The sequence below is a fragment of the Streptomyces sp. DH24 genome, from assembly GCF_029813775.1.
GTDB lineage: Bacteria > Actinomycetota > Actinomycetes > Streptomycetales > Streptomycetaceae > Streptomyces.
Genome location: NZ_JARVKW010000030.1, coordinates 1 through 84,084 on the forward strand (window position 1 = coordinate 1; position 84,084 = coordinate 84,084).

Annotated in this window: 75 protein-coding genes, 1 tRNA gene and 1 pseudogene; 40 read left to right on the forward strand and 37 right to left on the reverse strand. The window is 71.6% G+C overall.

Translation table 11 applies throughout. From position 1 onward, the window contains the following. Nucleotides 1-43: 43 nt before the first annotated feature. Nucleotides 44-2,785 (reverse strand): phosphoenolpyruvate carboxylase, encoded by a 2,742-nt coding sequence (gene ppc / locus QC282_RS22760; RefSeq protein WP_279551390.1) that lies wholly within the window; start codon nucleotides 2,783-2,785, stop codon nucleotides 44-46. A 295-nt stretch (nucleotides 2,786-3,080) separates the two neighbouring features. Between ppc and QC282_RS22765 the strand changes: the two genes are divergently transcribed. Further along, nucleotides 3,081-4,088: an acyl-CoA desaturase gene (locus QC282_RS22765; RefSeq protein WP_279551391.1), complete on the forward strand. Its 1,008-nt coding sequence runs from the start codon at nucleotides 3,081-3,083 to the stop codon at nucleotides 4,086-4,088. After that, on the forward strand, nucleotides 4,085-4,762 hold the full coding sequence (locus QC282_RS22770) for a TetR/AcrR family transcriptional regulator (RefSeq protein ID WP_279551392.1): 678 nt from the start codon (nucleotides 4,085-4,087) through the stop codon (nucleotides 4,760-4,762). Before QC282_RS22765 ends, QC282_RS22770 begins: the two co-directional genes overlap by 4 nt. A 170-nt stretch (nucleotides 4,763-4,932) precedes the next feature. On the opposite strand, the gene QC282_RS22775 is transcribed toward QC282_RS22770, so the two are convergent. Then, a complete protein-coding gene (locus QC282_RS22775; RefSeq protein ID WP_279551393.1) occupies nucleotides 4,933-5,745 on the reverse strand; it encodes a trans-aconitate 2-methyltransferase in 813 nt (270 codons plus the stop codon). Nucleotides 5,746-5,865: 120 nt separating this feature from the next. On the opposite strand from QC282_RS22775, the gene tamR reads away from it, so the two are divergent. After that, the gene (gene tamR, locus QC282_RS22780; protein WP_279551394.1) at nucleotides 5,866-6,363 is read left to right on the forward strand and encodes a MarR family transcriptional regulator TamR; all 498 of its coding nucleotides are present in this window, start codon (nucleotides 5,866-5,868) and stop codon (nucleotides 6,361-6,363) included. Here the strand turns inward: tamR and QC282_RS22785 are convergent. Beyond that, on the reverse strand, nucleotides 6,322-7,089 hold the full coding sequence (locus QC282_RS22785) for a response regulator transcription factor (RefSeq protein ID WP_279551395.1): 768 nt from the start codon (nucleotides 7,087-7,089) through the stop codon (nucleotides 6,322-6,324). The two genes, tamR and QC282_RS22785, sit on opposite strands and share 42 nt — an antisense overlap. Before the next feature lie 291 nt (nucleotides 7,090-7,380). Between QC282_RS22785 and QC282_RS22790 the strand changes: the two genes are divergently transcribed. Beyond that, the gene (locus QC282_RS22790) at nucleotides 7,381-7,836 is read left to right on the forward strand and encodes an N-acetyltransferase (protein WP_279551396.1); all 456 of its coding nucleotides are present in this window, start codon (nucleotides 7,381-7,383) and stop codon (nucleotides 7,834-7,836) included. Nucleotides 7,837-7,848: 12 nt separating this feature from the next. Here the strand turns inward: QC282_RS22790 and galK are convergent, their stop codons facing one another. Genes galK through galT form a run of 3 tightly spaced genes read right to left on the reverse strand, consistent with a single transcriptional unit; the run spans nucleotide 7,849 to nucleotide 11,071 of the window. Then, nucleotides 7,849-9,021 (reverse strand): galactokinase, encoded by a 1,173-nt coding sequence (gene galK / locus QC282_RS22795; RefSeq protein ID WP_279551397.1) that lies wholly within the window; start codon nucleotides 9,019-9,021, stop codon nucleotides 7,849-7,851. Between the two features lie 29 nt (nucleotides 9,022-9,050). Beyond that, nucleotides 9,051-10,013: a UDP-glucose 4-epimerase GalE gene (galE, locus tag QC282_RS22800; RefSeq protein WP_279551398.1), complete on the reverse strand. Its 963-nt coding sequence runs from the start codon at nucleotides 10,011-10,013 to the stop codon at nucleotides 9,051-9,053. After that, nucleotides 10,010-11,071, reverse strand: a complete 1,062-nt coding sequence (gene galT / locus QC282_RS22805; protein WP_279551399.1) for a galactose-1-phosphate uridylyltransferase — start codon at nucleotides 11,069-11,071, stop codon at nucleotides 10,010-10,012. Before galT ends, galE begins: the two co-directional genes overlap by 4 nt. Before the next feature lie 190 nt (nucleotides 11,072-11,261). Here galT and QC282_RS22810 point away from each other — a divergent pair, with 190 nt between their 5' ends. Both QC282_RS22810 and QC282_RS22815 read left to right on the forward strand, forming a co-directional pair. Next, nucleotides 11,262-12,941 (forward strand): sodium:solute symporter family protein, encoded by a 1,680-nt coding sequence (locus tag QC282_RS22810; RefSeq protein WP_279551400.1) that lies wholly within the window; start codon nucleotides 11,262-11,264, stop codon nucleotides 12,939-12,941. A gap of 21 nt (nucleotides 12,942-12,962) precedes the next feature. Next, the gene (locus QC282_RS22815; RefSeq protein ID WP_279551401.1) at nucleotides 12,963-13,292 is read left to right on the forward strand and encodes a hypothetical protein; all 330 of its coding nucleotides are present in this window, start codon (nucleotides 12,963-12,965) and stop codon (nucleotides 13,290-13,292) included. A gap of 56 nt (nucleotides 13,293-13,348) precedes the next feature. Here QC282_RS22815 and QC282_RS22820 read toward each other — a convergent pair whose 3' ends face one another. The 9 genes from QC282_RS22820 to rsmI all read right to left on the reverse strand — a co-directional run bounded on the left by QC282_RS22820 (nucleotide 13,349) and on the right by rsmI (nucleotide 25,168). Continuing rightward, a complete protein-coding gene (locus tag QC282_RS22820) occupies nucleotides 13,349-14,032 on the reverse strand; it encodes a response regulator transcription factor (protein WP_279551402.1) in 684 nt (227 codons plus the stop codon). Between the two features lie 210 nt (nucleotides 14,033-14,242). After that, nucleotides 14,243-16,090, reverse strand: coding sequence for a PQQ-binding-like beta-propeller repeat protein (locus QC282_RS22825; RefSeq protein ID WP_279551403.1), 1,848 nt, complete (start codon nucleotides 16,088-16,090; stop codon nucleotides 14,243-14,245). A 54-nt stretch (nucleotides 16,091-16,144) separates the two neighbouring features. Further along, nucleotides 16,145-17,893, reverse strand: coding sequence for a PQQ-binding-like beta-propeller repeat protein (locus QC282_RS22830; RefSeq protein WP_279551404.1), 1,749 nt, complete (start codon nucleotides 17,891-17,893; stop codon nucleotides 16,145-16,147). A 216-nt stretch (nucleotides 17,894-18,109) separates the two neighbouring features. Next, nucleotides 18,110-19,924, reverse strand: a complete 1,815-nt coding sequence (locus tag QC282_RS22835) for an ABC-F family ATP-binding cassette domain-containing protein (RefSeq protein WP_279551405.1) — start codon at nucleotides 19,922-19,924, stop codon at nucleotides 18,110-18,112. Between the two features lie 118 nt (nucleotides 19,925-20,042). Next, nucleotides 20,043-20,936: a 4-(cytidine 5'-diphospho)-2-C-methyl-D-erythritol kinase gene (locus QC282_RS22840; RefSeq protein WP_279551406.1), complete on the reverse strand. Its 894-nt coding sequence runs from the start codon at nucleotides 20,934-20,936 to the stop codon at nucleotides 20,043-20,045. Further along, nucleotides 20,933-21,823, reverse strand: a complete 891-nt coding sequence (gene rsmA / locus QC282_RS22845) for a 16S rRNA (adenine(1518)-N(6)/adenine(1519)-N(6))-dimethyltransferase RsmA (protein WP_279551407.1) — start codon at nucleotides 21,821-21,823, stop codon at nucleotides 20,933-20,935. The genes QC282_RS22840 and rsmA overlap by 4 nt, the downstream gene beginning before the upstream one ends. Before the next feature lie 61 nt (nucleotides 21,824-21,884). Next, the gene (locus QC282_RS22850; protein ID WP_279551408.1) at nucleotides 21,885-23,114 is read right to left on the reverse strand and encodes a resuscitation-promoting factor; all 1,230 of its coding nucleotides are present in this window, start codon (nucleotides 23,112-23,114) and stop codon (nucleotides 21,885-21,887) included. A gap of 166 nt (nucleotides 23,115-23,280) precedes the next feature. Then, nucleotides 23,281-24,171 (reverse strand): TatD family hydrolase, encoded by an 891-nt coding sequence (locus tag QC282_RS22855; protein WP_279551409.1) that lies wholly within the window; start codon nucleotides 24,169-24,171, stop codon nucleotides 23,281-23,283. A gap of 148 nt (nucleotides 24,172-24,319) precedes the next feature. Continuing rightward, entirely contained in the window at nucleotides 24,320-25,168 is an 849-nt protein-coding gene (gene rsmI, locus QC282_RS22860) for a 16S rRNA (cytidine(1402)-2'-O)-methyltransferase (RefSeq protein ID WP_279551410.1), read from the reverse strand. A gap of 96 nt (nucleotides 25,169-25,264) precedes the next feature. Between rsmI and QC282_RS22865 the strand changes: the two genes are divergently transcribed. After that, nucleotides 25,265-27,007, forward strand: a complete 1,743-nt coding sequence (locus QC282_RS22865) for a dolichyl-phosphate-mannose--protein mannosyltransferase (protein ID WP_279551411.1) — start codon at nucleotides 25,265-25,267, stop codon at nucleotides 27,005-27,007. 163 nt (nucleotides 27,008-27,170) lie between these two features. Here the strand turns inward: QC282_RS22865 and QC282_RS22870 are convergent, their stop codons facing one another. Continuing rightward, nucleotides 27,171-27,602, reverse strand: a complete 432-nt coding sequence (locus QC282_RS22870; RefSeq protein ID WP_279551412.1) for a hypothetical protein — start codon at nucleotides 27,600-27,602, stop codon at nucleotides 27,171-27,173. A 232-nt stretch (nucleotides 27,603-27,834) separates the two neighbouring features. Between QC282_RS22870 and QC282_RS22875 the strand changes: the two genes are divergently transcribed. Beyond that, nucleotides 27,835-29,496: a DUF6119 family protein gene (locus QC282_RS22875; RefSeq protein WP_279551413.1), complete on the forward strand. Its 1,662-nt coding sequence runs from the start codon at nucleotides 27,835-27,837 to the stop codon at nucleotides 29,494-29,496. Nucleotides 29,497-29,572: 76 nt separating this feature from the next. Further along, a complete protein-coding gene (locus tag QC282_RS22880) occupies nucleotides 29,573-30,364 on the forward strand; it encodes an NUDIX domain-containing protein (protein ID WP_279551414.1) in 792 nt (263 codons plus the stop codon). On the opposite strand, the gene QC282_RS22885 is transcribed toward QC282_RS22880, so the two are convergent. Beyond that, a complete protein-coding gene (locus QC282_RS22885) occupies nucleotides 30,348-31,355 on the reverse strand; it encodes an XRE family transcriptional regulator (RefSeq protein WP_279551460.1) in 1,008 nt (335 codons plus the stop codon). The two genes, QC282_RS22880 and QC282_RS22885, sit on opposite strands and share 17 nt — an antisense overlap. 903 nt (nucleotides 31,356-32,258) lie before the next feature. Here QC282_RS22885 and QC282_RS22890 point away from each other — a divergent pair. The 16 genes from QC282_RS22890 to QC282_RS22965 all read left to right on the forward strand — a co-directional run bounded on the left by QC282_RS22890 (nucleotide 32,259) and on the right by QC282_RS22965 (nucleotide 47,422). Next, the gene (locus QC282_RS22890; protein WP_142195769.1) at nucleotides 32,259-32,642 is read left to right on the forward strand and encodes an RNase adapter RapZ; all 384 of its coding nucleotides are present in this window, start codon (nucleotides 32,259-32,261) and stop codon (nucleotides 32,640-32,642) included. Nucleotides 32,643-32,762: 120 nt separating this feature from the next. Then, nucleotides 32,763-33,032 carry a DUF6284 family protein gene (locus QC282_RS22895; protein WP_279551415.1) on the forward strand — a complete coding sequence of 90 codons (270 nt, stop codon included), beginning with the start codon at nucleotides 32,763-32,765 and terminating at the stop codon, nucleotides 33,030-33,032. After that, nucleotides 33,029-33,475, forward strand: a complete 447-nt coding sequence (locus tag QC282_RS22900; RefSeq protein ID WP_279551416.1) for a Pycsar system effector family protein — start codon at nucleotides 33,029-33,031, stop codon at nucleotides 33,473-33,475. The genes QC282_RS22895 and QC282_RS22900 overlap by 4 nt, the downstream gene beginning before the upstream one ends. After that, on the forward strand, nucleotides 33,472-34,344 hold the full coding sequence (locus QC282_RS22905) for a protein spdB (protein ID WP_279551417.1): 873 nt from the start codon (nucleotides 33,472-33,474) through the stop codon (nucleotides 34,342-34,344). Before QC282_RS22900 ends, QC282_RS22905 begins: the two co-directional genes overlap by 4 nt. After that, nucleotides 34,341-34,952, forward strand: coding sequence for a GGDEF domain-containing protein (locus QC282_RS22910; RefSeq protein WP_279551418.1), 612 nt, complete (start codon nucleotides 34,341-34,343; stop codon nucleotides 34,950-34,952). Before QC282_RS22905 ends, QC282_RS22910 begins: the two co-directional genes overlap by 4 nt. Then, the gene (locus QC282_RS22915) at nucleotides 34,949-35,299 is read left to right on the forward strand and encodes an RRQRL motif-containing zinc-binding protein (protein ID WP_279551419.1); all 351 of its coding nucleotides are present in this window, start codon (nucleotides 34,949-34,951) and stop codon (nucleotides 35,297-35,299) included. The genes QC282_RS22910 and QC282_RS22915 overlap by 4 nt, the downstream gene beginning before the upstream one ends. After that, nucleotides 35,296-35,613 (forward strand): hypothetical protein, encoded by a 318-nt coding sequence (locus tag QC282_RS22920; RefSeq protein ID WP_279551420.1) that lies wholly within the window; start codon nucleotides 35,296-35,298, stop codon nucleotides 35,611-35,613. Before QC282_RS22915 ends, QC282_RS22920 begins: the two co-directional genes overlap by 4 nt. Before the next feature lie 104 nt (nucleotides 35,614-35,717). Then, on the forward strand, nucleotides 35,718-37,832 hold the full coding sequence (locus QC282_RS22925) for an FtsK/SpoIIIE domain-containing protein (RefSeq protein ID WP_279551421.1): 2,115 nt from the start codon (nucleotides 35,718-35,720) through the stop codon (nucleotides 37,830-37,832). A gap of 207 nt (nucleotides 37,833-38,039) precedes the next feature. Further along, nucleotides 38,040-38,504 carry a hypothetical protein gene (locus QC282_RS22930; RefSeq protein WP_279551422.1) on the forward strand — a complete coding sequence of 155 codons (465 nt, stop codon included), beginning with the start codon at nucleotides 38,040-38,042 and terminating at the stop codon, nucleotides 38,502-38,504. Between the two features lie 87 nt (nucleotides 38,505-38,591). Further along, a complete protein-coding gene (locus QC282_RS22935; RefSeq protein ID WP_279551423.1) occupies nucleotides 38,592-39,326 on the forward strand; it encodes a DNA methylase in 735 nt (244 codons plus the stop codon). Continuing rightward, nucleotides 39,323-40,201, forward strand: coding sequence for a DNA primase (locus QC282_RS22940; RefSeq protein WP_279551424.1), 879 nt, complete (start codon nucleotides 39,323-39,325; stop codon nucleotides 40,199-40,201). The genes QC282_RS22935 and QC282_RS22940 overlap by 4 nt, the downstream gene beginning before the upstream one ends. Before the next feature lie 328 nt (nucleotides 40,202-40,529). Next, on the forward strand, nucleotides 40,530-41,978 hold the full coding sequence (locus QC282_RS22945; protein WP_279551425.1) for a phage/plasmid primase, P4 family: 1,449 nt from the start codon (nucleotides 40,530-40,532) through the stop codon (nucleotides 41,976-41,978). 26 nt (nucleotides 41,979-42,004) lie between these two features. After that, a complete protein-coding gene (locus QC282_RS22950) occupies nucleotides 42,005-42,277 on the forward strand; it encodes a helix-turn-helix domain-containing protein (RefSeq protein ID WP_279551426.1) in 273 nt (90 codons plus the stop codon). A 74-nt stretch (nucleotides 42,278-42,351) separates the two neighbouring features. Next, nucleotides 42,352-43,617 carry a site-specific integrase gene (locus QC282_RS22955; protein ID WP_279551427.1) on the forward strand — a complete coding sequence of 422 codons (1,266 nt, stop codon included), beginning with the start codon at nucleotides 42,352-42,354 and terminating at the stop codon, nucleotides 43,615-43,617. A 319-nt stretch (nucleotides 43,618-43,936) separates the two neighbouring features. After that, on the forward strand, nucleotides 43,937-45,571 hold the full coding sequence (locus QC282_RS22960; protein WP_279551428.1) for a penicillin-binding transpeptidase domain-containing protein: 1,635 nt from the start codon (nucleotides 43,937-43,939) through the stop codon (nucleotides 45,569-45,571). 189 nt (nucleotides 45,572-45,760) lie between these two features. Continuing rightward, the gene (locus tag QC282_RS22965) at nucleotides 45,761-47,422 is read left to right on the forward strand and encodes a penicillin-binding transpeptidase domain-containing protein (protein WP_279551429.1); all 1,662 of its coding nucleotides are present in this window, start codon (nucleotides 45,761-45,763) and stop codon (nucleotides 47,420-47,422) included. Between the two features lie 190 nt (nucleotides 47,423-47,612). Here QC282_RS22965 and QC282_RS22970 read toward each other — a convergent pair whose 3' ends face one another. Further along, on the reverse strand, nucleotides 47,613-47,990 hold the full coding sequence (locus tag QC282_RS22970; protein ID WP_279551430.1) for an SsgA family sporulation/cell division regulator: 378 nt from the start codon (nucleotides 47,988-47,990) through the stop codon (nucleotides 47,613-47,615). Nucleotides 47,991-48,169: 179 nt separating this feature from the next. On the opposite strand from QC282_RS22970, the gene QC282_RS22975 reads away from it, so the two are divergent. From QC282_RS22975 to QC282_RS23005, 7 genes are all read left to right on the forward strand, one after another. Further along, the gene (locus tag QC282_RS22975) at nucleotides 48,170-49,216 is read left to right on the forward strand and encodes an energy-coupling factor ABC transporter permease (protein ID WP_279551431.1); all 1,047 of its coding nucleotides are present in this window, start codon (nucleotides 48,170-48,172) and stop codon (nucleotides 49,214-49,216) included. Between the two features lies 1 nt (nucleotide 49,217). Then, entirely contained in the window at nucleotides 49,218-49,979 is a 762-nt protein-coding gene (cbiQ, locus tag QC282_RS22980; protein WP_279551432.1) for a cobalt ECF transporter T component CbiQ, read from the forward strand. Further along, on the forward strand, nucleotides 49,967-50,725 hold the full coding sequence (locus tag QC282_RS22985) for an ABC transporter ATP-binding protein (RefSeq protein WP_279551433.1): 759 nt from the start codon (nucleotides 49,967-49,969) through the stop codon (nucleotides 50,723-50,725). Before cbiQ ends, QC282_RS22985 begins: the two co-directional genes overlap by 13 nt. Next, nucleotides 50,722-51,198 (forward strand): MarR family transcriptional regulator, encoded by a 477-nt coding sequence (locus tag QC282_RS22990; RefSeq protein WP_279551434.1) that lies wholly within the window; start codon nucleotides 50,722-50,724, stop codon nucleotides 51,196-51,198. The genes QC282_RS22985 and QC282_RS22990 overlap by 4 nt, the downstream gene beginning before the upstream one ends. A gap of 143 nt (nucleotides 51,199-51,341) precedes the next feature. After that, the gene (locus QC282_RS22995; protein ID WP_279551435.1) at nucleotides 51,342-52,511 is read left to right on the forward strand and encodes a serine hydrolase; all 1,170 of its coding nucleotides are present in this window, start codon (nucleotides 51,342-51,344) and stop codon (nucleotides 52,509-52,511) included. A gap of 133 nt (nucleotides 52,512-52,644) precedes the next feature. Beyond that, nucleotides 52,645-53,475 carry a PP2C family protein-serine/threonine phosphatase gene (locus QC282_RS23000; RefSeq protein WP_279551436.1) on the forward strand — a complete coding sequence of 277 codons (831 nt, stop codon included), beginning with the start codon at nucleotides 52,645-52,647 and terminating at the stop codon, nucleotides 53,473-53,475. A gap of 50 nt (nucleotides 53,476-53,525) precedes the next feature. Beyond that, the gene (locus QC282_RS23005; RefSeq protein WP_279551437.1) at nucleotides 53,526-54,542 is read left to right on the forward strand and encodes an MASE1 domain-containing protein; all 1,017 of its coding nucleotides are present in this window, start codon (nucleotides 53,526-53,528) and stop codon (nucleotides 54,540-54,542) included. A 48-nt stretch (nucleotides 54,543-54,590) separates the two neighbouring features. Here QC282_RS23005 and QC282_RS23010 read toward each other — a convergent pair whose 3' ends face one another. The 5 genes from QC282_RS23010 to QC282_RS23030 all read right to left on the reverse strand — a co-directional run bounded on the left by QC282_RS23010 (nucleotide 54,591) and on the right by QC282_RS23030 (nucleotide 59,456). After that, on the reverse strand, nucleotides 54,591-54,866 hold the full coding sequence (locus tag QC282_RS23010; RefSeq protein WP_279551438.1) for a DUF1876 domain-containing protein: 276 nt from the start codon (nucleotides 54,864-54,866) through the stop codon (nucleotides 54,591-54,593). A gap of 87 nt (nucleotides 54,867-54,953) precedes the next feature. Next, a complete protein-coding gene (locus QC282_RS23015) occupies nucleotides 54,954-55,799 on the reverse strand; it encodes an EamA family transporter (RefSeq protein WP_279551439.1) in 846 nt (281 codons plus the stop codon). Further along, nucleotides 55,796-56,305: a YbaK/EbsC family protein gene (locus QC282_RS23020; protein ID WP_279551440.1), complete on the reverse strand. Its 510-nt coding sequence runs from the start codon at nucleotides 56,303-56,305 to the stop codon at nucleotides 55,796-55,798. Before QC282_RS23020 ends, QC282_RS23015 begins: the two co-directional genes overlap by 4 nt. Before the next feature lie 168 nt (nucleotides 56,306-56,473). After that, nucleotides 56,474-58,750 carry an MMPL family transporter gene (locus tag QC282_RS23025; protein WP_279551441.1) on the reverse strand — a complete coding sequence of 759 codons (2,277 nt, stop codon included), beginning with the start codon at nucleotides 58,748-58,750 and terminating at the stop codon, nucleotides 56,474-56,476. A gap of 97 nt (nucleotides 58,751-58,847) precedes the next feature. Further along, nucleotides 58,848-59,456 carry a TetR/AcrR family transcriptional regulator gene (locus QC282_RS23030; RefSeq protein ID WP_279551442.1) on the reverse strand — a complete coding sequence of 203 codons (609 nt, stop codon included), beginning with the start codon at nucleotides 59,454-59,456 and terminating at the stop codon, nucleotides 58,848-58,850. A 247-nt stretch (nucleotides 59,457-59,703) separates the two neighbouring features. Here QC282_RS23030 and QC282_RS23035 point away from each other — a divergent pair, with 247 nt between their 5' ends. After that, nucleotides 59,704-62,940 carry a S41 family peptidase gene (locus QC282_RS23035; RefSeq protein ID WP_279551443.1) on the forward strand — a complete coding sequence of 1,079 codons (3,237 nt, stop codon included), beginning with the start codon at nucleotides 59,704-59,706 and terminating at the stop codon, nucleotides 62,938-62,940. Between the two features lie 127 nt (nucleotides 62,941-63,067). Here the strand turns inward: QC282_RS23035 and QC282_RS23040 are convergent, their stop codons facing one another. The 4 genes from QC282_RS23040 to QC282_RS23055 form a co-directional block, all read right to left on the reverse strand. Continuing rightward, nucleotides 63,068-63,247, reverse strand: coding sequence for a hypothetical protein (locus tag QC282_RS23040; protein ID WP_279551444.1), 180 nt, complete (start codon nucleotides 63,245-63,247; stop codon nucleotides 63,068-63,070). Nucleotides 63,248-63,348: 101 nt separating this feature from the next. After that, on the reverse strand, nucleotides 63,349-64,236 hold the full coding sequence (locus QC282_RS23045) for an SDR family oxidoreductase (RefSeq protein WP_279551445.1): 888 nt from the start codon (nucleotides 64,234-64,236) through the stop codon (nucleotides 63,349-63,351). Then, complete coding sequence (locus QC282_RS23050) at nucleotides 64,233-65,162, reverse strand: alpha/beta hydrolase (RefSeq protein WP_279551446.1); 930 nt, start codon at nucleotides 65,160-65,162, stop codon at nucleotides 64,233-64,235. Before QC282_RS23050 ends, QC282_RS23045 begins: the two co-directional genes overlap by 4 nt. Beyond that, nucleotides 65,159-66,673: an NAD(P)/FAD-dependent oxidoreductase gene (locus QC282_RS23055; RefSeq protein ID WP_279551447.1), complete on the reverse strand. Its 1,515-nt coding sequence runs from the start codon at nucleotides 66,671-66,673 to the stop codon at nucleotides 65,159-65,161. Before QC282_RS23055 ends, QC282_RS23050 begins: the two co-directional genes overlap by 4 nt. 175 nt (nucleotides 66,674-66,848) lie before the next feature. Between QC282_RS23055 and QC282_RS23060 the strand changes: the two genes are divergently transcribed. After that, the gene (locus tag QC282_RS23060) at nucleotides 66,849-67,469 is read left to right on the forward strand and encodes a MerR family transcriptional regulator (protein WP_279551461.1); all 621 of its coding nucleotides are present in this window, start codon (nucleotides 66,849-66,851) and stop codon (nucleotides 67,467-67,469) included. A gap of 30 nt (nucleotides 67,470-67,499) precedes the next feature. On the opposite strand, the gene QC282_RS23065 is transcribed toward QC282_RS23060, so the two are convergent. Then, nucleotides 67,500-68,303 (reverse strand): exodeoxyribonuclease III, encoded by an 804-nt coding sequence (locus QC282_RS23065; protein WP_279551448.1) that lies wholly within the window; start codon nucleotides 68,301-68,303, stop codon nucleotides 67,500-67,502. A gap of 75 nt (nucleotides 68,304-68,378) precedes the next feature. Between QC282_RS23065 and QC282_RS23070 the strand changes: the two genes are divergently transcribed. Next, nucleotides 68,379-68,855, forward strand: a complete 477-nt coding sequence (locus QC282_RS23070; RefSeq protein WP_279551449.1) for a GNAT family N-acetyltransferase — start codon at nucleotides 68,379-68,381, stop codon at nucleotides 68,853-68,855. Between the two features lie 15 nt (nucleotides 68,856-68,870). Here the strand turns inward: QC282_RS23070 and QC282_RS23075 are convergent, their stop codons facing one another. The 8 genes and pseudogenes from QC282_RS23075 to galU form a co-directional block, all read right to left on the reverse strand. Next, entirely contained in the window at nucleotides 68,871-69,671 is an 801-nt protein-coding gene (locus QC282_RS23075; protein WP_279551450.1) for an alpha/beta fold hydrolase, read from the reverse strand. Between the two features lie 130 nt (nucleotides 69,672-69,801). Further along, a tRNA-Ala gene (locus tag QC282_RS23080) sits at nucleotides 69,802-69,875 on the reverse strand. A gap of 119 nt (nucleotides 69,876-69,994) precedes the next feature. Beyond that, nucleotides 69,995-71,283: pseudogene (gene glpR, locus QC282_RS23085) on the reverse strand (gephyrin-like molybdotransferase receptor GlpR). 171 nt (nucleotides 71,284-71,454) lie between these two features. After that, entirely contained in the window at nucleotides 71,455-72,111 is a 657-nt protein-coding gene (locus tag QC282_RS23090; protein WP_279551462.1) for a GNAT family protein, read from the reverse strand. Continuing rightward, a complete protein-coding gene (locus QC282_RS23095; protein WP_279551451.1) occupies nucleotides 72,108-72,674 on the reverse strand; it encodes a MogA/MoaB family molybdenum cofactor biosynthesis protein in 567 nt (188 codons plus the stop codon). Before QC282_RS23095 ends, QC282_RS23090 begins: the two co-directional genes overlap by 4 nt. Next, the gene (gene moaC, locus QC282_RS23100) at nucleotides 72,671-73,183 is read right to left on the reverse strand and encodes a cyclic pyranopterin monophosphate synthase MoaC (RefSeq protein WP_279551452.1); all 513 of its coding nucleotides are present in this window, start codon (nucleotides 73,181-73,183) and stop codon (nucleotides 72,671-72,673) included. Before moaC ends, QC282_RS23095 begins: the two co-directional genes overlap by 4 nt. An 84-nt stretch (nucleotides 73,184-73,267) precedes the next feature. Beyond that, entirely contained in the window at nucleotides 73,268-74,593 is a 1,326-nt protein-coding gene (glp, locus tag QC282_RS23105; protein ID WP_279551453.1) for a gephyrin-like molybdotransferase Glp, read from the reverse strand. A 5-nt stretch (nucleotides 74,594-74,598) separates the two neighbouring features. Further along, nucleotides 74,599-75,501, reverse strand: a complete 903-nt coding sequence (gene galU, locus QC282_RS23110) for a UTP--glucose-1-phosphate uridylyltransferase GalU (protein ID WP_279551454.1) — start codon at nucleotides 75,499-75,501, stop codon at nucleotides 74,599-74,601. Between the two features lie 94 nt (nucleotides 75,502-75,595). Between galU and QC282_RS23115 the strand changes: the two genes are divergently transcribed. After that, a complete protein-coding gene (locus tag QC282_RS23115) occupies nucleotides 75,596-76,210 on the forward strand; it encodes a 5-formyltetrahydrofolate cyclo-ligase (protein ID WP_279551455.1) in 615 nt (204 codons plus the stop codon). Between the two features lie 154 nt (nucleotides 76,211-76,364). Here QC282_RS23115 and QC282_RS23120 read toward each other — a convergent pair whose 3' ends face one another. Further along, nucleotides 76,365-79,193: a penicillin acylase family protein gene (locus tag QC282_RS23120; protein WP_279551456.1), complete on the reverse strand. Its 2,829-nt coding sequence runs from the start codon at nucleotides 79,191-79,193 to the stop codon at nucleotides 76,365-76,367. Between the two features lie 266 nt (nucleotides 79,194-79,459). Here QC282_RS23120 and QC282_RS23125 point away from each other — a divergent pair, with 266 nt between their 5' ends. The 4 genes from QC282_RS23125 (at nucleotide 79,460) to QC282_RS23140 (ending at nucleotide 84,030) form a co-directional block, all read left to right on the forward strand. Beyond that, on the forward strand, nucleotides 79,460-80,959 hold the full coding sequence (locus QC282_RS23125; protein ID WP_279551463.1) for a potassium/proton antiporter: 1,500 nt from the start codon (nucleotides 79,460-79,462) through the stop codon (nucleotides 80,957-80,959). A 281-nt stretch (nucleotides 80,960-81,240) separates the two neighbouring features. Beyond that, a complete protein-coding gene (locus QC282_RS23130; RefSeq protein WP_279551457.1) occupies nucleotides 81,241-82,527 on the forward strand; it encodes an MFS transporter in 1,287 nt (428 codons plus the stop codon). A 67-nt stretch (nucleotides 82,528-82,594) separates the two neighbouring features. Next, nucleotides 82,595-82,912: an FmdB family zinc ribbon protein gene (locus tag QC282_RS23135; protein WP_279551458.1), complete on the forward strand. Its 318-nt coding sequence runs from the start codon at nucleotides 82,595-82,597 to the stop codon at nucleotides 82,910-82,912. A 275-nt stretch (nucleotides 82,913-83,187) separates the two neighbouring features. Beyond that, nucleotides 83,188-84,030 (forward strand): S-methyl-5'-thioadenosine phosphorylase, encoded by an 843-nt coding sequence (locus QC282_RS23140; protein WP_279551459.1) that lies wholly within the window; start codon nucleotides 83,188-83,190, stop codon nucleotides 84,028-84,030. The last annotated feature ends 54 nt before the right edge of the window (nucleotides 84,031-84,084 follow it).

Here is an 84,084-nt window from a genome sequence, read left to right on the forward strand (position 1 = left end):
GGGGGGGGGGGGGGGGGGGGGCACCGCCGTGTCGCGGTCCGGGTCAGCCGGTGTTGCGCAGGCCGGCCGCGACGCCGTTGACGGTCAGCAGCAGGGCGCGGGAGAGCAGCGGGTCGGGCTGCTCACCGGCGGCCGCGGCGTCGCGCTGGCGCTTGAGGAGGGCGACCTGGAGGTAGGAGATCGGGTCCAGGTAGGCGTCGCGGATGGTGAAGGTCTGCTTGAGGACGGGGGTGGCGTCCAGCAGTTCCCGCTCGCCGGTGACGCGGAGGACTTCCTGCACGGTGAGTTCGTGCTCGGCCTTGATGGTGTCGAAGACGTGCTTGAGCTCGTCCGGCACGAGGGTGTCGACGTAGTGCTGGGCGATGCGCAGGTCGGTCTTGGCGAGGGTCATCTCGACGTTGGAGATGAAGTTCCGGAAGAAGTGCCACTGTTCGTGCATCTCGTCGAGCACGGTGTCGAGACCGGCCTCGCGCAGGGCCTTCAGGCCGGAGCCGACGCCGAACCAGCCGGGCACGATCTGCCGGGACTGGGTCCAGCCGAACACCCAGGGGATGGCGCGCAGTCCGTCGAGCCCGGCGCCGGAGTCGGGCCGCCGGGAGGGGCGGGAGCCGAGGTGGAGGTCGGCGAGCTGGTCGACGGGGGTGGAGGCGAAGAAGTACGCCGGGAGGTCGGGGTCCTCCACGAGGCGCCGGTAGGCGGCGTGGGCGGCGTCGGAGACGACGTCCATGGCGGCGTCCCAGCGCGCGAGGGCCTCGACGGACTGGCGGGGCGCGGTGTGCAGGGCGGAGGCCTGCAGGGTGGCCGCGACGGTCAGTTCGAGGTTCTCGCGGGCGAGGGACGGCACGAGGTACTTGTCGGAGATGACCTCGCCCTGTTCGGTGACCTTGATCTCGCCCTCCAGGGTGCCCCAGGGCTGGGCGAGGATCGCGTCGTGGGAGGGGCCGCCGCCGCGGCCGACGGTGCCGCCGCGGCCGTGGAAGAGGCGCAGGCGGACGCCGTAGCGGTGGGCGACGTCGCGCAGCCGGCGCTGGGCGCGGTGGATCTCCCACTGGCTGGTGGTGATGCCGCCGAACTTGGAGGAGTCGGAGTAGCCGAGCATGACCTCCTGGACGTCGCCGCGCAGCGCGACCAGGCGCCGGTAGGACGGGTCGGAGAGCATGTCCTCCAGGATCGTGTCGGCGGCCCTGAGCTCGTCGGTGGTCTCCAGCAGCGGCACGATGCCGATCTTGGCCCAGCCGGCGTGCAGGTCGATCAGTCCGGCCTCGCGGGCGAGGACGGCGGCGGCGAAGACGTCGTCGGCGCCCTGGCACATGGAGATGATGTACGACTCGATGACCTCGGGTCCGAAGACCTCCAGGGCGCGCTTGACGGTCTGGAACACGCCGAGGGTCTTCTCGCCTGCGGCGTCGACGGGCGCGGGGGTGGGCGCGAGGGGCCGCCGGGAGCGCAGTTCCTTGGCGAGGAGCTTGGCGCGGTACTCGCGCGGCATGTCGGCATAGCGCCAGGATTCCTCGCCGAGCCGGTCGAACAGCTGACCGAGGGCGTGGTGGTGGGCGTCCGCGTGTTCGCGTACGTCCATGGTGGCGAGCTGGAGGCCGAAGGCGGCGAGGGTGCGGATGGTGCGGGCGAGGCGGCCGTCGGCGAAGAGGCCGCCGCGGTGCTCGCGCAGCGAGGTCTGCATGATGCGCAGGTCGGCGAGGAGCTCGGAGGTGCCGAGGTAGTCGCGGCCGGGCTCGTGGGGGGTGCCCTTGGCGAGGCGCTGCTTGGTGTTCTCCAGCTTCTGGCGGACGCAGGTGGCCTTGAGCCGGTAGGGCTCCTCGGCGTTGAGCCGCTTGTAGCGGGGGCTGATCTCGGGCAGCCGCTCCAGGTCGGCCTGGAGGGATTCGAGGAGTTCCTCGGTGGCGCCGGCGTAGCGGATGGAGTTGGAGAGGAAGCCGCGCAGCTCGTCGATGGTGTCGAGGGCGTCGTTGATGCCGTGCTCGTGCTGGAGGATCAGCACGTCCCAGGTGACCTGGGGGGTCACGTTGGGGTTGCCGTCGCGGTCGCCGCCGATCCAGGTGCCGAAGGTGAGCGGGCGGGTGTCGTCCGGGAGGGTGACGCCGACGCGTTCGAGTTCGGCGGTGAGGTCCTCCAGGACGTCGCCGACGGCTCCGGCGTGCAGCTCGTCGAGGTAGTAGATGGCGTTGCGGGCCTCGTCGGCGGGTTCGGGGCGGACGACGCGCAGTTCGTCGGTCTGCCAGACGAGGTCGATGTTCTCGGCCAGCCGGGTGTCGTAGCGGCGCCGGTCGGACTCGATGACCGGCATCTCCAGGAGCGCGGCGATGCGCCGGAGCTTGTTCAGCACGGACCGGCGGGCGGCCTCGGTGGGGTGGGCGGTGAAGACGGGGCGGACGTTGAGGTTCTTGACCGTCTCGCGCAGGTGTTCGGGGTCGGCGTCCTTGAGGCGGTCGGCGGTGCGGGCGAGGAGACCGCCCTCGGCGGCCCGCCGGGCGCGCAGCTCGCGGCCGCGGTGGACCTGTTCGGTGACGTTGGCGAGGTGGAAGTAGGTGGAGAAGGCGCGGACCAGCTTGGCCGCGGTTTCCAGTTCGGTGCCGCGCAGCAGCTCCGCTGCGGCCTCGCCGTCCTCTCGGGTGAGGCGGCGCACCTTCTCGACAAGGTCCAGCAGCTCGTGGCCTTCCTGCCGCACGAGCGTCTCACCGAGGAGATCACCCAGCCGGCGGATGTCGGCGCGCAGCTCGCTGTTGGTGGTCACTCGGGACTCAGTCTGGTCGTCGGCACTGCTCACAGGTGCGGCTCCTTGCAGTGTTGAAGCTCGTCTGGGAGGGAACCCGGACGGCGTCTCGCGCGGCGGGTGCCGCTTACGGTCCGGACATCCGGGAAAAGTTCAGAGCGGACCGCGCTGTCCGACCGACTCCAAGGATAGGTCGCCGGCCGGACGCACTGGCCGACGGGCTCTTGCCGCCGGGCAACACGCTGACATACTTACGACGCCGTAGGTTACGGAACCGTAGGGAACTTCTCCGCCGGTTCCCGCGGCCCGGCGCCGCCCTACCGTTCCCGAGACCTCACAGAGGACGCCCATGACGACAACCTCCGACGTGATCAAAGACGCCCCGAAGGCGCCCGACGATTCCCTTCCGCCCGCCACTCTGGGCGGCGAGCAGAAGCGCTCGATCGAGCAGATCGCGCTGCTGCTGTTCATCACCGTGCCGTTCCTGGCGCTGCTCGCGGCGGTGCCGCTGGCCTGGGGCTGGGGGGTGAGCTGGCTGGACCTCGGCCTGATGGTGTTCTTCTACTTCCTGGGCTGCCACGGCATCACGATCGGTTTCCACCGGCACTTCACGCACGGTTCCTTCAAGGCCAAGCGGCCGTTGAAGATCGCGCTGGCGATCGCCGGTTCGATGGCCGTCGAGGGCCCGCTGGTCCGCTGGGTGGCGGACCACCGCAGGCACCACAAGTTCTCCGACGCCGAGGGCGACCCGCACTCGCCGTGGCGGTTCGGCGATACCGTCCCGGCCCTGATGAAGGGCCTGTGGTGGGCGCACATCGGCTGGCTGTTCGACGAGGAGCAGACGCCGCAGGAGAAGTACGCGCCGGATCTGGTCAAGGACCCGGCGATGCGGGCGATCTCCCGGCAGTTCGTGCTGTGGACGTTCGTGTCGTTGGCGCTGCCGCCGCTGATCGGCGGTCTGGTGACGTGGTCCTGGTGGGGCGCGTTCACGGCGTTCTTCTGGGGTTCGCTGGTCCGGGTGGCCCTGCTGCACCACGTGACGTGGTCGATCAACTCGATCTGCCACGCGGTCGGCAAGCGCCCGTTCAAGTCGCGTGACCGCTCGGGCAACGTGTGGTGGCTGGCGATCCTGTCGTGCGGCGAGTCCTGGCACAACCTGCACCACGCCGACCCGACGTCCGCCCGGCACGGGGTGGAGCGGGGCCAGCTGGACTCCTCGGCGCGGCTGATCCGCTGGTTCGAGAAGCTCGGCTGGGCGTACGACGTGAGGTGGCCGTCACGCTCGCGTATCGATTCGCGCCGCACCAGCGAGGAAGGCGGCTCCCGGCGAGGGAAGGCGACCGCCGAAGCGGCATGATTGACGCCGTGGCGACCGACTCCAGCAGCAATACCAGCAATGACAAGCCGCGGCGGACCCGTCGCACCCGGATGACCGGTGCCGAGCGCCGCCAGCAGTTGCTGGAGATCGGTCGGACCCTCTTCGCCGCGAAGGGCTTCGAGGGCACGTCGGTGGAGGAGATCGCGGCCAAGGCCGGGGTGTCCAAGCCGGTGGTGTACGAGCACTTCGGCGGCAAGGAGGGGCTCTACGCGGTCGTCGTGGACCGCGAGATGCGGCGCCTGCTGGACATGGTGACGAGTTCGCTCACGGCGGGTCATCCGCGTGAGCTGTGCGAGCAGGCGGCGTTCGCGCTGCTGGACTACATCGAGGAGTACACGGACGGCTTCCGCATTCTCGTCCGGGACTCCCCCATCCCCCAGTCGACGGGTTCCTTCGCGTCCCTCATCTCGGACATCGCCACGCAGGTGGAGGACATCCTGGGCCGGGAGTTCAAGAGCCGCGGCTTCGACCCGAAGCTCGCGCCGCTGTACGCGCAGGCGCTGGTCGGGATGGTCGCGCTGACCGGCCAGTGGTGGCTGGACGTCCGCAAGCCGAAGAAGGCCGAGGTGGCGGCCCATCTGGTGAACCTGGCGTGGCACGGCCTGGACGGTCTGGAGCCGAAGCCGCGGTTGATAGGTCACCGCAAGAGCTAGACAGAGCATGGACAAGGTTGGACAGAGTTACGCAGTGTGAACGGTTCGGGAACTCCAGCGGCCGCCGCCGGAGTTTTCGGAGTGGCAGCGCCGGTGGCCGGGAGATACGTCGTCCCGGGTGACCGGCGCTCCGTGCGTCCGCGGCCCGACGTGATCGCCGGCGGTGGAGGTCAGGCCTGCCTGCGGGCGACGGCGAACACCCGGCGGAACGGGAACGGCGTGCCGTACGGCCCGGCCGGATAGGCCTCGCGCAGGGCGGCCCGGTACGCGGCGACGAAGTCGTCCCGCGCGTCGGGGTCGGCGGCCAGGGCGTCGAGCACGGGCCGCAGTCCGGTGCCCATGACCCAGTCGAGCACGGGGTCCTCGCCCTGGAGCAGATGGACGTACGTCGTCTCCCACACGTCGGCGGCGCAGCCGAGGGCGGTGAGGCGGGCGAGGTAGGCCTCGGGGGCGAGGACGGCGTCGTCGTGGCGCAGGACGCCGGTGAGGTGGTCTCGCCGGTGCGGGGCGTCGGCGAGGTCGCGCATGAGGCGGTGGCTGGGGGCGTCGAAGTTGCCGGGCACCTGGAAGGCGAGGGTGCCGCCGGGGGCGAGGGAGGCGGTCCACTCGGCGAAGCGTTCGGCGTGTCCGGGGACCCACTGGAGGGTGGCGTTGCTGACGATCAGGTCGTACGGCTCGGCGGGTGTCCAGGTGCGGACGTCGGCGTGCGCGAAGTCGAGCCGGCCGCCGCCGGGGGTGGGTCCGGCGTGCTCCCGGGCGCGGGTGAGCATCTCGGGCGAGTTGTCGTAGCCGGTGATGCGGGCGGTGGGCCAGCGCTCGGCGAGCAGGGCGGTGACGTTGCCGGGGCCGCAGCCGAGGTCGGCGATGCGGGGCGCGTGCGAGGGCAGGTCCGGGACGCGGGCGAGGAGGTCGGTGAAGGGGCGGGCGCGGTGGCCGGCGTGGCGCAGGTACTGGGCGGGGTCCCAGGTGGGGGCGGCGGGCATGGGTCTGTCCTCCTGAGTGCCGTACTCGACGGACACCCAGCGTCACCCACACTTCCCCTTGACGTCAAGATACTTGATGTCAAGAGACTTCATGTCGACACAACCACTACACTGATCGTCATGGAGGACGAGGTCGATCGGCTGGTCGCAGCGTGGCGCCGGGAGCGCCCGGACCTCGACGTGGAACCGCTCGAGGTGCTCAGCCGCGTGAGCAGGCTGGCCCGGCATCTGGACCGCGCGCGCCGGCTGGCGTTCGCCGAGCACAGCCTGGAGCCCTGGGAGTTCGACGTCCTGACGGCGCTCCGCCGCGCGGGCACCCCGTACCAGCTCTCCCCCGGGCAGCTGCTGACGCAGACCCTGGTCACCTCCGGCACGATGACGAACCGGATCGACCGCCTGGCGAAGAAGGGGCTCGTGGAGCGTCTGCCCGACCCGAGCGACCGCCGTGGCGTGCTGGTGCGGCTGACCGACGAGGGACGCGACCGCGCCGACCAGGCGCTGGCCGGACTGCTGGACCAGGAGCGCGCCATCCTCGCGGAGCTGTCCCGCGCCCAGCGCGCCGAACTGGCCGGTCTGCTACGCCAGCTGACCGCCCCGTTCGACAACATCCCCGGTTAGGTCCGCCGGACCGACCCCGGCCCGGCGGGCGAGGGCGACCGCGGCGAGCGTGGAGTGCACGCCCAGCTTGCCCAGCACGTTCTGCATGTGCGTGCGCACGGTGTGCGGGGACAGATACAGCCGCTCGGCGACGGCCTTGCGCCCCAGCCCGGCGACCATGCAGCGCAGCACCTCCCGCTCGCGCGGGGTCAGCGACTCCACCAGCCGCTCGCTCTCGGAGCGGTTCCTGCGGGCGGCGGTCAGCTCGCGCAGCACGCCGGTCAGCAGGGCGGGCGGCAGATGCGTCTCGTCGCGCAGGACACCCCGGATGACGCTGAGCAGCCGGGACAGGGAGCAGTCCTTGGCGACCCAGCCCGAGGCCCCGGCCTGCAGGGCCAGCGCGGCGCGGTGCGGGTCGTCCCGCTCGGCGAGGACGACGGTCCGGACGTGCGGCTGCGCGGTACGCACCCCGGCGACCAGGGAGATCCCGTCGACCAGCCCGTCCTCGTCGCCCTCGCGGACCGGCACGGCCGGGCGCGCGCCCGGCACCTTGCCGCCGAGGTCGGCGTCGACGAGCAGCACGTCGAAGCGGCGTCCCTCGCCCGCCGCCCGCTCCAGGCAGCGCAGCGCGGCGGGCCCGCTGCCCGCGGCGGACACCTCGACGTCGGGCTCGGCGGCCAGGGCCGCGGCCAGCGACTCGGCGAAGATGCGGTGGTCGTCGACGACCAGGACTCGGATGCGAACCACGAAACCCCCTTCCCCACGCTCCCGAGGAGCAGGGGTGACCCATTGCCGGAGGACGACACGGCACGGATACGGCGCCCGACGGGCCAGGTGTCCGACTGGCCACTGCCCGGGACGGGTCGCCGCGGCCGCACAGCCGCCGCCGTGCAGAAACTGCTACCCCCGCTTCGGGCGCCGTACCCGGTGTTTCGCCCCCTGATCGGCGCCGGCCCCCACCGGCGCGCCGTTCATCAGCGTACGGACTGCGCCCGGCAGCGGAAGACCAAGTGCGGAACTGCCTCCCGGGACGCGTTTATGGTGTGCCGCATGTTTCGTTTCGAGACAGAAGTCGACAAGGCCCGACGGGATCTGCTCCGCGCCCGCCTCCGGGACACCAACACGGCCGCGTCGCCTGTCCTGCGCGCCCTGCGCGGCAGCCCCGGGGAGCGCGAGTCGCCGCTGCACGTCTGGGCCCTGGACGGCGCCGGCGGCCTCGCGGGCGGTCTGGTCGGCCACACCTGGGCGACCTGGCTGCACGTGACGTACCTGTGGGTCGACGAACGCCACCGCGGCGCGGGCCTCGGCAGCGGCCTGCTCGCCCGCGCCGAGCGGACGGCCCGGCAGGACCGCGGCTGCCGCTCGTCACGCGTGGAGACCTGGGACTTCCAGGCCCCCGGCTTCTACACGAAGCAGGGCTACGAGGTGGTGTGCGTGATCCCCGACTACCCGCCGGGGATCACGGAGTACACGCTGACGAAGCGGCTGGGCTGAGGGCCGCCCGCGTCAGCGGACCCGGCGGGCGCCCGGGGACGGGACCGCCTCGAAGACCCGGGGGGCGGTGAACCCGGAGGCCGCGAAGGCCTCCCCGACCGCCTTGGTGATGCGGTCGGTGTCCGCCTCCTGGGCCAGGACGATCGCCGAACCGCCGAAGCCGCCGCCCGTCATGCGGGCGCCGAGGGCGCCGGCCGCGAGGGCCGTGTCGACGACCAGGTCCAGTTCCGGGCAGGAGATGCGGAAGTCGTCGCGCAGCGAGGCGTGGCCCTCGACCAGCACCGGGCCGATCGCGCGCGTCTGGCCCGACTCCAGCAGGGCGACGACCCGTTCGACGCGCTCGTCCTCCGTGACCACGTGGCGGACCAGACGGCGCACCTCCTCCTCGTCGCCCAGGCGGGCCAGGGCCGCGTCCAGTTCGGCGTACGGGACGTCCCGCAGGGCGTCGACGCCCAGCAGGGCCGCGCCCTTCTCGCAGCCCGCGCGGCGCTTGCCGTACTCGCCCTCGCTGTGGGAGTGCTTGACCTGCGTGTCGACCACGAGCAGGCGCATGCCCTCGGCGGCCAGGTCGAAGGGGATCTGACGCTGGGACAGGTCCCGGGTGTCGAGGAAGAGGGCGTGGCCCTCCTCGCAGCACGCCGAGGCCGTCTGGTCCATGATGCCGACCGGGGCGCCCACGTAGACGTTCTCCGCGCGCTGGCACAGGCGGGCCAACTGCCAGCCGCGCAGGCCCAGTTCGAACAGGTCGTTCAGCGCGAGGGCGACCACGACCTCCAGGGCCGCCGACGACGACAGGCCCGCGCCCGCCGGGACCGTCGAGGCGAGGTGGATGTCCGCGCCGGTCACCGCGTGACCGGCCTCGCGCAGCGCCCACACCACGCCCGCCGGATACGCCGTCCAGTCCTTGTCCGACCCGGGGGCCAGGGCGTCCGGGCCCAACTCCACCACGCCGCCGCGCACGTCCTGCGAGTGCAGGCGCAGCACGCCGTCCGCGCGCCGGGAGACCGCGGCGACCGCGGTGTGCGGCAGCGCGAACGGCATGACGAAGCCGTCGTTGTAGTCGGTGTGCTCGCCGATGAGGTTGACGCGGCCCGGTGCCGCCCACACCCCGTCCGGCGCGGCCCCGTACAGCTCCTCGAACCGCTCGGCGACCAACTCCGCGACGGCCTCGCTGGACTCGCTCATGCCCTGACCCCTGACCCTTTCCGTACGTTTCAGTTGCCGCGCCGCTGCGCGAACTCCCAGGCGTCCGCGACGATCCCCGCGAGGTCGGCGCGCGACGGGTTCCAGCCCAGCTTCTCGCGGGCGGTGTCGGCCGACGCGACCAGCACCGCCGGGTCGCCGCCCCGGCGGGGGGCGACCACTTCGGGGATCGGGTGGCCGGTGACCTGCCGGACCGTCTCGACGACCTCGCGGACCGAGAAGCCGTTGCCGTTGCCGAGGTTGCAGATCAGGTGCTCGCCGGGCTCCGCGGCGTCGAGGGCCAGCAGGTGGGCCTCGGCCAGGTCGGCGACGTGGATGTAGTCGCGCACGCAGGTGCCGTCCGGCGTCGGGTAGTCGTCGCCGAAGACGGAGATGGCCTCGCGCCGGCCCTGGGCGACCTGGAGCACCAGCGGGATGAGGTGCGACTCGGGGTCGTGCCGCTCGCCGTACGCGCCGTACGCGCCCGCCACGTTGAAGTAGCGCAGCGACACCGCGCCCAGGCCGTGCGCCGCGGCCTCGCCGGTGATCATGTGGTCGACGGCGAGCTTGGAGGCGCCGTAGGGGTTGGTGGGCTTCGTCGGGGCCGACTCGACGATCGGGACCCGGTCCGGTTCGCCGTACGTCGCCGCCGTGGAGGAGAACACCAGCCTGCGCACGCCGGCCGTGCGCATGGCGTCCAGCAGCGCCATGGTGCCGCCGACGTTGTTGTCCCAGTACTTCTCCGGCTTCACGACCGACTCGCCGACCTGGGAGAACGCGGCGAAGTGCAGCACGCCGTCGAAGGAGGAGTCCAGCCACTTGGCGGCGTCGCGGATGTCGCCCTCGACGAAGGCGGCGCCGGCGGGCACGCCCTCGCGGAAGCCGGTGGAGAGGTTGTCGAGCACGACGACCTCGTGACCCGCCTCCAGCAGGTGCTGGGCGACCACGCTGCCGACGTAACCCGCGCCGCCCGTCACCAGGTACTTCCCGCTCATGAACTCGCTACCTCTCGCAGTCGCTCGGCCGCGCGCTCCGGCGGCACGTCGTTGATGAACACGTTCATGCCGGACTCGGAACCCGCGAGAAACTTCAGCTTGCCGGAAGTGCGGCGGATGGTGAAAAGCTCGAGGTGAAGCGCGAAGTCGTCGCGCGTGACGCCGTCGAACTCCTCCAGCGTGCCGAACGGGGCCTGGTGCCAGGCCGCGATGTACGGCGTCGGAGGCTCGGTCTCGCCGAAGATCCGGTCGAAGCGCCTCAAGAGTTCCAGATACACCTGGGGAAACTCTGTGCGCGCCTCATCGCCGAGTCCGAGCAGGTCCGGCACCCGGCGCTTGGGGTACAGGTGCACCTCGTACGGCCAGTGCGCGGCGTACGGCACGAAGGCCGCCCAGTGCTCACCCTCCAGGACGACCCGCTCGCCGGCGAGTTCGCGCTCCAGCACGGCGTCGAACAGGTTCTCCCCGCCGGTCGCCTCCTTGTGTGCCGCGAGTGAACGGAGCATCAGGGCGGTGCGGGGTGTGGTGAACGGGTAGGCGTAGATCTGCCCGTGCGGATGACCGAGCGTCACGCCGATCTCGGCGCCGCGGTTCTCGAAGCAGAACACCTGATCGACGGAGGGCACATGAGACAGCTCCGCCGTGCGGTCCGTCCACGCGTCGAGGACCAGGCGCGCCTGCTGTTCGCTCAGGTCGGCGAAGGAGGCGTTGTGGTCGGAGGTGAAGCAGACCACCTCGCAGCGGCCGGAGTCGCCGGCCAGGGAGGGGAAGCGGTTCTCGAAGACCACGACGTCGTACGACGGTCCCGGGATCTCGCTGAGCCGGTCGCCGCGCGAGGGGCACAGCGGGCACTCGTCGGCCGGCGGGTGGTAGGTGCGGCCCTGGCGGTGCGAGGCGATGGCGACGCTGTCGCCGAGCAGCACGTCGCGGCGGACCTCGGACGTGGTGACGGTCCGCTCCAGCGGGCGCCGGTCGACCGCGTCCCGCACGGTGTCGTCGCGCAGGTCGTAGTAGATGAGCTCGCGACCGTCGGCCAGCCGGGTCGAGGTCTTCTTCACGCCGGACTCCTCGTTCGAGCCGCATCGGGCTGCCACATGCTTCAAACAGAACCCAACATACCAAAACACAACTCACCAGAGAAGCGCTCACATCACAATCAAACAAAGAGCACCAACAGAAGTGTTCAATTACTGAAGGCGGAGGCGTAGGTTCCGCACCGGATCAGTTCGCGCAACGAAGCGAGTGCTTATGGAAACCCCCACATATCTGGCAGCTGAGCTACGGCTCCCCACGAACTGGCTCGACTACACGATCCTCGGCATCTACTTCGTCGTCGTCCTCGGCATCGGCTTCGCCGCCCGCCGGTCGGTGAAGACCAGCCTCGACTTCTTCCTCTCCGGCCGCTCCCTGCCTGCCTGGGTCACCGGTCTCGCCTTCATCGCCGCCAACCTCGGCGCCACCGAGATCCTCGGCATGGCCGCCAACAGCGCGCAGTACGGCGTCTACACCACCCACTGGTACTGGATCGGCGCCATCCCCGCGATGGTCTTCCTGGGCCTGGTGATGATGCCGTTCTACTACGGCTCCAAGGTCCGGTCGGTCCCCGAGTTCCTGCTGCTCCGCTTCGACAGGGCGGCGCACCTGCTCAGTTCGATCCTGTTCGCCTTCGCCGCCATCCTGATCGCCGGCGTCAACCTGTACGCCCTCGCGATCGTCGTCGAGGCGCTGCTGGGCTGGCCGCAGTGGGTGGCGATCGTGGTCGCCGGCTTCTTCGTGCTCGCCTACATCACCCTCGGCGGCCTGTCCTCGGCGATCTACAACGAGGTCCTGCAGTTCTTCGTCATCCTCGCCGCGCTCATCCCCATCACCGTGCTCGGTCTGCGCAGCGTCGGCGGCTGGGACGGCCTGTCCGACTCGCTGACCGCGTCGCGCGGCGATGACTTCATGTCCGCGTGGGGCGGCACCGGCATCGGCAGCGACAACCCGCTCGGCGCGAACTGGCTGACCATCGTCCTCGGCCTCGGCTTCGTGCTGTCCTTCGGCTACTGGACGACGAACTTCGCCGAGGTGCAGCGCGCGCTGTCCGCGAAGAACCTGTCCGCCGCCCAGCGCACCCCGCTGATCGCCGCGTTCCCGAAGATCTTCATCGTCTTCCTGGTGATGATCCCGGGCCTGGTCGCCGCCGTGCTGGTGCCCCGGATCGGCACGCCCGACTCCGACCTCCAGTACAACGACGCCATCCCGTACCTGATGGAGCAACTGCTGCCCAACGGTGTGCTGGGCATCGCGGTGACCGGTCTGCTGGCCGCGTTCATGGCGGGCATGGCGGCGAACGTGTCGTCCTTCAACACCGTCTTCACCAGCGACATCTGGTCGAAGTACGTGGTCAGGGGCCGCGAGGACGGCTACTACGTGCGGTTCGGGCGGCTCATCACCGCGATCGGCGTGCTGGCCTCGATCGGCACGGCGTTCCTGGCGTCGTCGTTCTCGAACATCATGAGCTACCTCCAGACGCTGTTCTCCTTCTTCAACGTCCCGATGTTCGTCGTCTTCATCATCGGCATGTTCTGGAAGCGCGCCTCCATGAAGTCCGGCTTCTGGGGCCTGGTCGCGGGCACCACGGCGGCGATGGTGAACTACTTCTGGATCTACAAGCAGGGCATCGTCGACATCCCGTCCGACCAGGGCGCCAACTTCGTCTCCGCGATCGCCGGGTTCGTCGCGGGCGCGGTCGTCATGGTGGCCGTCTCCCTGTTCACCGCGCCGAAGCCGGCCGACGAGCTCCAGGGGCTGGTGTACGGCACCACCTCGCCCGGCATGTCCGAGCCTGCCGCCGCCGGCGACGACGCCTGGTACCGCAAGCCGGCCCTGCTGGGCTGGGGCGCGGTGATCCTCGCGGCCGCCTGCTACATCCCGTTCTCGTTCTGATCGCGGGAGGATGGAGAGACCATGTCCCACCACTACTCCGACAAAGACGTCCAGCGGGAGGTCTCCGAACTGGAGACCAAGTCGACCACGGCCGCGCGGCTGTTCGACATCCGGCGGATCATCGGCGGACTGTTCGTGCTCTACGGCGTGATCGTGACGATCGCGGGCCTCACGGCGTCCGACGCCGACATCGACAAGGCCGAGGGCGTCAACATCAACCTCTGGACCGGGCTGGGGATGCTGCTGCTCGGCCTGTTCTTCCTGGCGTGGCTGAAACTGCGTCCGGTGGCTCCCCCGCCGCCGGACCTCGTGCCCAAGGAACCGGAGGACGAGGACGGGGCGGCGCGGTGACCGCCCTCCGCTGACGTGTTACCGCTGTCCGGGGCAGGCGTGTCCCGGACAGCGGGTCAGCGTTCCGGCCGCCGTACCGGACCCGCCCTGTCCAGCAGACCCGTCCTCGCCGCCAGCGCCGCCGCCTCCAGACGTGAGCCGACCCCCAGTTTCATCAGCACCCGCTGGACGTGGGTGCGGGCGGTGGAGGGCGCGATGCCCATGCCGGCGGCGATCACGCGGGTGTCCTCCCCGTCGGCGACGCGGACCAGGACCTCGGCCTCCCTCGGGGTGAGCATCTGGAGCAGGCGCCGGCCCTCGTCGTCCGGCTGGGCGGCGGGGTTGAGCAGTTCGGCGAAGGCGCCCTGCAGCAGCTGCGGGGCGACCGCCGCCTCACCCGCCCGCGCCTTCATGATCGCCCGCTCGACGCCCTCGATGCGCTCGTCGTGCCGCACGTACCCCGACGCCCCGGCGGCGAACGCCGCGGCGATGCCCCGCGGGCCGGGTACCGGGCCCAGCACCACCACCGCGACCTGCGGACGCTCCCGCTTGATCCGCGCCACCGGGTCGAAGATGCCCGGCTCCGCCGGTGTCGCCGTCCCCAGCAGGCACACCTCCGGCGCCCGGCTGATCACCAGCTCCGCCGCACCGGAGGTCGGCGCCGTCGCGGCGAGCACCCGGTGCCCGCGCAGCTTCAGCGCCGAGGCCAGCGCCTCGGCGAGCAACCGGTGGTCGTCGACCACGATGAGCCGCGCTGCCATCGAGCAACCCCCCAGTCCCCCCAACGGATCCTCGTGGACCCCACTATGACCGCCGCACCGTGAATCCCCCAGTGCGGACGCGTCAGTGCCCCCGGAAGCTACACGCAAGTTCCCCGTCGCGCTCCCCCTACCGGCGACAAACGCCCGGATACACGACCGCGGCCCCCCCCCCCGGACGGGGACGGGGCCGCGGTCACGGCACGGAAGCGCTCAGTCCGTACCGAACGCGATCACCAGGTACTCCTTCTCGTCCGAGCTGGGTCGCCGCTCGCTGGCGTACACCGCCGACATGTAGAAGCGGCCCTGGGAGAACAGCAGCTCCGCGTACTCCGGGAGCAGGCTGGTCTCCACGTCGCGGACGGACTCCGTGGCCGGGTTCTCCAGCAGGACGGTCTGCTTGAAGGAGCCGCCGTCGATGCTGACGACCTGGCCGCCCTTGTCGTAGGGCGGACGCTTGTACGCCAGCAGGTTGCCGCCGTCCATGCGCAGCGGGGTGATCGTGTAACCGTCGCCCGCGTCGGCGCGCTGGCCGGTCTGCTTGCCGGTGGCCAGGTCGAAGGCGACGATCTCGTTGGTCCGGCTGTAGTTGCCGCCGCTGCTGTCGTGCTCCTCGGTCGGGATGTACAGCCGGTCGTTGCCGACGGCGAGCATGAGGCAGTGGTCGATGCGGCTGATGCCGTCGCACTTGGCGGCGAACTGCTCGCCCGGGGCCGAGATGCGTGCCCGCAGCTTGCCGGTCTTGTTGTCGATGGAGAAGAAGTCCGAGATGCCGCTGCCGTCGCCCGCGGAATCGCCGACGTCGGACGCCACGACCAGCGGTTCGGTGGAGACGATGCTGGCGTACTCGATGCCCGCCGCCATCTTGTACTCGGAGATCACCTTCCCGGACTTCGGGTCGATGGTCTGGATGTGCAGCTGGCGGTTGTCGTACGAGCCGCACTTGCGGAGCGCGACCAGCTTCTCCCCGCCGCCGTACCCGGCGTCGTAGCAGGAGTCGGTCGGCTTCGGGCTCCACAGCGTCTTGCCGGACGCGATGTCGAAGGCGCCGCCGCCGCTGGTGCCGCCCACGGCGACCGTGCTGCCGCTGAGCGTGACGTTGTCGAAGTTGACCAGCTGGTCACCGGTCTTGAGCGTCTTCGTCCAGAGCTTCTTGCCGGCGTCCAGGTCGATCGCCGCGACCTGGCTGCACCCGTGCGAGGGGTCGGCCTTGGTCGGCATCGCGGGCTGGAAGGTGACCGCCGTCCTGTTGTCCTCGGTGATGTGCCTGCTGGCCTGGCACACCGGGCCGGGCAGGTCGATCGTCCACTGCTTGGTGCCCTTGACGGGGTCGTAGCCGACGATCTCCGCGACGCCGCTCTTGGCGTACACCTTGTCGGTGGCCCACGAGCCGGAGACGACGACGCTGCTGTCGTTCTTCACCTCGGGCGCCGGCACCTGGAAGAGCACCTTGGAGCTCGGGTCGGACGGCGCCTTCTCCTTGCCGCCGCCCGAACCGCCCGTGCCGGAACCGCCCTTCGGGTCGGTGCCGCCGGTGCCGCCGCTGGAGTTGGCGGTGTCGTCCTTCTTGCCGTCGTCCTTGCCGGACGCGTACCAGACGCCACCGCCGACGATCAGGGCGATCGCGACGACGGCCGCCACGATGATGGCCAGCTGCGCGTTGGTCTTCCGCCCGCCGCCCGGCTGCGGCTGCATCGGCATGGTCGGCTGCTGCGGATAGCCGTAACCGGGCTGCTGGCCGTAGGGCGGGGTGGGGTGGCCGTACCCGCCCGGCTGCTGGCCGTACGCACCGGGCTGGCCGTAGCCCGGCGTGCCGGGCGGCGGGGTCTGGGGCGGGCCCTGCGGGTAGCCGTAGCCCGGCTGCGCGGGCGGCGGCTGCGGCGGGGCGGCCGGGGGCTGGTTCTGCGGCGCCTGCGGGTAGCCGTAACCCGGTTGCGGCTGCGGGGCCTTGCCGAGGTCGGGACCGCCGGTCTGCGGCGGCTGGGGCGGCTGGTTCTGCGGCGGGCCGAAGCCGCCCCCCTGCGGGGGCTGGTTGGGCGGCGGGGGCGGCGGCTGGGTCATGGCGTCACTACCTCGGGGACGGGTCGAGCGGCGGGCGGAGGGGAGGAAGCCGGGTCACTTGCCGTAGGCGAGCATCAACTTCTCCTTGGCGTCGTCGTTGCCGTTCAGCCGGGTGGTCGAGATGTAGAAGCGGCCGTCGACCCAGTCGATCGCCTTCGAGAAGAAGCCGTTCTCGATGTCGGCGGCGCCGACCGGGTTCTGCAGCAGCTTCGTGGGCTGGTGGCCGGCGCCGGCCGTCGCGATCGACACGATCTGCCCGCCCGCGTCGTACGACGGCTGCACGTACGCGACGAGCTTGCCGCCCTCGGTCTTGATCGGCAGCATCGACTCGTCCGCCGGGGACTTGACGCGCCACTTCTCCTTGCCGGTGTCCAGGCTGATCGCCACGATCTCGTTGGCGCTCGCCGTCGCCTCGGTGGGCAGGTAGAGCGTGTCGTCGTCGGCGGCCACGCCCAGGCAGCCCTGCAGGTTGCGCTCCAGGATGGCCCAGCCGCACTCGGGGGCGAAGTCCTCGTCGACCTCCACCTGCGAACGGAACTTGCCGTCGTCGCCGAGGGTGGAGATGTTCCAGGCCTTCTTGTCCTGGTGGGTGCTGTAGACGACCAGCGGGTCCACCGAGTAGGTGCGCGCGACCCGCCAGCCCTTGTCGAACTTCTGGGTCCACCTGGCCTGGCCGGTGCGCGGGTCGAGCTCCTGCACCTCGTCGTGCTCGTTGGAGGTGCTCGCGCCGCAGGAGGAGACGGCGACGAGCTTCTGGCCGCCCGCGAACGCGGTCGGGAAGCAGGCGTCGCCGTACTTCTTCTTGTCCCACAGCTTCTTGCCGGACTTCACGTCGTACGCGGTGCCGGACTGGGAGCGGCCCACCATCAGCGTGTCGCCCGTGATGGTCAGGCCCAGCGAGAGCGTGGAGTCGAACAGGCCGCCCTCGGCGACCTCGCCCTGCCAGCCCTTCTCACCGGTGTTGAGGTCGATCTGCTGGAGCTGGTTGCACTTGGCGCGGTCGCTGCTGCCGCTCATGTACGCGACGACGATCTTGTCGTCGGACGTCTTCTGCGGCGTGGTCGCGCAGACCTTCTGCGGGAAGGTGATCGCGTCCCAGGTGGGCCTGCCGTCACCGACGTTGTACGCGAAGAGCTGCTTGTACGCCGCCTTCACCGCGGTCTTGTCGGTGATCCACATGCCCTCGGCCTCGGCACCGGAGCCGGGCGCGTCGGGCGCCTCCTTGTACCAGAGGACCTTCGCCTCGCCGGCCTTGCGGCCCTCGTTGAGGTTGTCCGGGTCCTCGCCGCCGTCGCCGCTGCCGTCGCCGGGGTTGACGGGCGCGCCGGACACCGACGGCTTGGGGTCGTCGCTCTTGCCCGCGACCGGCTTGTCGTCCTTGTCGTCGCCGCCGCCGGCCACGGCGAACACCGTGCCGCCGATGACGAGGAGGGCCGCGACCGCGCCACCGACGACGAGCGCCGTCCGGTTCTTGAACGGGTTGCGGGAGCCGGGCGGCGGGGTGCCGGGCGCACCGGGGTACTGCGGCTGCTGCGGGTAGCCGTACCCGGGCTGGCCGTACGGACCGGGCTGCGGCGGCTGGCCGTAGGGGCCCGCGTTGTACGGGCCCGGCTGCGCGTAGGGCCCCGGCTGGCCGGGCTGCTGCGGGTAGCCGTAGCCGGGCTGCGGCGGGCCCTGCGGGGGCGGGGTCTGCGGCGGGCCCTGCGGGGGCGGCGGGGTCGGTGCCCCGAAGCCTCCCTGCGGCGGCGGATCCTGCGGTGCTCCGAAACCGCCGTGCGGCGGTTGGTTGGGCGGCTGAGTCATCAGCTCGTTCCCCCTCGTTTACTCACTGATTTTTAGCCACGCCCCGAGGTACGGAAGCGCCACTCAGAGTCGCACTCAGACAGTTGGTCGGTTCTCAGTCGGCTCTTTCTATCACCCGGCGCCGACATACCACGGGGCCGGATCCTCGCCTGTTCCCAAGGGAGGACCGGCCCGTGATGCCCTCGTTACGTCCCTTCACGCGCCCTTCACGGGCGGCTACGCGTCCTCCGCCAGTTCCAGCCAGCGCATCTCCAGCTCCTCGCGCTGCCCGGCCAGTTCCCGCAGTTCGGCGTCGAGCCCGGCGACCTTCGCGAAGTCCGTGGCGTTCTCGGCGATTTGGGCGTGGAGGCGGGATTCCTTCTCCGAGATCTTGTCCAGCTGCCGTTCGATCTTCTGGAGTTCCTTCTTCGCGGCGCGCTGGTCGGCGGCGCTCCGCTCCGGGGCCGCCCCGGTGTCGGCCCGGACGGCGGCCGGGGCCGCGGCGGCGGCCGCTTCCTCCATGCGCCGGCGGCGCTCAAGGTACTCGTCGATGCCGCGCGGCAGCATCCGCAGGGCGCCGTCGCCGAGCAGCGCGAACACCCGGTCGGTGGTCCGCTCGACGAAGAACCGGTCGTGGGAGATGACGACCATCGAGCCGGGCCAGCCGTCGAGGACGTCCTCCAGCTGGGTCAGCGTCTCGATGTCGAGGTCGTTGGTGGGCTCGTCCAGGAACAGCACGTTGGGCTCGTCCATGAGCAGCCGCAGCAGCTGGAGGCGGCGGCGCTCACCGCCGGACAGGTCACCGACCGGCGTCCACTGCTTCTCCTTGCCGAACCCGAACGTCTCGCACAGCTGCCCGGCGGTCATCTCGCGCCCCTTGCCGAGGTCGACGCGCTCCCGCACCCGCTGCACGGCCTCCAGCACCCGCCAGGCCGGGTCGAGTTCGGCGACCTCCTGGGAGAGGTAGGCGAGCCTGACGGTCTTGCCGACGCGGATGCTGCCGCCGACGGGCTGCGCCTCGCCCTGGGTGCGGGCGGCGTCGGCCATGGCGCGCAGCAGGGTCGTCTTGCCGGCGCCGTTCACGCCGACGAGGCCGATGCGGTCGCCGGGGCCGAGCTGCCAGGTGACGTGCTTGAGCAGGACCTTGGGACCGGCCTGGACGGTGACGTCCTCCAGGTCGAACACGGTCTTGCCGAGCCGGGAGGAGGCGAACTTCATCAGCTCGCTGCTGTCGCGGGGCGGCGGCACGTCCGCGATCAGCTCGTTGGCGGCCTCGACGCGGAAGCGCGGCTTGGAGGTGCGGGCGGGCGCGCCGCGCCGCAGCCAGGCCAGTTCCTTGCGGACCAGGTTCTGCCGCTTGACCTCCTCGGTGGCGGCGATGCGCTCGCGTTCGGCGCGGGCGAAGACGTAGTCGGAGTAGCCGCCCTCGTACTCGTGGACGACGCCGCGCTGGACGTCCCACATGCGGGTGCAGACCTGGTCGAGGAACCAGCGGTCGTGGGTGACGACGACGAGCGCGGACCGGCGGTCGCGCAGGTGCTCGGCGAGCCAGGCGATGCCCTCGACGTCGAGGTGGTTGGTCGGCTCGTCCAGGACGATGAGGTCCTGCTCCTCGATGAGGAGCTTGGCGAGCGCGATCCGGCGCCGCTCACCACCGGACAGCGGGCCGATGACGGTGTCCAGGCCCTTGGGGAAGCCGGGCAGGTCCAGGCCGCCGAACAGGCCGGTGAGCACGTCCCTGACCTTGGCGTTGCCGGCCCACTCGTGGTCGGCCATGTCGCCGATGACCTCGTGCCGCACGGTGGCCGCGGGGTCGAGGGAGTCGTGCTGGGTGAGCACGCCGAGGCGCAGCCCGCCGGAGTGCGTGACGCGTCCGGAGTCGGCGTCCTCCACCTTGGCCAGCATCCGGATCAGGGTGGTCTTGCCGTCGCCGTTGCGGCCGACGACGCCGATGCGGTCCCCTTCCGAGACGCCGAGCGAGATGCCGTCGAGGAGGGCACGGGTGCCGTAGACCTTGCTGACGTTCTCGACATTGACCAGGTTGACGGCCATTTTTCTCCTGCGCAGGGGGTTCGGTCAGCCTCCCAGCGTAGTGTGCGCCGGTCGGGTGACGGCCCGGGTACCGGTGAGGGCCGGGCGCGGTGGCCATGAGGGCCGGGTGGCCGGATGGTTACAGCACGGTCGCTCCGGGCACCGGTCCCGACGCGGTGCGGACGGTGCGGCAGGTGCCGGAGGCGCGCAGCGAATTCGCGATCTCCGTCGCCGACCCGGCGTCCCGGGCGAGGAACGCCGTGGTCGGGCCCGAGCCGGAGACCAGCGCGGTGAGCGCGCCGGCGGCGCGGCCCGCGGCGAGGGTGTCGGCGAGCTCCGGGAAGAGGGAGAGCGCGGCGGGCTGGAGGTCGTTGGAGACGGCGGCGGCGAGCGCATCCGGGTCGCCCTTGGCGAGGGCGTCGAGCAGGTCCGGCGAGGCGACCGGCTCGGGGATGTCGGTGCCCTCGGCGAGCCGGTCGAACTCCCGGAAGACGGCCGGGGTGGACAGTCCGCGTGCCGCCATCGCGAACACCCAGTGGAAGGTGCCGCCGACGTCCAGGGCGGTCAGCCGCTCACCGCGCCCGGTGCCGAGGGCGGCCCCGCCGACCAGGCTGAACGGCACGTCGCTGCCGAGTCCGGCGCAGAGGTCGAGCAGTTCCTCGCGGGAGGCGCCGGTCCCCCACAGCGCGTCGCAGGCGAGCAGGGCGGCGGCGCCGTCCGCGCTGCCGCCCGCCATGCCGCCGGCGACGGGGATGTCCTTGGTGATGTGCAGGTGCACGGCCGGGCTGCGGCCGTGGCGCGCGGCGAGGGCCTCGGCCGCGCGGGCCGCGAGGTTCGTGCGGTCCAGCGGCACCTGATCGGCGTCGGGGCCCTCGCAGGTGACGCGCCGTTCACCGGCCGGCGTGGCGGTGACCTCGTCGTGGAGACCGACCGCCAGGAAGACGTTGGCCAGGTCGTGGAAGCCGTCGGGGCGGGCGGCGCCGACCGCGAGCTGGACGTTGACCTTGGCGGGGACGCGGACGGTGACGCTCACTGCTGACCGGGCTCCTCGGACTGGGCGGCTGCCTTGTGCTCGGCGATGCGGGCGAACTCCTCGACGGTGAGGGCCTCGCCGCGCGCCTGCGGGGAGACCCCGGCGGCGACGAGGGCCGCCTCCGCGGCGGGCGCCGATCCGGCCCAGCCGGCGAGTGCCGCGCGCAGGGTCTTGCGGCGCTGCGCGAACGCGGCGTCCACGACCGCGAAGACCTCCTTGCGGGACGCCGTCGTCTTCAGCGGCTCGGCCCGGCGGACCAGGGACACCAGTCCGCTGTCGACGTTCGGCGCGGGCCAGAAGACGTTGCGGCCGATGGCGCCGGCGCGCTTGACCTCGGCGTACCAGTTGGCCTTGACGGACGGCACGCCGTACACCTTCGAGCCGGGGGCGGCGGCGAGGCGGTCGGCGACCTCGGACTGGACCATCACCAGGGTGCGCTCGATGCTCGGGAAGGTTTCGAGCATGTGCAGCAGGACGGGGACGGCGACGTTGTAGGGGAGGTTCGCGACGAGTGCCGTCGGGGCCGGGCCGGGCAGCTCGGTGACCTGCATGGCGTCGCGGTGCACGAGCGCGAAGCGGTCGGCGCGGTCCGGCATGCGGGCCTCGATGGTGGCGGGCAGCGCGGCGGCGAGCACGTCGTCGATCTCGACGGCGGTGACGCGGTCGGCGGCCTCCAGCAGCGCGAGGGTGAGGGAGCCGAGCCCCGGGCCCACCTCGACGACGACGTCGTCGGGGCGGACGTCGGCGGTACGGACGATACGGCGGACGGTGTTCGCGTCGATCACGAAGTTCTGGCCGCGCTGCTTGGTGGGACGCACACCGAGGGCACCGGCGAGTTCACGCACGTCGGCGGGCCCGAGAAGCGCGTCGGGGGTGGGGCTGGTCACGGGACAAGGGTACGGGTCGGTGGCGGGGGCCGGTGCCGCCGAGCCCGGCGGCAGGGCCCGCTCAGCTGTGCAGACGGCTGCCGCAGTGCGGCCACGGGCTGGTGCCCTGCCGCTGGTAGAGCAGCTTCGCCCGGTAGGTCTGCTCCGCGGCGGGGGCGTCCTGGGGGCGGCCCGTCCCGCCGAGCGCCTGCCAGGTCCGGCGGTCGAACTGGTAGAGGCCCCCGTACGTCCCCGAGGGGTCCACCGCGTCGGCCCGGCCGCCCGACTCGCACTGCGCCAGCCCCCGCCAGTTCAGGTCGTCCGCCCCGCCGGCCGACCGCGGCTGCGGCTTCGTGCCGACCTTCACCAGTCGCGCCCGCGGCTCGCGCAGCACCTCGGAGCCGGTCCGGCGCGGTTTCTGCCGTACCCCGTTGACGGTCCGCACGGCGTACGTGCCCCGCAGCACCCCCGGCCGCCCGGCGCGTTCGACGACCTCCGTGCCCCGGAACAGCGACGGGTCCGCCACCCGCCGCACCGGGAACGGGATCGCCTCCTCGCGGACCTCCTTGCCCGCCCTGATCCGCAGCACGGTCACCGTCTGCCCGTCGCGTGGGAAGCCGTCCTGCGGCACGGACGTCGTGTCCTGCCCGCGCAGCGTCACCCCGGCCGCCTCGACGGCCTCCCGTACGGTCGCGGCGTTCGTGCGGATGGTGCGGGCCCGGCCGTCGGCCAGGATCGTCACCGTGCGCTCGGTGCGCACCGCGAGTTCGAGCCCCGTGCGCCCGATGCGCCGGGAGCGCGACGCCGACAGGTACGCGCCCTCGGCACGCACCCCGAGCTGTCTGAGCGCGCCCTTCACGGTCGGCTCGGTCGTCCACACCTCGCGCCGGTGGCCGTCGATGGTGAGCCGCACGGGACGCCCGTAGCGCACCACGACCTCGTCGCCGTCCGCCAGTTCCGCACCCGGCGCGGGCGCCACCACGTCGTGGGCGTCGACCCGGACGCCCTCCTCGGCGAGGAGTTCACCGACGTCGTCGGCGAAGGTGTGCAGGGTGCGGGCCCGGCCGTCGACGTTGAGCTCGATCGCCTTGTCCTTGGCCACGAACGCGCTGGTGCCGCCCGCGAGGAACGCGACGACCAGCGCCTGCGGCAGCAGACGGCGCACGGCTCCCTCCGCGCGCTCGGCGGACCGGCCCTTGCGCCGGTGTCCCGGCCGCCGCCTCGCGCCCGGCACGGCGTACCCGCGTTCCGTCGTCTCCGCGCTGCGCGGATTCCGCTCGTACAGATCCGTCTCGTCTTGCGTACTGCCCACGCCGACACGCTCCAAAGGCCGATGAGCCGGACCGGACGGGGTCCGGATCGGGGCCAGAACCTAGTGGAGCGACGGTCACTCTCCAAAGCGACGCGACTACGCGACGTCAGGAAAACCGGCGGGTTCTCGGTGGCGCGCGGTCGTCGACCGCCCGGTTCCCTGACCCTCAGTAACCGAAAGCGCGTGCCGTGTTCGCCGCCAGCGCCGTCGCCAGGGCGTCTTCCCCGATGCCCCGCACCGCGGCCATCGCCCGCACCGTGACCGGAACGAGATAGGGCGCGTTGGGCCGTCCGCGGTACGGCACCGGCGTCAGGAACGGCGCGTCCGTCTCCACGAGGACCAGCTCCAGCGGCGCCACGGCGAGGGCGTCGCGCAGGTGCTGGGCGTTCTTGAACGTGACGTTGCCGGCGAAGGACATGAAGTACCCGGCGCGGGCGCAGACTTCCGCCATCTCGGCGTCGCCCGAGTAGCAGTGGAACACCGTCCGCTCGGGGGCGCCCTCCTCCTTCAGGACGCGCAGCACGTCCGCGTGGGCGTCGCGGTCGTGGATGACGAGGGCCTTGCCGTGCCGCTTGGCGATCTCGATGTGGGCGCGGAAGGACCTCTCCTGCGCCTCCTTGCCCTCGGGACCGGTGCGGAAATAGTCGAGGCCTGTCTCGCCGACGCCCTTGACCTGCTCCAGCGCGGCCAGCCGGTCGATCTCGGCGAGCGCCTCGTCCAGGGCGGCGTCCCCGCCCGGTTCGCGGGCGCCCTGCCGGGACCAGCCGTCGGGGTCGCCGTGCACGATGCGCGGCGCCTCGTTGGGGTGCAGGGCGACGGTCGCGTGGACGGCGTCGTACGCGGCGGCCGTCTCGGCGGCCCAGCGGGACCCGGCGAGGTCGCAGCCGACCTGCACGACCGTGGTGACCCCGACCGACGCGGCCTTCGCCAGGCCCTCCTCCACCGTGCCGGACTGCATGTCGAGGTGGGTGTGGGAGTCGGCGACCGGCACCCGGAGCGGCTCCGGGAGGGGCGGTGCGGCGTTCTTCTCGGCCGGGTCGGCGGCGTTCGCAGGCATGCCCCGATCCTACGAAAGGGGCCCGCCGGACCGGTCCGCGGAGCCGCCCGCCCGGCCCGCCCCGCGGCCGGCCGTCCGCGACGTACCTCACGAACTCCCCGCCGCCTCGGCTCACCGTCGCCGGACAGGCCCTTTGGCCCCGCGCCGCTCAGGCCCCGGCGTTCTTCGCCGCGACCACCGCGTCGAACACCTCGCGCTTGGGCACGCCCACCTCGGCGGCGACCGCGGCGATGGCCTCCTTGCGCCGCTCCCCCGCCTCTTCGCGCACCCGCACCCGGCGCACCAGTTCCGCGGCGTCGAGCTCCCCGGGCCCCTTCTCGGGGGCGCCCTCGACGACGACGGTGATCTCACCGCGCACGCCGTCGCGCGCCCAGTCGGCCAGCTCGCCCAGCGGGCCGCGCCTGACCTCCTCGTACGTCTTGGTCAGCTCCCGGCAGACCGCGGCCCGCCGGCCGGTGCCGAACGCCTCGGCCATCGCGGCCAGGGTGTCGTCCAGCCGGTGCGGCGCCTCGAAGTAGACGAGGGTGCGGCGCTCCCCGGCGACCTCGCGCAGCCGGGACAGCCGCTCGCCCGCCTTGCGCGGCAGGAATCCCTCGAAGCAGAACCGGTCGACGGGCAGCCCGGACAGCGCGAGCGCGGTGAGCACGGCGGACGGTCCGGGCACCGCCGTGACCCGGATGTCCTTCTCGACGGCCGCGGCGACCAGCCGGTAGCCGGGGTCGGAGACGGACGGCATCCCGGCGTCGGTGACGAGCAGCACGCGCGCGCCGCCCACGAGTTCCTCGACCAGTTCGGGCGTGCGGGCGGACTCGTTGCCCTCGAAGTACGACACGACGCGCCCCTTGGGCGTGACGCCGAGTGCCTGCGTGAGGCGGCGCAGCCGGCGGGTGTCCTCGGCGGCGACGACGTCGGCGCCGGCCAGCTCGGCGGCGAGCCGGGGCGGGGCGTCCTGGACGTCGCCGATGGGGGTGCCCGCCAAAACAAGGGTTCCAGTCACGTTTCCATCCTCGCAGGGGCGGCACACGGCGGACGCATCCGGACGGGTACCGGACATGCGCGGGACTCACACAGAAGGGTTCCCTACGATGGCGCGGTGACCAGTACCGCGTCCTCCACGGACATCCGGCAGGGCCAGGAACCGCACGACGAGCAGCCGTCGTGGCAGCAGCGGCTGCGCCGTTTCGGACACACGGCCCGGCCGGCGAGCGACGTCCGGGACCGGCTGGTGCCGCCGTACACCGCGCCGAGCCCGCGGATGTGGGCGGCGCTCGGCCTGCCGAAGCCGGTCACCGCGCGGCTGGCGCGCTGGTCCGGCTGGGTCGGTCCGCTGCTCGTCACGCTGCTGGCCGGGGTGCTCCGGTTCTGGAACCTGGGCAGCCCGAAGGCGGTGATATTCGACGAGACGTACTACGCCAAGGACGCGTGGGCGCTGGTCCACCGCGGCTTCGAGGTCAACTGGGACAAGAACGCCAACGACCTGATCCTGTCGACCAACGGGGACGTGCCGATCCCGGCGGACGCGGCGTACGTCGTGCATCCGCCGGTGGGCAAGTACGTCATCGGGCTCGGCGAGCTGATGTTCGGCTTCGACCCGTTCGGCTGGCGCTTCATGACGGCGCTGCTCGGCACGCTGTCCGTCCTGATGCTGTGCCGCATCGGGCGCCGGCTGTTCCGCTCCACGTTCCTCGGCTGCCTCGCGGGCGCGCTGATGGCGGTGGACGGGCTGCACTTCGCGATGAGCCGCACCGCGCTGCTCGACGGGGTGCTGATGTTCTTCGTGCTGGCGGCGTTCGGCTGCCTGCTGATCGACCGGGACAGGGCGCGCGCGAAACTCGCCGCCGCGCTGCCCGCCGACGACGAGGGGCGGGTCCGGCCGGACGCGCACACGGCGGAGACGACGTCCCTGCTGTGGCGGCCGTGGCGCTGGGCGGCGGGCCTCATGCTGGGCCTGGCGATCGGCACCAAGTGGAACGGGCTGTACGTCCTGGCCGCGTTCTGCGTGATGACGGTGCTGTGGGACGTGGCCTCCCGCCGGGTGGCCGGCGCGCGGCACCCCTACCTGGCGGTGATCAAGCACGACCTGGGCCTGGCGTTCCTGGCCACGGTGCCGGTCGCGGTGGTCACGTACGTCCTGTCGTGGACCGGCTGGATCATGTCCCCGACGAACGGCAAGGGCGGCTACTACCGCAACTGGGCCGCCACCGACGGCAAGGACAGCGACTGGTCGTGGCTGTTCCCGGACTGGTGGCGCAGCCTGTGGCACTACGAGCACCAGGTGTACGAGTTCCACGTCGGGCTGTCCTCGCCGCACACGTACGAGTCGAACCCGTGGAGCTGGATCGTCACCGGCCGCCCGGTGTCGTACTTCTACGAGTCGCCGGCGCCCGGCAAGGACGGCTGCCCGGTGGACGCGGGCGAGAAGTGCGCCCGCGAGGTGCTGGCGATCGGCACGCCGCTGCTGTGGTGGGTGGCCTGCGCCGCGCTGCTCTACGTCCTGTGGCGCTGGGCGTTCCGCCGCGACTGGCGGGCGGGCGCGATCGCCTGCGGCGTCGCGGCCGGCTACCTGCCCTGGTTCCTGTACCAGGAGCGCACGATCTTCTACTTCTACGCGATCGTCTTCGTGCCGTTCCTGTGCCTGGCGGTGGCGATGCTCCTGGGCGCCCTGGTCGGCCCGGCGAAATCCTCGGACACCCGCCGGGTGGCGGGCGCGACAGCGACGGGCGTCCTGGTCCTGCTGATCGCGTGGAACTTCATCTACTTCTGGCCCATCTACACCGGCACGGCCATCCCGATGGACGACTGGCGGGCACGGATGTGGCTCGATACGTGGGTCTAGCTGGACAGACATCCCATGAGGGTGCGGCGGAGCGCCCCGCCCTCATGGGTGTTGTTGGTCGTCGGTGGGCGTTGCTGGTCCCCCTCGCACGGCCCAGTGACGGCCCGGCTGCCCTGCGACGCCAACCGCCAGCACCTCGTCCACACGCGACCGGCTAGGCCCTTCAGCGCTGGCTCGGAACAGCGGTGTACAGCAGCCGGAGACCGTGCATAGCAGCATGGAACGCAGCCGCGATCTCACGCGCCCTCTGCTCAGTCTCGATCACCCTCAAGGAGATGTAGCCAGGCGCAATGCTGGCCTGCGTCACCGTGTCCGTGAGTACCAGCGCCTCAGCCGCGGACCCCAGGACTGTCACTGCTTCGTCCGGGATGGTGGGCCCGCTGCTGGTCATAGCGTCAAGCACCACCTTCCAGCGCCGGCCCTGCCGAGCGACGCACACAAAGATCGCGTCGTTGGTCTTGGCGCTTCTGTAGGCCGCGCGGTGAGCCTCCGGTTCGGTGCAGTCGGGGATGAGGGAAGGCGGGAGGGGCATTCCAGGCGTCGGCATGCTCACATCGTCGCAGGCCGTCGCACCGTCAATCAGGGGAACGCCCATCCTCACGGATTGAACTTCAGGCTCCCCACGGATGCCACCGAGGCCGAGCAGCAAGGGCGTGGCCGCCAGTGGTCACCATCGCCCGAATACCGTCAGGCCTCATCTGTCACTGCCGACTCGTTCGCCTCTACCTTACTCCGGATTGAACCTTTAGTTCGATTTACGTTCGAATGCCAATGCGAGAGTATGGATGTACGATCCACGATTCCGAGATCGAATCAGGGGGGGTCCTGTGACGAACCAAGCGGGCGGGTCTAAGGGTACGGCACGTCGTTCTACGCTCTATCGACTCATCGACACTGAGGCAAATAGCGACGACTTGAAAGAGGCATTGGTCAAGTACTATGCGGAGGACAGCAACTTCACGGTATCGTCAACCAAACTAGACACAGTGCCCGCCGTCACCATTTGGGGCGTCGTCGGCAAGAAAGAACGCGCCGATTGGTGCGCGACCTTCAAATCACTTACCGGTATGGACGCAGCAGTTGCCAACGTAGCTTCTGCTGCAGCCATCCTCATAGCAGCGCCTGGAGGACCGTACGCCATAACGTACGGAATGGGCCATCTTCTAATCGACGCAGCAAGAATCGACCCTGGTTTCGGCCTCGCCTTCTCCATACGCTCCATCGAGCCGACCGAGATTCGTCAGATCACGCGAAACATACTCGACAGTCGCGCAAGGGTGGATCGCAGTACCGTTCCTGGCGGGCAGTCAATCAGAGGCTTCGGCATCGAACATTACGGTGAGGTTGTTAGCCGCCTCGCTGGCACCCTGGGATCTATTCAGATGACGTTCAACAGGTCAAATCCCAGGAAAGTTAGCATAGCCGCGGCAGACTCTCTCAAAATACCACTCGGCGTCAAACCCGTAGACCTATTGAGCGACCTACAAGAGATCACTCGAATCACTCAAACTGCCTCACCCGTCCCGGAACTCGGTTTCATCGATCAAATCCGCGGATTGAAGTCGAACAATAAGACCGTCAAACAGCTAGAAAAACAGCTCGCCAGAGCACTGACCTCGACAACCGCAGCGCCTATTGCGCTCACCCTGCCGGCCGAGTGCGAGGAGTACGAACACACAGCACAGTCTTACCGGATCAAGCTAGCTTCTGACCGGTTCGAGGTAGTAGACGAACTGGCCATATCCGCCGTTCTAGATAGAGTCAGCCCTCTTGCCGTGACCGACCGCCTGGAAGCTCTGCGCGCAGGTTACATCCAGATGTGTTCGGACCCCGAAGGAAAAGAAAAGGTAAGCCGGCAGGTTAAGACTCACAAGTGGCTAGCTTTTGAGGCTTCACTCAATTCCGGTCACTTCTTCTACCATCAAGGCAAGTGGTTTGAAGTCGGAGATAACTACCTAGAGTTCCTACACAAACGACTGGACGAGATATTTAACCGTCCGGCCTCCATCCCCCTACCCAAGTGGGAGCCAACTTGGGAGGAAGAGGAGGACTATAACCGAGAGGCGACCAAACTTATAAGCGGATCTGTCTGTCTGGACCGAAAGAAAATTCACACCTTGCAGCATCCGTACGGCATCGAAGCCTGTGACATCATCGGACCAAATAACGAGCTGATACACATCAAACGAGCCTCCAGTTCCGGCCCCTTGAGCCATTTGTTCATGCAAGGGTGGGTTTCCATGGAGGCGCTACGATCGGATCGCGAAGCCCGGGAAAAGCTACTGAAACGCGTCAGGGAGCGGAGCGCGACTCACCCCTATAACCCGGACTTCAAACCGAAAAAACTGATCTACGGAATCGCTATCAAAAGGGATTCCACAGTAACCCGGAAGAGCCTGTTCACGTTCTCCCAGGTTGCCTTGATGCGCGCGATTAACGCACTAGAAAATGCGGATGTCGATGTTGAAGTAATCCCCATCCCCCAGTAGATGAGGCGCGCCAAGCTCGGCATGCCGGTGACGCTACTCTGGTACGCACCACTTGAGAACGGAGAGTGCTCCGCGGATGGGACCCAAGACGACCAAGGTCTACGAGACGCTGCGACAGCGGCTTGCCGAAGGCGAGTACGGCGGGCCCGGAGACAAGATCCCCTCTGAACGCACACTGACCGAGGAAATGGCAATTGGCCGGACCGCGCTCCGGCAGGTTCTCGCTCGTCTCGTGGCCGAGGGTGCCCTGGAGGTGCGGGGACGTAGCTCGTATCGGGTGCCAGGTACGGTGAGCGTGTCGCCACCGGACGGGTTGGAGCCGTGGCGCATCCACGGTGAGCGCGACTTGTACGACAACCGATGGGTGAAGCTTCAGCTCTGGGACGTGGAACCGCCCGGCATGAAGTCGTTTGAGCACCACGTGGTGAAGCTGCAACATGTGGCCATCACCGCTGTTCTGGACGACCAGGACCGTGTACTCATGATGTGGCGCTACCGCTTCGTACCCCAACAGTTCGGCTGGGAGCTCCCGGGCGGCATCGTCGATGCCGGTGAGGAACCGGCAGACACAGCGCTGCGGGAAGTGGTCGAGGAAACCGGGTGGCGTCCGAAGGCACTGGAACACGTCGTGAGCTATCAGCCCATGGTCGGCATGGTCGACTCGCCTCACGAAATCTTCGTTGGCCACGGGGCTGAACGAGTCGGTGAACCGACCGACCTGGAGGAAGCCGGCCACATCGAATGGGTTCCCCTCGCAGACATTCCGGGGCTCATGGCCCGCGGTGAGCTAATGGGATCGGGCACCCTAGTTGCCTTGCTGTACATCCTGGCCAACCGGCGCGCGCAGGGAGTCACAGCCGCGCGCTGAGCATGTCGACACGACGGCGCTGCCGCACCGAACCGGTGCGGCCCGCCAGTAGCCGGGCCTGTTTCAGATGGGTGTGGGCGTCGTCGTACTCGGCTCGCGCCAGGTGCGCGTGCGCCAAGTCCGTGTGCAGTCCAGCGCGCGCCCGGACGAACGACGGGTCCATGTCTTCCAGCGCTCCGTACAGACTCGTGACTGCCTCGCCGTCACCGAGCATGGCGAGCACGTTGCCTTGCCACCGCGCAAGGTGGGTGCCGTTCAGGAAGATGCTCAGCATGTCCGGGTCTCTGTCCTCCGGACCCGGTGGGATGGCAGCCAGAGCCGCATCGAGCGCGCGCCGAGAATCGTCCGGCATGCCGGCGTACGCGCACATCTCCGCTTCAGCGGCGTACAGCCACGCCCGCAATCGGGCGGAAGCCGACTGGCCAACGGTTCGCCGAGCGTCGCGTACGAGCTCGACCCCGAGCGCGGGCCGACCGGCCTCACAGAGCACGTACGCCTGTTCCGCCATGGCGTGGGCGAGATACATCGGAGCCTCAGCGTCACGCGCCGCTCGCTTCGCAAGTTCGTAGTGCCGCCACGCCCGTTCGACGGCTCCGGAGTCGATGGCCTGCCACGCCGCGAGGGTCGACGCACCCGCGAGGGCGAGCGCCACGGGGCGGCGCGCGGTCGGCAGCACAGCAAAGTTGAGCGCGTCCTCCAGGGCAGCAAGATGCCCTGTCATCTGGTCGACCAGGCTGGCCGCGCCCCTCTGCCTGTCCATGGTGCGGAGCAACTCCGTCTGATCGTTGAACGCCTGGACCATGGACTCACCCACGCTGCCGGCCGCGTCGATCCGGCTGAGTAGTTCGTCGTAGCCGTCGGCGGAAACGACCGCCGGCGTCGATGCGGCGCTTCTCAACTCTGCGTCAGTGACGCCGAGAAGCTTCCTCAGAATGCCCGCATACCGGTCTGAGAGCGTCCGCTTCCCGTTCTCCCACTCGGACACGTACACCCGCAGGCTCGCGGTTGAGGCAACGTCCGTGACGTTCCACCGGGCGTACTGCTCAATCTCGCGAACCAGTCGCTCCTGAGACCAGCCGCGCGCCGCCCGCGCGCTTCGAAGTCCTGCGCCCACAGATCACCGTCCGCCGGTAATAGCCCTCACTGGCGCTCTCAGCATGCCGCACATTGCCGCAGGTCAACAGGGGTTAACAGGCCGGATGTTAAGCGCTGTTGGCTACCGACGACCCCGCTCTGAGCTGTCTTCTGGAGAGGCACCGCAGGGAGTGAAAGGCACCCGAAACGGCGAACCGCCTTGACTCTGGTGCGCACCAGATGCCAACCTTCTGGTGCGCACCAGTTTGCGGGGCTGGCTCAGGCCCCTGGTGCGCGGAACAACCCCGCCGGGCCCGCTTACACGCGGCCCGAGCGGCAGGGGAGGCGTAGAAGTCCGTCGCCTTCACGGATCGATCGGTGTCATCGGCTAAGCCGCTGGTCTGACCCTCGGGCGGAGACCCAGGGACCGGATCACGGGGATCCCGGTGATTGGGCTGCACCCGGTCCATGACACCCGCGAGGGATGGGAGCGCCGTTCAGCGAGTGACGACTGAGCGGCACGGCAATGGCGCGCCGTCGGAGGGAGGCGGAGCAAGGCGCGTACGGAGCCGCGAGAGATCAAGCCGACTTCCCCGCGATCTACGGGCAGTTCGGTGTGAACCGATGACAGACCTTGGGTGCCGTTGGAGACCGGACCGGCCGGCGGCACCCGTACAGCGTGCCGGTCCGCTTGTTGGTTTCGCAGTGCTGAAGCTGCGGCCGGCTGCCTCTCCCGTCCGTCCGTTCCGCGCTCTGCGTGAGGGATGTACGGGCGGGAGTGCGGGGAGCCGGAACACCCCTTCGCCTCTTTGGAGCCCTGATGGCTGCTGCCGTTGAGATCGTTTCGTTCGGCTACCTGCACGATGAGCCGCCCGCCGCGCACCTGACCATCGACCTGCGTGAGCACTTCCGTGACCCGCACGTCAGTCCGGAGCTGCGGTACATGACGGCCCACGACGAGCCCGTCCGCACGGCCGTGCTGAGCACCCCCGGGGTCGCGGCGCTGGCACTGGCGACCGCTGCGGCAGTGGAGGCGTACGCGTCGGGCCCTTCCTGGGGGCTCATCCGGATCGCCGACGGCTGCGCGGGGGGCCGCCACCGCGCGCCCGTCTTCGCCCTCGCGCTCGCCGAACTGCTGCGTGACGCCGGACACCAGGTCACCGTGCATCACCGCGACCTGGACAAGGACGTCGTCCAGCGCTGACCTTGCCCACGTTCCACCCGCAGCCGGAACCCCGGCTGCCTCACCAACGGCGCGCGGTCCCCGGGTGGCACCCCGGGGACCGCTGTCGGGCCGTTCCATCTGTGAGAGGACCACGACCCAATGAGTCACATCGTCACTGTTCAGGACGCTGTTACCGCGTTCGCCGACTTCATGGAGCCGACGGCCGCGGAGCTGGACGCGATCGAGCTGGAGATGCCCGTCATCCTGGCGGACGTCGACCTGCTCGACGCGTACATCGTCACGCTGGACCGCACGCCGACCGAGCTGGACGTCCGCCGGATCCGCCGGGCCCGCCGCCGCGCGCTGGCCGCCCGCGTCGCGCTGCTCAACCGCACCACGGCCGCGAGCCTGCCCGGGGGTGCCGCGTGAGCGCCACCGAACGGAACCTGATCGCCGCGCACGCCGAGGTGAAGGCGGAGATCACGCGCACGGACAGCAAGACGGCGCTGCTGCTGGCGTTCGTCGGCGCTGTGCTGGCTGGGGCGTGGACGGTCGCCCGTGACCTGCCGCTGAACTGGCCCGCCGTTGTCGTGGGCGGGGCCGGTATGGCGCTGCTGGTCGCGGCGGCCGGTCTGCTGCTGCGTTCGGTCCGCCCGAACGTCAGCGGCCGGCACGGCTTTCCGCTGTGGGCCACGCTCACGGCGGAGGAGATCAGCGCCGCTGTCTCTGCCGACCTGGCCGCCGACATCGCCAGCCTGTCCCGGCTGGCCGTCACCAAGTTCACCTGCCTGCGCCGCGCGGTCGACCTCATCCGCGCCGGCGGGGCGCTGCTCATCCTCGCCGCCCTGCTCACCGCGGGAGGTGCGCTGTGAACGCCAAGACCGTCATGCCAGCCGTCGCGATGACGGCCGTGTCCATGGTGCTGACCCTGGCCGTGGTCGTGATGTGGCTGGGCACCGCGGTGCCGTGGCCGGTGGCCGTGGTCGTCGGTCTGGGTATCGACGGCGGATGGCTGGCCACCCTCGCCTACGAACGGCGTCTGGCCGCCCAGGGCGACCGCAACCGGGCCGTGACCGCCGTCGGCTGGTCCTTCGGCCTCATCGCCACCGGCGTCCTCATCGCGCACGCGCTCACCACGGACGGCGCCCGTGGGGCGTGGCTGGCCGTGGCATGGCTGCCGATCGCGGCCAAGGCCCTGTGGCTGGTGCACAGCCTGTGGGAGCGCACCGCGCTCACTCCGGTCGCGCTGGACGCGATCCGTGGGATTCAGCAGGAAGCGCGCGATGAGGCGGCCGTGGCCCGCGCCCGGCTGCGGGCGGAAGCGGCCACGGAGGAGACCCGGTTGACGGCCGTGACCGAGGCCGGTGCCCGCGTCGCACGCGTCCAGGCCAAGACCGCCGCCACCCTCGCCGGGGCGTGGTCGACGCTGGAGACGGCCCGCCAGGGCGACGGCACGAACCGGGCCCTGACGTGCGTCACAGAGCGCGTCACGCCCGCGTCACAGCCGATGTGGAAGCTCCCCGTCTGGGGCCCCAGCGAGCCGGTCCCCGCCATCGGCGCGGTGCCCTCGCTGACCAACGACGAGTTGGACGCCATCGTCGCCGACATCCTCAACGCCGAGGGCACGGCAATGCCCTACCGCGAGCTGTCGGCCCGCTTCCGGGCCCGGGGACACAGTGCCGGAGAGACCCGGCTGCGTGCCTCCTTCGGGCGCGTCACCCGGAAGGAGACGGCCGCATGAACACCCCGGCCCTGTCCCTGATAGCTGCCTTATCGGCGGCGTGGGGCCTCCACACGGTGTGGATGTCGCGTCGTCTGCGGACCGCCCGCCGGGACCCGCTCACCGGTCTGTGGACGCGGGACGCCTTCACCCGCCAGGCCCGCCGTCTGCTGCGCAACCGGCACGCGGTCGTGGTCCTCGCGGACGTGGACCGCTTCAAGCAGGTCAACGACACCCACGGCCACGCCGCCGGGGACGCGCTCCTTGCCGCCACGGCCGCCCGGCTCGCTCACGCGGTGGGCCGCTCCGGTGTGGTCGGCCGGCTGGGCGGGGACGAGTTCGCCGCCGTCCTGGTCGACCGAGACGGCACCGCCGCCGACCAACTCGCCATCCTGGGCCGCATCCTGGCCCGCCCGGTCGACAACGCCCCCGACGTGCACACCAGCGTCTCCCTCGGGTGGGTGCGACGGGCCGACCACCCCGACGAGGACCTGTCGGCCCTGCTGCGGCGCGCGGACGAGGCCATGTACGCGGCCAAGCGGGCACCTGTCCCGGTCCACCGGGCCGCCCTGGACCGTCTGCTCGCCTCCGTCACCGGCCGCCGGCCCGGCCGCCGTCGCACGGCATGAGCACCCTGCCCGTCTACCGGTGGCGCCTTGCCCCGGACGGACTGGCCACCCGCCGCCAGCTCCGCGCTGCCGGGCTGCGGCCGGGTGGCCAGGACGTGGCCGCGCAACTCGAACGCCCCCGCCGCCGGCGGGGCCCGCTGGTCGCCTACCTGTACCGCGTCGACCTGGCCAAGCCTGTGCGGCCGATGACCCCTGCGAAATGGGCGGCGCTGGCCAAGGCCAACGCCGCCCGCCGCATCTGCACCGCATGCCGGCGCGATGCCGGATACGTCATCCCCGCCGCGCTGGGCACCTGCGTGCCCTGCGCCTACCCCGGCCCGAACGGACCGGAAGGGAGCACCCGTTGAGCAACGCCGACCTGCGCCGCCTGGACCGCGAGATCCAGGCGACCACGAAGAAGCTGGAGGCCGTGCGCCGGGGCGAGTTGTGGCCGCTGAACGGCCGCGAGCGCCGCGCCATGACCCGCGCCATCGCCGCCGGCGCCTACCGCACCGCCCGCGGCCGCAGCACCGGCCGCGCCGAGCAGCAGATCGAGTCCACGAGCAGCGGCGCCGAGATGCGCCTGACCGCGGAACTGGCCGCCCTGCACGGCGAGCGGCAGCGGCTCATCACCGAGGCCGCCCGCGCCAAGGCCAAGAAGAAGTCCTCCGGCTGGTGGTGACCAGCCAACCCCCGCACGCCGGGGTGGCCGTGACTTTCCACGGACCCGGCCACCCCGGCTCTCCCCCATCCCGCCCCACAAGGGCAGTCAGGAGAACCCCCAGCATGACCGAGAACGTCGTCCACCTCCACAAGCCCACCGACCCGCCCGCCGAACCGGCGAACGTGACCACCCTGACCGTGGTGCCCGACGCGCCGCCGGCACCGCCGGTGCCGCTGTGGGTGCGCTCCGGCCGCGCCGTGAAGACCGCCGTCACGCACGAGCGCACCCGGTCGGCCGGCCGCGCCGTAATCCGCCATGGCCTGTACACGTTCAACGGCGGGCGGATCGTGGCCCGCCGCACCTGGGACGGCCGTACCGGCGCCCGCTACGAACGCATGCTCCGGGCAGCGGAAGCCGCGGGGAACCTGGAAGCGGCCGAAGAGTGGGAAGAGCGGCTGCAGCGCTTCCGCGAGGCGCGGCACCGCCGCCGCATGGACCTGCTGCACTCCCCGGTCGACGCGGCCAAGGGTGTGGCCGTCGGCACCGGCATGGGCATCGGCACGCTGGTCGCCCTCGGCATCGTGATGGCCATCAACACCGGCCACGTCGGCGACGTCATCACCCCACTGTCCGCAACCATCGACTTCATCGCCCTGCTCATCCGCATCGTTCAGGTGGTGTGGGGCCCGGCCCTCACCATCGGCCCGTTCCTCGCCCTGCTCGCCCTGTGGGCCGTCGGCAGCAAGCAACAGGCCGCACCCCAGTGGGCCCTGCCCGCCAACGCCCGCAACGGCGAGGGCGAGCCGATCACGCCGTCCATCGTGGTCAAGGCCCTGCGCGACCTCGGCGTCCCGGCACTGCGCAACGCCATCAAGGAGATGGGCGACGCCGGCGCGAGCATGCTCGGACCGATCACCATCGCCGGATGCGGCGTGGAAGTCGACGTCACCCTTCCCTCCGGGGTCTCCACGGTGGAGGTGCAGAACCGGCGCCGCAAGCTCGCCGAGAACCTGACCCGGCACGAGCACGAGGTGTTCATCACCATCCCGCAGGCCGCCCGCACCGTGCGGCTGTGGATCGCCGACTCGGGCGCGCTGGACGAGCCGATCGGCCCCTCGCCGCTGGTCACCGACGAGACGATGACCGCCGACTACGCCAAGGGCAAGGCACCCTGGGGCCAGGACCTGCGCGGCGACGCCGCCGCCCTGAGCCTGTATCAGCGGCACCTGCTCATCACAGGGTTGTCGAACCAGGGCAAGACCGTGGCACTGCGCTCCCTGGCCCTGTGGCTGTCGCTGGACAAGTCGGTGCAGTTCCTCATGGGCGACCTCAAGGGTGTCGGCGACTGGGCCATGTTCGACGGGCTCGCCACCACCCTGATCCAAGGCCCGACGGACGAGCACGTCATCCAGGTGACCGAGATGGTCGAGAGCGCGGTGGACGAGATGAACCGCCGCATCCAGGCCCCGCCCGGCACGCAGTTCCCGCCCCTGATCGTGCTGGTGGACGAGGCGCAGGTGGCGTTCATGTGCCCCGCCAAGGACGAGGAAAAGCGCCCCTACGGCGGGTCCAAGGCCAACTCCCGGTACTTCATGGCCGTCCGCAAGATCCACAACCAGGGACGGGCCGTGAACGTGCTGATGTGGCAGGGCACCCAGGACCCCACCAACGAGAACCTTCCCAAGCTCGTGCGCGAGGGCGCCCACACCCGCGCATCCCTCGCCCTGGGCACCGAGTCGCAGGCCCGCATGGCACTCGGGGACAAGGCCGTCGACGGCGGCGCGGCCCCCAACCTGCTGCGACCGGGCCTGGACCGGGGAACCCTGGTCGTCGCCTCCGACGGCATCACCATCCCGGCCGGACAGTCCTCCATCACGGTGCGCACGCACTACATCGATGACGACGCTGCCAAGGCCATCACCGACCGGGCCAAGGCGATGCGCGACGGCGTCACCACCCTCCACGCCATCGACCGCAAAGAGGAGCACGACGCGCTCGCCGACATCGCCGCCGTCATCGGCGACGCGCCCCGCGTCCGCACCAAGGACGTCCTCGCCCGCCTCGCCACCCGCAACCCTGGCGCGTACGGGGAGTGGTCGTTCCTCGACCTCAAGCGCGTCCTGGACGACGCCGGCGCCGGGCCGTACAAGTCCGACGGCGTGATGGTCGTCGCCCGCGACCGAGTCGCCCGCGCCCTCGCCAACCGCGACACCGAAGGTTCCGCTTCCACCGACTGACGGCAGGGAACCGACCCCACACCGGTCAGGGAGGCAGGGAGAACTCCCTCACCCCCTCCCTGACCCGCCTCCCTCCCGCTGACCTGCACAAATGATCGTCCAGGGAGTCAGGGAGGCACGCAGGTCAGACCCCCGAAACGCCCCTCCACGAGGCACCCCGAAGCGGGTGCCCCCGCCTCCCTGAACCAGCACCGGAAGGGATTCCGCATGTACTCCGAGAACACCAGCCACGCCCTGGCACAGGGGGCCGTGGAAGTCCACCACCCGACCCCGATCACGCCCGCCATCGCCGTCCCGGCGCCGGTCGTGCCGGTGCAACCGGGCCACGTTCCGGCAGTGGCGAGCATCGTCCTGCCCGACGGCCGCGTCGTCACCGGCTACGCCATCAACCCCGCCCAGCCCCAGCCGGTCGCGGTCAAGCCGCTCGTCTCCCGCACTGCGGTGAACGTCGCCCTCGGAGGCGTCGGCTTCCTCGCCGTGTGCGGCGGACTGCTGCTGCTCACCTCGTTCATCGCCGCGCTCACCGCGTTCGTCACCCAGCTCATCATCCTGGCCGCCGTCATCTTCGGCGGCTGGATCGCCGTCCAGGTGTTCAGTGCGAGCGGCCACCAGGGCGGCACCACCGTGCACATCCGCAAGGCCGTGATCAAGCGCAACCACTTCCACGGCTAGCAACGCCAAGAGCGGCCCGCGTCTCGCCAAAGCCTCGGGCCGCTCTTGTCCACCTGCCATCCAACTGACCTGTGGAGGTTCCCCAGCATGACGCAACCCGCCCTCATCCGGCGAGTGCCCGGTCACCGGCCGCGCCTGTTGGATCTCTTCTGCTGCGCCGGCGGCGCCGGGACCGGCTACGCACGCGCCGGATTCGCCGTTGACGGCTGCGACATCGTCGACCGGCCCAACTACCCCTTCCCCCGCCACCACGGCGACGCGCTGGCCTACCTCGCCGACCTGATCGCCACGGGCGGGATCCGTCGGTACGCGTTCGTGCACGCCTCCCCGCCCTGCCAGCACGGATGCGCGCTCACGGTGGGCACGAACGCCTCACAGGGCTGGGGAGGCACGCACGTCGACCTCGTGGCACCCACGCGCGAGCTGCTGGACGCCACCGGCCTGCCCTACGTCATCGAGCAGCCCAACGGCCGCGCGAAGATCCGCAAGGACCTCACCCTGCGCGGCGAGATGTTCGGCCTCGGGGTCATCCGGCACCGCAACTTCGAGTTGGGCGGCTGGACCATCGCCCGGCCGGCGCACCGCCCGCACCGGGGCCGCGTGCGCGGCTACCGGCACGGCCGGTACTACGACGGCCCCTACGTCGCCGCGTACGGCAACGGCGGCGGCAAACCGACCGTCCCGGAGCTGCAAGCGGCGATGGGCATCGACTGGACCGACGTGCGCGAGGAACTGACCGAGGCCATCCCCCCGGCCTACACCGAGCACATCGGCCGCGCCTACCTCGCCGCCCACGCCCCCGCCCTGGAGGTGGCGGCATGAGTGCGACCTCCAATCCCCTGCCCACCGCGCTGAGCCTGACAGCGTCCGGGGTGCCGGTGATGCCCCTGCGGCGGGGCAAAGTGCCGTTTGGCAACTGCCCCTCGTGTGCCGACAACGCGTGCGGCGGCCGGCCGAACATGAAGACACCGGGGCCCTGCTGCTGCCCGGCCCCATGCCACGGATGGGCCGCCGCCACCACCGACCCGGCCGTCCTCACCTCCCCGGCCTGGACGACCGCATGGCGGCGGGCCGTCGCCCTCGCATACCACCCTGGCGGCGCCGGTCTGACCGTGGTGGACCTGGACGACGCGCAAGCCATCGCCTGGGCCCGTGCCACACTGCCCGCCACCCGGACCGTGCCGACGACTCGCGGCGAACACTGGATCTACCAGGGCGCCATGCGGTCAGCCAACGCGGTCCGGCCCGGTGTGGACATCAAGTCACACATGCAGTACGCCCGCTGGCTCGGACCCGGCACCGGCCGCATGACCGACCTGCCGCCCGCCGTGCGCGCCCTGGTGGGGATGGAAGACACCACCCCGCCCCGGCGGATGGTGGTGTCTTCCGTCTCCGCGCGCACCGCCTGGGACCGCAGCGTTGCCACCGGATGCCGCCACACCGAGCGCTATGTCCGCACCGGCCTGGAACGCGGCCTCGCCCTCGTACGCGCTCGCACCGAATCGGGCGCAGGGTCACAGGCGTTCGGGGTGGCGCGGTTCCTCGCCGCCCAGCACACGCAGTGCCCCGGCCCGTGCGGGCTGGACGCGATCGGGGAAGAGATCGTGGCCGCCGCCGTCTTCGTCGGCGTCCCCGAGCCCTACGCCCGCCGCGCCGTCGCCAACGGCCTTGAGAGGGCCCCGGAGCGTGCGGCATGACCAAACCATCGGATAACCCAGCAAACGGCCCACAGGGCGCCGTGCAGGCCGCACCACAGGCCGCCGTAGGCGAGCCGAAGGGCGTCGCCCGTAAGGGCGTCCTTTCTACTCTTCGCCCTGACTCGCAGGCGGGAGACGGCCGTTACCCCGTCGCGTGGCTGCACATCCGCGCACCGCACGGGGCCACTCGGAGCGCGACATCGACGTGCCTGTGCGGCTGGCACCGCAGCGCCGCCGGCCGCAAGCGGGTCCTCGCGCTGATCACCGACCACACCGCCCACCGCGACAACTGCCCGCTCCGCAACCCCCAGGAAGGGAGGCACGCGGCATGACCAACCCCACGACCGAGACCGAGGAACTGCCGCCGCCGTCCAACCCCCTGGCCGTCGCCCGCCGCCTCCTGCCCGACTGGCAGACCGAAGACGGACACCTCGTCTGCCGACGCTGGCGGGCATCGTGGATGCGCTGGACCGGAACCTGCTGGCGCGAGCTGGACGAAGACCAGATGCGCGCGAGCATGTACGCCCGCCTCGAACACGCCGTCTACCAGGCCCCCGGCAAGGACGGACAGACCGAGGAACGCGACTGGGCACCGACGAAACAGAAGATCAGCAACCTTCTCGACGCGCTCGGAGCCATCACCCTGCTGCCCACCGACACCGACGCCCCCACCTGGATCGACGGCAGGGGCGAGCCGGACGACGGGCCGATCGTGGCCTGTGACAACGGACTGTTGCGGATTCGGGACCGCACGCTGCTCCCGCATGGGCCCGGGTTCTTCAACCTCGTCTCCGTCCCGTTCGCCTACGACCCCGCCGCGACGGCTCCGACATGGGAACGCTTCCTGGCGCAGATCTGGCCGGACGATCCGGACGCCGTCGCCGCACTTCAGGAGTGGTTCGGCTACGTCCTCTCAGGCCGCACCGATCAACAGAAGATCCTGCTCATCGTCGGGCCATCCCGCTCCGGCAAGGGCACCATCGCCCGCGTCCTCAAAGAGCTGGTCGGCAGGGAGAACCTGGCCGGCCCCACCCTGGCCGGACTGGGCACGAACTTCGGCCTGTCCACCCTGATCGGCAAGCCGCTCGCGGTCATCTCGGATGCCCGCCTGTCCGGCAACGACAACAGCCAGGTCGTGGAACGACTGCTGACCATCTCCGGCGAGGACACCATCGACATCGACCGCAAGTACCGCGCGGTGTGGACCGGCAAGCTACCCACCCGACTGGTGATCCTTTCCAACGAGCTGCCGCACTTCGGCGACTCCTCCGGCGTCATCGCCCGCCGCTTCGTGCTGCTCAACATGCGGGTGTCGTGGCTGGGCAAGGAAGACCCCACCCTCTTCGACCGGCTCACCGCCGAAATGCCCGGCATCCTCAACTGGGCACTGGAAGGACTCGCCCGCCTCCAGCGCACCCGGAGGATCACTGAACCGGCCTCCAGCCGCGAAGCGGTCACCACCATGCAGGACACCGCCTCACCCACCAGCGCGTTCATCCGCGAGCGCTGCACGACCGGACCCACGTGCAGCGTGCCCGTGGAGGCGTTGTGGGCCGTCTGGCGGGAGTGGGCCGAAGACAACGGCGTCCGCCCAGGCACGAAGCAGGTGTTCGGCCGCAACCTCCTGTCCGTAGTCCCCCAGCTCAGCCGCTCCCGCCCCCGCGACGCGGACGGCCGGCAGGTGGTCACCTACACCGGCATCACGCTGAACATGTCCGAACCACATTTGCCTGAGTCGCGACTCATCGCGTCTCAAGGCCCCTCTGAGAGCCGCTGAGTGCCGATGAGTCGCGACTCAGAGCAATGTATTTCCAACTCGTGGAGGACCAAGTGAGCGCCCCCGCCTCCGTCCAAGACGACCCCCGCGCCACCCTCCGCAGGGGACTCCCGGACCGGTACCTCACCCCCGACGACATCGCCGAGCTGTTCGAGGTGCCCATCGAAACCGTCTACCAGTGGCGCAAGAAGCGGACCGGCCCGCCCGGCTTCCGCATCGGCAAGCACCTCCGCTACGACCCCGCCGACGTACGCGCCTACGTGACCAATCGCAAGAACGCAGACGTCAACGCCGCTTAACACGCGCAAGACCGCACCAGGGAGGGCCAATCCGTGGCCCTCCCCTTCCCATACTCAGGAGGGATCGCGCCTACATGGCTGGCCACATCCAAGACCGATGGTTCAAGACCGTCAGCAGCCCGGACGGGAAGCCCGTCAAGGTCAAGACCGCGCGGCACGGAACGGGTCTGCGCTACCGCGCCCGGTACGTCGGCCCGGACGGCACCGAGAAGAGCAAGTCGTTCCGGGACAAGGAACTGCGGCTCGCCAAGCAGTGGCTCGCGCACGTCGAGGCGGACATGTCCCGCGGTCAGTATGTCGACCCCCGAGCGTCCCGGACGACGTTCCGGCAGTACGCGGAACGCTGGGTGCAGACGCACACCGGCGAGATCAACAGCCGTGAGGCCGCGGAGCGTCGGCTCCGGCTGCACGCCTACCCTCACATCGGTTCGCGCCCGCTCGGCTCCTTCAAGCCCGAGCACATCCGCGCCTGGATCGCCGCCCTCGAAGCCACAGTGCCGGCGGAATCGCACCGACGCATCATCGTGGGCACCGTTTCCGCTGCACTGAGCGCGGCGGTGGACGATGGGCTACTCAGCAAGAACCCCTGCCGCGCCCGCACGGTGCAGCTCCCCAAACTCGGCAAACCGCGGGTCGTCCCGTGGACGACAGAGCAGGTCTTCGGAGTGCGCGCCGCCCTACCCCGCCGCTACCAGGCCGCCGTGGATGTCGGAGCAGGCTGTGGGCTGCGGCAGGGCGAGATCTTCGGTTTGGCCATTGACGAACTCGACTTCGAGAGCGGATGGCTGGCCGTGGGCCACCAGCTCAAGCGGATTCGGGGCAAGTACGTTTTCGCTCTGCCCAAAGGCGGCAAGGTCCGGGACGTGCCGCTTCCCAAGGCTGTGGCGACCGTGCTCCGGGACCACTCCAAGAAATGCGAACCGATCGACGTGACGCTTCCTTGGCGTACGCCGGACGGCCCTCTCGTGACCAAGCGGCTCATCTTCAGTGGAGTCGAGGGCAACCACGTACGCGTGAGCGTCTTCAACGATCACCATTGGAAGCCCGCTCTGGCCGCCGCCGGCATCATCCCCGAAGCGAAGGCGGGTGAGCGCTATGCGTCGGCTCGCGAGCACGGGATGCACGCGCTCAGGCACTTCTACGCGTCCGTCCTGCTGGACGCCGGCGAGAGCATCCGGGCCCTGAGTTCGTACCTCGGTCACGCCGACCCGGGGTTCACGCTACGGACCTACACGCACCTCATGCCGAGCAGCGAGGGCCGCACCCGGAAGGCGGTCGACAGCCTCTATCTGGGGTCGAATCCTCAAGATCACGGCCCAGAGACGGCCCAAGCCGCCTGAGACGGTCCCGGCCAGAGGAAAACGCCCTGGTCGGGGCCCCACGGGGCCGGATCGCGCAGACTTCATCTACTTCTGGCCCCTCTACACGGGCCAGGCCATCCCGATCGACGACTGGCGGGCGCGGATGTGGCTGGACACCTGGGTCTGACGGCGCCCGTCGGGACGTGCCGCGGGGTTCGGCCGGAAAGCGGTCTCTGTTCGGTCAATGTCGGGGGCACGTACCCCGTTCCGGCGCTCCTTGTGCCTAGAGTGCTCACAAGGGCGCCTTTCTGAACGTGTTCAAGAAGGCGTGGGGGAGGGGCGACGGGGGGAGCGCGTCATGCGCAGGGGGGTCAGGACCGGTCTGGTCGGCGGGGTGCTCGCGGTGATGGTGGGCGGCGCCGGGTACGGCACGTACAACATCGTGACCGCGCTGAGCGGCGATGGCGGTGGCGGCGGCGCGAGGACCGCGTCGGCGAAGTCCGGGACGCCGGGCCCGGACGAGGTCGGGGAGACGACCGAGAAGTTCTTCACGGCCTGGGAGAACGGCGACGCGGTGACCGCCGCGTCCTACACGAACAACGACGGCGCCGCCGAACCGCTGCTCACCGCCTTCGGCGAGGACGCGCGCATCACCGGCGTACGGATCACGCCGGGCAAGGTGAGCGGGACGACCGTGCCGTTCACGGTGAAGGCCAAGGTGTCCCACGGCGGCACGTCCGAGCCGCTGTCGTACCGCAGCGAGCTGACCGTCGTGCGCGGGGTCACCACGGGGCGGGCGCTGGTCGACTGGGAGCCGTCCGTCGTCCATCCGGAGCTGAAGGAGGGCGACACGCTCGTGACGGAGGAGTCGGCCGATCCGCCGATCGAGGCCGTCGACCGGGCGGGCGCCGTGCTGACGAAGGAGAAGTACCCGTCGCTCGGCCCCGTCCTCGACCAGCTGCGCGCCCGGTACGGCGACAAGGCGGGCGGCGAGCCCGCCGTCGAGCTGGCGGTCCGGCACGCCGCCGACGGCACCCCGGACACTCCGCTGCTGACCCTCGCCGAGGGTGAGCCCGGCAGGCTGCGCACGACGATCAGCGCGCGCGTGCAGGCGGCGGCCGAGAAGGCGGTGCGCGGCCACGACGACTCGTCCGTGGTGGCCGTCAAGCCCAGCACCGGCGAGGTCCTGGCCGTCGCGAACCACCGCGGGGACGGCTTCAACGCGGCGTTCCAGGGCCAGGTCGCGCCCGGCTCCACCATGAAGATCATCACCGCCGCGATGCTCATCGACAACGGCGTGACCTCGATGAACGGCCCGGCGCCCTGCCCCGACAGGGCGACCTGGCAGAGCCAGACCTTCGAGAACCTCACGGGCATGCCGCCCAACGGGAACGCGACCCTCGCCAACAGCTTCCTGCGGTCCTGCAACACCGCCTTCGTCAAGCTGGTCGACGAGAAGCCGCTCACCGACGCCTCCCTCACGGCCGAGGCCGAGGAGCGCTTCGGGCTCGGCCGCGACGACTGGCAGACCGGCATCGCGTCCTTCGACGGCCGCGTCCCGGCGTCCGGCGGCCCCGACCGCGCCGCGAACGCCATCGGCCAGGGCCAGGTCCAGATGAGCCCGCTGAACATGGCGTCCGTGACGGCGACCGCCATCACCGGCGCCTTCCGCCAGCCCTATCTGGTGTCGCCCGACCTCGACGGCCGCCGCCTCGCCACCGCCAAGGGCCTGCCGGGCGGCACCGCGGCCCAGCTGAAGCAGATGATGCGGCTCACCGCCACGCAGGGCACGGCCGCCGGGATCATGTCGGGTCTCGGCGGTGACATCGGCGCCAAGACCGGCTCCGCCGAGGTCGACGGGCAGGAGGCTCCCAACAGCTGGTTCACCGGCTTCCGCGGCGACGTCGCGGCGGCGGCGATGTCCGAGAAGGGCGGCCACGGCGGCGACGCGGCGGGCCCGATCGTGCGCGCCGTCCTGGCGGCGGGCGGCTGATCGGCAGCGCGGTCAACGGGCCGTCGCGCCGGGCGCCCGCCGTCCCGCCCACGGCGACGCGGGCGGGACCCCGCGCGACAGGCGGGAATGTGACGACAGGCCCTAGGGTGGTCGCCGTCGTTGGACGGCTGGGCCGACGGGCAGCGGGCACCAGGCGGGCACCAGGGGTCGTACGAAGGACGGACAGCAGTGGGCAACAGAAGACGCGTCGCCGAGCGGCGGTCCTCGCGGTACAGGCAGTACCTGAGGCGGCCGGCCGTGCTCGGGGGTGCCATCGCGGTGGTGGTCGTCGGCGCGGGAGCCGGCGGCTACGCGGTGTGGGCGGCGGACGGCGAGCAGACGGTGGTCAGGACGTTCAAGCCGGGCCCGCTGTCGACGCAGGAGGTCACCACCGCCGCTCAGCGTTTCCTCACCGCCTGGCAGGACGGCAGGGTGACCGAGGCGGCCGGCGCCACCGACGACCCCGCGGCGGCCGGCGCGATGCTCACCTCGTTCGCCAAGGACGCCCGCGTGAAGGACGCGGCGTTCACCGTGGGCCGGCCCACCGGCGCGAAGATCCCGTTCAAGGTCAAGGGCACGGTGTCGTACGAGGACACCAGCAAGCCGCTCGGGTACGACAGCGCGCTCACCGTCGTCCGCGCCGAGAACGACCGGCCGGTCGTGGACTGGCACGCCTCCGTCGTCCACCCCGATCTGAAGGACGGCGACAAGCTGGTCACCGGCGAGGCGGGCACCCCGCCGGTGAAGGCGCTCGACCGGGACGGCGGCGAACTGACCACCAAGAAGTACCCCTCGCTCGGCACGGTCCTGGACGGACTGCGCGAGAAGTACGGCGAGACCGCCGGCGGCACGGCGGGCGTCGAGCTGCGCGTGGAGCGCGGCAAGGCGTCCAAGGCCGCCGAACTGGCCGACAGGACGCTGCTGGAACTGAGCGAGGGCACGCCGGGCACGGTGAAGACCACGCTCAGCCCGGACCTCCAGGCGGCGGCGGAGAAGGAGGTCGCCGAGCGCAAGCGGGCCTCGGTGGCCGTGGTGCGGCCGTCGACGGGCGAGATCCTGGCCGTGGCGAACTCCTCGCACGGCTTCAACGTCGCCTTCCAGGGCTCCCTGGCGCCCGGCTCGACGATGAAGGTCATCACGTCGTCGCTGCTGATCGAGAAGGGCCTGGCGTCGGCGGACAAGAAGCACCCGTGCCCGAAGTACTTCAGCTACGGCGGCTGGAAGTTCCAGAACGACGACAAGTTCGAGATCAAGGACGGCACGTTCACGGCGAGCTTCGCGCGCTCCTGCAACACCGCCTTCATCAGCCAGGCCCCGAAGCTGGAGAACGACGACCTGACGAAGCAGGCCCAGGAGGTCTTCGGCCTGGGGCGCAACGACTGGGCGATCGGGGTGCCCACGTTCGACGGAGCGGTGCCGGTGCAGTCGGCGGCGCCGATGGCCGCGTCCCTGATCGGCCAGGGCGGGGTCCGCATGAACCCGCTGAACATGGCCTCGGTGTCGGCGACCGTGCAGTCCGGCACGTTCCGCCAGCCGTACCTGGTGTCACCCGACGTCGACAACCGCGAACTCGCCACGGCCTCGCGCAAACTGTCCGACGGCACGCTGAAGCAGCTGCGCGCACTGATGTCGTACACGGCGTCGTACGGCACGGCCGCTGAGGCGATGGCGGGGATCAGCGGCGGCGCCGCCAAGACCGGCTCGGCGGAGGTCGACGGCCAGAAGAAGCCGAACGGCTGGTTCACCGCGTACCGGGGGGACCTGGCCGCGGCGGGCGTCGTCCAGCAGGGCGGGCACGGCGGCGAGACGGCGGGCCCGCTCGTCGCGGCACTGCTGAAGGCGGGCGGCTGACTGCGGGCGGCGAACGGCGGGCGGCTGACGGCGAACGGCGGGCGGCCAACGGCGGGCGGCCAACGGCGGGCGGCTGACGGCGAACGGCTCACGTCGGGCGGCTGACGGCCGACGCCGCCCGGCCGTGGCGCCGCCCCTGGGCGTGAACCCGCCCGGGACATGACGCCGGCTGTTCGGCCGGACACGCTGTTCAGCCGGACACGCTGTGCGCCGGTTCCGCGGCCGCCGTGTAGGTGCGCCGCAGGAACCGCAGCAGCGTCTTCGTCTCGAACTGCACCACCGAGCACCCCTGCGCCGAGTGGAACTCGACGACGGCCTGCACGCGCCCGCACGGCCACACCCGTACCGAGCCGCTCTCCGCGGGGGCGCGCAGCCCCTGTTCGAGCAGGGACCGGGAGAAGGTCCACTCGCGGGAGCCGGGTCCGGGCGGCAGCCCCACACGGACGGCGCGGGGGTCTTCCTCGGGGTCGTAGCGCAGCGCCACGCGGACGGCGCCGCGCTCCTCGTCCACACGGTCGTCGGCGTCCGTGACGATGTGGGCTCGTGCGTACTGTTCGACTACCGACATCGGACGGCCCCTTACGCTGTGCTACCTCTGTGGAAAGCTCTGCACCCCGCCCTTACCCAATGTCCCATATTTCCCGGATCATGCCTTCCCGTGCGGAACACCTCACCGCTTCGACGGCGGCTCGTTGACAAGGCCCTCGCTCTTGCAAGAGGTTCGCAACAAGCCACTATCATCGAACAGTGCATGTGCCTGACGGATTCATAGACGCCCCCACCTCCGCCGCGACCGGTCTCGTCGCCGCCGGTGCCGTCGCCGTGAGCCTGCGCGGTGCCCGCCGTGAGCTCGACGAACGGACGGCGCCGCTCGCGGGCCTCGTGGCGGCGTTCATCTTCGCGGTGCAGATGCTGAACTTCCCCGTCGCCGCGGGAACCAGCGGCCACCTGCTCGGCGGCGCGCTCGCGGCGATCCTCGTCGGCCCCTTCACGGGGGTGCTGTGCGTCTCCGTGGTCCTGCTGATGCAGGGCATCCTCTTCGCGGACGGCGGTCTGACCGCGCTCGGCGTGAACATCACGGACATGGCCATCGTGACGACGGTCGTCGCGTACGCCCTGTTCCGCGGCCTGGTCAAGGTGCTGCCCCGGGGCCGCCGGTCGGTGACCGCCGCCTCCTTCGTCGCCGCCCTCGTCTCCGTGCCGGCCTCCGCCCTGGCCTTCACGCTGATCTACGCCGTCGGCGGCACCACCGACGTGTCGATCGGCAAGGTCGCCACCGCGATGATCGGCGTGCACGTCCTCATCGGCATCGGCGAGGCCGCGATCACCGCGCTGACCGTGGGCGCCGTCGTCGCCGTGCGCCCGGACCTCGTGCACGGCGCGCGCGACCTGCGGCAGAAGCTCAAGCTGCGGGTGAACGGCGAGCTCGTGGACGCGCCGGACGCCGAGCCGGTGCCCGTGGCGGCCCGCACCTCGCGCCGCACGTTCTGGATCGCCGGGCTCGTGACCTCCCTGGTCCTCGCCGGATTCGTCAGCTTCTACGCCTCCGCCGACCCGGACGGCCTGGAGAAGGTCGCCGCCGACCAGGGCTTCGACAAGGGCGCCGAGGAGCACGCCGCCGCCGACTCGCCGCTCGCGGACTACGGCGTGAGGGACGTCGAGGACGCCCGGCTGTCCGGCGGCCTGGCGGGCGTGATCGGCGTGGGTGTGACGGTCGTGGCCGGAAGCGGTGTGTTCTGGGCGGTCCGCAGGCGCCGCACGGCCGACACCTCGCCCACGAACACCGGGCTCTGACATGGGCGCCGGGCACGCCCACAAGCTCTACCGGCACGGGCACTCGCCCGTGCACGCGCTGCCGCCGCACACCAAACTGGCCGCGGTGTTCGCCTTCGTGGTGATCGTGGTGTCGACGCCGCGGGAGGCGATGTGGGCGTTCGGGCTGTACGCCGTGCTCCTCGCGGGCGTCGCGTACGCGGCGCGCGTGCCCGCCGCCTTCCTGCTCAAGCGGCTGCTGATCGAGGTGCCGTTCGTGGCGTTCGCGGTGCTCATGCCGTTCGTCGCGGAGGGCGAGCGCGTCGGCGTCCTCGGGCTGTCGCTGAGCGTGAACGGCCTGTGGGGCGCCTGGAACGTGCTCGCCAAGGGCACCCTCGGCGTCGCCGCCTCCGTCCTGCTGGCCGCCACCACCGAACTGCGCGAACTGCTCCTGGGCCTGCAACGCCTCAAGCTGCCCCCGCTGCTCGTGCAGATCGCGTCCTTCATGATCCGCTACGGCGACGTCATCGCCGACGAGATGCGGCGCATGCGCATCGCCCGCGAGTCCCGCGGCTTCGAGGCGAGCGGCCCGCGCCACTGGGGCGTCCTCGGGAAGTCGGCGGGCGCCCTGTTCATCCGCTCCTACGAACGCGGCGAGCGCGTGCACCTCGCCATGATCAGCCGCGGCTACGCCGGTTCGATGCCGGTGATCGACGAGGTGACCGCGTCCCGGGCGCAGTGGTCGTACGCCCTCGCCCTGCCCTCGGCCGCCCTCGTCGTCCGTCTGCTGGGATGGGTCCTGTGACACCTTCACTGGAAGTGGCCTCGCTGGCCTTCGCGTATCCCGACGGGCACCAGGCGCTGTTCGGCGTGGACTTCACCGTCGCGCGCGGCGAGCGGGTCGCGCTGCTCGGCCCGAACGGCGCCGGCAAGACGACCCTCGTGCTGCACCTCAACGGCATCCTGACCGGCGGCACGGGCACGGTGAAGGTCGCCGGGCTGCCGGTCGGCAAGCAGCACATGGCGGAGATCAGGCGCCGGGTCGGCATCGTCTTCCAGGACCCCGACGACCAGTTGTTCATGCCGACCGTGCGGGAGGACGTGGCGTTCGGACCGGCGGCGGCCGGGCTGAAGGGCCCGGAGCTGGAGGCGCGCGTCGACCGGGCGCTGTCGCAGGTCGGGATGGCACAGTTCAAGGACCGGCCGCCGCACCACCTGTCGTTCGGGCAGCGGCGCCGGGTGGCCGTGGCGACCGTGCTCGCGATGGAGCCGGAGATCCTCGTCCTGGACGAGCCGTCGTCCAACCTCGACCCGGCCTCCCGGCGCGAACTGGCCGACATCCTGCGCTCGCTGGACGTGACGGTGCTCATGGTCACGCACGACCTGCCGTACGCCCTGGAGCTGTGCCCGCGCTCCCTGATCCTGAGCGACGGCGTGATCGCGGCGGACGGCCGGACGGCCGATCTGCTCGCCGACGACGAGCTGATGCGCGCCAACCGGCTGGAGCTGCCGTTCGGATTCGACCCGCGGTCCGTGACAATGGGCGCGTGACGGACGAGGACGAGGGCATCCGGGGCGACGAGGGCTCGCTGCTGCTGGACGACCAGCTGTGTTTCGCGCTGTACGCGGCGCAGCGCGCGGTGACGGCCGCGTACCGCCCGCTCCTCGACGGTCTGGGGCTGACCTACCCGCAGTACCTGGCGCTGCTGGTGCTGTGGGAGCGCGGCGAGACCACGGTGAAGGACCTGGCCGCCGCGCTGCGCCTCGACTACGGCACGGTGTCGCCGCTGCTGAAGCGGCTGGAGGGCGCGGGTCTGGTGCGCCGGGAGCGGGCCGCGCACGACGAGCGCTCGGTGCTGGTCGCGTGCACCGGGCGCGGCGAGGAGCTGCGCGAGCGTGCGGCGCGGGTGCCGGGCGCGCTGCTCGCGGCGACCGGCGTCGGGGGCGGTGAGGTGGCGAGGCTGCGCGGGGAGCTGTGGCGGCTCGCCGAGCGGGCCGGGTCGGCGGCCGGCCGCGCCCGCTGATCACGGTTGGTCCTGGCCCCGCACGCCCCGGCAACATCGGCATAACGATCGCACGCGGGCTGCCGGACCCAGGAATCGCAGGCGGACGGGCGGTGTTCCACGCACTGTCGCAGGCGGTTGGCCCATCGGAAGGGATGCGGGACGTGGACGTGCACGGCACAGTGGCCGAGGGCTTCGAGCCGGTCGGGGAAGCGTTCGCGCGGAACTTCGAGGCGCTCGGGGACCGGGGCGCGGCCGTCGCCGTCTACCGCGACGGGCGCAGGGTCGTCGACCTGTGGGGCGGCACCAGGGACGTCGACGGCACCGAGCCGTGGCAGCGGGGCACCGCCCAGGTCGTGCGCTCCGCGACGAAGGGCGTCGCCGCCGCCGTACTCCTGCTGCTGCACCAGCGCGGGGAGCTGGACCTGGACGCGCCGGTCGGCGAGTACTGGCCTCGGTTCAAGGCGCACGGCAAGGACGGGGTCCTGGTGCGGCACGTGCTGAACCACCGGGCCGGGCTGCCCGTGCTCGACCGGCCGCTCACGCCCGCCGAGGCGCTGGACCCGCTGCGCGGCCCGGAGGCGGTCGCCGCGCAGGCACCCGCGTGGGAGCCGGGCACCGACCACGGCTACCACGCGCTGACGTACGGCTGGATGCTCGACGAACTGGTGCGGCGCGTGACCGGCCGGGGCACCGGCGAGTGGATCGCCGCCGAGATCGCCGCGCCGCTGGACCTGGACCTGTGGCTGGGGCTGCCCGCCGCGGAGGAGGCGGCGGGCCGCGCGGGCCGGGTCGGACGCGCCGAGGCGCCCGAGCCGGCCTCCGGGGTGCTGCGCGCCCGTCCCCGGCGCGCGGTCACCGAGGCCTACGAGGACCCGGACTCCCTCACCCGCCGCGCCTTCGCCGCGATCACGCCGTGCCCCGACCAGAACGACCCGGCGTACCGCGCGTCGGCCCTGCCCGCGACGAACGGCATCGCCACGGCCGACGGCCTGGCCCGCTTCTACGCCGCGCTGATCGGCGAGGTCGACGGGGTGCGGCTGTTCGACCCGGCCACGCTCGCACTGGCCCGTGCCGAGGAGTCGTCGGGACCCGACCGGGTCCTCGTCGTCAACACTCGCTTCGGCCTCGGCTACATGCTGCACGGCGGCGCCTCCCCCTTCCTCGGCCCCGGCTCCTTCGGGCACCCGGGCCGCGGCGGCGCCCTCGGCTTCGCCGACCCGGAGACGGGCATCGCCTTCGGCTATGTCACCAACGGCTTCCGCAAGACCGTGACGGCGGACCCGCGGGCGCAGGCGCTGGTCCGGGCGGTGCGGGCGTCCCTCGACCGGTAGCGGCGCCCCGGCAGCCGACCCGGGCCCGCCCGCGGCCCCGGGTGGCCGGCCGGGATCCGGTTACGATCGAACGGTCGGACAAAAGCCCCATACCGGTCTATTTCAGGCGGTCCCCATCACTTCGGAGCAATCGATGTCCCGCAGGCGTCAGATGGACGACGGCGACGAGTTGCTGGCCAGACTCGGTTCGCTGACGGCCCAGGCGCGCGAGCAGGCGGAGCGGCAGCGCTCCCGGGTGGAACTCGCCATCGCCCTGCAACGCGGCATGCTCCCCGGCGAGATGCCCACCGTGCCCGGCTTCCACCTGGCCATGCGGTACTCCCCCGCCTTCTCCGGGCTCAACGTGGGCGGCGACTGGTACGACGCCTTCCTGCTGCCCGACGGCCGCATCGGGCTCTCCGTCGGCGACGTCCAGGGCCACACCATCGACGCCGCGGCCTTCATGGGGCAGGTCCGCGTCGGCCTGCGGGCGCTCGCCTCCGTCACGAGCGAGCCCGGCGAGCTCCTCACCCGCACCAACGACCTGCTCATATCGCTGGGCGGCGACCTCTTCGCCACCTGCACGTTCATGCGCCTCGACCCGGTCAGCGGAGTACTGGAGAGCGCGCGGGCCGGGCACACCCCCAGCGTGTGGGCCACGGCCGACGGCAAGTCCGGCGTCTCCGACGACGAGGGGGGCCCGCCCCTGGGCGTCCTCGCGGGCATCACGTACCCGGTCACCCGGTACCGGCTGACCACGGGCGGAGTCTTCGTCCTGCTGACCGACGGGGTGGTCGAGGGCCCCGCCCTGAGCATCGACGAAGGGCTGGACCAGGTCATGCGCCTGGCCGGCATAGCCGCCGTGGCCGGTCTGACGGCGGACTCGCTGGCCGCCGCCGTCATCAAGAACGCCGAGCGCGTCGGACACGAGGACGACGCCGCCGTGCTGGTGGTGGCGCACGACGGGCGAAAGGTTCAGCCGTAGGGCGGGACGCGGACCCTCCCGCCTCGCCGTCCCGGCACCGCCGGTGTCTGATGACTGCTGTGGCGGGCATTCGAGCTTGGCCGCGGCCGGTCGTCCTCGCCCTGGAGACCCTGGCCGTCTCGGCCTCCTACTACGCGACGGGGCGGCTGGGCCTGCTGCGGCAGTTGTCGGTCGAGGACGCCGTCGTCACCCCCGTCTGGCCGCCCACCGGACTGGCCGTCGCCTGCCTGCTGGTCCTCGGCCTGCGCGCGGTGCCCGGCATCGTGCTCGGCGCCCTCTTCGTGATCATGTCGATCACGTCGATCACGTCGCTGACTCCCGGCGTGGTCGTCACCCTGTTCGGCAACACCGCCGGCCCGGTCTGCGCCCTGTTCCTGCTGCGCCGCGCGGACTTCCGCACCGACCTCAGCCGGCTCCGGGACGGCCTCGCGCTGGTCTTCCTGGCGGCGCTGGCCAGCATGCTGATCAGCGCGTCCATCGGCGTCGGCGCCCTCATTCACGCGGGCAAGCTCGACACGGACAGCTTCTGGCCGGTCTGGCTGGCCTGGTGGGTGGGCGACGCGATGGGCGTCGTCATCGTCACGCCCCTGCTCCTGCTGCTCACGCGGGTGCGGTGGCCCCCCGCACGGCCCCGGCGCTGGGTGCAGGCCGTGGCGCTGACCGTCATCACCGGCGCCCTGGTGTGGCTGGCGACGCACAGTCCCGTGAGCCTGCTGTACCTGGTGTTCCCGCTGCTGGTCTGGGGAGCCCTGAGCTTCGAGCACGCGGGCAGCATGCTGTGCGCCCTGTTCGCCTCCGTCATGGCGTCGATCGCGGCCACGGACCGGGCCGGCCCCTTCAGAGGGCTGACCGACGTCGAGGTGATGATGAAGCTCCAGGCCTTCAACGGGTCCATGGCGCTCACCGCGCTGCTGCTGTCGGCCGTGATCACCGAGCAGCGCAACACCAGGCGGTCCGTGGAGCGGGCCTGTCAGGAACTGGTCGAGGTGCTGGAGCACCTGACCGGGACGACGCCGCCCCGCAGCGCCCACGAACGGCTGCCCGACGAGGACGGGCAACGACGCTGAGCCTGCCGGACGGACCCGCCGCGAGGCCGGGCGGGGTGCGCGGCAGGCTCACACGTGGATCGGGTGGGACGTCCGCCCGGACGCCCTGTCGATCTCGTCGTGCGCCTTGGTCAGCAACCGCATGGCCAGCTCGTTGAGCGCCCTCGCACCGGCGATCTCCTCCCCGACCCGTGGCTGATTGGTGTCGGAGTTGTGCCGGCTGGCGTGCCCGTGCGCCCGTATCTCGCTCCCGTCGGGCAGCCGGACCATGGCGGCGGCGCGCGTGTGCTGGTCGTCCTCCTGGAATTCCAGCTCGACATGCCATCCCACTGCGGTGTGCATCATGACGGTCACCTCCGGATTGCCTAGTTCCAGGGTGCTCCTCGGGACAGGCGAACGCACGGCTGCCGACGCGGGGGACTCGGCCGCCCGCTAGCCGGTGTGCAGCATCAGCCCGATCCCGACGACGACCAGCGCGGCGGCGGCGATCCTGGGCGCCCCGAACCGCTCCTTGAAGAAGACCGCCCCGATCGCCGCGCCCACGATGATCGACGTCTCGCGCAGCGCGGCGACCGGCGCGAGTTCGGCCCTGGTCTGCGCCCAGAGCACGAGGGCGTACGCGGCGACGGACAGCACGGCGCCGAACAGCCCCAGCCCGGCGGCCGGCCGCAGCACGGCACCGGTCCGCCCGCGCCAGCGCCACAGGGCGTACGCCGGGACGAGCGAGCCCTGGACCGCCATGAGCCAGGCGATGTAGCCGAGGGAGGACCCGGAGGCGCGCACGCCCAGTCCGTCGACGACGGTGTACGCGGCGATGGTCAGCCCGGTCGCCAGCGCCGCCCCGATCGCCGCCCAGTCCGGCCGCTGTCCGCGCAGCCCCCACAGGGCGACGCCGGTCAGCCCCGCGCAGGACACCACGACGCCGGCGGCGGCCCACCCGTCGGGCACCTCGTGCGCGAACACGGCGGCCAGCACCGTGACGACCAGGGGCGCGGTGCCCCGCGCGATCGGATAGGCCTGCCCGAAGTCGCCCAGCCGGAAGGACGTCATCAGCAGCAGGTAGTACGCCAGGTGGATCGCGGCCGAGGCGAGGAGGTACGGCCACGCCCCGGCCGCCGGGAACGCCACGAACGGCGCCAGCGCCAGCCCGATGACCAGTCCGCCGCCGGAGATCAGCGTGAACCCGACGAGCTTGTCGGTGATCCGGTGGGCGATGGCGTTCCAGCCGGCGTGCGTCACCGCCGCGAGCAGGACGGCCGCGGTGACCAGCGGTGTCACGCGGTGCGCTCGCGCACGTCCACCACAGTGCCGCCCGCGTGGGCGACCAGCGTCTCGGGGTCCATCGGGAAGACGGCGTGCGGATTTCCGGCGGCGGCCCAGACGACGTCGTGCTCCAGCAGCCCGCGGTCGGCCAGCACCCGCGTCCTCGTCAGGTGTCCGAAGGGCGGCACCCCGCCGATGGCGTACCCGGTGGTCTCGCGTACGGCCCGGGCGTCGGCCCGGGTGACGTTCTGGGCGCCGAGCGCCTCCCGGACCAGGCCGAGGTCGACGCGTGAGGCGCCGTCCATCAGCACCAGCACGGGCACGCCGTCCGCCGCGAAGATCAGGGACTTGCAGATCTGGCTCAGCTCGCATCCGATCGCGGCGGCCGCCTCGGCGGCGGTCCGCGTCGCCTCGGGAAACCGCCGGATCCGCCCGTTGACCTCGTCGAGCCCCAGCTCCCGGAGGGCCTCGGCGAAGCGGGGGTGGGCGGCGGCGGTCTCGGTCCTGTCACTCGTGGTCATGCCCGGCACGGTAGCCGCGGCCGGCGAGCCGGTGCCAACGAGTTACCAAGTGGCCGTGGGGTGCGGCAACGGGCCGTACGGACCGGGGTCCGGCTCCGGAAAAGGGGAAGCCGGTGAGGGCCTGCCCGTCCCCACGGGGCCCTCACCGGCTGGTCTTGACGGGTGCCGTCAGACGCGGACCATGCCGCGGTCCTCGTCGGCGTCGCCCGCGCGCCCGCGCTCCCCGGCGGTGCGCAGGCCCTCGCCCTCGACGTCCACGTTGGGCAGGGCGCGGTCCAGCCACTTCGGCAGCCACCAGGCCTTCTTGCCCAGCAGCGCCAGCACCGCCGGGACGAGCGCCATGCGGACCACGAACGCGTCGAAGAACACCGCGATCGCGAGGCCGAAGCCGATCATCTTGACCATGGACTCGCTGGAGCCGATGAAGCCGGCGAACACCGCCATCATGATGACGGCCGCCGCCGTGACGACCCGCGCCCCGTGCTGGAAACCGGTCACGACCGCCTGGCTCGGCTTCTCGCCGTGGACGTACGCCTCCCGCATCCGGGTCACGAGGAACACCTCGTAGTCCATCGCGAGGCCGAAGACCACGCCGACCATGAAGATCGGCATCATCGACATGACGGGGCCGGTCTCCTCGACGCCCAGCAGGCCGGCGAGCCAGCCCCACTGGAAGACCGCGACGACGGCGCCGAGCGCGGCGAGCACGCTGAGCAGGAAGCCGACGGCCGCCTTCAGCGGGACCAGGACCGAGCGGAAGACCACGATCAGCAGGAGGAAGGCGAGGCCCACCACCAGCGCCAGGTACGGCAGCAGCGCGTCGTTCAGCTTCTGGCTCACGTCGATGTTCATCGCCGTCGAGCCGGTCACCAGCACGTCGGCCTCCGTGCCGGCCTCGATGCCGGTGCCGGCGTCACGGATGGCGTGCACCAGTTCCTCGGTGGTCGCCGAGGACGGCTTGGCGTCGGGCACGACGGTGATCGTCGCCGTGTCGCCGGCCTTGTTCGGGGCGGGCGGGGTCACCGTGACGACGTCCTTCAGACCCTTGATCTCGTCGGAGACCTCGGTGAAGGCCGCCTGCGCGTCGTCGCTCGCCCTGGCGTCCACCACGACCATGAGCGGGCCGTTGAACCCGGCGCCGAAGCCCTCCGACAGCAGGTCGTACGCCCGGCGCTGCGTCGTGGACGTCGGCTGCGAGCCGTCGTCGGGCAGACCCAGCTCCAGGGAGGTCGCCGGGACGGCCGCGGCACCGAGGCCGAGCACGCCCAGCAGCAGGACGGCGACGGGACGGCGTACGACGAATCCGGCCCAGCGGGTGCCCAGGTTCGGCTTGGCGGGGCCGGCCCCGGCGCCCGGCGCGGCGGGCTCGCCCCCGGGCGCCGCCTTCGCCGCGGCCCTGTCCGCCCGGCCGCCGCCCAGCAGCCTGCTCTTGCGGCCGGCCGGCATGACCCGGCGTCCGGCGTAGCCCAGCAGCGCCGGGATCATCGTCAGCGCGATGAGGACGGCGATGACGACCGTCCCGGCGGCGGCGACGCCCATCTTGGTGAGCATCGGGATGTTGACGACCGCGAGACCGACCAGCGCGATGACGACGGTCAGGCCGGCGAAGACCACCGCCGAGCCCGCGGTGCCGACGGCCCGGCCGGCCGCCTCCTCCCGCTCGCGGCCCTCGGCCAGTTCGGCCCGGTAGCGGGAGACGATGAACAGGGCGTAGTCGATGCCGACGGCGAGGCCGATCATCATGGCCAGCGTCGAGGTGGTGGTGCCCAGGTCCAGCGCGTTGGCCAGGGCGGTGATCGTCGAGACGCCGATGCCGACGCCGATCAGCGCGGTGAGCAGCGGCAGCCCGGCGGCGACCAGCGAGCCGAAGGTGACGACGAGGACGACCGCGGCGACCGCGATGCCGATGATCTCCGTGGAGCCGGTCTCGGGCACGGTCTGGAGCGCGTCGCCGCCGATCTCGACGGTGAGCCCGGCCTCACGCGCGTCCTGCGCGGCCTCCTCAAGGGCTTCCTTGGAGGCGTCCTGGAGCTCCATGCCGGAGACCTTGTAGCTGACGGAGGCGTAGGCGATCGTGCCGTCCTTGCTCACCGCCCGGCCCTGGTAGGGGTCGGCGACGGAGGCGACCTCGGAGCCGGCGCCGAGTTCCTCGACGGCCTTCCGGACGGTCGCCTTGTTGTCGGCGTCGGTCATCTTCTCGCCGTCGGGCGCCTTGAAGACGACGCGCGCGGTCGCTCCGTCGGCGCTCATGCCGGGGAAGCGTTCCTCCAGCAGGTCGAAGGCCTTCTGGGCCTCGGTGCCGGGGATCGAGAAGGAGGACGAGCCCGCTGCGGGGGCGCTCGCCGCGCCGGCGCCCGCGAGCGTCAGCAGGGCCACCCAGATCAGGGCGACGAAGTGCCGTCGCCGGAAGGCGAGTCGGCCGAGTTTGTAGAGGAACGTGGCCACGAGGGCTTCTCCCGGTCAGTCGTGGGGTTCTTCTGGGCAGGGGTGTTCGGCCCGACGACGTGAGCGGTGGCGTCAGGTGGTGGCTGACGTGGGGACGTCAGCGAGGGGTCTTGGCGGGAACGCCGAGGGCGGGGAGGACCACGGCGTCGATGTACGAGGTGAGGAAGTCCTGCGTGGGCGGCCGGTCCTCGATCAGCGCGCGCGTGGCGAACGCGCCGAGCATCATGTGCACCACGAATTCCCGCGCGGGGTTGTCCGCCGGGACCTCGCCCCGGTCGACGGCCCGCCGCAGCATGCGGCGGAACTCGTCCAGCTCCGGCTCGATGAGCAGTTCCTTGAACGCCTGGAGCAGGTCGGGGTTGTTGTGCACCGCCATGACCAGACCCCGCATCAGCGCGGAGTTCCGCTCCATGGCGCAGTCGTCCTCGCGGGTCACGAGCGCGTACAGGTCGCCCCGCAGGGACCCGGTGTCGATGTCGCCGGCGCGGCCCGGCTTGCTGTGCCGGATCGCCCTGGCGACCAGCTCGGGCTTGCCGCCCCACTGCCGGTAGAGCGTCGCCTTGCTGGACCGGGTGCGGGCCGCCACGGCGTCCATGGTCAGGGCGTCGTAGCCGACCTCGCGGAGCAGGTCGAGCACGGCCTCGTACAGCTCGGCCTCGCGCTCGGGAGTGATCCGGCTGCGACGCGGCGCTGCGAGTCCGGCCATCTCCACTCACCCCTTCGCCGCTCGGTCCCGTCCGGATGCCTCCCGGAACGAGACGGTTTCGTACACAAGTCGTACAGAACGAATATAGCCCTGGCGCCCATCGAAACGAAACCGTTTCGTACGTGGTCTGGCTCACGTGTGTGAGGACCGTGTAAGGACGGCGAGGACCGGGCGCGGGCCGCCCCCGGCCGGCCCGCGGTCGCCCCACGAGTTGCTGCGCCCCGGCGCGCGGCAAAGCATGGGGAAGGTGAGCTATCTGCGCCTGCCGCACCTCCATGACGACCAGGTGTGCTTCGTGGCCGAGGACGACCTCTGGCTCGCCCCCCTCGACGGGCCGGGCCGCGCCTGGCGGCTCACCGTCGACCGCACCAAGCTCGGCCACCCGCGCTTCTCCCCCGACGGCAGGAGCGTCGCGTACACGAGCTGGCGCAGCCTGGTGCCGGAGGTCCACCTGGTGCCGGTGGACGGCGGTCCCGGCCGGCAGCTCACCCACTGGGGCAGCGCCGACACCCGGGTCTGCGGCTGGACCCCGGACGGCGACATCCTCGCCGTCGCCTCGCACGGCGAGCCGTTCTCCCACTTCACCTGGGCCTACAAGCTGGCCCCCGACGGCGACCCGGGCCGCAAGCTGCCGTGGGGCCCGGTCACCGACCTCCAGGTCGCCGACCTCGCCGGGGAGCGCAGGACGCTGCTGCTCACCGGCACGCCGCCGCACGAACCGGCCGCCTGGAAGCGCTACCGGGGCGGCGCCACGGGCCGCCTGTGGCTGCACGGACAGCGCCTGCTGGCCGGTCTCGAAGGCCATCTGGACGCGCCCATGTTCGTCGCCGGCCGCATCGCGTTCCTCTCCGACCACGAGGGCGTCGGCAACCTGTACTCGTGCGCGTACGACGGCACCGGCCTGCGCCGGCACACCGACCACGACGCCTTCTACGCCCGCAACGCCTCCAGCGACGGCACCCGCGTGGTGTACCAGTGCGCCGGTGAGCTGTGGATCGTCGACGATCTCGCCCCGGGTGCCGCGCCCCGGCGGCTGGACGTGCGGCTCAGCGGGGCGCGGGCCGGGCGGCGGCCGTACCAGGTGCCGGCCGCGCAACACGTGGACGGCGTCTCCGTGGACGAGACGGGACGCGCGAGCGCCGTCGTCGTACGCGGCAGCCTGTACTGGCTCACCCACCGGGACGGCCCGGCGCGCACCATCACCGACACCCCGGGCGTGCGGGTGCGGCTGCCGGAGATGCTCGGCGCGAGCGGGCAGGTGGCGTACGTGACGGACGCGGAGGGCGAGGACGCCGTCGAGATCGCCCAACTGCCGCGGGCCACCGGTGACCGGGCCCCGCGACGGCCGGCGTCCGGGGAGCTGGGCCGGGTGCTGGAGCTGGTCGCGGACCCGCGTGGCGAGCGGCTCGCGGTCGCCTCGCACGACGGACGGCTGCTGCTGATCGACGCGACGGAGGACTCGGGCGGCGAGGTGACGGAGCTGATCCGGTCGATCAACGGGCCGGTGCGGGACCTCGCCTTCTCCCCCGACGGGACCTGGCTGGCCTGGTCGCACCCCGGCATCGGGCGGTCGCTGCGGCAGATCAAGCTGGCCCGCATCAAGGACCGGTTCGTCGTGGACGTGACGGGCGGGCGGTTCGAGGACGAGAACCCGGTGTTCACGCGGGACGGCCGCTATCTGGCGTTCCTGTCCTGGCGCGGCTTCGACCCGGTGTACGACGTGCACACCGGCGACCTGTCGTTCCCGCTGGGCTGCCGCCCCTACCTGGTGCCGCTGTCGTCGGCGACGCCGTCACCGTTCGCGCTGAGCCCCGAGGGCCGGCCGGCGGCGGGCGGGCTGGACCCGGCCGAGGACGAGCCCGGCGACGGCAGCGCGGTCACCGTCGAGGTGGAGGGACTGGAGAGCCGGGTCACGCCGTTCCCGGTGGCCGCCTCCAAGTACTCGGCGCTGTGCCCGGTCGCGGGCGGCGGCCTGGTGTGGCTGCGCTGGCCGATCTCGGGCGCGCTGGGCGAGACGTTCGCGAACCCGGACGACACCAGCGGGCGGCCCACCCTGGAGCACTTCGGCATCGTCAAGGCGAAGAAGTCCGAACTGGTCGGGCACCTGGACTGGTTCGCGGTCAGCGGCGACGGCAGCCGGCTGGTCGTGGTCGACGAGGGCGACCTGCGGGCGGTGCCGTCCACCGAGCCGGGCGACGGCGACTCGACGGTGTGGATCGACACGCGCCGCATCCTGCACGTGGTGGACCCGGCCGCCGAGTGGCGGCAGGCCTACGCGGAGGCGGGCCGGCTGACCCGCGCCTACTTCTGGGACCCGGACATGTGCGGCATCGACTGGGGCGCGGTGCTCGATCAGTACCGTCCGCTGGTCGAACAGGTCGCCTCCCCGGACGACTTCGCCGACCTGCTGCGCGAGGTGCTGGGCGAACTGGGCACCTCGCACGCCTATGTCACGGCGGCCCGCCGCAACGAGGGGCCGCCGCACTACCGGCGCCGGCAGGGCCTGCTGGGCGCCAACCTGGTGTGCCGGGACGGCAACTGGGTGGTGAAGCGGATCCTGCCGGGCGAGTCCTCCGACTCCAAGGCCCGTTCACCGCTGGCCGGCACCGGCATCCGGGAGGGCGCGGTCCTCACCCACGTCGACGGGCGCCCGGTGGACCCGGTGACGGGCCCGTTCCCGCTGCTGGCGGGCGCGGGCGGGACGACCGTGGAGCTGACGTTCACCCCCGCCGACGGCGAGGCCGGGCCGGCCCGCCGCGTCGCGGTCGTCCCGCTGACCGACGAACGGCCGCTGCGCTACCAGGACTGGGTGGCCAAACGCCGCCAGGTGGTACGGGAGTTGAGCGGCGGCAAGTGCGGCTATCTGCACATCCCGGACATGGGCGGCTCCGGCTGGGCCCAGTTCAACCGCGACCTGCGCATGGAGGTCTCCCGGCCCGCCCTCATCGTCGACGTGCGCGGCAACGCGGGCGGCCACATCAGCGAGCTGGTCGTCGAGAAGCTGACCCGCACGATCCTCGGCTGGGACCTGACGCGGGACGCGCAGCCGGTGTCGTACACCTCGAACGCGCCGCGCGGGCCGGTGGTGGCGCTCGCGGACGAGGCGACGTCGTCCGACGGCGACATGATCACGGCCGCGTTCAAGCTGCTGCGGCTCGGCCCGGTCGTCGGCCAGCGCACCTGGGGCGGCGTGGTCGGCATGACCGGCCGGCACCGCCTCGGGGACGGCACGGTCATCACGGTGCCGATGAACGCGGCCTGGTTCGACGCGTACGGCTGGTCGGTGGAGAACCGGGGCGTCGCCCCCGACCTGGAGGCGCTGCGCACCCCGCTGGACTGGGCGGAGGGCCGGCACGCCCAACTGGACGACGCCGTGCGGCTGGCGCTGCAACTGCTGGAGACGACGCCGCCCGCGACCCCTCCGGACCTCGGCGACGTACCGGACCGCTCCCGGCCCAAGCTGCCGCCCCGTACGGCCGATTGACCACGCCGTCATGCCGAGGCCGGCCGGGCCCGGGGCGACGCGAAGGGGTGCCCCCTCCGGCGAGGGGGCACCCCTTTACACGATGTACGCGATACGCAACGTCAGGAGCTGACGTCCGAGCGCGAGGTCAGGACTCGTAGTCCTGGTCGAAGCGCTCCTCGGACTCCTGGTCCTGGCGCGAGCGCTCCGTCTCCTCGTCCCGGCCACGGCCGCGGTTCTGGAGCTGGTCCTTGCCCTGCTCCATCCTCTCCTTGGCCTGCTGCTGGAACTGCTCGGACTTGTCCTGGAACTGGTCCTTCATACCCATGCGGGTTCACTCCCGGTCAGGTAGGGAATCGGGCTCGACCAGATTTGCACGCCCGGACACGCTGCGCATTTCGATCAACAACGGTGCGTAACGCCGCCTGCTCAGTCCCGCCGGGCGGCCGTCCGGGCCTGCTCGTCGGCCGCGCCGCCCGCCCCGACCAGCCCCGTGCGCATCCCCACGAGCCGGTCGGCGAACCGCCGCATCTCGCGCTGCCCGACGACTCCGATGACGCCGGGCAAATAACCGCGCACCCCCTGCATGCCGCGCAGCCACCACTGCCCGTACACATGGGCGGCCCGCCGCTCGATGCCCTCCACGAGCCGGTCCACGGCCGGGCCCAGCGGGTACGTCCTGTTCGCCGGCCACGGCAGTCGCTGCCGCAGCTCCCGCATGACGTCGTCCTGGTCGGCGCCGCGCACCATGTCGGTGTCGGTCCACGACAGGTAGCCGACGCCGACCTTCACACCCCGGTACCCGACCTCGGCCCGCAGGCTGTGCGCGTACGCCTCGACGCCGGACTTGGACGCGCAGTAGGCCGTCATCATGGGCGCCGGCGTGATCGCGGCGAGGGAGGCCACCTGGAGCAGATAGCCGCGGCTCTCGATCAGCGCGGGCAGGAAGGCGCGGGCGGTCACCGCCGAGCCGATCAGGTTGACCTCGATGACGCGCCGCCAGGACTCAGGGTCGGAGTCGACGAACGGGCCGCCGGTCGCGACGCCCGCGTTGGCGACCACGATGTCCACCTTGCCGAAGCGCTCCTGGACCTCGCGGGCCACCCGCGCCATCGCCTCGGGGTCGGTGACGTCCGCGTGCCAGTGCTCGCTCTCGCTGTGCAGCCGCGCCGAGACCTGCTTCAGCTCGTCCGGTTCGAGGCCGACGAGGGCCACCTTCACGCCCCGCGCGGACAGCTTGCGGGCCAGCAGCTCGCCGACTCCGCGCGCGGCCCCGGTGACGACCGCGACCCTGCCCTCCAGGCTCACCCTGCTCATGCGTCCTCCTTCACCTGGGTGTCCACCCGGACGTAGGTGTCGACCAGTTCGCGTATCTTCCGGCTGATCGGTTCCGGCGCCTCGACCGGCGACATGTGGCCGATGCCCGGCAGCTCCGTCAGCCCCAGGCAGTCCGGCAGCGCGTCGGCCACGGCGCGTGCCTTCACCGGCGGCGTGAGCCGGTCGGCGGTGCCGACGACGACCGCCGTCGGCACGTTCAGTTCCCGCACCCCGTGGTCGAGGTCGAGCAGGTCCAGCACCTGCGACCAGGCGTGGCGCACCCGGCGCGGGCAGGCGTGCACGATGCGGGCGCACGCCTCGACCATGTCCGGCGCCGAACCGGGGCCCATGGTCCCGTACTTGAGGATGCGGCGGGCCAGCGGCGTGACGGGGCCGAGCGGGGCGCGCGAGCCGAGTATCTTCCGGGTCAGCCAGGTGCGTATGCGGCCGGGCCGCATCGGTACGACCGTGGAGGCGGCCACCAGGTCCGAGCTGCCCGTGCTGCACAGCAGGACGGCTGCCGCGTGCTCCCGGAAGCCCGCCCGCCGCGAGGCCGCCATGACGGTCATGCCGCCCATGGAGTGCCCGGCGATCACGGCCCGCTCGCCCGGCGCGAGGGTCGCGGCGAGGACGGCTTCGAGGTCGTCGGCGAGCGCGTCGGTGCTGCTGGTGGGGCTCGCGGGGCTGCGTCCGTGGCCGCGCTGGTCGTAGGCGATGACCCGGTGGTCGGCCGACAGGGCGCTGATCTGCGCCGCCCAGAAGGCGGTCGAGCAGGTCCAGCCGTGCGCGAGGACGACGGCGGGCGCCGACTCGGGCCCGTGCACCTCGACGTGCAGCCGGGCGCCGTCGGCGGACACGGCGGTCAGCTCGCGGGCCGGGACGGGCGGGGCGTAGGGTCCGGCGGCCACGCGGGTGAGGCGGCTCACGCGCCCACCTCCAGCTGCGGCTCCTCGGTGGGCCGGGCCGCTGGCGCCCGCAGCACCTCGTACTCGGCGAGGTCCACGCGCCGGGTCGCCCTGCGGAACTCACTGGTCGTGCCGGGCCAGATGGTGGTGTTGCGGCCGGCGGCGTCCAGGTACCAGCTGGTGCAGCCGCCGGTGTTCCACACGGTGCGCTTCATGCGCTCCTGCACCCGGTTGTTCCACAGGGACACGGCGGCGGGGCGGGCGTCGAGGGCGGCCCGGCCGCCGAGGACGTTCAACTGCCGCAGATAGTCCGCCATGTAGTTCAGCTGGGACTCGATCATCAGGATCATGGACGAGTTCCCGAGGCCGGTGTTCGGGCCGATGATCGTCATCCAGTTCGGGAACCCGGCGGCGGACGCGCCGCGCAGGGCCTCCATGCCGCCCTTCCAGGTCTCGGCGAGGGTGCGGCCCTCGGCGCCGACGACCCGCTCGGCGATCGGCATGTCCGTGACGTGGAATCCGGTGCCGAAGATGATCGCGTCCACCTCGGCCTCGGTACCGTCGGAGGCGACGAGGGTGGAGCCGCGCACCTCGCTCAGACCGCTCGCGACGACGTCGACGTTGGGGCGTGCGAGTGCCGGGTAGTACGTGCTGGACAGCAGGATGCGCTTGCAGCCGATCCGGTAGTCGGGGGTCAGCTTGGCGCGCAGCGCCGGGTCCTTGATGGCGCGGTACATGTTGCGCTTGGCCAGCTGCTCGACGAAGCCGAGCTCGTTGGGGTGCTTGGTGAACGCCTGGACCTGGAGCTCCCGGATGCCCCACAGCAGGCCGCGGCGCAGCTGCGTGGTGAAGGGCAGCGTGCGGTGCAGCGAGCGCTCCACGCCGCTGATCGCCCGGTCCATGCGGGGCATCACCCAGGCCGGGGTGCGCTGGAAGAGGGTGAGCCGGCCGACCTCCGGCTGGATGGACGGCACGATCTGGATGGCGGACGCGCCGGTGCCGATCATGGCGACGCGCTTGCCGCGCAGGTCGTAGTCGTGGTCCCAGCGGGCCGAGTGGAAGACCTTGCCGGGGAAGGAGTCCAGGCCCTTGATGTCGGGGACCTTCGGGTCGGACAGGGGTCCGGTGGCGGAGACGACGACGTCGGCGGAGAGGGTGCCGGCGGCGGTCTCGATGTTCCAGCGCAGCTTCTCGCCGTCCCACCGCATCACCCTGACCTCGGAGTTGAGGCGGATGTGCGGCCGGAGCCCGAAGGTGTCGGTGACGTGCTCCAGGTAGGCGCGGATGTGCTCCTGCCCGGAGAAGGTGCGCGGCCAGTCGGGGTTGGGCGCGAACGAGAACGAGTACAGGTGCGACGGCACGTCGCACGCGCACCCCGGATAGCTGTTGTCCCGCCAGGTCCCGCCGACGCTGTCGGCCCGTTCCAGGACGACGAAGTCGGTGATTCCTTCGCGGCGCAGCCGCACGGCGGCCCCCAGCCCGCCGAATCCGGACCCGATCACCGCCACCCTGACATGCTCGTGCTCGGTCATCCCGACGCCTCCACGCATCACTCACGACCCTGCCAGTGAACACTGGCGCAATGGGGAGAGTAGAACAGGTGCGTACCGACCGGTAGGGGTCCGTCCAAAGAAAGTTACCGGCGGTACGCCATAGGCTTCCCATGTGGCAGAAGACGGCGAGCGACACGGACGACGCGAATACCGCATGGAGGAACTGGCCAGACTGGCCGGCATCACGGTGCGCACCCTGCGCTTCTACCGCGAGCGCAAGCTGATCCCGCCACCCCGCCGCGAGGGCCGCATCGCCTGGTACGACGACCACCACCTGGCCCGCCTGCGCACCATCTCCGCGCTGCTGGAACGCGGCCACACCCTGAACGGCATCGCGGAACTCGCCGACGCCTTCGACCACGGCCGCGACGTCGGCGACCTCCTCGGCCTCGGCGAACCCACCGAGGAGGAGCCGGTCCGCCTCACCCCCGAGGAACTCGCCGCCCGCTTCGAGGGCGAGGTCACCCCCGAGAACCTCGCCGCCGCTATGGAACTCGGCTATCTCGGCACCGACGGCGAGGAGTTCGTCCACATCAGCCGCCGTCTGCTGGAGGTGTCCTCGGCCCTGGTCCGCGAGGGCATCCCGCTCGCCGAGGTCCTCACGGCGGGGCGCCGCGTCCGCGACCACGCCAACGCCCTCGCCGAGATCTTCGCCGACATGGTCCTGCACCACGCCGCGGAGGAAGACCTCCAGCGCCTGCGCCCGCTGGCACAGAGCGTGGTGGAGGCGGAACTGTCCCTGGCCCTGGACCGGCGGTTGCGCAAACACGGCTAGGACCCGCCCGCGCCACGCGTCGGACGCACGCTAACGCTCGTAGACGACGGTCACCGGCGCGTGGTCGGACCACCGCTCGGCGTGCGTGGCCGCCCGCTCGACGTACCCCTTGACGGCCCGTCCGGCCAGCCCCGGCGTCGCGACGTGGTAGTCGATGCGCCAACCCGCGTCATTGTCGAACGCCCGCCCCCGGTACGACCACCACGAGTACGGGCCCTCCGCGTCCGGGTGCAGGGCGCGCACCACGTCGACGTAGCCGCCGTCGGACGGGGCGAGGACCTGGTCGAGCCAGGCGCGTTCCTCGGGCAGGAAGCCGGAGTTCTTGGTGTTGCCGCGCCAGTTCTTCAGGTCGGCCTGCCGGTGGGCGATGTTCCAGTCGCCGCAGACCAGGACCTCGCGCCCGTCGGCGGCGGCACGGTCGCGCAGGTCCTTGAGGTACGCCAGGAACTCGCCCATGAAGCGGACCTTCTCGTCCTGGCGCTCGGTGCCGACCTCGCCGGAGGGCAGGTAGAGGGAGGCGACCGTCACACCGGGCAGGTCGGCCTCGACGTAGCGCCCGCTGCCGTCGAACTCCGCCGAGCCGAAGCCGATCCGGACCCGGTCGGGCTCGCGGCGGGTGTAGAGGGAGACGCCGGCGCGGCCCTTGGCGGCGGCGGGCGCGTGGACGACGTGCCAGCCGTCGGGCGCCCGGACGGGCTCGGGCAGCTGCTGCGGCTCCGCGCGCACCTCCTGCAGACAGAGCACGTCGGCGGAGGTGTCGGCGAGCCACTCCACGAAGCCCTTCTTCGCGGCGGCCCGCAGTCCGTTCACGTTCACAGAGGTCACAGTCAGCACCCCGGCACGATACCGGCACACTGGACAGGATCCCGCTCTGGAACGACACGAATGAATTGATATACGGTGCCCAGCATGAACATTCGCCGCGTCGCCTTCGACCACCCCGACGCCGTCAAGCTGAACGACGAGGTACAGGCCGAGTACGACCTGCGCTACGGAGACGGCGGCGACGCCACCCCGCTCGACCCGGCCGACTTCGAGCCGCCGAACGGCCTGTACCTGATCGCGTACGACGAGCTCGACTCCCCCGTCGCCACGGGCGGCTGGCGTGCCCAGGAGACGAGCGAGGAGGGCTACCGGGACGGCGACGCCGAGCTGAAGCGGATGTTCGTGACCGAGGTGATGCGCGGCCGAGGCCTGGCCCGCCGCATCCTGGCCGCCCTGGAGGACGACGCCCGCGCGGCCGGCCGCACCCGCATGATCCTGGAGACCGGCACCAAGCAGCCGGAAGCCATAGCGCTGTACACGTCCAGCGGTTATGAGCCGTGCGAGAAGTTCGGCTACTACCGCTTCCACGAGTCGAGCCGCTGCTACGCGAAGCGGCTCTGATCCGGCCCCGCCGGCTCACACGCCCCGCAGGAACTCCAGCAGGGCGGCGTTGAAACGGCCGGGCTGCTCGGCGGACGGCAGGTGACCGGCGTCGTCGATGACGCTCAGCGTGGCGTGCGGGACGAGCCGGCAGATGTCCTCGGCCTGCGCGACCGGCGTGTAGACGTCGTCGGCGCCGACGACGACCAGCGTCGGCACGTCGACGGCGGGCAGGCTGTCGCGGTAGTCGGGGCGTTCGGCCCGCCCGCGCAGGGCCGCGGCGGCGCCCCTCGGATCGGTGGCCCGCATCATGGCGAGGACCCGCGCGGCCACCTCGGGCAGGGCGCTGACGTTGTAGGCGGCGAGCATCTTGCCGATGACCTCGTCCGCGTAACCGTCCATGCCCTCGGCGAGCAGCCGGTCGGCGAGGCGGTTGCGGACGTCCCTGCCCTCCTCGGTCTCGGCCGGGGCGGAGGTGTCGGACAGGACGAGGGCACGCACCCGCCCGGGGTGGGCACGGTGGAACTCCATGGCGATCTGCCCGCCCATGGAGACGCCGCCCACGACGGCGCGTTCGATGCCGAGGTGGTCCAGGAGGGCGGCGAGGTCGTCGGCGAAGTCGGACAGGAGCACCTTGCCGGGCGTGACGTCGCTGTCCCCGTAACCCCGCAGGTCGAACAGGACCACGCGGTGTCCGGCCGCCACGAGCGCCTCGGCCTGCGGCGCCCACAGGGTGCGGTTGAAGGGGTGGCCGTGGATCAGGGCGACCGGGGTTCCGTCCGAGGGGCCGAGGTCGTCGTAGTGGAGCGTGGCGCCGTTCACGGTCGTGCTGCTCATCTCGGCTGTCCCTCGTGATCGTCGGCGGGCGGTGACGGGCGGGGTCCTGCGGTTTCCCGGAACGACAAAGATCCCGCCCGATCTTTCGATCGGGCGGGATCTTTCCAACTGCTCTTGGCAGTTGTTGCGGTGGACCTGAGGGGATTTGAACCCCTGGCCCCCTCGATGCGAACGAGGTGCGCTACCGGACTGCGCCACAGGCCCTTGCAACGAGTGGAACTTTAGCACCCCGATCGGCCTGCTTGGAAATCCGTTCCCGGGCGGCCGGCGGAAGGGGTGCTGGTGGGGACCGTGAGGACCCCGGCCGGCGCCTTGTCGTGCGGTTATTCGTTGGCGGCGCGCGGCCTGCCGCCGTCCTCGTACTGGTCGAACAGCGGCGTGTGGCCCCGCTCCCGCGCCCGGCGGGCGGACGCGGCCCGGCGGGCGTCGCTGCGGCCACCGCCCTCGCCCCGGTCCTCGGTGCCGGACTCGGCGCGGGACTCGGCACCGGTGTCGGCGCCGCCGACTCGGCGGTGCGGGCCGGGGTCTCCTCCGGCCCGCCCGGCTCGCCCGGCTCGTCCTCCCGGTCCCGGGCGACGGCGCTGGACCGCGCCGAACTCCACGCGTCCGGCCCGGTCAGGTCCACGTCGGCCGTGGCGCGCGGTGCGACCGGCGCGGTCACGTACGTCGGGAGCGGCACCGGCACGGGGTCCCAGCTCTCGCCCTGCCCGGGCAGCCGCTGCCGCTCGCGCTGCTGGTCGACCCACTCGGCGTGGTCGGTCTGCTCGACGAGGGCCCGCCGGTCGGCGGCGAGCGCGGACAGGCCCGGGTCCGTCGCCGGGGCAGGTCCCTCTTCCGGTTCGTCGGCCACCGTCTCGGCGGCGGGGCGGCGGCGCGGCTGGCGGTGCCGCTCACGCAGCCGCTGCGCCGCGGCCTCGGCCCGGCGGCGGTCCATCTGGTACGTGAAGCGGCGGCGCTCCTGCGAGCGCAGGTAGGCGATGTAGCCGCTGAGCAGTACGGCGGGCACGCCGGGCGCCCAGAGGAACGCGAGTCCTCCGACGGCGGCGACGATCGCGCCGAGGGTGAAGGCGAGGAACAGCACGACCGTGGTGCGCCGACGGCGCGCGAGCACCTTCGAGCGCCGGGCGCGTGCGGCGGCCTCCTGGGCCGCCTGCGACGAAGGCCCGCGGCGGGCGGCCGGGACGCGTCCCCGCTGCGGGGCGGCGGTGCCCTGTTCGGGTGCCGGGGCAAACGCGCGTTCGTGCGCCGGTTCGGCCGGCCGCTCCCGCTGGTCCCGGGTGGCCGGTGCCGGCCGCTCGGGGGCGGGCGGGGACACGGGCACCTGGGTCTGGGGGCGGGTTTTGGACACGGCGAAGGCCCGGACGTCCACCGAGTCGGTGACGGCGTCCGGGTCCACCACGTCGTACTCCACCTCGTCGGCGGAGCGCTCCCGCAGGTCCTTGGCGTATCGGCGCTCCATTGCCGCCCGTCCGGACAGCAACCGGATGGCGGTGCTGAAGCGTTCCGTTGGACGGGCCTCGTTCAGCTCGTCCTGCCTACGGAGCCACATGGGCACCAAGTAGGCGGCCCAGGCCCCGACGATGACTGCGTAGATGAGGCCGCTGCTGCTCACGCCTCACACGGTAGAGGGGTTTGTGTGAGGCCATCCGCCAATTGCGCCGGTGTGTCGCACGATCTGGCTGATATTTCGAGCATTTTTTGTGAGGAGTGTGATCAGCGGATCACCCGGGACGAAATTCGACACCCCGAGTCGGTCACTCACCGATCAATTTCGAACGTTTATTCAATTACCGGGTCCGTGCGTGATTCCCGGGTTGCGCGGCTCGTTCCTGGAGCGTGCGCGCTGCCAGCGCCTCAGCAGCCCTTCGGGCACCTCTTCCGCCGTGAGGGCGAAGACGAGATGGTCCCGCCAGGCTCCGTCGATGTGGAGATAACGCGGACGCAGGCCCTCCTCGCGGAATCCGAGTTTCTCCACGACCCGGCGGCTGGGCCCGTTCTCGGGGCGAATGCAGACCTCCACGCGGTGCAGACCGACCGTGCGGAAACAGTGGTCCACGACCAGCGCCACGGCTGTCGGCATCACCCCGCGGCCGGCCACCGCCTCGTCCACCCAGTACCCGACGTGCCCCGAGCACATCGAGCCCCAGGTGATCCCGGCGACCGTCAGCTGACCGGCCAGCCGCCCCTGGTACTCGATGACGAACGGCAGCATCCGGCCCGCGTTCGCCTCCGAGCGCAGATGCCGGACCATCTGGCGGTAGGTCGGCCGGTGCGTGAACGGACCACCCGGCGTGGGCGGCGGTATGGTCGCCTCCCACGGCCGCAGCCAGTCGCGATTGCGCCGGTTGACCTCGCGCCAGGCCCGCTGGTCGCGCATCTTTATCGGCCGGAGACGGACGTCGCCGTCCACCAGCTCGACGGGCCAGGATGGGCTGTTCAGCTGGCACCCCCCGGGGGAACCTCCCAGGCCGGTGAGGCACTGGGGGTAGGTCTGGGGTGGTCGCCGCCGCGGATCTGGTCCACGGCGTGGACGAGCAGGGGCTCCAGGACGGCCAGCCCGTCCTTCACCCCGCCGGTGGAGCCCGGCAGGTTCACGATCAGCGTGCCGCCCGCCACTCCGGCCAGGCCCCGGGACAGCGCCGCGGTGGGCACCTTGTCCCGGCCGAACGCCCGGACGGCCTCCGCGATGCCCGGCACCTCGCGGTCGAACACCCGGCGGGTCGCCTCGGGCGTGCGGTCGGTGGGCGAGATGCCGGTGCCGCCGGTCGTGACCACGACGTCGTACCCGGCCTCGACGGCCGCGCGCAGGGCGGCCTCCACCGGGTCGCCGTCGGGCACCACCTGCGGGCCGTCGACCGCGAACCCGAAGCGTTCGAGGCCCGCGGCGACCAGCGGGCCGCCCTTGTCCTCGTAGACACCGGCGGCGGCCCGGTTGGAGGCCGTGACCACCAGGGCGGCGTACGGCGCGAGCAGCGCCGCGCCGGCCGGCGCGGCCGGCGTCATGACCGGCTCCAGTCGCCCGACTTGCCGCCCGTCTTCTCCTCCACCCGCACGTCCGTGATGACCGCTCCCTTGTCGACCGCCTTCACCATGTCGATCACGGTGAGCGCGGCGACCGAGACCGCGGTGAGCGCTTCCATCTCGACGCCCGTGCGGTCCGTGGTCCGCACCGTGGCCAGGATCTCCACGGCGTCGTCCGCGACCGACAGGTCCAGTTTCACACCGGACAGCGCGAGCGGGTGGCACAGCGGGATCAGGTCGGGGGTGCGTTTGGCGCCCATGATGCCCGCGATCCGCGCCGTGGCGAGCGCGTCGCCCTTGGGCACACCCTCGCCGCGCAGCAGTTCCACCACGCGGGGCGAGACCAGGACGCGGCCGGAGGCGCGGGCGGTGCGCGCGGTGACCTCCTTGCCGGACACGTCGACCATGCGGGCGGCGCCCGCCTCGTCGATGTGCGTCAGCCGGTCCTGCTCAGAAGGTCCGGGGGTCTCCCCCCGGGAAGGCACAGTCATGATCGTGGCGCTCCCGGTCCGGGCCCGGCGCGGTGCGGCGCGCGGGCCTGTTGTGCGCGACACGGTACCGCCAACCTGGGACGCTCAGCCGAGCAGGACCACCTCGACGTCGGTGCCGGGCGCCACCGACTCGGTGTCCTCGGGGACGACGATCAGCGCGTCGGCCTGCGCGAGGGCGGCGACCAGGTGGGAGCCGGCGCCGCCGACCGGGGTGACGGTGCCGCCGGTGTACCTGCCGCGCAGGAACTGGCGGCGGCCCTTCGGCGAGGTCAGCGCCCGGTCCGCGGTCAGCTTCGCGCGCGTGCGCGGCCGGTGGACGTCGGCCAGGCCCATGAGAGCGCGGATCGCGGGGCGGACGAACAGCTCGAAGGAGACGTACGACGACACCGGGTTGCCGGGCAGCGCCAGCAGCGGGGTGTGGTCGGGGCCGACGGAGCCGAAGCCCTGGGGCTTGCCGGGCTGCATGGCGAGCTTGCGGAACTCCACGCCGCTGCCGGGCTCGTCCTCGTCGCCGACGGACGACAGCGCCTCCTTGACGACGTCGTACGCGCCGACGCTGACGCCGCCCGTGGTCACCATCAGGTCGGCGCGGACCAGTTGGTCCTCGATGGTGGAGCGCAGGGTGTCGGCGTCGTCGGCGACGGCGCCCACGCGGTAGGCGATGGCGCCGGCGTCGCGGGCGGCGGCGGTGAGGGCGAAGCTGTTGGAGTCGTAGATCTGGCCGCTGCGCAGTTCCTCGCCGGGCTGGACGAGTTCGCTGCCGGTGGAGAGCACGACCACGCGGGGGCGCGGGCGCACCCGGACCGTGCCGCGGCCGATCGCGGCGAGCAGGCCGATCTGCGGCGGGCCGAGGACGGTACCCGCCTCCAGGGCGCGCTCGCCGGCCTTCACGTCGCTGCCCTTGGCGCGCACGTGCGCGCGTGCCGGTGCCGGGCGGTACACGTGGACCCGTCCGGTGGCGCCCTCGGGGGCGAGGCTGCTCGCGCGCATGCCGGACACGCCAGGTCCCTCGCCGAGCCCGCCGTCGGTCCACTCGACGGGGACGACGGTCTCCGCGCCGGGCGGCAGCGGGGCGCCGGTCATGATGCGGGCGGCCTGGCCGGGGCCGACGTGCAGCAGGTCGGCCTGGCCCGCCGCGACGTCGCCGACGACCTCAAGGACGGCCGGGAACTCCTCGCTCGCGCCCGCGACGTCGGCGACCCGTACCGCGTACCCGTCCATGGAGCTGTTGTCGAACGGCGGCAGGGAGACCGGCACCGTGACGTCCTCGACGAGGACGCAGCCGAGGGCGTCGAGGAGGTTCAGCTCGATGGGTTCGAGGGGGCGGACCGTGGCGAGGACGTCCTCCAGGTGCTCGTCCACCGACCAGAGGTGGTCCTGGCCGATGACGCGGGGCGCGGCGCTGCTCAACGTTGCTACATCTCCTCGGCTACGTACCTGCGAAGCCAGGCCTGGAACTCCGGGCCCAGGTCTTCACGTTCGCACGCGAGTCTGACAATGGCACGCAGGTAGTCGCCACGGTCGCCGGTGTCGTAGCGGCGGCCCTTGAAGACGACGCCGTGGACCGGGCCGCCGACCTTCTCGTCCGCCGCGAGCTGCTGGAGGGCGTCGGTGAGCTGGATCTCGCCGCCGCGGCCGGGCTCGGTCTTGCGCAGTATGTCGAAGACGTGCGGGTCGAGGACGTAGCGGCCGATGATGGCGTAGTTGGAAGGGGCGTCGGCCGGGTCGGGCTTCTCGACCAGGCCGCTGACCTTGACGACGTCGCCGTCCTCGGTGGTCTCGACGGCGGCGCACCCGTAGAGGTGGATCTGCTCGGGGGCGACCTCCATGAGCGCGACGACGCTGCCGCCGCGCTGCTCCTGGACCTCGACCATGCGCCGCAGCAGCGGGTCGCGGGGGTCGATCAGGTCGTCGCCGAGGAGGACCGCGAAGGGCTCGTTGCCGACGTGCGGCGCGGCGCACAGCACGGCGTGGCCGAGGCCCCGGGGGTCGCCCTGGCGGACGTAGTGCATCGTGGCGAGGTCGCTGGACTCCTGGACCTTGGCGAGGCGTTCGGCGTCGCCCTTCTTCTCCAGGGCCGACTCGAGTTCGTAGTTGCGGTCGAAGTGGTCCTCCAGGGGGCGCTTGTTGCGGCCCGTCACCATGAGGACGTCGTCGAGACCCGCGGCGACGGCCTCCTCGACCACGTACTGGATCGCCGGCTTGTCCACGACCGGCAGCATCTCCTTGGGAGTGGCTTTGGTGGCCGGCAGGAACCGGGTACCGAGGCCTGCTGCGGGGATGACAGCCTTGCTGATCCTGGGGTGCGACTGAGTCATGCCCGCCACCTTAACCGGTGACTTTGTGTGGAATCCGCAGGTCCGGTTATTTGGCTCTCATATGAGCGCAATTGGAACGGTACGGGAGCGAGCTATGAGTCACGGCAGACGCGCGGCCGAGCCTGACAAGCGAACGTTGCGGCGAGAGCTCCTCTCGGTGAGGAGCAGGTTGACGGCCGATGACGTGCGGGAATCGGCCGCGGCGCTGGCCGGGCGGGCGCTCGCGCTGCCCGAGTTGGCCGGGGCGCGCACGGTGGCGGCGTACGTCTCCGTGGGGAGCGAACCCGGCACGCTCGCACTGCTGGACGCGCTGCGCGCGCGGGGCGTACGCGTCCTGCTGCCGGTGCTGCTGCCCGACAACGACCTGGACTGGGGCGAGTACGAGACGCGGGCCGCCCTCGCGCGCGTGCGGCACGGCGGGAAGATGGCCCTGCACGAGCCCGCCGGGGAGCGTCTGGGACCGGAGGCGGTGACCGGCGCCGACGTCGTCCTGCTGCCGGGCCTGGCGGTCGACGCGCGCGGGATGCGGCTGGGGCGCGGCGGCGGCTCCTACGACCGTGTGCTCGCCCGGCTGGAGCGCGCCGACGCGCATCCGGCGCTGGTGGTGCTGCTGTACGACACGGAGGTCGTCGAGCGCGTCCCCGCGGAGCCGCACGACCGGCCGGTGCACGCGGTGGTGACGCCGTCGGGGGTACGGCACTTCGACTGATCCGGGCCGGTCCGACGATCCGGGCCGGTCCGACCGGTCACGGGCTGGTCCGACTGGTCCGGGCCGGCCCGGGGCGTCGGCCCGGTGCTGCCGCCCGGAACGCGACAGCGGCCTCCACGCACGCGTGGGGGCCGCTGTCGTCAGCTGTCCCGGGTCACGGCTTGAGCAACAGCGTGTCGCTCGTGCCTGCCTCGACCGCCTTGTCCGAGAAGGGCCACGTCAGCAGTTCGCCGTTGGCCCACTTGCCGGTCTGGTCGGTGTAGTGGGAGCTGTAGGCGTGCCCCGAGGCGCCGCTGAGGTTGATCCAGCGGGACTTGTCGAGGTCGCCGAGGTTGACCACCATCCGCATCGACGGCACCCACACGACGCCGTAGCCGCCGGCCGCGTTCCAGCCGGTCGCGTTGACCGCCGCCTCGCCGCCGCTGAGCTTCCAGGGGCCGCGGTTGAGGACGTACTGCAGGACGCCGGGGCCCTCGGTGCCCAGGGTCTGGTTCTTCAGGAACAGGCGGTGCAGCCGGCCCCAGCTCCAGGAGTCGATGTCCTTGCCGAGCTTGGCGGTCAGCTCCCAACGGGCGTCGATCATCGCCCGCTTGAACAGCCCGTCCCGGTCCTCGGCGCCGGGGCGGGTGCCCGCCCCGGACGTCTTCCACCAGTCGCTGTCCTCGTCGTCCATGAGCGCGCGCACGACCTCGAACCAGCGGTCGCCGCCGTCCGGCTGCGCCTGGTCGGCGTCGCGCAGACCGCACTCGCGGACCTTCTCGGCCTCGTCGGCGGGGCCGGTCGTGTTGACCGGTTCCACCCACAGGCACTGGCCCTTGACCCGCAGCTCCTTGGGCAGCTTGTTGCCGAAGGCGAGCTTGAGGACGTTGCGCCACACCGAGTTGAAGTACGCGGCCGCCGCCGAGTCGGCGTCCTGGGTGTAGTCCCAGCCCTCCAGCAGCTTCTGCGCCTCGCGGACGTCCGGGTCGCCGACGTCGATCTTCAGCATCTGGGGCACCAGCAGCTTGGCGATCTCGCTGCTGTTGTCCATCTGCATCTGACGCATGTCGTCGGTGGAGATCTTGCCGCCGTCCTTGGTCTTGGCCTGGACCAGGTCGGTGATCCGCTGGCTGCGGGTGCCGTAGCCCCAGTCCGTGGTCAGCGTGTACGGGTAGTCGTCCGCGTCGACCACGGCCTGGTTGGCGGTGACGATGTAGCCGCGCTCCGGGTCGTACTCGTGGGGCAGTTCGTCCTGCTCGATGTACTTGCCGGTCCAGCGGTAGTCGGGGTCCCAGCCGGGCGCCGGGACGGAGCCGTCGTGGCCCTCGGCGCGCACCGGGATGCGGCCCGGCAGGGTGTAGCCGATGTGGTTCTCGGTGTCGGCGTAGACGAGGTTCTGCGAGGGCACGTCGAACAGGGCGGCGGCCTTGCGGAACTCGCTCCAGTTCCGCGCCCGGTCCATCGCGAAGACGGCGTCCATGGTGGTGCCGGCCTCCAGCGCGGTCCAGCGCAGCGCGACGCCGTAGCCGTCGCCCCGGTCGGGCGCGGCGGTGTCGACGGTGGCCCGCTTGCCGACCCGCACGAGGTCGCTGTCGCGGTCGGACAGCAGGGGCCCGTTGTTGGTCTCGCGGACGACGATCTTCTCGGCCTCGCCGCCGGCGACCTCGATGGTCTCCTCGCGCGTGGTGAAGGGGCGGACCTTGCCGTCGTACAGGTAGCCGTCGCCGGTGATCTTCTCCAGGTAGAGGTCGGTGACGTCGACGCCGGAGTTGGTCATGCCCCAGGCGATGTCCCGGTTGTGGCCGATGACCACGCCGGGCATGCCCGCGAAGGTGTAACCGGAGACGTCGTACTGGCACTTGGCGGAGACGCTGCGGCAGTGCAGGCCCATCTGGTACCAGACGGACGGCAGCGAGGCCGACAGGTGCGGGTCGTTGGCGAGCAGCGGCTTGCCGGTGATGGTGTGCGCGCCGGAGACGACCCAGGCGTTGGAGCCGATGCCGTTGCCGTTGACGCCGACGGCGGTGGGCAGGTCGTCCAGCACCTCGTACAGGCCGCCGAGCTGGCTCTGCAGGCCGGCCGCCGCCGAGTCGCCGGAGGTGCCTGCCGCGCCGCCCGCCGCGGTGCCGCCCGCGGCCGAGCCGGTGCCACCGGTCGCCGCGCCGCCCGCCGCCGTACCGGTGCCGCTCGCGCCGCCTGCCGTGCCGGTGCCGCCGCCCTGCTCGAAGGTCCGCGTCAGCTCGTCGTACTGGCCCTCCTGCACGACCGCCTTGTTCCGGCCGTACGGGTAGCGCGGGTACAGGTCGGCGATCTGCTGGGGGCCGAGGCGGCTGGTCATCAGGGCGCGGTCGATCTCGTCCTGCATGTTGCCGCGCAGGTCCCAGGCCATCGCCTTCAGCCAGGCGATCGAGTCGACCGGGGTCCACTTCTCCGGCTTGTAGTCGTTGCTGAAGCCGAGCGCCGCGTACTCCAGGGAGAGGTCCGCGCCGTCCTTGCCCGCCAGGTACGCGTTGACTCCCTCGGCGTACGCCCGGAGGTACTTCTTGGTGTCGGCCGACAGCTTGGTGTCGTACTCCTGCTGCGCGACCCGGTGCCAGCCGAGGGTGCGCAGGAACTCGTCGTTCTTGACCTGGTCCTTGCCGAACATCTCCGACAGGCGTCCGGCCGTCATGTGGCGGCGCACGTCCATCTCGTAGAACCGGTCCTGCGCCTGGACGTAGCCCTGCGCCTTGAACAGGTCCTCGTCGGAGGAGGCGTAGATCTGCGGGATGCCGTGGTCGTCGCGTTTGACGTCCACGGGGCCCGACAGGCCGTCGAGGGTGACCGAGCCCTTGGTCTGCGGGAAGGAGGCGCGGACGGTACTGATGGACCAGTACGCGCCGTAGGCGACGCCGCCCACGATCGCCAGCACCAGAACGAGCACGAACAGGCGGGCTCTGCGCCCCTTCTTCCTGCCGGACTTGCCGGGCTGCTGACCCGTGGAGGCGGTGGTGTTCGGGGGCATCGCTGTCCTTGCTGTCCTAACGCGAGCGGCAGGTCGGGCTGTGCTTTTAACTGAGCGCTGGAGCAACGATAGGCGCAGGGCCCACCGGCACTTGACGCGGAGTCGGGAACGGGCGCGGACGAACGTTCGATCTCGCCCCCGACGAGTGTCAAGAAATCGTCAAGAGTTAGGTAAGGTAACGAAGTAGTTGGCTGCGGTGAACCGCAGTTTCGTGTGCGATGTACGTGCTCACGCGTGCGTGCGCGTAGCCAGGAAGGAAACGGCCGCTGACTGTCCACGACCTCAACCAGCTCCTGCTCGTCTGCTCGCTCGTCCTGCTCGTCGCCGTCGCAGCGGTCCGGATCTCCTCGCGCAGCGGGCTCCCCAGCCTGCTCATCTACCTGGCCATCGGCGTCGCCATGGGCCAGGACGGCATCGCAGGCATCCACTTCGACAACGCCGAACTGACCCAGGTCATCGGATACGGGGCCCTCGTCGTGATCCTGGCCGAGGGCGGTCTCGGCACGAAGTGGTCGGAGATCAAACCGGCGCTGCCCTCGGCGTCCGCGCTGGCCGTGGTGGGCGTCGCGGTGAGCGTCGGCGTCACGGCGGCCGCGGCGCACTACCTGATCGGGCTGGAGTGGCGCCAGGCGCTCATCATCGGGGCGGTGGTGTCCTCGACGGACGCCGCGGCGGTCTTCTCGGTGCTGCGCAAAGTGCCCCTCCCCGCGCGCGTGACGGGCACGCTGGAGGCCGAGTCCGGCTTCAACGACGCCCCGGTGGTCATCCTGGTCGTCGCCTTCTCCACGGCCGGTCCGATCGAGCACTGGTACGTCCTGATCGGCGAGATCCTCCTGGAGCTGGCCATCGGCGCCGCCATCGGCCTCGCGGTCGGCTGGCTCGGCGCCTGGGGACTGCGGCACGTGGCGCTGCCCGCCTCCGGCCTCTACCCGATCGCCGTCATGGCCATCGCCGTCACGGCGTACGCGGCGGGCGCCATCGCGCACGGCAGCGGCTTCCTCGCCGTCTATCTCGCCGCGATGATGATGGGCAACGCGCGCCTGCCGCACTGGCCCGCCACCCGGGGCTTCGCCGAAGGGCTCGGCTGGATGGCGCAGATCGGCATGTTCGTCCTGCTCGGCCTGCTGGTCACACCGCACGAACTGGCCGACGACTTCCTGCCCGCCCTCCTCATCGGCCTGGTGCTGACCATGGTCGCCCGCCCGCTGAGCATCGTCCTCGGCCTGCTGCCGTTCCGCGTGCCCTGGCAGGAGCAGGCGCTGATGTCCTGGGCCGGGCTGCGCGGCGCCGTGCCCATCATCCTGGCGACGATCCCCATGGTCGAGGGCGTCGCCGGCAGCCGCCGGATCTTCAACCTCGTGTTCGTGCTGGTCGTCGTCTACACCCTGGTCCAGGGGCCGACGCTGCCGTGGCTGGCCCGCAAGCTGCATCTGGGCCAGGACGCCGAGGCCGCCGACCTCGGCATCGAGTCGGCGCCGCTGGAGCGGCTGCGCGGGCATCTGCTGTCGTTCTCGATCCCCAAGGGTTCGCGCATGCACGGCGTCGAGGTGGGCGAGCTGCGGCTGCCGCCCGGCGCGGCCGTCACCCTCGTGGTGCGCGACGGGCAGTCCTTCGTGCCGCTGCCGACGACCGTGCTGCAACGCGGCGACGAACTGCTGGTGGTCGCCACCGACCCGGTCCGGGACGCCGCCGAACGCCGCCTGCGCGCGGTCGGACACGGCGGCAAGCTGGCCGGCTGGCTCGGCGCGGACGGGCCCGCGCCCTGACACCGCGCCGCCCCCAGCCGCGCCAACGCCGGATATTCGCAGGCGGGGCCCCTGATGGTGCTCATTTTCACAGGAACACCGCCGCCAGTTACCTGTACGATGAAGGCGCACCAGATCGAACCAACTCTGCCTGACGCAGAGCTGGCGCGACCGTATGGCGGCCGGCACGCCCCTGCTGAAGCGGGCCCGGTATCTACCGCAGTTCCGCGCAAGAGGACAGCTCTCGGCGCCGCCCCCGCACGCACGGGGCCGCGCTACCAGGCGGCAGAAAGGCACGGGCCGTGGCGACCACGGTCACCTCGTCGAAGAACTCGGCGGCGGCCTCCCGCCCGGGATACCTCCAGCTGCTGCGCACCCGCGGCGCCTGGACGTTCCTGCTCCCCGGCTTCGCGGCACGCCAGCCGTTCGCGATGCTCACCATCTCCATCGTGCTGCTGGTGCAGCACACCACCGGCTCCTACGGCGCGGCCGGCGCCGCGGCGGCCGTCACCGGCGTCTCCATGGCGGTGTTCGCGCCCTTCACCGGCCGGCTCGCCGACCGCTACGGGCAGCGCTCCGTCCTGATCCCCGGCGTGCTCCTGCACACCCTGTCGGGCCTGACGCTCACCGCGCTCGCCCTCGCGGACGCCCCCCTGTGGGCGCTGTTCGCGGCGGCCGTCCCCACCGGTGCCTCCGTGCCGCAGGTCGGCCCCATGGTCCGCGCCCGCTGGGGCGTCACCCTGAAGGACTCGCCCCTGATGACGACGGCGGCGGCCTTCGAGTCCGTCACCGACGAGCTGACCTTCGTCGTCGGACCGCTGCTGGCCACCGCCCTGTGCACGGCCGTCCACCCGGCCGCCGGGCTGGTGACCGAGGCCGCGCTGACCCTCGTCGGCGGTCTGCTGTTCGCCGCGCAGAAGACCACCCAGCCGTCGGTCGCGCCCCGCGGGCACGCACGCGTGGAGCACGTCTCCGCCCTGCGCGTCCCCGGCGTGCGCGTGCTGATCGTGACGTTCCTCGGCATCGGGTCCGTCTTCGGCGGCATGCAGGTCTCCCTCGCCGCGTTCACCGAGTCGATCGGCGAGCCCGGCCTGAACGGCGTCCTGTACGGCGTCTTCGCCGCGGGCAACATGCTCTCCGGCATCGCCTGCGGAGCCATCGCCTGGAAGGCCGCCCCGCACCGGCGCCTGGTCGTCGGCTACACCGCGCTCGCGCTGGCCGCGTCCGGCCTGTGGGCCGCCCACTCGGTGCTGCTCCTCGCCGGGCTCGGCCTGCTGGTCGGCATGTGCATCGCGCCCGCGCTGATCACCGGCTACACCCTGGTCGAGGACCTGGTCCCGGCCGGCGCCCGCACCGAGGCGTTCACCTGGCTGACGGGCGCCGTGGCGCTCGGGCAGGCGGCGGCCGTCACGGTCGCCGGACAACTGGAGGACCGCTACTGGGGCGGTGCCGGTTTCCTGGTCCCGGCGGGCGGCACACTGCTCGCCCTGATCACCCTGCTGGCGCTGCGCTCCCGGTTGGTGGCACGCTCCCCCGGGCGCACGGTCGCACGTGGCGTGGGTCACCGCGTGCCGGTGGCAGTGGACTGAGCGGCCGGAATACGTCACTATGGACCGTCGTTAGCACTCATCGAGTGAGAGTGCCAGGAGGAAGACAGTGCCGACCTACCAGTACCAGTGCACCGAGTGCGGCGAGGGCCTCGAGGCGGTGCAGAAGTTCACCGACGACGCCCTGACCGAGTGCCCGAACTGCAAGGGGCGCCTGAAGAAGGTGTTCTCGGCAGTCGGCATCGTCTTCAAGGGCTCCGGCTTCTACCGCAACGACAGCCGCGGCTCCTCGTCGAGCAGCACGCCGGCGTCCGCGAAGTCGTCTTCGTCGTCGTCCTCGTCGTCCTCGTCGTCGACGTCCTCCTCGGACTCGGGCTCCTCCTCGTCGGGCTCCGGCAGCTCCACGAGCAGCAGCACCGCCGCGTAGCACCGCGCGCTTCACGCGCACGCCGAATTCCTCACGGACCCTGTCGCCATCGGGCGACGGGGTCCTTGCGTGCCTGGTGAGGGCGGGGCCGGGGGTCTGGGCGGTCGCGCGAGGGGGCGGGGTGCGGCGGACGGAGCGAGGCGGCCGGGTGCGGCGGTCGAGGGTGCGGCGGTCGGGGCGAGGGGGCCGGGTGCGGCGGTCAGGGTAAGGGGGTGGGGTGTGGCAGTCGGGCCGAGGGGGCCCGGGTGTCATGGCCGTGCGGCTAGGGTCGGGGCATGGCGAACAAGGCGAACGCCGAGATCGGCGTGATCGGCGGCTCCGGTTTCTACTCGTTCCTGGACGACGTGACCGAGATAGAGGTCGACACTCCCTACGGGCAGCCCAGCGACTCCCTCTTCCTCGGCGAGGTCGCCGGCCGGCGGGTCGCCTTCCTCCCCCGGCACGGACGCGGCCACCATCTGCCGCCGCACCGCATCAACTACCGGGCCAACCTGTGGGCGCTGCGGTCGGTGGGCGTGCGGCAGGTCCTCGGCCCGTGCGCGGTGGGCGGGCTGCGCCCCGAGTACGGTCCGGGCACGCTGCTCGTGCCGGACCAGCTCGTCGACCGCACGAAGTCCCGCGCCAACTCCTACTTCGACGGGCTGCCGTTGCCCGACGGCACGGTGCCGAACGTGGTGCACGTGTCCCTGGCCGACCCCTACTGCCCCACCGGGCGCACGGCCGCGCTGAAGGCGGCACGCGGCCGGGACTGGGAGGCGGTGGACGGCGGCACGCTGGTCGTGGTCGAGGGCCCGCGCTTCTCGACCCGCGCGGAATCGCTGTGGCACCAGGCGCAGGGCTGGTCCGTGGTGGGCATGACCGGCCACCCCGAGGCCGCGCTCGCCCGTGAGCTGGAGCTCTGCTACACCTCGCTGACCCTGGTCACCGACCTCGACGCGGGCGCCGAGACGGGTGAGGGTGTCTCGCACGACGAGGTGCTGCGGGTCTTCGCGGCGAACGTGGACCGGCTGCGGGGCGTGATCTTCGACGCGGTGTCGGCACTGCCGACGACGGAGGAGCGGGACTGCCTGTGCAGGTCGGCGCTGGGCGGGATGGATCCGGGGCTCGCGCTGCCGTAGGGGCGGGGGCCGTCGGGGCGTGGGGCGGGGGCCGTCGGGGCGTGGGCCGAGGGC

What these genes read in the sequence shown, in the direction of transcription:
- cbiQ (WP_279551432.1), top strand. Translation starts at nt 49,218, where the DNA reads ATGGGCGCCGGGCACGCCCACAAGCTCTACCGGCACGGGCACTCGCCC.
- tamR (WP_279551394.1), top strand. Translation starts at nt 5,866, where the DNA reads ATGGAGGACGAGGTCGATCGGCTGGTCGCAGCGTGGCGCCGGGAGCGC.
- QC282_RS22770 (WP_279551392.1), top strand. Translation starts at nt 4,085, where the DNA reads ATGATTGACGCCGTGGCGACCGACTCCAGCAGCAATACCAGCAATGAC.
- QC282_RS22915 (WP_279551419.1), top strand. Translation starts at nt 34,949, where the DNA reads ATGAGCACCCTGCCCGTCTACCGGTGGCGCCTTGCCCCGGACGGACTG.
- QC282_RS23000 (WP_279551436.1), top strand. Translation starts at nt 52,645, where the DNA reads ATGTCCCGCAGGCGTCAGATGGACGACGGCGACGAGTTGCTGGCCAGA.
- galE (WP_279551398.1), bottom strand. Translation starts at nt 10,013, where the DNA reads ATGAGCGGGAAGTACCTGGTGACGGGCGGCGCGGGTTACGTCGGCAGC.
- QC282_RS22985 (WP_279551433.1), top strand. Translation starts at nt 49,967, where the DNA reads ATGGGTCCTGTGACACCTTCACTGGAAGTGGCCTCGCTGGCCTTCGCG.
- QC282_RS22970 (WP_279551430.1), bottom strand. Translation starts at nt 47,990, where the DNA reads ATGTCGGTAGTCGAACAGTACGCACGAGCCCACATCGTCACGGACGCC.
- QC282_RS22835 (WP_279551405.1), bottom strand. Translation starts at nt 19,924, where the DNA reads ATGGCCGTCAACCTGGTCAATGTCGAGAACGTCAGCAAGGTCTACGGC.
- moaC (WP_279551452.1), bottom strand. Translation starts at nt 73,183, where the DNA reads ATGACTGTGCCTTCCCGGGGGGAGACCCCCGGACCTTCTGAGCAGGAC.
- QC282_RS22940 (WP_279551424.1), top strand. Translation starts at nt 39,323, where the DNA reads ATGAGTGCGACCTCCAATCCCCTGCCCACCGCGCTGAGCCTGACAGCG.
- QC282_RS23020 (WP_279551440.1), bottom strand. Translation starts at nt 56,305, where the DNA reads ATGACCACGAGTGACAGGACCGAGACCGCCGCCGCCCACCCCCGCTTC.
- QC282_RS22820 (WP_279551402.1), bottom strand. Translation starts at nt 14,032, where the DNA reads ATGGCAGCGCGGCTCATCGTGGTCGACGACCACCGGTTGCTCGCCGAG.
- QC282_RS22890 (WP_142195769.1), top strand. Translation starts at nt 32,259, where the DNA reads ATGGCTGCTGCCGTTGAGATCGTTTCGTTCGGCTACCTGCACGATGAG.
- QC282_RS22815 (WP_279551401.1), top strand. Translation starts at nt 12,963, where the DNA reads ATGTCCCACCACTACTCCGACAAAGACGTCCAGCGGGAGGTCTCCGAA.
- QC282_RS23060 (WP_279551461.1), top strand. Translation starts at nt 66,849, where the DNA reads ATGGAGGAACTGGCCAGACTGGCCGGCATCACGGTGCGCACCCTGCGC.
- galK (WP_279551397.1), bottom strand. Translation starts at nt 9,021, where the DNA reads ATGAGCGAGTCCAGCGAGGCCGTCGCGGAGTTGGTCGCCGAGCGGTTC.
- QC282_RS23120 (WP_279551456.1), bottom strand. Translation starts at nt 79,193, where the DNA reads ATGCCCCCGAACACCACCGCCTCCACGGGTCAGCAGCCCGGCAAGTCC.
- QC282_RS22895 (WP_279551415.1), top strand. Translation starts at nt 32,763, where the DNA reads ATGAGTCACATCGTCACTGTTCAGGACGCTGTTACCGCGTTCGCCGAC.
- QC282_RS23115 (WP_279551455.1), top strand. Translation starts at nt 75,596, where the DNA reads ATGAGTCACGGCAGACGCGCGGCCGAGCCTGACAAGCGAACGTTGCGG.
- QC282_RS22825 (WP_279551403.1), bottom strand. Translation starts at nt 16,090, where the DNA reads ATGACCCAGCCGCCGCCCCCGCCGCCCAACCAGCCCCCGCAGGGGGGC.
- QC282_RS22945 (WP_279551425.1), top strand. Translation starts at nt 40,530, where the DNA reads ATGACCAACCCCACGACCGAGACCGAGGAACTGCCGCCGCCGTCCAAC.
- QC282_RS23055 (WP_279551447.1), bottom strand. Translation starts at nt 66,673, where the DNA reads ATGACCGAGCACGAGCATGTCAGGGTGGCGGTGATCGGGTCCGGATTC.
- QC282_RS22830 (WP_279551404.1), bottom strand. Translation starts at nt 17,893, where the DNA reads ATGACTCAGCCGCCCAACCAACCGCCGCACGGCGGTTTCGGAGCACCG.
- QC282_RS22880 (WP_279551414.1), top strand. Translation starts at nt 29,573, where the DNA reads ATGGGACCCAAGACGACCAAGGTCTACGAGACGCTGCGACAGCGGCTT.
- QC282_RS22790 (WP_279551396.1), top strand. Translation starts at nt 7,381, where the DNA reads ATGGTGTGCCGCATGTTTCGTTTCGAGACAGAAGTCGACAAGGCCCGA.
- QC282_RS22935 (WP_279551423.1), top strand. Translation starts at nt 38,592, where the DNA reads ATGACGCAACCCGCCCTCATCCGGCGAGTGCCCGGTCACCGGCCGCGC.
- QC282_RS22960 (WP_279551428.1), top strand. Translation starts at nt 43,937, where the DNA reads ATGCGCAGGGGGGTCAGGACCGGTCTGGTCGGCGGGGTGCTCGCGGTG.
- galU (WP_279551454.1), bottom strand. Translation starts at nt 75,501, where the DNA reads ATGACTCAGTCGCACCCCAGGATCAGCAAGGCTGTCATCCCCGCAGCA.
- QC282_RS23030 (WP_279551442.1), bottom strand. Translation starts at nt 59,456, where the DNA reads ATGGCCGGACTCGCAGCGCCGCGTCGCAGCCGGATCACTCCCGAGCGC.
- QC282_RS23140 (WP_279551459.1), top strand. Translation starts at nt 83,188, where the DNA reads ATGGCGAACAAGGCGAACGCCGAGATCGGCGTGATCGGCGGCTCCGGT.
- QC282_RS22810 (WP_279551400.1), top strand. Translation starts at nt 11,262, where the DNA reads ATGGAAACCCCCACATATCTGGCAGCTGAGCTACGGCTCCCCACGAAC.
- QC282_RS22925 (WP_279551421.1), top strand. Translation starts at nt 35,718, where the DNA reads ATGACCGAGAACGTCGTCCACCTCCACAAGCCCACCGACCCGCCCGCC.
- QC282_RS23005 (WP_279551437.1), top strand. Translation starts at nt 53,526, where the DNA reads ATGACTGCTGTGGCGGGCATTCGAGCTTGGCCGCGGCCGGTCGTCCTC.
- QC282_RS22765 (WP_279551391.1), top strand. Translation starts at nt 3,081, where the DNA reads ATGACGACAACCTCCGACGTGATCAAAGACGCCCCGAAGGCGCCCGAC.
- QC282_RS23045 (WP_279551445.1), bottom strand. Translation starts at nt 64,236, where the DNA reads ATGAGCAGGGTGAGCCTGGAGGGCAGGGTCGCGGTCGTCACCGGGGCC.
- QC282_RS23070 (WP_279551449.1), top strand. Translation starts at nt 68,379, where the DNA reads ATGAACATTCGCCGCGTCGCCTTCGACCACCCCGACGCCGTCAAGCTG.
- QC282_RS23075 (WP_279551450.1), bottom strand. Translation starts at nt 69,671, where the DNA reads ATGAGCAGCACGACCGTGAACGGCGCCACGCTCCACTACGACGACCTC.
- QC282_RS22955 (WP_279551427.1), top strand. Translation starts at nt 42,352, where the DNA reads ATGGCTGGCCACATCCAAGACCGATGGTTCAAGACCGTCAGCAGCCCG.
- QC282_RS23010 (WP_279551438.1), bottom strand. Translation starts at nt 54,866, where the DNA reads ATGATGCACACCGCAGTGGGATGGCATGTCGAGCTGGAATTCCAGGAG.
- QC282_RS22870 (WP_279551412.1), bottom strand. Translation starts at nt 27,602, where the DNA reads ATGGGCGTTCCCCTGATTGACGGTGCGACGGCCTGCGACGATGTGAGC.
- QC282_RS22775 (WP_279551393.1), bottom strand. Translation starts at nt 5,745, where the DNA reads ATGCCCGCCGCCCCCACCTGGGACCCCGCCCAGTACCTGCGCCACGCC.
- QC282_RS22855 (WP_279551409.1), bottom strand. Translation starts at nt 24,171, where the DNA reads ATGCCTGCGAACGCCGCCGACCCGGCCGAGAAGAACGCCGCACCGCCC.
- QC282_RS22950 (WP_279551426.1), top strand. Translation starts at nt 42,005, where the DNA reads ATGTATTTCCAACTCGTGGAGGACCAAGTGAGCGCCCCCGCCTCCGTC.
- QC282_RS22930 (WP_279551422.1), top strand. Translation starts at nt 38,040, where the DNA reads ATGTACTCCGAGAACACCAGCCACGCCCTGGCACAGGGGGCCGTGGAA.
- QC282_RS23040 (WP_279551444.1), bottom strand. Translation starts at nt 63,247, where the DNA reads ATGGGTATGAAGGACCAGTTCCAGGACAAGTCCGAGCAGTTCCAGCAG.
- QC282_RS23095 (WP_279551451.1), bottom strand. Translation starts at nt 72,674, where the DNA reads ATGACGCCGGCCGCGCCGGCCGGCGCGGCGCTGCTCGCGCCGTACGCC.
- QC282_RS22910 (WP_279551418.1), top strand. Translation starts at nt 34,341, where the DNA reads ATGAACACCCCGGCCCTGTCCCTGATAGCTGCCTTATCGGCGGCGTGG.